Below are 115343 nucleotides of genomic sequence, written 5' to 3' on the forward strand. Positions count from 1 at the left end.
GCTCTCCGCAGTAGCATCCTCCAGTACCGGGTTGCGCACGGCTCGCCGTTTAAGCCATGTTTTCGCAATGAACGTGCCCAGCTACCACAAACCCCTGTTCATTACCGATGCGGCGGTCAACATCGCCCCCAACCTGGACGAAAAAGCCGATATCTGTCGCAATGCCATTGACCTGCTGAAAGTGCTGGGCATTGATCGCCCCAAACTGGCTTTGCTGTCTGCGGTGGAAACCGTCACCGCCAAACTGCCCTCCACCCTGGAAGCTGCTGCGCTGGTGGTCATGTCGCACCGTGGTCAGATTGAAGGCGGTATTCTGGATGGCCCGCTGGCATTTGACAACGCCATCAACGCCGAGGCCGCACGCATCAAAGGTATTGTGTCCGAGGTTGCCGGAGATCCTGATGTGCTGGTGGTGCCGGATCTGGAATCTGGTAACATGGTCGCCAAACAGCTGATATACCTGGCAGGTGCACAGGCTGCAGGCATAGTTTTGGGGGCTCGCGTACCCATTGTACTGACCAGCCGCTCAGACCCCGCGCCCGCCCGTATCTCCAGTTGTGTACTGTGTGTACTGCTGGCAGATGCGCAGCAAAAACAGGCTGCCAGCGCACTTGTCAAAAACTGATTCGGGCGTTTACCGGATCTTTTGCATCAGGAGATTTTGGCGTGGAACAAAGCCATGATAAATTGATTATGACCGTCAACGCCGGGTCTTCCAGCATCAAGATCGGTCTGTTTAAAGGCCACCCGGGCCAGGACGTGCCGGTTCTATTTGCCGGCGCCAAATTCGATGGCATTGGCACCCTGCCACGCATGAAAGTCACCCGGGCTGACGGCTCTTTGGCAACTGAAAAGCAGTTTGACCCCAAGGAAGCGCATGACCAGATCACCGCATTCAAGCTGATCTTCCCGGCGCTGCTGTCTGAACTCCACGGGCAGGAGCCGGCACTGATCGCGCACCGCATCGTGCACGGTGGCGAGCACTATACCGAACCGGTACTGATGAACCAGCACCACCTGCAGGAACTCAAAAAAGTGATTCCGCTGGCTCCCTTGCACGAGCCTTTTAACCTGGCCCCAATTGAGCAGATACTCAAAAGCAACCCGACATTGCCGCAAGTGGCCTGTTTTGATACCGCATTTCATGCCAACCGCAGCGAACTGAGCATGCTGACCGGCCTGCCTTACAGCTACTATGAGCAAGGCATACGCCGCTACGGTTTTCATGGTTTGTCATTTGAATACATCAGCCATCAGTTGCACCACGTTGCGCCTTCCATTGCCAACGGCAAGGTCATCATTGCCCATCTGGGCTCCGGTGTTGGTCTGTGCTCCATTGAAAACGGAAAATGCGTTGAAGTCACCACCAGTTTTACCGCGCTGGACGGCGTCCCGATGGGCAGTCGCACCGGAACGCTCGACCCGGGCGTCATGCTGTACCTGGTTGGGCAGGGCAAAACCTACGACGAGCTGGAAAATATCCTTTACCGCCAGTCCGGCTTGCTCGGTATTTCCGGGGTCAGCAACGATATGCGTACACTGCGCTCCAGTGGCGACAAACGGGCGCAGTTGGCTATTGATTATTTTGCCTACCACATTGCCCAGCAGATCGGCCGCCTGGCGGTTACCGTTGGCGGACTCGATGGCCTGGTATTCACCGCAGGCATTGGTGAAAAAGACGCCAAATTACGCAGCCAGGTGGTCCGTTACCTTGAGCCGATTTTCAAACTGGAACTCGATGAGCAGGCCAATGAGGGCAATGCTTTTCAGATATCTTCCGGCGAAAGCCAGGCACCGGTACTCGTCATCCCGACAGATGAAGAAAGCATGCTCGCCAAACATGCATGGAAAATCTATAACAAGCTGTAAACGCCTGCATTTTTCTGTGTGATTCTGTGTGAGTTTGTTGAAAAGCCCGGCCAGCTACTCTGCCCGGGCTTTTTTATCGGCACGTATCAATCAGCCAGCAGGAAAACCAGAACCCCGGAGATACAAAAACGCCAGGTTGATATACCCGGCGTTTTATTCAAATGGCAGAATAGGCCTTATCAATTTTCAGCGCCAGCCACCGCGTCTGTCTTCTGGTTATTTTGCTGTTCTTGCCTGGCTTGCTTTTTCAAGCGGTCTTCTTCCATCAGCGCATTGTACAAATCCACTGTCGGCACACAGTTACATGCCCTGGACTTGTCCGGCAATACACGCCAAAACAGGTAGGTCACCACAAAAAAGATCAGCAAAGGCCATAAAGACAACAGGTGTTGCATCATACAGGCAACCTTTCAGCAAAAACCGCAGATGGGTGTAATATATTACCTTACATTGCCACTGTTTGCAGCACCACAAAAGTGCCGCTGGTCAGGGTAACAGAAAATGTTCGCGGTAATACTTCAGCTCGTCAATCGACTCCTGCACATCGGCCAGCGCGGTATGTGCCTGGCGTTTTTTAAAATTCTTATACACCTCAGGCTTCCAGCGCCGGGCCAGTTCTTTCAGCGTGCTGACATCCAGGTTGCGGTAGTGCAGGTAATCTTCCAGTTTCGGCGTGTACTTCACCAGAAAACGCCGGTCCTGCCCGATCGTGTTACCGCACAGGGGGGAGGCTTTCTCCGGCACGTATTGCTTCACAAAAGCCAGCGTCTGCTGCTCTGCCTCTTCTTCAGTCACCGTGGATGCCTTCACACGCTCAATCAAACCGCTCTTGCCATGCGTTGACTGGTTCCATGCGTCCATCGCATTGAGCACTTCATCGCTTTGGTGAATCGCAAAAACCGGCCCTTGCACGCAGATAGATAAATCCGCATTGGTTACAATAACAGCCATTTCGATAATGCGGTCATGCTCTGGGTTCAATCCGGTCATTTCCAGGTCCATCCAGACCAGATTCAAGTCGTGTTTTACCAGTTGCACGGCTGGTGTTTCAATTTGTGCATTGCTAATTTCGTCATTCATCCCCATATTGTCCCTGATCCGTACTTTTTCTGGTTATTTCTCTTAAACTGCCACTATGACTCTCAGTATTTTTACCTCTTCGCCGTCATCCACGCTGTTTTTCGGGCTGTTCATTGTCTTAACACTTGCCACCCTGGCCATCAAATGCTGGTTGTCGTGGCGGCAAATCCGCAGTGTCAAACAGCACCGGGCTCATGTGCCGGTCGATTTTACCGGTCACGTCACCCTCTCCAGCCACCAGCGTGCGGCTGATTATACGGTTGCACAACAGCGGTTTGGCATGCTGGAGTCAGCATGGAGCACATTGCTGCTGCTGGGCTGGACCGTATTTGGCGGTTTGAACCTGCTGAACCACATTGTGCAGCCCCTGACAGGAAGCGGGCTATGGTACGGCATTGTGCTGATCCTGGCATTTTTCCTGATCAATGGCATACTCGGCCTGCCCTGGAGCCTGTGGAGCACTTTCCGGCTGGAACACCGGTTTGGCTTCAATAATATGACTGCCGGTTTATGGGTCAGGGATTTGATTCTGTCCACCGTCATCGGGCTGATTCTCGGTGTGCCGATCCTGGCCCTGATCTTATGGCTGATGGGTGCTGCCGGTTCATTGTGGTGGCTGTGGGCCTGGCTGGCATTTGCCGCCTGGCAGTTGCTGCTGATGGTGCTGTTTCCTGTTGTGATTGCGCCGCTGTTTAACAAATTCAAACCGCTGGAAGATGGCACGCTGTTACAGCGTGCCACCAACCTGATGCAACGCTGCGGCTTTCAGGCCAAAGGCTTTTTTGTAATGGATGGCTCCAAACGCAGTGCGCACTCCAACGCGTACTTTACCGGCATGGGCAAATCCAAACGGGTGGTTTTTTATGACACACTGCTGACCAAACTGACCCCGGATCAAATGGAAGCCGTACTGGCGCATGAGCTGGGGCACTTTCATTACAAGCACATTACCAAACGCATCGTGATGATCATGGTGCTGAGCCTGCTGGCTTTTGCCGTTCTGGGCTGGCTGTCACAACAGGTCTGGTTTTATACGGCCCTGGGTGTGCAAATGAACACACAGGCCCCGAACAGCGCACTGGCATTGCTGCTGTTCATGCTGGCCGGTCCTGTGTTCACCTTTTTCATTGCCCCCATTGCCGCACAGTTTTCACGTAAAGACGAATTCCAGGCCGATGCCTACGCCTGCCAGCAGGCCAATGGAGAAGATCTGCGCTCGGCCCTGTTGCGGCTGTATGAAGACAATGCCTCTACCCTCACACCCGACCGGCTGTTTGCCAGGTTCTACTATTCACATCCGCCGGCAGTTGAAAGGCTGGCGCATCTGAACGCACAGACATGAACAACCTGATGCCATCACTACATGAATAAGCAGCTTGCCGCGGGCCTGATTACCAGTGCGTTTGGCCGCCATTATCAACTGGAAATTGAGGACGGCAAACGGCTGCTGGCGCATCCGCGCGGCAAAAAAAGTGAAGCGGTGGTCGGAGACAAGGTTCTGTGGCAGCTCAGCCAGGATGAGGCGGTGATCGAAAAAATCCTGCCCCGGCACAACCTGATGTACCGGCAGGATGAGGTCCGCACCAAAGCATTTGCCGCCAATCTGGACCAGGTCCTGATCATGATTGCAGCAGAACCTGAGTTTTCAGAAAACCAACTGAGCCGCTCACTGATTGCCGCTGAGGCAGAGCACATTGATGTCCTGATTGTGCTGAATAAGGCCGATCTCACCGCACCTTTTGAAAAAGCGCTGCAACGCCTGCAGCCCTATCTCAAAATGGGCTATACCATCATCACCACATCGTTGCAGCATGCACAGCCGACCGAATCCATCATGCCGCACCTGAACGGGAAAACGACACTGGTACTAGGCCCCTCAGGCGCTGGCAAAAGCACACTGATCAATGCATTGATCCCCGATGCACAGGCGCAGACCGGGGAACTCTCCAAAGCGCTGAAATCAGGCAAGCACACCACCACCACCTCACAGTGGTACTGGCTGCCGGATCATCAGGGCGCCGTCATTGATTCTCCGGGGTTTCAGGAATTTGGCCTACACCATATTGACTCGGGGCATCTGGCTTCACTGATGCCGGATTTGCGCGAGCACGTTACAGAATGCCGGTTTTATAATTGCACCCATCTGCATGAGCCGGGTTGCGGCATCATCAAAGCGGTAGAAAATAACAGCATTTCAGAAGCGCGCTATAAAATCTACTGCGATGTGATGCAAGATCTGCTCAGCGCCGCCAGGTATTAAACCGTTTTCTGATTTTCGATACACCCATTTTTATAAATTCATCCAAACTATGCTCAGCACGCTGATTCTCTACAGCATCACATGGTTCGCCGTCTCCGTTATGCCCGGCCCCAGCATGATGCTGATGCTGGCCAATGGCCTGACCAAAAACAAACGGCTGGTGATTATGGGCATGCTGGGTGCAAACCTGTCCAGCATCACCATCATCAGTGCTGTCGCCGTCGGACTGGGGGCACTGTTGCAGGCCTCGGAAGCCCTGTTTTCCCTGATCAAATGGATTGGTGTGGCCTACCTGCTGTGGCTGGCCTGGCAAATGTGGCATGCTGAGCCCAAAGCCATTGAAACAACCGCGCCGCGGGAAACCCCTTTCACCAAAGCTTACACACCACTGCAGGCCTTCAGGCGGTGTTTGCTGGTCGGCATTACCAACCCCAAGGGCATTTTGTTTTTTACGGCTTTTTTACCGCAGTTTATTCACATCAGCCAGCCACAGATTCCGCAATATGCCGCACTGGCGGTCATTACGGTCGTTATCGACAGCGCCTGCATGGTCTGTTACGCTGCTGGTGGCATGCAGGCAGCCAAACTGCTCACAGGCACCAACCTGAAGCGGCTTAACCGCTGCTCAGCAATCATCATGACCTGCATGGCCGGTGGGCTGGCGCTGTACCGTAAATCATGATTCATCATTGACGGCAAATGACTCCAAGTCAGTTGGCGATAAACGAGATGCAATACATTGCCCATGCCACGCAAGTGGCACAACAGCCATCAGCTTGAAAGCTCAGTTAAACCGCAAACGGACAATCAACACATCCGGCCGCGCCGTATTGCGCATTGGTGGCCCCCAGGTGCCAGCCCCGGCCGAAACCAGATAATGTGTCTCTGACCGTGTGGAATAACCATACGGGTTTTCAAACACCCTGGCCACAATCAGGTTGACTGGCCATATCTGCCCGTTATGCGTATGCCCGGAAAGCTGCAATGCTGTGCCAGCTCTTTCAGCTTCATCCAGGTGCTGCGGCTGGTGATCCAGCACAATCAGCGGCAATTGTCTGTGCGCGGACGGTACCGCTTCCAAAACCTCTGCTAAAGGCGCTCTTTCCGCATGGGTGAAACGGGGTTTGGAATAATCATCCCGTCCCACCAGCAACAGCTGGTTCTCAAGTACGGCCCAGTCATCACGCAAGATACGAATACCCACCTGCTCAAGAATTTCCTGGCTTTCACTGGCCTGGCCTGAAATATATTCATGGTTGCCTAAAATACCCCAGACACCCAGCGGTGGCTGCACCTGCGCAATCGCATCACGCATGGCATCCAGGTCCAGCAGAATATGGTCATCCAGCACATCCCCCAGAAAAAATACCGCATCCGGCTGGTGTGGGGCAATCAGACCCATCGCCCGCGACAGCCTGGCTGCGGGCAGGGTACGCCCCAAGTGCAGGTCAGACAAAGCGGCAATGGTCAGCGTTTTGCCTTGCAACTCCGGTTGCTGCGTTGGCACTGTCACATCAAACTCACGGACAACCGGATATGCCGCATTGATCCACCCCGCTGCGCCCAACATGACGGTGAGAACCACAACAGCCATGCAAGCCAAATAGCGTGGCCGCTGCCTGTGTTTTTGAGAAGAATTTTGAAAGTAATTTTGAGAAGAAGCGCGAAACAGGCGCCGTATGATGACCACACCATCAGCCACCAGCACCATCAAAAACACATAAATGAAGACGCCTATCCAGATCGCCCCGATCCGCAATAAAGTCATCGCCCATGGCGACGCACTTGAACTGAGATAGCCAAACGGAAAACATGCGGCAATGAACAGCAGCACCAGACAGGTAATCACCCGCACCCGGCCGCTGCCGCGCAAAGCGCGCCAAAACCACCAAATAATCCAGAAGTTGATACAACAGTAAACAAGTGCGACATAGAAAAAAAACAGCGGCATGGTATCAGATATAAAGTGTAGTTCTGTGAATTGTCTGCCAAGAAATCATGCGTGCTCCCGCCTGAGAGCAAACGGTTTACCACATCACCATATTACATCATGGGCCTAAATACCCGATTATTTATCTGCCCGCAAAAACCAGTACAGATTACGCAGCATAGCCGCTGTCGCCCCCCAGATGAAATAACGCCGGTTGCCTTTCACATAATCCATGGAAAGCCAGCGCCTGGTCACGGGTGTACCATCGGGCCTGGCCAGCACAGTCTCATGCCAGCGATGGTTGGCCGGCGTCATCAGGAAAGACAGCGGCACTGTAAACGCCTCAGCCACTTCATCGGTCTGCAGTGTCAAAGGCGCATTTTCAGGCACCATCCCCACCACAGGCGTCACCTCATAAGCGGTCCCCGTCAGGTACTGCGGCAACGCACCCAGCACATCGACCTGTGCCGGTGCAATGCCAACCTCCTCCCAAGTTTCACGCAATGCGGCAGTCACAGCACTGTCATCCTGCGGATCCAGGCGCCCGCCGGGAAAACTGATCTGCCCGGCATGATCTTTCAGATGCATGCTGCGCTGCGTCAGCAAAACAGACAACTCCGGCCTGCCTTCAAAAGTGGATGCGATCGGTATCAGCACGGCTGCTGAGCGCAAAGGCTTTTGCAGATAAAAAGGCTCCAGGTCCTGCACATCATGATGCCAATGTTGCGGTGGATAGAGAAATCGATCACGCAGATAATGCTCGCTCAACTGAGACGCATTTAACGCAGGCAGGTCAGTATCTACCTTGACAACAGGCACTTCCATGGGGTTTCGAATCAGGTATCTTGGAGAATTACTCACTGTTCGGTACTTTTATTTTAAAGTTTCTTCCCGCAGCCGTAGCGTCTGCCCTTTTCCGCCCGTCACAATATATTCACCATCCGACACATAGCGCCAGCGCACCACAAACTGGTCTGACGCAACTTGATAAACCAGCGCACGGTAGGCACTGTCTTGGGCTGGTGAAGCACATGACTGAACGGCAGCCAAATCCGGTGTATGGGGACATTCAACACTCCTCCAGCCTTCAGGCATCAAAGGGCAGCCCGCTTCTGTCTGACAGGCTTGCTGGATCGGTTCCAGCGCATCCAGCAGGTTCTGTCTGACCCGGTATGAGGCATAATTCAGCGACGTATAAGCCAGTACGATGAAAAAAACGATCAGCGCCACAATGGATATCACACTGATACCTTTTTGCTTACGTGAATTCAAACACTTCTTATCCATTGGATGACTCTTTTACAACTGATAGTGAAGAATGATACACAATGTCATTTTCACATACAGTCCCTTGCAAATAAACCTTACGCCATCAGGTATGCCCGCCCCATCAACCCAGACGGTTCTGCCGGATACTCTGCAACATAAACAAAAAGGCGCATCAGCGCCCTTTTGTGATTGCTATACGCTGACAGTGTGTTACGAGTTGATTTTTTTAACCCATGCAACATAGGCATCCACCCAGCTTTGCAGGAACTTCTTCGTCCCCTCATTGATGATGTTGCCCTGTGCATCAATCATTTCTTCTCTGAATTGCAAAAACACTTCAGGCTGGGTCAGTGTAGGCATTGCCAGAAAAGTCAGCACATTGCGCAAATGCTGTTGTGCCAGCGCGCTGCCAATGGCCCCCGGGCTGGTGCCCAGAACACCCGCCGGCTTGCCCTGCCATGCACTCTGCCCATAGGGGCGTGATCCCTGGTCCAGCGCATTTTTTAACACGCCTGGAATAGAGCGGTTGTATTCGGGCGTTACAAAAATAACGCCTTGCGAGGCTGCAATCGCCTGCTTAAATTTCAACACCGGTTCCGGTGTTGCACTGTCGAAATCCTGGTTATATAAGGGCAGGTTGCCAATTTCAACAAACTCGGCCTGAAACTCTTTGGGTAACAACTTGGTCAGTGCAACAGCCACCTGACGGTTCATGGATTCTTTACGCAAACTTCCAACAACTACTGCAATTTTATAAGTACTCATATCCGACTCCCTGTTTAAGAGCAATCATACAAACATCTTCCGGCCAAGGCCTGTAACTTCCATGTCATTATGCCCTGCGCATGGACGCCATGATGAATGTACGTTTAATTAAAAGCCATTCAGACCGCTTCAGATTGTTTTGTTGACCTCTATTATTCAATCTGTTGAATGGTACTTGGTTAACTTACTGCACTGTCTAGTGTATATCAATCCAGGGGGTTCCGCTGTCTGCATCGGCTATGCGAACCTGATCTGGCGCGCACTCAAGCAAAGGGGCAAACAGCTGTGTCACATATTCCGGCTGGTTATTCTGCTGGCTTAAATGGGCCGCGACAACCTGTTGCAAAGCACTGTGCCTGATTTCCCTGAGAATATCAGCGGCCACCTGGTTCGACAGGTGCCCCAGCGCCCCGGATACCCGCCTTTTCAGCCATACCGGATAGCTTGACCGGGCCAACAGCTCGGGCTCGTGGTTGGACTCCAGAAACAGTGCATGGCAATTGTAAATATTGCGGATGACATAATCCGTTGGCTGCCCCAGATCCGTCAGTACGCCCAGACGACTGCGGCTGTCTTCCACCCTCAACTGCAATGGTTCACGCGCATCATGGGGTACGGTAAAAGGCGTCAAACGCAGATGGCCTATTTCAAAAGAGCGCCCATCGTGAGCAAACTGCACGCCTGATGCAGCAGACTCCAGACTCATCGCGGTGCCTTCGCTCATCCACAAAGGAATACCCCAGCGTTGCGTGAACTTGAAGGCACAGCCCAAATGGTCAGAGTGCTCGTGTGTGATGAACACCGCCGACAAATCCGTCGGCTGCAATCCGGCGGCCGCCAGCCGCATCACCAGCTCTTTCTGGGTAAAGCCACAGTCAACCAGAATGCGTGTCACCGCCCCCTGCACAGAAGCGCTTTCAATCACCAGCGCATTACCCGTACTGCCGCTGCCAAGGCTCTTAAACCGCATACAACTTTCCGGCTCTGTGATTAACTGCTAAAAAAATAGGGATGGAAACCATCCCCATTTTTATGGAACAAGAACAACTCAGTTCAGATCTTTTGCCAGTGCATTGGTAATGCGCGTGGCAATCTGCTGGCTGACCGGCTGGCCTTTCTCATCAAAGACCTGAATCACCGTTGCATTGGGCGTATCGCTCGCAGCAGTCAGCTTGATCTGATAGGTCTGGGAGCTGGGCTGATTGCCGCTACCGCCAAACCAGCCACTGAACAGCCCCTTCTCACTGGCACGGGTATCAGCCACCGGATCTACATAACGTACCTGGTACATCCCGGTAGAACGGTCACGATTCACCACGGTAAAGCTCAGGCGGTCCAGCGAAATACCGACCCAGCGCCAGGCATCGTCCATCCCTTCGTCCAGACGCACGGCAGGCTGCCCATTCACTTCAATGATATGTGCACGCGCCGGCATGGATTGAACCTGTGCCACCGCTTGCTGGGACTGTTCTTCGGAAACGCCCAGACGCACCATCAGGCGGCGCAGCATTTCAGCTTCCAGTTCCGGGTCCACCGCTCTGGGCTGCCACATGGTGGTGGTTTTATCGTTGCTGCTATAAACCTCTTCCACACCGCGGTGTGTAATATAAATCTCGGTTCCGGCCGGCGTCACCTCCAGACGGGTTCTGTACATATCACGCTCGCCCGTAGAGTAAAGGCTGTCAAAAATACTGCCCAATGTTCTGCGGACAAAATCCTGAGGAATCTTGGCACGGTTTTCGGCCCAGTCGGTCTCCATAATGCCGAGTTTGGGTTCATCCACCCTTAAAACAAAGCCCAGGTCCTGCCAGAAAGCCTCCACCGTTGACCACAACTGCTCCGGTGTGCGCTCCACCAGCAGCCAGCGCCGGTTGCCGTCGCGTTTCATCGTCACGTCGCCCACACTGTTACCTATGATCGAGGAGTTATTGGCGTTTTGGGCTGCCTGCTGCGCTGTCTGCAGTTCATTTGCCGATATAGCCCCCTGAACCGTATAGTTCTGATTGTTTTCCAGTTTGGTCAGGTCTGGTGGCACTTCCAGCGTAGGCCGCAATGTTGCGCTGTGATAATCAATCTTATCGGTCGTCAGTAAAGAATTGGCCGTTTCACACCCTGTGATTCCCACAGAAGCAACCAGAACCGCCAGTAATGATCCTACACGCAATGAAACCTTCTTCATAAATGAGGCAACTTTTCAAAAAATTAAACAAACCCTACCACCTGCAGACATCCTGCATTATCTGTCAGGCCAGGAAACTCTATGCAATGATACCCTGATTTTACGAAATCAGCCCCAACTGGCGTAAAGCGTTCTCTACCACAGGCTGGTGTGCTGATGTAAGCGGTGTCAATGGCAAACGGATACCCGGTTTGATTTTACCCATCCGGGCCAAAGCCCATTTCACAGGAATCGGATTAGGTTCCACAAACAGATACCGGTTCAGATCCATCAACTTAAAGTGAAGTTCCCGCGCCTTTGCAACCTGCCCGCCAATAGCGGCCATACACATCTCATGCATCAGCTTGGGCGCCACATTGGCGGTTACGCTGACATTGCCGTCCCCGCCCAGCAGCATCAAGGCCACAGCCGTCGGGTCGTCGCCAGAATAAACACTGAAACCAGGCTTGCGGTTTTTCACCAGGTAGGCGGCACGATCAATGTTGCCTGTAGCCTCTTTGATCCCGATAATCCCCTGCACCTCGGCCAGCCGCAACGCTGTTTCCGGCAGCATATCGGCCACCGTCCGGCCTGGCACATTGTACAAAATCACCGGCAAATCACCCGTTTCTTCCGCAACGGCTTTGAAATGCTGGTAAATCCCTTCCTGAGTGGGTTTGTTGTAGTAAGGAACCACCTGCAACTGGCAGTGTGCCCCAACCCCACGGGCATATTTGGCCAGATTGATGGCTTCGGCCGTAGAGTTCGCGCCGCAACCGGCCATGATAGGCACCCGACCAGCCGCATGTTCTACAGCCACCCGGATAATTTCACAATGCTCTTCTACGGTCACCGTCGGAGATTCACCCGTGGTTCCCACCACGCCGATACAGTCGGTTCCCTGCTCAACATGCCAGTCGATCAACTGGCGTAAGGAAGCATAATCGACACTCCCATCTTCGAGCAACGGCGTAACCAAAGCGACAATACTGCCAGTAATAGGTTCCATGTTTCAAACCAATTTCTTCATGAAGGATAATTGCTGATTGTATAGCGATACGCGATATATTTCAGAAAAAACCGCTCAGATGACTGCTTTCTATTCGGTCATTGCCATCAGGCCATATGTCTCGTTTTGGCATGCCTTAGCGCGGCACAGTGTTTAGCGCTTGCAGGATTGATAAAACAGGCCCCCCAATCCTACAATTAACCTTCTTTTGCTTCACCTGTCTTCACCGCTTGTTTTTACCTTTATGCCACAGACCAAACACCCCAAAATGATCCTGTCCATTCAGTCCCATGTCGCCTATGGGCACGCGGGCAATTCGGCTGCCGTATTTCCGCTGCAACGCCTGGGATTTGAAGTGCTGCCGGTTCACACCGTTCAGTTCTCCAACCATACAGGTTATGGTGCGTTCCGGGGCCAGGTTTTTACCGCCGAACACATTCATGACGTGATGTTGGGCATGCAAGAACGCAATATTCTGGGACAGATTGACGCAGTGCTTTCAGGCTACCTGGGGGACGGGTCCATCGGCAATGCCATTCTTGAGGCTGTTGCAACCATACGCGCACAAAACCCGGCGACGCTGTATCTGTGCGACCCGGTCATGGGTGATGTCGGGCGCGGCCTGTTTGTCAAAGAGAATATCCCTGACTTCATGCGCTCAGCGGCAGTACCTGCCGCCAGCATCATCACCCCGAACCAGTTTGAATTTGAACTCATTACCCAGCATCAGCTCACCTCTGTACAGGATGCAATTGCCACCGCCCGCAAGCTGATGGCCCATACACAACTGCAGACGGTCATCATCACCAGCATTGCCACACCGGATATTCCACAGGAGAAACTGGGCACGCTGGCCGTTACCGCCGGGCAGGCCTGGCTGGTTACCACGCCATTGATCCAGTTGCAGCCGCTGCCTAACGGCATGGGCGATGTGTTTTCATCGGTATTTTTAGGGCGCACGCTGCAAGGCATGGCTGTAAACCAAGCACTGGAAGCCGCCACCGCCACACTTTACGCACTGGTTGGCAATACCGAACCCGGCTCACGCGACCTGCCGCTGATCGCACAGCAGGAGCAGATTGTGGCACCGCAAAAAGTATTTAGTGCCACCGAAGTCAACTGCGGTTAACAGCACACTTTCAAGATCAAGCAGGCCGCCGGTAAACCCATGCCTGTGTGGTGTAAGGCATGGCAATACGCTCACGCCCCTGTAACGCCGGGTGCGTGGCAATCAGCGTTTTTAACTGTTCCAGAATGCTGGCCTGTTGCGGCTTGGGCAGTGCCGCAATAAAGCTCACCGACATGGTACGGCGGATAATGACATCCTCCAGCGGCCCTTCATGCTGGTGCGCCCAGCGGTCATAACTGACCAGTTGCAGTGGAGAACGCTCCACTACCGCCTGCCATGTCATTTTATAAAACCGGGGCGCATCACCCTCATAGGGGGTGATGATATCAGTGACTTTCTGCACCCAGTCCACCGACTCATCCCGCACATTCCATATCAGCCCCAGCAGCCCGCCCGGTTTGAGCAAACGCATAAACTCCTGCAATGCCGCCTGAGTCGCAAACCAGTGAAACGACTGGGCGCAAACCACTGCGTCTGCAAACCCGCTCGGTAATGGAATCGACTGCGCCTCAGCCACCACAGCCTGCACAGCAGGGTAAGCCTCAACCAGCTTGACCAGCATCGGCTTTACAGGCTCTACGGCAACAACTGCCGCACCCGTACCACACAGCAGCCTGGTGAATTTTCCTGTTCCAGCCCCCACTTCAACGGCAGTACGGCTTGGTTTCAGCCCTAAGCTTTGCTGCAGCCATGTCTGCGCCTGCTCGGGGTAACTTGGGCGCCCCTGTGAATAGGTCTGCGCAATCTGGGCATAGCTTCGGGCTACGGAATGGATGTTTTGCATTTGTACAGACTCACATTTTGTTTGACAATTGATTCATATTGATTATTATCAGGTGGATGTATTTGCGCATGATATGCCGTCAAAAGCCCCTGTCCCTGTATTCCTACATGCCCTACATGCATTTCCAACAACTGATCACACTCAGGAGCCATCCATGAAATCCGGCAACCCGACTCTGAATGACCACATCTTTGATGACCTCTCTGCCACCAGCAAAAGCATGACCGTGCAAGGCACCATCAACAAGGTGGGACTGTTGCTGCTGCTGGTCATTGTTGCCTCGATATGGTCGTGGAACAAATTCACCATGTCGCTGGATGACCTCAGTTCACTCATGCCCATTTTGTGGGGTTCCTTGATTGGCGGGTTTGTCGTGGGGCTGATTACCTGCTTTGTCAAAAAGGTATCCCCCATTACAGCCCCCATTTACGCAGTGCTTGAAGGGATCGTACTGGGCATTATTTCTGCGATGTTTGAAAAGCAATACCCCGGCATTGCATTTCAGGCCATCATCCTGACATTTGGCGTCATGGCCATCATGCTGGTTGCCTATAAATCCGGGCTTATCAAGGTCACCCCCAAATTCACCATGTTTGTCATCATCGCCACAGGCGCCATTGCCCTGTTATACATTGTCGACCTCATCATGTCGCTGGTGTTTCACATGCCTATCACCTTTTTGCACGATTCCGGCTGGCTGGGCATCGCGGTCAGCCTGTTTGTCATTGGTATTGCCGCGCTGAACCTGGTGCTGGACTTTCACTTTATCGACAAGGGCGTGGAAGAGCAGGCACCCAAATACATGGAATGGTATCTGGCATTTGGCCTGATGGTCACACTGATCTGGCTGTATCTGGAAATTCTCAGGCTGCTGGCCAAGGCCAGAAGCCGCTAAGACCGTTCCTTTCCATTGCCCAGGTACCGGCCTGTTCCTTTATCAGGTTCAGGCTAGGCCTTGATCAGATACCCGACCGAATAGGTGATCACCATGGTGATCAGCCCCACCAGCACATTTCTGACCACCGCCTTTCCCTTATGTGCATGCCCTAGCGCTGCGCTGATCCACCCGGTTAACGCCAGCGCCAGCAATACCACAACAAACGTTGCAGCAACCTTCATATTTTCAGGCATCAGCACAATAGACAATAAAGGCAATAACGCCCCTGCCGAAAAAGAACACATGGACGAAAAAGCGGCCTGCCATGGATTGGCATATTCCCCGGGCTTGATATTAAGCTCCATTTCCGCGTGAACAGCCAGTGCATTTTTCTGCATCAGCTCCTCAGCCACCTGATTTGCAAGCGCTTTTGAAAGCCCTTGCTTTTGATAGATATCACTCAGCTCCTGCACCTCGGCAGGATAGTCATGCTGCAACTCCCATTTTTCCCTTTCAATTTCTGCCTGCTCCATGTCACGCTGGGAACTGACAGAAACATACTCGCCCCCGGCCATGGACAGCGCGCCTGCCACCAGCCCGGCCAGGCCCGAAATCAGCAGTACGGTTGAATCTGCAGTTGCACCTGCCACGCCAATCACCAGGCCTGCTGTAGACACAATGCCATCATTAGCGCCCAATACGCCTGCACGCAATACATTGAGCCGATCCGCTAAATTGACATTGGCCGTATCATGCTGATGCGGTTTTCCCATCTTCTGCTCCTTAGACCCTACCGTTGAAGTCTGCCAATACAACTGCCCACACAAAAACAGCAACACCTTTGCCATTTTGCCTTGATCGCACAGCACTGACAAATGAAAACACCGCTATAAAAGCGGTGTTGATATTGCCTTAGCCATGCGCTCAATCCATCAGCCAGCATGGGCATCACAAATGCCGTGGGCCAACAGTGTTCTGTCAGCGCATCTCAAAACGCTCCGCATGGAAATCCGCCCCACTCAATCCCATAGCCTTCAACCCGCTGCGCAGATCTTTGGCAAACCCGGACGGGCCACAGAACCATACACTGGTTTGCAACAGATCCTGCACCGTCTTTTGAATGATTTGGGCCGTCAGCCGCTGCTGCCGTTCATCCGCCACTCGGTGCAACGTTACTTGAGCCTTCGCACAAAGTTCATCCAGATTGGCTGGAAACTGCCCATCCTGTACACTGCGCGTGCAATACCATAAATCAATCGCCTGCTGGGCTCCTCCGTGAAGCGCCAGATATTCCAGCCGGGCAATAAAGGGGGTAATCCCTATGCCTCCGGCAACCCACACCTGATGGACACGTGATGACTCAAAATTGAACTGCCCATAAGGCCCTTCAATACGCACCAATTGCCCAATCCTCAGAATATGCCCCAACTGCCCGGTAAAGTCTCCCAGGGCTTTGATCGAAAATCTGAGTTCCTGTGTATTGCTTGAAGCAATGGTAAAGGGATGTGCACCTTCAAAGCCCCCGAAGTCTACAAAAGCAAACTGCCCTGGTTTGTATTGCATAGACTTACCCTCCGGTAAACGGACATGCACATCTGTGACACCTGCCGCGGCGTGCTCTATAGAAGAAATCGTTGCCGTGTACCGGCGTGGTTTCCCAATCAATTGCATCAGTGAAATAACGGCTGCGATACAGCCCATAGCGGTTAAAGGCACAACGATATAGGCCGCCGCCGAAGCCCACCACTGTGCCGGCAGCATCAGAATTCCATGGTAAGTAGCCATCAGATAAACGACCGGAAACAACTTATGTATCTGGCGGAAATACCTGTAAGGAAAATACTTCACCAGCGCTATCAGCACCAGTACCAACAGAAGATAAAAGGCCCACTCCCCGGCATCTTCAGCCATTTCATACCACCAGGTGTGATCTCTTCCACGTCCTCCGCCAGAGCGATTACCGCCCCTTGGAATGACAAGCCCAAGGTGGCGCAACCAACTGGCGCTTTTATCCGTCACCCAGTGGCAAATAGCAGCAACGGCAACACTGATACCCGCCCATTTATGAAGTCCATAGGCCTTGTCAAGACCGTTCATGAACCTATCCAGACCTGCCGGCCTTACAGCAACAATCACAGACAGCGTCATCAGCATCCATGCCACAAACCCTGTGAGCAGCCTCATCTGCCTACGCCAGTCCCCAAAATCAGATGCGGCAGAAAGACTTTGCCCGCATGGTGTCAGCCAAAAAACACCGATCGCAACGGCCAACACGCCACCAATAATCCACGGCGTCTTATGCACTCTTGCCATATGCCCCTCTCCTTACCACTTTCTCATATTTACACCCGAATACCGAAACCCTCCGCAACATACAGCGTCGTGTTCAGTCGCGCAGCTTGATTCATACCTTTTCATTCTAAGCCGCACATGGCCCAAAACCATGATCCAAAGCCCGTTTTCAAGGGCTTAATGATTTTTTAAGCTTCATGCTGTAACATGAATCATCATTCAAAAAGCAGAATGAAAACGATTATTCTTTTCAGTCGTTTTCTTAGGCCTCAACAAAACCCATCCACGACAGGCATACTGAATCTGCATACAAAAAGCCCCGTCATTGAGTACGGGGCTTTTCATCGCAGTGAAGGATTGTCAGCGCATCTCAAAACGCTCCGCATGGAAATCCGCCTCGCTCAGTCCCATAGGCTTCAACCCACTGCATAACGCTTTGGCAAACCCGGATGGACCGCAGAACCATACACTGGTTTGTGACAGATCCCGCACTGTCTGCTGAACCATTTCAGGGGTCAGCCGCTGTCCCAGTTCATCCACCACACGATGCAACCGTACACCCGTCTGTTCGCAAAGCGTGCTCAGGTTTTCCGGATACTGCCCTTCCGGTATTGAGCGCACGCAATACCAGAAATCCACCCCCTGAACCTTCTCGCCACGGGCTGCCAGTGCCTCCAGCTTGCCAATAAAAGGAGCAATGCCAATACCGCCAGCCACCCAGACCTGGCGCGGTTTGTCCGACTGGAAATTAAACTGCCCGTAAGGCCCTTCGACCTGAACATGCTGTCCCACCTGCAACAACTGCCCCAACCGGTTGGTAAAGTCACCCAGCGGCTTGATCGTAAAACGCAACTCCTGCTGATCTGCCGAGGCAATCGTGAACGGATGATGCCCTTCACCTTTGTGCCCGAAATCCACAAATGCAAACTGCCCGGCCTGATAGCCCATGCCCCGTCCGCCCACAAGCCGCAGGCAGACCTCGACAATGCCAGACGCTGTTTCACGCACCTGCGCCACGGTTGCCTGCACCCGGCGGGAGCGGCCAACCTGCTGGAACAGCGAAACAATCGCTGCATAACTACCAATGATGGCAAGTGCCAGCACCATATATGCCGCTGGAGTACGCCACCAGTCTTCAGGCAAAATCACCACGGAATGGTATGCCCCTGCCAGATAAATCACAGGAAACACCTTGTGCGCCTTGCTGAATAACTTATAGGGAAAAAATTTCACCAGCGCTATAACCGCCATCAGCACAAAAGCATAAAATGCCCATTCTCCAACCGGTTTGGCAAGTTGTATCCACATCGCAGGTTCGGCCCCGCCTCCTCCTGCACGCCGGTTCAGGGTCAGCAGTCCCCAACTGACCAGCCATTTAGGGCCCTCATGCATCAGCCAGTGCAACACCAGTGTCACAGTCACCGTAATGCCGGCCCATTTATGCACACCATAGGCCTTGTCAATGCCATTCATCAGCCTGTCCAGCCACAAAGGCCGCAATGCAATCACCATGCAGGCAGTCATCAAAACCCATGAAATCGTTCCTGTCAGCAGAATAATCTGCCTGCGCCATTGCATAAAACCGGCACCGTTCATCAGCGCCTGCAATCCGGGAGACAGCAGGTAAATTGCTATCCCCACAACAACAGACCCACCCACCCAGAATAAGGTTTGATTTGATCCTGCTAACTTTTTCATCACCGTGCTCCGTCTATTCTGTTTTCATTCTCTATCTCTATGCACATCAGTGTAAAAGCCAAGCTATGCCATTCAATGAACGTTGTGTAAATTATTGTAAAGCTGATGAACTTTCTGCTGCGTTTCTCTATGCATCCATGCTCGCGGACAATGCCAGATCCCTATAAACCCCCTACACGAATGGCTTTCCCCCTGTATACGACAATGTTTCAGCACACACACTAGAATGAAAAGATGTCAATAATGGCTTATACCTGACAGGCTGTAGCAGCCGCAGGGGAGAAGCTTTTTTAATAAACAGATACCACGACAGGAGAATAATAATGGAACGTACACTCCCAGCTTTACCTTACCCCATTGATGCACTGGCCCCTTCAATTTCCAAAGAAACCATGGAATACCACTATGGCAAGCATCATCAGACCTATGTCAACAACCTCAACAACCTGCAAAAAGGCACTGAGTTTGAAAACCTGTCTTTAGAAGACATCATCAAAAAAGCACCTGCTGGCGGTATTTACAACAATGCCGCGCAGATCTGGAACCACACCTTCTTCTGGAACTGCCTGAAACCCAACGGTGGTGGTGAACCTGCCGGCAAACTGGCTGACGCCATCAAAGCCAAATGGGGCAGCTATGCCAAATTCAAGGAAGACTTTGCAGCCAAGGCAGCCGCCAACTTCGGCTCCGGCTGGACTTATCTGGTCAAAAAAGCCGATGGCACACTGGATATTCAAAACCTGGGCGCAGCAGGCAACCCGCTGACCACTGGCGACACCCCGGTACTCACCATCGACATCTGGGAACACGCCTACTACATTGACTACCGCAACGCACGCGTCAAGTTCATTGAGGCTTTCCTCGACAAACTGGTCAACTGGGATTTTGCTGCCAAAAACTTTGGTGCCTGATCAGCACACCCCATCTGTTAACCCGTAGCGCTAAAGCCTGCCAAACCCGGCAGGCTTTTTCATTGAATAACAGTCAGCGGCATTCTTCAGGCAATTTATCTGCCGCAATATCCGGGCTGTAACAATGCCATGAAATCCGCCCGCTCACTTCGACTGTCGGCACCAGCAGCATCACGTCATTGTTTTTTCTTCTGCACTGGTTTGGCTATAGCACCATTATCCTGCATTGCTTCTGTCATGTTTCACCTTTGATATCAACCATGAACATTTTCATGCTACACCTTCATACAGATGCACTAATCTGTATTCCGGCAATCCAGTGGCAGCCATGCCTGCCTGGTGATATTGGGGCTGTGACAATGCCAGACAATGCGATCCTCGGTAAGCTCCGGCGTTAAGATCACTTGTGCACCATTCTGAACCTTCTCGTTATAAATAACATGGATACTGCCGTCTGGTCTGAGCGAAACCTGGCTGACCGCCGTACCGCGCATTGCCAGCGGATGCGGCAGTCTGAGCAGTTCATGAATGTCCTCTGCATGTCCGCTGGGAAAAGAATGGTGCTCAGCATAATATTCGCTCAATGCCACTTTTGCAGGCGTTACCAATACAAGTCCTTCAGCAACCCGTGTGCGTTTTGCATAATCGTTATAGAAAGGAATTGAGAACGCTGTTACAGCCGCCAGTAGCAGCAATGCATAATCAATCAGCCCCCGCTGCCGGCAGTACGCATATCGCTTCACGTTCACGCTCCTTTACCCAGTTTGAACCTGTTCTTAATGATTGACATTGAAATATATTGTGACGGCATTGCACTGCATATTTTTATGCTGAAAAAATGCAACACCATTACAGCTTCGGATGATAACGTATCTTTCATGGCGATAAAAATAAAAAAGGGCTGTACAAAACAGCCCTTATATAAACATAAAATGCACAACGGTTCTATTGCGCCGCTTTTAATGCCTGCTCAATCCAGCCGTCAAATGTAGCCTGATGCGCCTTGATCCACGCATCGGCATGGCGCTCAATATCTGCGGGGCTGCTCTCCCCATCTCGCATTCTCAGGTTCTGCGCGTTGATATCACCAACGGGGATATGCATCACGGCAAACAGCTTGGCCGCAGCCGGGTTGGCCTGGGCAAACGCTTTGTTGGCAACAATATGCTGCGTGTTGACCGGGAAGCCGTAGTTCTTGCCATTGGGCAATGTCGCATCGGCATCAGGCTCACCGGGTAACGCGGTGAACGGCACCTCCAGCCACACCACGTCTTTACCGGGCACCAGCACATCACTCACCCAGTAAGGCGTCCAGGCAAAATATAAAACCGGCTTGCCCTCACGGTAGCGCGCAATGGTATCGGCAATCATGGCCGGGTAGCTGCCCATGTTATGGTTGACCGTATCACGCAGCTTATAAGCATCCATCTGGTACTCAATCGCCTGCTGGCAGCCCCAGCCCGGCGTGCAGCCGGTCAGATCGGCCTTACCGTCTCCATTGCTGTCAAACAGTTTGGCAATTTCAGGGTCCTGCAACTGCGCAATGCTGGTGATGTGGTATTTGTCTGCCGTGGCTTTATCAATCAGATAGCCCTGCAACGCATTGCCTGAATAAACACCTTCCAGATAGAGTGTGTTGTCTCCATCAACGCCCTTATAAAAATTGGAATGCAGCGGCTTCCAGTAAGTAGCCATAAAGGTGGCATCGCCATTGGCCAGAGCCTGAAAACTGATGTTGTATTCAGCTATTTTCATAGGCTGCACGGTATAGCCCAATTTTTCCAATGCCCGCATCACAATCAGCGCCTGGAATGTTTCTTCTGCTACAGAACTTTTAATCGGCTGCACGGTTACACCTTTGCCCGGCAAACTCTGCGCCTGCGCATAAGCACCTGTGCCAGACACAAGCAATGCCGCACCCAGCAGTGCACCGCACAACATATTGTACGGGCTCGTTTTGGAACAAAACTTAAAAAGGTGGGAGATAAAAGACATGAGGGTCTCCTTTCGTTGGTGGAAAGATGGCTCGGGCAGTCTTTTATGAAAAAAGATGGTGCCTGAACTGCGGCGTATCGCTTTTTATAATGGGGGCAAGCGATTTATTGCCGTCATGACAGTACCAGCAGGTACTTGGGGAACAGATGCAGCAGCCATCCTGGTGCTGCACCTTTATTACGCAATAAACTGCCGGTACTGCAATGTTTTTATAGACATTCGCTATACCGGCATATAGGTCGATCTGTTACTTGGCAGCGTTAGCAGCGTCTAACGCCTGCTTGATCCAGCCGTCAAAGGTGGACTGGTGCGCCTTGATCCAGGCATCTGCATGGCGTTCAATATCTGTCGGCTTGTTTTCACCGTCACGCATACGCAGGTTCTGCGCATTGATATCGCCGACCGGCAGTTGCATCACGGCAAACAGTTTGGCTGCAGCCGGGTTGGCCTGGGCAAACGCTTTATTGGCAACGATATGCTGTGTGTTCACCGGGAAGCCGTAGTTCTTGCCATTGGGCAACACCGTGTTGATGCCTTTCTGATCACCAGGCAGTGAGGTAAATGGCACTTCCAGCCAGACCACATCTTTCCCCGGCACCAGCACCCCGCTCACCCAGTAAGGCGTCCAGGTATAGTACAGAACGGGTTTGCCTTCGCGGTAGCGTGCAATGGTATCGGCCATCATGGCCGGGTAACTGCCCATGTTATGTACGACGGTTTTACGCAGATCATACGCGTCCATATGGTGCTCGATGGTTTCCTGGCAGCCCCAGCCCGGCGTGCAGCCGGTCAGATCGGCTTTGCCGTCACCATTGCTGTCAAACAGCTTGGCAATCTCAGGGTCTTTCAACTGTTCTATATTGGTAATGTGGTATTTGTCTGCCGTGGCCTTATCAATCAGATAGCCCTGCAAAGCGTTGTTGGAATATGTGCCTTCGCGATACAGCGTTTTGTTACCACCTACCGCATTGTAAAAATTGTCGTGCAGCGGTACCCATGCTGCGGCCATGAAAGTCGCATCACCATTGGCCAGTGCCTGATAACCGATGTTGTATTCGGCAATGCTAATGGGTTTGACGTCATAGCCCAGTTTTTCCAGTGCACGCATCACCAGAACAGTCTGGAAAGTTTCCTCGGCAATCGAGCTTTTGGTCGGTATTACCGTAACACCTTTGCCCGGCAAATCCTGCGCCAAAGCAGCGGTGCTGCCTAATGTAATACCCAATGCCGCAACGCTGGTCAAAAGCATTTTGCGTGCCGATTTAAAGAAAGACGCTTTCTTCGCATCAGGCTGATACAGCCTTGTCGTTGTTGTTTCATTCATCTGACGTTCCTTTCGTTTTATCCAGAATTCACAGACCAGGGCTTCTGTTAAATGCCATCGGCACCACCAAGCTCTGAATCCCTGTCATTTTGAAGTTGTTGTTTGAGAGGTAAACAAACGCATCACCAGCCCGACTGGTCCGGTCTGCCACCAGTGCCGTACCTGACGCTGGCGTTGCCCCATCGCCTGGGTCACGCGGTCCAGCACAATCGCCAGAATCACAATGCCCAAGCCACCAATGGAAGCCTTGCCCATATTCATGCTGCTCATGCCCTCATACACCATCTGCCCCAGACCGGCCACAGAAATCATTGACGCCACCACCACCATCGACATGGCCAGCATCAGCGACTGGTTGATACCTGCCATGATGGAAGGCAGTGCCAGCGGAATCTGCACCTTGCGCAGCAACTGCCAGCGCGAAGCACCATAGGCACGCGATGCCTCCACCAGGTCAGAGCGCACGTGACGGATGCCCAGATCTGTCATGCGCACCAAGGGCGGCAATGCAAAAATAATCGTCACAATGGCACCCGGCACATTACCAATACCAACCAGAGAAGCGATCGGAACCAGATAGACAAATGAAGGCGTGGTCTGCATGGCATCCAGAATCGGGCGCACAATGCGCTGCAAGCGGTTGCTGGATGCAATCATGATGCCTAACGGCAAACCGATGATCACACAAAACACCAGCGAGGTCAGTACCAGCGCCAGCGTCAACATGGATTGTTGCCAAACACCCAGCACCACCAGCACCAATAAAGAAACCAGCGCACCAATGGCCAGCCCGCCACCGGCCATCTGCCAGGCAAGCAGAACCAGAATGGCAATCATCAAGAGCACCGGTGTACCCTGAAACACATTGGAAACAAACGTCAGCGTATGATCAATCGGAATTCGCACCGCCTGGAAAAACGGGCGCCACTCATCCGAGAGCCAGCGCACTGCCTGGTTGATTCCAGTTTCCACCGGTGAATATAAAGAGCCATCCCACAACTGGCTTAAATGAAACCCGGAAGATGCCGCATCGGCAGCCGATGCAGGGTCTGCCGAACTCAGCCAGTCCGCCGAACCGGCATTGCTGCTGCCCGTATTCAACCATGCATCCGAGCCCGAAGGATCTGCCACAGGCGCATCGCTGCTCATGCTTCCCCAAGGGTCTGCTGCTGCGGCATCCCCACCTGCTTCACCTGACCCAGCAGGTGTATTGGCTGCATTTTGCGCTGCCTCTGCGCTGCCCGCATCAGAAGCATTGCCACTCATCGCTGCCCATGGATCATTGCTTACAGCCTCTGTACCGGGCACCTGCTCAATAGATTGATTCTCAATATTGTTGTTATCACCCATTAATTATTAACCTTTTCTTTTGAACACAGATCATCAGTTATTTGTTTTATCCAAAAACCTCAGCAGCGTCGTCTTGCTGATCGCACCAACATAGCGCCCGTTGTCATCCACAACCGGCACGGCGTGCGACGCCTGCGCCAAGCTGCCGTACAGATCACTGACCGGCTCTGCCGCATTGACAGGGGTCACGGCATCCGGCAAAAATGCATTGGACAAGCCCAACGATCCGGTATGCCCATCCAGTGCGGCCCGCAATGAATCGGCCGAAACCATGCCCAGATATTTGCGGCTGGGGCTCAGAACAACGCCATAGTCACGGTCTTCATCTTCCAGAATCTGCAGGGCAGGCCTGCACCCCCGGTGGGGCGATTCCGAAATAAGCTCTACCTGGGTTTTACGCGCAATGTCACCTGCCTTAAAGACCGCTGCGGCATCGACCCCCTGAATAAAACGGCGCACATAATTATCAGCAGGGTTACGCAAAATTTCTTCCGGAGTGCCTACCTGCACCACCTGCCCGTCTTTCATGATGGCAATGCGGTCACCTAAGCGCATGGACTCATCCAGATCGTGCGAAATAAATATGATCGTGCGCCGCTTCACCTGCTGCAAACGCAGCAGTTCGGTTTGCATCTCGGTACGGATAATCGGGTCCAGCGCAGAAAAAGCCTCATCCATCAACAAGATGGAAGGGTCTGCCGCCAATGCACGCGCCAACCCGACACGCTGCTGCATACCGCCAGAGAGTTCATCAGGATATTTGTCGCCCCAGCCGGTCAGCCCGACCTGATCCAGTGCCTCAGCCGCAGCCTTTAGCCGCGCCTTTTTGTCCACACCGGAAAGCTCCAGCCCAAATGCAGCATTGTCCAGCACCGTCATATGCGGCATCAGCGCAAATGACTGAAATACCATGCTGATATCTTTACGCCGCAATTCGCGCAGCCGTGCATCGCTAGCTTTGACAATGTTTTCGCCATTGACCAGAATACGGCCAGAAGTCGGTTTAATCAGCCGGTTCAACATACGGACCAGGGTTGACTTACCCGACCCCGACAACCCCATGATGACAAAAATCTCACCTTCATCAATGCTGAAATCGGCATCAAAAACACCAATCGACTGTCCGGTCTGCTCCAGAATTTCTTGTTTAGTTTTGCCCTGTTGAACCAACTCCATGGCTCTTTTAGGCTCTGCGCCAAAAACCTTGAATACATGGTCAAGCACGATTTGTTCAGCCATATGATTGTGCATGCTCCTGTGTTGCTGATTGATAGGAACACCCCCGAAAACACCGAAAACAAATTGCCAACGGCAACGACAGCCCCTCTGCGAAGCCTTTGTTCAGTATTCAATGCAATACCACGTTTATAAAACTGCCCTCAAAGACAGCATGCAAACCCCACCATTGCATCGGGAGTGCCAACGATTCAAAAGTCTGTATCCCCAGGCTCCGAAATGAAGCCCCTAAAGAATGGCAATACAGACAAGGCTAAAACGCGAGGACAAATACTTTGTCAGGGTATAAAAAACGGTGCATGTTGAAACACCACCCCAAAAATCTCAACGCTCAAGCCTTGAAGAAAAAAAGCATCATGCAGATGCCTTGTCTCTTTTTAATATATCTAATAATGATAAGAATGTCAAACGAACCGCATAAAAAAGCATATAGACATGATGGGAAACGGGTTAATTACTATCACCACACCTACCAGCACGGTGTTCAGGCAAACATCAAACAAAAAGGAAATAGACAAGCATAAATTGCATGTTATAATGATCGACTCTTCTGGTGGCTGTAGCTCAGTTGGTAGAGTCCAGGATTGTGATTCCTGTTGTCGTGGGTTCGAGCCCCATCAGCCACCCCAAAGAATTCAAAGGGTTAGCTCATATACAGCTAGCCCTTTTCTGTTTATATTCCCCGTGGGAATATGATCGCTTTCTGAGCCCATCAGAAACCGCATGACAAGCCCTCAAGAAGATCCCGCGTTCGTCAGCAGTTCTTGTACAAATTCCAGCCCTCGTGCCAAACCTGCTAAGCATGTTGCTCAGCCTTTTCGAAGGAAGGCCGTGGCTACCTGGTTTATACAGATCGTTGTGGTATTGCTGGCTACGCACAAATAGACTGATCTTCAGCTTTTCATCATTATTCATGTAATCACATGAAATAAATCAGGTAACAAAGTATTTATGTATAAACAAATATAATTGACTTATCTAAAGCAAATTGTTTGGGCGCTCTATGATCGAAAAAATATTCTTCAAATTTATGGGGCTTGTGATTATCATCCTAGCGCTGTGGAGCATAAAAGAAGGGTACGACAATACACATAAATACTACGCCCCACTGCAAGAACGGGCTGCGTATTTACTGGCACTCAATTGCCAACCCCAGCAATGTGTACAAACGGGGGAAATAGAATATCTTAAGACTGATGTTACTCTGTCCAAACTCCCCCCTCTCCGCCCTCGCATATATCTCTACCGATATACTTTTGAAGTTGATAACAGAAAATACCATTCCGATCTGAAAGTATTTAGTGAAAGGCATGGAACCAGATATATGCCCGCAGCCCGAATCACTTTGGGAAAGACATTCCCGGAAAAAATTCTTTACGATCCCCAAAACCCCAACATCAACCTACCAGAAGGCTATGCAAAAGTATTAGCTCAAATCCCCAATCCCTACAACCATGCGCCACTGCTGCCATATGGTTTTATGTTTTTTGGGCTCTTTTGGACATGGTACTTTGTTTTCGGAGAAGGGCGAAAAATCACAGAGAAATAATCAATCCGTTTTTTCATCCGCCATGCACACATCGGCCTCAGTTATGTGCCCTGTCCGGCATAAAAAGTGAATTACCTCACTATTTATTGCATCAAGCCCGATATAGGGTGAGAATGAATCTGTTTCTATGAGAAGTAACCCCAACCTTCCTTCAGATTGGAGAAAAAACACCTATGGAAACCAATCCCAAAGTCCTTGAACACCTGAACGCCCAAGTGAAATGCGAGTTGACTGCCGTAACGCAGTATTTTGTGCATTACCGCATGTACGATCATTGGGGATTAGATCGTTTAGCCAAAAAAGAGCGCGAAGTATCCATTGATGAAATGCATCACCTGGATAAGCTGATGAAGCGTATTTTCATGCTGGATGGACTGCCCAATCTGCAAGACCAGCACAAATTGCTCATTGGCGAAAACGTCAAAGAAGCTTTAGAGTGTGACCTTCAACTGGAATATGCTGCACAGGCGGCCTGCAAAACAGGCATGGATTATTGCGACAGTGTGCGGGACTATGTATCACGCGATTTGTTAAAAGATCTGCTCATTGATACAGAAGACCATATTGACCATCTGGAAACGCAGCTTGGTGTCATCGAAAAAGTCGGCATTGAAAACTATATCCAAAGCCAGACACCCCATTTAGACGAAAAGTAGCACCGCTGCCCTGCGGCGCCTTTGAAAGAACGATTTACCACCCTGCTTATCAGGTGGCCTGCCATGGCGCTACAGAAGGCATGACACCCCATCCGTCAATCCGGCCATGTACATCCGACCGGGTATACGGTGCCACACAGCATCTTCCACAAGCTCAGCAATCTGTGGAAGACGGCGCTTTTGTTTGAGACCAGGCTTCAGGGCTTATTGCATGCCGCAGGCATTACCGGCACTGGCCAGCTTCTGACCGTAATTATCGATATCACTTTGCGTAATACCGGAAGGTGGCGCTGAATTGCCACTGGTGTCGGCAATGAAAATACGCCAGTCTTTCTCGTTAAAATTCTTCACCAGCGTATCGGCAAAACAATTGCAGACGGTTGCATTGGCAGTCTTGCTGCAATAGCTGACAGCCAGTTGCCTCATCTGGGTCTTATTGGCAGGATCTGGCGCCTGCGCATTGGCCTGAACACCAAACAGGGTTAACGCCATCACAGCAGACAAAGATAAAAATTTGATACGCATTATGAATTGATCCTTCTTTATCACATCCAGCCAGACAGAATTATCTGGCCTCCTTCTTAACGTCAACTGGGGCTTAACATTGCATTTTATGAAAATGCATCATCTCCATTCTCAGTCCGCTACCTTTAAGATAGCCTTGTCGTTATAGACTCTTAGACGCCGCTATTGTTCACTTTTACAGCAAAAAAGTATAAAACGGATGCAAAATACCTGCAGATCATCAACTTATATGCACACTTCTGGGGCACTTTACCAGAGCCCGCCAACGGGATAACTTCTTGCCGACAACATGATGATTCTGTTATATATTTGCACACTTTTTCGAGTGCCCTTATAGATTTATCTCAAATATATGATATTTTTCTAAATAAAGTTATCATTAGGCTTGAAAATCAACACATCAGCATAAATAATACTAAAGGATGAGCAGCGCAACTTAAACTGGCTAAACAAGCCCGTCACCAGATAACGGCTTGGTAAAAACAAGGTTGAAGTTTCAGTTAACTGATCTTACAGATTTTCTGCTGGAGTTCATGTGACTCATCAAAATTGGAAACTGTCCAATCATTTAACAGTCTATGAGGTAAAACATGCAGGCACTATTGCTGATAGATATACAAAATGACTACTTTCCTGGCGGAAAAGTAAATCTGGGGGGCAGTGAAGCCGCAGGCGCCAAAGCGGGTAAGCTGCTCGCCACATTCAGAAAACGGGGCAAGCCTGTTTTCCATGTGCAGCACATCACCACCCGGGAAAGCACCAGTTTTTTCCTGCCAGGAACCGACGGCGTCCACATTCACCACAGTGTGCAACCGCTCCCAGACGAAAAGATCATCGTTAAACACCATGCCAGCGGTTTTCAGGATACTGACCTGCAGCAGGAGCTTGAATCCAAAGGCATTACAGAACTCGTCATTGCCGGCATGATGACACAAATGTGCGTGGATAAAACCGCCCGCGATGCTTTTGCCCTGGGGTTTCAGTGCACACTGGCACACGACGCGTGCGCCACGCGCGGCCAATCCGTCAACGGTAAAGAGCTGTCTGCACAGGAAGTGCAGGAAGCCTATCTGGCCGCACTGGATGGCATATACGCACACGTTCTGGATACCGATACCATTTGCAGCAAAGTATAAATCTTTGTTTACCCGGTGTCTGACAGCCGCCGCCATCATCCATCATGTACATGCTTGGATTGCAGTGGCTTTCTTTATTCTGAAAATACGTTTGTATTTATCAGCGCGCCCAACCGCTCAAAAATCACGGTTTAACCATCTTGCTTTGCACTGGCCTGCGGGGCAGACAGATCAGCCGCCCGCAGCGCCTGGTCAATGGCTGATTTGAGCCGCAGCCGCTCAGCCTGCCCGTTGAGATACCACAATTGCGACGAAATGCGGTGCATGTTCGGAATCACACGTTTTAATACCCCCGGGCGCCATATCTCTCTGGCTCTGGCATATTTCAGTAACGGATGCACAGGTGCATCGCACTCAATACCCAAAATAAACCGGCCTTTTTCCGAATCCTTAATCGCAAAATCCATCGCAAAAGCATCCCGGCCGGCCCCACGCTGATAATGTACATTCAACGATTGCAGATAGGCATCCACCTCGCGAATGAACGGATCGTCCACCACATGGTCATTCTTTTGTATGTCGATTCCCTCTCCAGGCATCATGGTCAGCCGGTTTAACAAGCCCTGCGCACTTTTGAGTTCCCCTGCCGTTAAGAGCCGGGCGTACTCCAGATACGCCTGCAGATAATCTCTGGGCGTTGCCGGAGCCCGCTGCGTGGTCAGCATGTCAGAAATATCTGCAATCGGCATGGATGTCACCATGATGACTTTACGCCGTGCTCTGGTCACAGCCACGTTCAACCGGCGCTCACCGCCATATTGCCCCAGCACACCAAAATTCCGGTAGAAAAATCCATCCTTGTTTTTACCAAACGTGGTTGAAAATATGATGATATCGCGCTCATCCCCCTGTACATTTTCAACGTTTTTCACGAAGATGGACATATCCTCGCCATTCTCCTTACGCTGATTTTCGCAGGCGTAAACATGGCGGAATGCATCATCTTCCTGCGCCCGTTTTTCCAGCAGGTCTTCTATCAGGCTGGCCTGTTTTTTATTGAACGTTGCAATACCCACCGAAGGACGCAATTCTCCTGCAGCCTGCCAGATGGCCGCCAGAATTTCAACCACCCGCTGTGCCTCATCCCTGTTTTGCTGTTCGTGGTACAGGCCGTTCACCTGAATCAACTCCACCGGCTTGACCTCAAGCACTTTTTCCGGCGGGTGGCTCACCGGAACACTGAGCCGGTTGCCATAAAAAGCCGCGTTGGAATATGCAATCAGTTCCCGATAGTCTGAACGGTAATGGATCTGCAGTGTCGTTTGGGGCAGCACGGAACGCGCCAGTTGCAACAGGTCCGGGCAATCCAGTATCTCGCGCCGGTTCCATTCATCCTGGGATACTCCCTGCCCGTCCTGCTCCATACGCACATAAGGAGAGTCTGAAAACGTCATATCTTCATCATCGGCTTCCACCTGGGCAGAGAAAAAGGATGACGGAGGCATCTGCTTTTCATCGCCGCTGATGATCACGCGCTTGCCACGAAATAATGTAGGCAAAGCATATTCAACCGGCATTTGAGACGCTTCATCGTAAACCACGGCGTCAAACAAACCGGCCTTCAGCGGCAGAACACGGCTCGCCACATCCGGGTTCATGAGCCATACCGGGCATAACTTCATCAACCCCAAAGGCTCACCCGTTTCAATAAACTCCCTCAGCCGTTTGGCCCTGGCGCCGCGCAAGCGGGTAATTTCCTCCCACGCCTGCGGCTGCGCAAGCTGCTTGACTGGCGCCTCCTGAAGCATCAGCCGGTTCAACTGGCGCATACGCTGATCCGCCTCGGAAAGCTGTTTGATTTGATGCAAGCGCTCTTCCCGCCCCAGCAGCAGTTCAGGATAATCCTGCTCAATCCGCTCTTTCCATGCAAGACGCGCTTCACAGTGCAATGCCAGTTCAAACGCACGGTTCAGGTTTGCCGCTGGCAATGCCTTGAGCTTTTCCCTCATGGGGCTTAACGCAGCAAACAGCTCCATCGCTCTGGTGCTCAGGTACGGAACCTCTAATCGAAAGTTCTGATATGCCCCCAAATGCACACACGCCATGCCAATTTGAGAAATTTCCGGCGGAAGTTTTTCATGACGCGCAATGGCATCCAGACAATGCTGGAACAACTGCCCGGAAAAATAAGGTTTCAGCGCTTCAAGTGCCTGTATGCGTTTGGTTTGCAAGCCATCGAAATAAATGGCGGTATCGTACGACAGCATCAGCTCCCGCAGATTTTTGGCTGGCTGTGTTTCTGAAATCACACGCCGGATTTCCTCCGGGTTGGGCGATTGGCTGATACGCAAACACCATTGCTGCACCTTATGCAACACGCCATACAACTGTGCAATGTAGTCGCCCAATGCAGGCCCGCTTTCATTGGCCGGAACCGGCTCATTGAGCACCAGACATATCTTTTGCACGGCCTGACGTACCGGGCGCCACTTTTCCTCCAACCGCAGCGCATCGCGCAACGCCCTGACCGCAGCAGCATCTTTCTGCTCTTCTCCAAACCCGGCTAGGACCTTGCGCACAGATGAACGGCATTGTAAAAATTTGTAGCTGAAAAATGCATACCACGGCGTTGGCTCTGCCAGCACACTGGCCTGTAATTCAATGGTATCGAGCAGATCATCGCTCATCTTCACGATATTCAGCGACAGCCGTTCGTGCCAGTCCTGGGCATTGCCTTGGCTGTGCTGAATCTGCAACTGATGCAATTGCTCGACCAATGCATTGCCTTCGCCTGTATGGTCGCTACCGGATAAAGACACAAAAAGCGGTTGCCAGCGCTTCAAATACAGCAAGTCATCTTCATCCAGCTTTAACAAATCCTGACGGTACAATTTGATCCACTGGCTATACGCTTGGGCAGGCGCAACCAGTTTGGCAACCGGGTCGCGGTTACGCGCCAGAGCATCGCAGAAAACACCATCCGCATCTTTTAAAGCGGCAAAACGCTCGGTGAACTGGCCGATAACAACCGGATCATTTGGGAAAATCTGCAACCCGGCCAATGGGCTATTTTCATAATACGCCGGCAGCCAGTGCTTGAGCACAGGCTGCATTTCTGCAATGAGGTTGACCAGTTGCTGGGGATTAAGTTCACTCAAACACACTCTTGCAACAGGTAACTCAACCGGCTTTTCATCTTTTTGAAGCGCGATCAGCTCCACCATCAATTGCCGGTAACTGAGCCCTGTCTGAGGATCCGTCATCTGCAACGCTTCGTTGTAACGGTCCAGTTGCCCTTCCAGGCTTTCGATCTCAGCGGCAACCTGTTGCCGTGTTCTATACGGAAATTTTTTCGCCGGCTTACGTAAACCTTCAATCTGCTCGCGCACCCCGCGGATCACCATATCACGGTCAGCGAAAGTATCATGAATCATGACACAGCGCGTCCCCAGTCCTTCAGCAACAAGCCGTTTATGCACAACCTCCAGTGCCGCTTTTTTCTGGCACACAATCAGCAATGTTTTTCCGCAGCCTATGGCGTCTGCCACCATGTTGACAATGGTCTGGCTTTTCCCGGTCCCTGGCGGGCCTTCAATGGAAAGCCCTTCCCCTGACCTGGCTGCATCAATGGCATCTTCCTGCGAAGGGTCGCTCTGAACGGTCAAAAACCGCTGCTCCTCTGGGCGCCGCGTTGTTGGCCCGATGTGCTCCTGTGCCTGCGCCTCATTCAAACGCAGCAACGTTGCCAGCCCGGTGCCGTGAAGCGGCATATGCTTTAGTTGGCGCAGTTCCTCGCCGATAGCCTGCCCTATGAAATTAACATGGAAAAAAACCGCTGCGCATGCCAGTTTGGCCTGCCCTGGCTGAATATCAAAACTCACCGGAATCGGTTGTATCCCCTCATAAGGCAACACCTGCGCCAGTGTGCTTAAGCGGTTTATCACATCGGTATGTTGCAGCAAAGGTTCTGTCAGAAGCGCTTCCATCGTCTGCACCCAGCGCTGGAACTCGGCTTTGCCCAGAATATTTTCCAATGCCGGATTGATACGCACTTCCTCGCGGTCATGGTCAAATGAAACACGGTATTTGCTGCGCTCTCCCACATCCTGAACCAGCTTGATCGGCCAAAGCAGCAAAGGCGCAATGCGCGGCAGGCGGTAACTGAGCCTGTCCTGAAACAACAGAAACGGAAACCCCATGTACAAGCCATCAATTCCCGTATCGCGCTTGTAGAGATCGGACTGGCGGCTCAGGTTGCTGATACGCGACTTTACAAAAGAATCATCTGGAATGGCGGCCGGATCGATTGCCAGCAGATTCTGCTTTCTGCTCAAAATATGGTCCGCAACCATCCGGCTGGTGATACGTGCCGTTCCCAAATCCGTCAGGTCTACCCTGGGCGTATAACGCCCGATACGCATGCGTACAAGCGGTCCCATCAGGGCTGATACCGTCACCTTTTTCTCAAAAAACTCCAGTATCCTGGTAAGGTAGGCACGTTTCCCGGGCAGAACCCAGTGTGCCTGCGGCACAGACAACAGCACCAGCAACTGCGTCAGCGGCAGGCGTCTTTCCAGCCGGTACTGCCCCATCCACTGGTCCATCTCGGGCTGGCCGGTCACTGCAAGCCCTTCAGTGCGCCCATTGAGTTCATGATAAAGTTTCTGGCGCGGCTGCTGCAGGTAAAGATGCGCCTGTGCTTTGTCAAACGGCTCCAGTTGAACCGTGCGGGCAAGCCCGGCGGCTGCATCAACCACCTCCTGCACGGAGGCGAACTGGTCAACAGATGCCGAAAGCAAAATGATCAAATCATCGTTGCTGGGGTTTTGATGTTCAAGTAACGACAAAACACCGGCATGATTACGCGCATCAGGATAAAGCAAGCGGCGCTCCTGTGCCGCAGCTACCAGTTGGGCATGCGTTGTATACAGCAGATAAACCCTCAGGGCATCCTCCTGCATCTGCACATGCAGGTGATGTGCTTGCTGGCGCACTCTCCTTGCGCGTTCATGCAAGCGCCCCAGCCAGTGCCCGGCTTTGATCTGCTCCAGCATCTCCACAACCGGCCCGCTGATCAGCTCATACCCCTGAACAGGATACCTCAAAAGCCAGGCCGGCGATATGATCTCTCCAGCCAGAACCAGTGGCATTTGCGAATTCAGCAGCAGCAGCGCCAGCATCAGCCTGAAATCACTGTTCAAATGCGGGTGCGTGCAAATCTGTTTTAACAGACTGCACTGCTTTTCCATTCCCTCTATGCCTGCCAGCCATTCAGGGATGGTTTCTTCAAGCATCAATCTGGCCTGCTGCCAGTTATCCTTTTCAGCAGCAGCCAAAGCCCATAACGCCGGCTGATGATAATGCCTGCCTGCCAGTTCTATCGGCTCCTCAGCACTGAACGTATTCTGGCCATCCAATTTTGAAGGAAGCGGAACCTCTTCACCTTGCAGCCATGTCTGAACCTGCGGCCATTGCCAGCGCTCCTGGTGTTTACGCGCCAGCAGCCCGGCCAACAAACGGCGCAATGATGCATCAAGGTTCTCTGGAATTTCAACGCCATTGGTCATGACATGAATGAAGAAAGACGCTTCATCCATCTTGTCAAAGCAGGCACCATGCGTCAGTTGCTCCAACAAAATCATGCCAAGGCTCCACCAGTCTGAAGCAGTGCACACGGCCCCGGCAATGGTCTCCGGCGCAGAATAGCGTGTGATATCCAGCGTGGAAACAATTTCCAGATCATAGTCAGAAAGGCTGGCGGAACCAAAACTGCTGATCACCAGATCCAGCGGACTTTTACTTCTGATCAGCAGCGCCGAGGGCCTTAACCCGCGATGACGCAACCCGGCTTCCGAGAGCGCATCCAGCGCCTCACCCACTTCTCTGACAATGGATTGAACCATGCGTATATCACTGAGCATGGTTCCCAGATCAGACAGCGTTTCGCCGGTAAGTGCCTCCATGACCTGATACGGCTGGTCCTGAAAACGCCCGGTGGCAAAAAGCTTAGGCACATGACGGCGTGAAAGCCGGCGCAATACTTCATAAACATCGGCATCCGGTTCTGCACCGGGTTTCCATAAAGTCAGAACGCCATCACGGTCATCATCGTGCCTGGCCCAATAGCGCGTATGAGAACCTTCCGTTGCACTCAGCAGGCTGATTAAATGCCAGCCGTCAATACAGGTTTCCTGCGGTAAACCAGCGTCAACCGCCTGTGATGGTGGCACATGGTCCTGCGCATTGATGGGGTGCGGGTAGGCGTCATGGCTGCTTGCGGTTGCCTCCGGGCTTGCCAAAGACACGCCGGACGCAACATCGCTGGCAAACACCGGCACAGTTTCCGTGTGAATGCGGGCATCCAGTGCAGATGCGTTGTTTATTGTGTTTTCCTGAGCATCTTCTTGTTGCCCTTGTTGTCGCTCAGGTATATGCAAACTTTGAGGCTGATCCACCTGATCTGCCGTGACGACAGGTACTGGCGGCCTCCACCCGGATTCATGAATTGCCTCTTCTGACAGGTTAAACCAGCACGGCACACCGTTGACCTGGCCCTCGCAGACAATTTCTCTGATAGCACGCTCCGTATGACATTTTGGACAAAACCGCATCATCATTTTTCTTCACCCTGATACACGGTTTATCAAATATATGTATACAAAACCCGCCATCCATACACCATTTCATTTATCGGTCATCAGCAATACATTTGCATCTTTTGAACTGCAACATCTCCCGTCATGAACCAGGCAATATGTCAGCATTGCAGCCATTTATCCTCGCTCCATTCTGCTCTGTTACCTCACAGAATACGATCAAGCGCCAGAAATTATCGCATTATTTGATAGCGCAAATGAAATTCTGTATCCTTGACTTGCAAAGGCCTGGGAGAATCACAGGCTTTAGCCGGAGAAACGGCATTGCCCAAAACAAAAAATCCAACAAAGCCTTCAGTTTTAGACCTTATTGGATCGATATAGATATCTGAATTGGTTGCGGGGGCCGGATTTGAACCAACGACCTTCGGGTTATGAGCCCGACGAGCTACCAGACTGCTCCACCCCGCGTCCGAATTTGGAATTCTAACATAAAACAAGCCTCCTTTGCAAGAAGGCTTGTGCATTATTATTCAATCAATGCTTGATTGCTGCGCCCACCATCGGGCCGGAACGTGTTTCATCCCCTGTTTTGGCAGCAACTGCCGGCGGAACAACGACCGGTTCATCAGACAATGGTTCGGGCATGCGTTCCAGCGCAATTTCAAGCACCCTGTCAATCCAGCGTACCGGAATGATCTCCAGATGGTTTTTGACGTTTTCCGGAATTTCCTGCAAATCTTTCACATTCTCTTCCGGGATCAGCACGGTCTTGATATCGCCACGGTGTGCCGCCAGCAGCTTTTCTTTCAAGCCACCAATGGCCGTCACCTCTCCGCGCAACGTGATTTCACCGGTCATCGCCACATTGGCGCGCACCGGAATACCGGTCAGCGCTGAAACCAGCGCGGTTGTCATCGCCGCCCCGGCACTCGGGCCGTCTTTCGGGGTTGCGCCGTCAGGCACGTGCAGGTGAATATCACGTTTTTCAAACAGCTCATCGGCAATGCCCAGCCGGTGGGCCCTGCTGCGTACCACCGTACGTGCAGCCTCCATCGACTCTTTCATCACATCGCCCAAAGAACCGGTGCGAATGATGTTGCCCTTGCCTGGCATCACGGCAGCTTCAATGGTCAGCAGATCGCCGCCCACTTCCGTCCATGCCAGCCCGACCACCTGTCCGACCTGGTTCTGCTTTTCAGCATGCCCGTAGTCGAACTTGCGCACACCCAGGAAGTCGTTCAGGTTCTCTTCCCTGACTTCGACTTTGTCTTTATAAGTGCCTAACTGCACACCTTTGACAACCTTGCGGCAGATTTTTGAAATCTCACGCTCAAGCGCACGCACACCGGCTTCACGTGTGTAGTACCGGATAATGCCCAGAATCGCCGATTCGGTCACCTCCAGTTCATTCTCTTTCAGCCCGTTGAGCTTCATCTGCTTAGGCAGCAGATAGCGTTGCGCAATGTGGTTTTTCTCATCTTCGGTATAACCCGCCAGACGGATCACTTCCATACGGTCCAGCAATGCCGGCGGAATATTCATCGAATTGGATGTTGCGACAAACATCACATCCGAAAGATCGAAATCAACCTCTGCATAATGATCGGCAAACGTATGGTTCTGTTCCGGGTCCAGCACCTCCAGCAAAGCAGAAGACGGATCGCCCCGGAAGTCCATACCCATTTTGTCGATTTCATCGAGCAGGAATAACGGATTACGTGTTCCGATCTTGGTCAGGTTCTGCAAAATCTTACCTGGCATCGCACCAATATAGGTACGGCGATGCCCGCGGATTTCCGCCTCATCACGCACGCCACCCAAGGCCATGCGCACATATTTACGGCCGGTGGCACGCGCAACCGACTGCCCCAGCGAAGTTTTCCCCACGCCGGGAGGCCCCACCAGACACAGAATCGGCGCCTTGACCTTATCAACGCGTTTCTGCACGGCCAGATACTCCAGGATACGGTCTTTGACTCGCTCCAGGCCGTAGTGGTCTTCATTGAGCACTTTTTCAGCCTCTGCCAGATCCTGCTTGATTTTGGTCTTTTTGCTCCATGGCAACTGCACCAGCGTATCAATGTAGTTGCGCGTCACAGTGGCTTCAGCCGACATCGGGGACATCAGCTTGAGCTTTTTCAGTTCGGACTCCACTTTTTTCAGAGCCAGCTTGGGCATGCGCGCAGCTTTGATCTTCTTTTCCAGATCTTCAATGTCTGCGCCGTCTTCGCCTTCGCCCAGTTCTTTCTGGATCGCCTTGACCTGCTCATTGAGGTAATACTCGCGCTGGCTTTTCTCCATCTGGCGTTTCACGCGCCCGCGGATCTTCTTCTCCACATTCAGGATATCCACTTCGCGTTCCAACTGGCCATACAGGTTTTCCAGCCGCTGCTGAACACTGGCCAGTTCCAGCACTTCCTGCTTTTGCTCCAGTTTGAGCGGCAGGTGTGCGGCAATGGTATCTGCCAGCCGGCCGGCATCGTCAATGCCTGAAACCGAGGCCAGAATTTCGGCCGGAATTTTTTTATTCAGCTTCACATACTGATCAAACTGCGACACCACGGCACGGCGCAATGCCTCAATTTCAGAAGTACTCTCGTTGTTGTTGACCAGCGGCTGTACAGTCGCAATAAACAACTCATCCTCTTCCGTGACCGACTGCACATGCGCACGCTTGCTGCCCTCGACCAGCACCTTGACGGTTCCGTCTGGGAGCTTGAGCATCTGCAGAATGGTGGCAATACAGCCCACATCAAACAGATCATCCGGCTTGGGCTCGTCCTGCCCGGCGGTTTTTTGTGCCACCAGCATGATCTGATGATCATCCCCAGCCATAGCCGCTTCAAGTGCCTTGATAGACTTGGGGCGCCCTACAAACAGCGGAATCACCATGTGCGGAAAAACCACCACATCGCGCAAAGGCAGCAATGGCAGTTTTGCAAATTCAGAAATCTTTTCTTCGGGATGACCGGACATAAATCCACCCTTATTTATACATATCAAATACCAGACTGGCCAACCAGCGGCCAAGTGTCTGATTTACTTAGCTGCGTAACACACCTGTACCCCTTGCGGAAAAACTCCCCCGCCTCAACCAGACAGTTCCCCCAGGGCACAACGTGCTTTCACCGCACAATCAGTTACAGAAATGGGGCTGTCTGAACAGAAATCAACCCCTGCGGCGTTATTGACCCTGCGCTTTACGCACTTTTGGCCGACTCCTGATACACAATCAGGGGTTTCTTCCTGTCAGCCACGGTATTTTCATCGACTACCACCTTGTCTACCCCGTGCAGACTGGGTAAATCATACATGGTATCAATCAACACCTCTTCCAGAATAGAACGCAGGCCACGGGCTCCTGTTTTGCGCTTCATCGCCTTTTTGGCAATGGCTTTCAAGGCTGACGCCGTAAACTCAAGCTGGGCGCCATCCAGTTCAAACAGCCGCTGATATTGCTTGATCAGTGCATTCTTCGGTTCGGTCAGAATCTGGATCAAAGCATCCTCATTCAGCTCGCCCAGTGTGGCAACCACCGGCAAACGCCCCACCAGCTCCGGAATCAGCCCGTATTTCACAATATCTTCCGGCTCCACTTCTGAAAACAGTTCAGTGATGTCGCGGCCAGATTTGCTGCGGACCACAGCGCCAAACCCAATGCCGGAAGCCTCAGTGCGGTTTTCCACCACCTTTTCCAGGCCGGCAAATGCACCGCCGCAGATAAACAGGATGTTGGTGGTATCCACCTGGATAAAATCCTGATTCGGGTGCTTGCGCCCGCCCTGGGGCGGAATGGCTGCCACCGTGCCTTCAATCAGCTTGAGCAATGCCTGCTGCACACCTTCGCCCGAAACATCGCGGGTGATGGAAGGGTTATCGGATTTGCGTGAAATTTTGTCAATTTCATCAATATAAACAATACCCTTTTGTGCTTTTTCCACATCGTAATTGCACGACTGCAGCAGCTTTTGAATGATATTCTCAACGTCCTCACCGACATAACCGGCTTCGGTCAACGTGGTTGCGTCGGCCATCACAAACGGCACATTCAACTGCCGCGCCAGCGTCTGTGCCAGCAGCGTTTTACCTGACCCGGTCGGCCCGATCAGCAAAATATTGCTCTTTGCCAGCTCGACTTCGTCGTCCTCATCAATCTGCCCTTCGCCCTGGTGCCGCAAGCGCTTGTAGTGGTTATAAACCGCCACGCTGAGAATGCGTTTGGCAATCTCCTGCCCAATCACATAAGCGTCCAGATTGGCTTTGATCTGCGCAGGCGTAGGCAACTCCGCCTCACCGTCCTGGGCGTCTTTGGTGTTCAGACTTTCTTTGATCATTTCAGCGCAAAGCTTGACACAATCATTGCAGATGAACACATTGGAGGGGCCAGCCACCAGTTTCTTGACTTCTTTATTGCTCTTTCCGCAGAAAGAACAGTACAACTCCACATCTTTTGAATCGGACGTGTTATCTTTATCAGACATAAATTTCAAAACCTCTAAAAGGAAATGACCTGTTTACCACCCATATCAAAGCACATGATACGCTAAAACGCATAAAGTCCGCTGATCGGTGTTTTTCAGCCAAACCGGCTTTACATTCCAGCCAAAACCATTCCCACAGCAAAAGAAAAGGCCCGTTGAATTTCAGGCCTTTTAGGGTCAAAACCCCGACACAGCAGCAAACGCGCTAGATATGTTTAGCCGCGTTTATCAATGACCTTATCAATCAGGCCATACTCCTGCGCCTCATTCGCGGTCAGGAAATAATCCCTGTCGGTATCATGCGCAATCTTTTCCAATGGCTGCCCGGTACGATCAGCCAGAATCTGGTTGAGCTGTTCACGTGTTTTCAGAATTTCGCGGGCATGAATTTCAATCTCCGAGGCCTGCCCCTGGGCTCCGCCCAAAGGCTGATGGATCATGATTTTGGAATTTGGCAGCGAATAACGCTTGCCTTTTGTCCCCGCAGCCAACAGAAATGCCCCCATGCTGGCAGCCATGCCGATACACAGTGTCGACACATCCGGCTTGATGAACTGCATGGTGTCAAAAATAGACATGCCGGCTGTCACAGAGCCCCCCGGAGAGTTGATATACATCGAAATCTCTTTATCCGGGTTTTCGCTTTCCAAAAACAGCAACTGAGCCACCACCAGATTGGCCGTATGGTCATCCACCGGCCCGACCAGGAAAATAATCCGCTCACGCAGCAACCGGGAGTAAATATCGTAAGCACGCTCTCCCCGGCCAGATTGCTCAATCACCATGGGCACCAGCCCCAGGTTACGTGTTTCAAGTGCGCTCATCACGACTCCCAAAAAATATAAGACAGCCTCTTATATGGGGATTATTGCTGCCCCATCAACTCTTCAAAGGAAATCTTCTTGTCGGTTACCTTGGCTTTTTCCAGCACAAAATCCGTCACATTGGCTTCAATCACGATGCCTTCTACCTCGGCAATGCGCTGTGGTTCAGAATAATACCAGCGAACCACCTCTTCCGGTCTTTCGTAGCTGGCAGCCAGTTCATTCACATGGTTTTGCACCTGTTCTTTGCTGGCCCCCAGGTCATTGGCTTTCACCAGATCGGCCACCACCAGGCCCAGACGGACACGGCGCTCAGCCTGCGGCTTGAATACATCCTGCGGAATCGGGGCCTTGTCGGCATCTTTAATACCGCGGGCACGCAGCTCGGCGCGTGCGCTTTCCACCATACGCTGCAATTCGGATGTCACCATCGATTGCGGCAAGTCCAGTTCTGCCGTTTTAAGCAGCGCATCCATCACAGCCTGCTTGTTGCGGTTCAGCAGGCGGAATTTGACTTCGCGCTCCAGATTGTTGCGGATATCAGCACGCAGTGCATCCACCGTGCCATCAGCCACGCCCAGGGATTTGGCAAATGCGTCATCCACTTCCGGCAGTACCTGGGTTTCCAGCTTTTTCAGTGTGATCAGGAAGTCTGCCTGTTTACCGGCAACCTCTTTACCATGGTAATCCGCCGGGAAATTCAACTGGAACGTTTTCGTTTCGCCCACTTTCATGCCCTGCACGGCATCTTCAAACTCTTTGAGCATCTGGCCTTCGCCCAGCACAAACGCAAACCCCTCGGCTTTGCCGCCTTCAAACGGTTCACCGTCAATTTTGCCCTCAAAATCAACCGTGGCACGATCGCCCTCAGCAGCAGCTTCATCAGCAGCACGCTGATTGAAGGTACGACGCTGGCGGCGCAAAATATCAATGGTGCGGTCAATCGCATCATCATCCACATCGGCACTGACGCGCTCCACTTCCACTGAGGACAAATCCCCCAGCTTCACTTCCGGAAACACTTCAAACACGGCATCAAATGCCAGTTCATCCTCAGACACTCCATCGGTTTTCTGCTTGAACGAAGGCGCACCGGCCACGCTCAGCTGGGCTTCCTGAATCGCCTTGTAAAAAGCCTGTCCGACCTTCTCTTGCAGCACTTCATTTTCAACCGAATAACCATACTGCTGGGCCACGACCGTCATCGGGACTTTGCCTGGGCGAAAGCCTGACATTTTGACTTTCTTTGACAGGCGGCGCAAACGGGCCTCGACCTCTTTTTGCACCTCAGACAGCGGTAAAGCTACCGTCAGTTTACGTTCCAGTTTTTCAAGTGTTTCAACGGTTACGGCCATGGTAAGTATTCTCTCAATTTGAATATCACATCTGCTCTATTCAGACCTGTACTGCGCAGCGCACCCACAACCATGGTTGCAAATGCTACTGCCTTGACAGCTGAAATAAACCAGATATCTGCTTTAATTAAACCTATTAAACTTCAGCACCAGTTCTCTTTGAATCCGTCATATCCTGGCGTCATTCGTTTGACCCCTTGCACAGAGGCAGAAAACGCCTGCATTCCATCTTTCAGCAACTGCTGCTTTTAAATTCTGTGTTTGCCATGAACCGCCTACCCGCTAAAGCCGAGCAGTTCAGACAACCGAACAAACGGGATATTGTAACAGCCTCACCATAAAATATGGCTAATATTCAAAATATTGGCCTTGAATACCGTCAAATATATATCCACCACACTCTTTATTCAAAGCCACGGCTGTTTTGTCGCCAAAACAAAACCCTCACCAACAAGAGCATCTTATTCATGAGGGTTTTGCAGGCTTCTTTTCAATCAACCAAGGCTGCTCAGGAAGTAATCCCTTTGCTTGCCAGCGCTTGCAGTTCGGCTTCAGAAAGCCCGGTCAAAGCACTCAGCACCTCATGGGTATGCTGCCCCAGCGTTGGCGGTGCAGTGCGGTACTCCACCGGAGAAGCAGACAGGCGCAACGGGCTTGCCACCAAAGGCACCTTGCCCACCAGCGGATGCGGCAATTCAATCTTCATGCCACGGTGCTTGACCTGCGGGTGTTCAAACGTTTGCGCAATGTTGTTAATGGCGCCACACGGCACCCCTGCCATTTCCATCGGGCCGATCCAGTCATACACATTCTTTTCCATCAGGAACTCCTGAATGATCGGCACCACCGTCTCACGGTTGCGCACGCGCCCCGCATTGGTTTTAAAGCGCTCATCCTCAGCCAGTTCCGGGTGTCCCAAAATTTCGCAGAACTTGGCAAACTGGCTGTCGTTACCCACGGCCAGCACCAGTTGCCCGTCTTTGGCATTGAACACCTGATACGGCACAATGTTGGCATGCGCATTGCCCTGGCGTTTGGGAACCTTCCCGGAAACCAGGTAATTCATATTCATGTTGGCCATGGTGGCTACCTGCACATCCAGCAGCGACATATCAATATACTGCCCCTCGCCGGTGTTGTTGCGATGCGCCAACGCTGCCAGAATCGCAATCGTCGAATACACGCCGGTCATGATATCGGCAAACGCCACCCCCACTTTCTGCGGGCCGCCGCCCGGCAGGTCATCGCGCTCGCCGGTAATGCTCATCAGCCCCCCCATGCCCTGAACCACAAAGTCATATCCGGCCAGGCTGGATAACGGGCCATCCTGACCAAAGCCGGTGATAGAGCAGTAAATCAGCCCGGGGTTGAGTTTTTTCAGGTCTTCATACCCCAGCCCGTAACGCTTCATATCGCCCACTTTGTAGTTTTCGATAAAAATATCGCTCTTTTTGGCCAGTTCACGGATCAGTTCCTGCCCCTCTGGCTTAGACAGATTGATGGTGACCGATTTTTTGTTACGGTTTGCCGCCAGATAGTAGGCAGAATCTTTAGGGAATTCATTGCCCTCTTCATCTTTCAGGTACGGTGGGCCCCAGCCGCGGGTATCATCCCCGCTGCCGGGCCGCTCCACCTTAATGACCTCAGCGCCCAAGTCCGCCAGAATCTGTCCACACCACGGACCTGCCAGTACACGTGATAAATCAAGCACACGAATATTGGATAATGCACCTGCCATTACAACTCCTCCAGTTATATTACTTATTAAAAAACATTAAACGCGCTCAATCACAACGGCCAGCCCCTGACCGACTCCGATACACAGGCTCAGCACAGCATAACGCCCGCCTCTGCGCTCCAGTTCACGGCAGGCCGTCAATGCCAGACGTGCGCCAGAAGCCCCCAGCGGATGCCCCACTGCAATCGCCCCACCGTTCGGATTGACACGCGGATCATCAAACGCCACATTCATCAGCTTCAGACAACCCAAAACCTGGGAAGCAAATGCTTCGTTGATTTCAATGACGTCCATGTCCTTGAGCGTCAGCCCGGCACGTTCCAGCGCCTTCGGAATCGCATAGGCAGGCCCCACGCCCATGATGCGCGGCTCCACCCCGACTGCGGCACCGGACAAAATGCGCGCCATCGGTTTGGCACCGGCCTTTTCACCGATTTCACGGCTGCCCACAAACATCGCTGCAGCACCGTCGTTCACACCGGAAGCATTCCCGGCTGTGACCACACCGCCTTCAAACAGCGCTCTCAACTTGCCCAATGATTCAACCGTTGTATCGGCACGCGGGTGCTCGTCCACATTGACCAGTTTCGGTGGCGTTTTCTTGCCGGTAGGCACCTCAATGGGCATGATCTCACCGTCAAAAAAGCCGCTGGCCTGCGCTGCAGCAAATTTGGATTGAGAGCCTGCTGCAAAAATATCGCTTTCTTCGCGCGTCAGTCCCAGATCCTTGGCAACGTTGTCTGCCGTTTCCGGCATTGTGTCATTGCCATACATTTTGGTGATTTTCGGATTGGGGAAACGTGCGCCAATCGCTGAGTCAAACACCTTGAATTCACGGCCGTAGGCTTTTTCGCTCTTGGCTACCACGAATGGCGCCCGGCTCATATTTTCCACACCACCGGCAATGTAAAGTTCTCCCTCCCCACATGTTACGGCACGTGCAGCATCCAAAACAGCAGCCAGACCACTGGAGCACAGGCGGTTCACCGTCTGCCCCGGCGTGGTCGCAGGCAGGCCCGACAGCAACACCGCATGGCGTGCAATGTTGCGACTGTCTTCACCTGCCTGGCAGGCGCATCCCAGCAGCACATCTTCAACCTGCTCCGCAGTAAAAGGGCCGTCTGCCAGTATTTTCTGCATGACAGCGGCAACCAGGTCATCCGGGCGCACAGGCGCCAAAGCACCGGCCTGACGACCAAAAGCAGTTCTCAGCCCAGAATAGATATATGCATTTAACATTCGGTTTTCCTTCTTACTCAAAAATATGTATTCGAATCAGCTATCAGGTGTCAGCAATGACATGCCCAGCATGGCGCGGCGTTTCAGCCATGGGCTTGGGCGATAGCGGGGGTCACGGTAAAAATCAAACAGGTTGTCCAAAATCTTCAACACCGTTGCAGCCCCCAGCGCATCCCCCATGGCCAAAGGCCCTTTCGGATACCCGAGTCCTAAAGTCACGGCTTTATCAATGTCTTCCGGGGTGGCAATGCTTTGCTGTGCAATATCGCAACCGATATTGACAATGGTCGCCACCACACGCTGGCAGACAAATCCGGCGCTGTCGTGAATCACAGAAACCGGCACCTCCTCGGTGTGAAACATGGCATGCGCGGCATCACGCACCGCGGGTGATGTTTTGGGGTTGGTCATCAATGTGCGCTGCTTGTTGAGGAACAAGGGGTCCAGCCCGACAGTGCGCTCCGGATCCAGTCCCTGCGCCAATGCCACGGTGGTAACGTCCTGCCCCACAGGCAAAACCAGACAGATGGATTTGTCGCCAGGGCGTTCAGCCTGATCACGCTTGATCCCCAGGGTGCCCAGCAGTTCGGCAACCGCCGGGAACGCTTTGGCATCATTTGCACTGAGCCACACCGACATGTCGTTACGAGCCGGCACTGCGGGTGCCGGAATTTCCTGTTTTTGCCCTTCCGTATAAACATAAAACCCGCGTTTGGTCTTACGTCCCAGCAAGCCTGCAGCCTGGCGCAGACGCGCCAGTGGTGACGGCCGGAAACGTGGCTCCTGGTAAAACTGGTTATAAATAGACTCCATCACCGGCTGCGACACATCCAGCCCGGTCAAGTCCAGCAGTTCAAACGGCCCCATGCGAAACCCTGCCGACTGGCGCAAAATGCGGTCCACTTCCGGGTATGGAGCAATGCTTTCCCCCAGAATACGCAGCGATTCCGTCAAATACCCCCGGCCGGCATGGTTCACAATAAATCCGGGCGTATCGCTGGCGCGCACCGGCGTATGCCCCATGGCTTTGGCCATTTGAATCAGCTTGTCCGCCACCCAGCCATCGGTCAAAGGCCCGGAGATGATTTCAACAATTTTCATCAACGGCACCGGGCTGAAAAAGTGAAACCCAGCCACCCGGTTTGAATGTTTACATGCTGCGGCAATCGCCGTCACCGAAAGCGATGACGTGTTGGTTGCCAGAATGCATTTTTCGCTGACAATCGCTTCCAGTTGCGTAAACAATTCGCGCTTGACATCCAGGTTTTCAACAATGGCTTCCACCACCACGGTACAGGGCGCCAGATCATTGAGCGTAGCGGCCACCTGCAATCTGGCCGACGCTGCAGCAAGGTCTGCCTCGGTCATTTTCCCTTTGGCAGCCAGTTTGCCCAGCATCGCCACAATCGCTTCGCGCGCTTCCTCCCCACCGCCAGGACGGTTGTCATAAAGCTTAACCTCAATGCCCCCTTGCGCTGCAATCTGGGCAATACCCCGGCCCATCAGGCCAGCACCAACAACACCTAGTACATCGGGAGTTTTTGAAGAGTCATTCATATTTCAGCGTCCTGTATAAGAGGGTTTACGTTTTTCAAAAAAAGCACGCATGCCTTCCTTCTGATCCTCGCTGGCAAACAGCAGATGGAAAGCTTTTCTCTCCAGCATCAGCGCCGTATCCAGCGATGCATCCTGCCCGGCCAGCAACACTTCCTTGATTTGTGTGACAGCCAGCGGCGGCATCTTGGCAATGGTTTTGGCAAGCTCATAAGCCCTTGCATAAACCTTGTCGTCTTCCACAACTTCACTCACCAACCCCATCGTCAGCGCTTCCTGACTCGTGACAGGCTGGCCTGTAAGCAACATTTTCATGGCCTGGAATTTCCCCACGGTGCGCACCAGCCGTTGGGTTCCACCGGCTCCGGGCATGATCCCGACTCTGATTTCGGGCTGACCAAATAAGGCACTCTGCCCTGCCACAATGATGTCTGCGTGCATGGCCAGTTCACACCCACCACCCAGCGCATAACCATTGACTGCTGCAATCACCGGTTTCGGACAGTCGGCGATGACTTTCCACAACAGATGCACCTGCCGCAAATGCATGTCTATTGCGGTACTTTCCGCAATATCACGCAGGTCAGCTCCGGCAGCAAATGCCTGCTCGTTTCCGGTAATGATGATGCAGCGTGTTTCGCTATCCCGGCCCAGCGCGGCAAAATGCTCGGCCAGTTGCTGGCGAACGGATTGGTTGAGCGCATTTCGGACTTCAGGACGGTTGATACGAAGCGTAGCGATGCCTGCTTCAGGCCCTTCTAAGATGACTTCTTTCATAATGTCTCCGTTCCGCATTGTGGAACACTGTTTTAATAATAGAACGTTTCAAAGGCTTTTCACTTTAATAAAACATAGCACTTTTGTAAAGAAAAAGACCTGTTTTACTGAGTAAAACAGGAGAACAATTCTGCAGCCCCCATTCTGGCGCAACTCTTATATACTTAAGAAAATTCCGCACAGCGAAACACAATTTCATTTTTGTTGACTGAAAGGTAAAAACCATGACAGAATTATTGAATAAACAAAAAAGTTCAGAAAAAAATATCCGAAATCAAGGAGACAAGCTCGTGACAACTGGTTACGAAGACAACGATATTGCTCATTTCAATAATGAGAATGGCCCCAAAGAACGGCAGTTTGTGACTGCGCTGGCTCGCGGGCTGGAGCTTTTGCGTTGTTTCGGGCCTGGAGAGCGTTACCTTGGCGTGGCAGAACTGGCGCGCCGCTCCGGCATTCCAAAACCCTCTGTATCCCGGCTGGCCGGCACTTTGGTCACGCTGGGTTATCTGGATTTTTCCCCGACCCTGTCCAAATACAGTCTGGGCATTGGCGTACTGTCCTTGGGTTATGCCCTGCTGTCCAATATCGGCATCCGCCAGATCGTCAAACCCATGTTGCAGGATCTGGCCGAATATTCGCAGGCGTCCGTATCCATCGGGGTACGCGACCGGTTGAGCATGGTCTATGTTGAAACCGTGCGCAGCAATGCCCCGATCGGCACCCGCCGCGGCGTAGGTTCTCGTCTTCCCATTGTCAATACCGCATTAGGCAAAGCTTACCTGGCCGGCCTGCCCGAATCTGAGCGCAATTTCCTCATGGGCCAGTTGCGCATGCGTGACGAACAGAACTGGCCGCACCTTGAAAAAGGCATTCAGCAAGCCCTGCGCGATTATCAGGAACGCGGTTTTTGCATATCGATCAGCGAATGGGAAAAAGATATCAGTGCTGTCGGCGTACCTTTTCAGGACCATGACGGCAATTTCATGGCTTTCAGTTGCGGCGGTGCCGCATTTCTCCTGACCAAAGACCGGCTTGAAAACGACATCGGGCCGCGTCTGGTTAATATCGTCAACAGCATCGGCGGCAATCGACGCCAAAATCGAACTTAGGAAAAAAAATGATTCGTGATCAAGAAACACTCAACGTTTTACTCGACTCTTTGTCTCGTTTCGTCAAAGAACGGTTGATCCCCGCAGAAGAAATCGTCGCTGAAACAGACGAAATCCCGCAGGATATTGTTGCCGAAATGAAAGAACTCGGGCTGTTTGGCCTGAGCACGCCGGAAGAGTACGGCGGCCTTGGCCTGACCATGGAAGAAGAAGTGCTGATCGCGTTTGAAATTGCAAAAACATCGCCCTGCTTCCGCTCACTGATCGGCACCAACAACGGCATTGGCTCACAAGGCATCATCGTTGATGGCACCGAAGAGCAAAAACAGAAATACCTGCCCAAACTGGCCTCTGGCGAACTGATCGCCTCTTTTGCACTGACCGAGCCCGACGCTGGCTCTGATGCGGCATCACTGCGCACCTCAGCCAAGCGCGAAGGCGACTTTTACATTCTCAACGGCACCAAACGCTTTATCACCAATGCGCCCGAAGCCGGCATGTTCACCGTGCTCGCACGCACCAACCCGGAAATCAAAGGTGCGAAAGGCATTACCGCTTTCATCGTTGAGAGAGACACCCCGGGGCTCACGGTTGGCAAGCGCGACAAAAAAATGGGACAAAAAGGCGCCCATACCGCTGACGTGATCTTTGAAAACTGCAAGGTACCGGCGGCCAACATCATCGGCGGCCAAGAAGGTGTGGGTTTTAAAACCGCCATGAAAGTGCTGGACAAAGGCCGCCTGCACATCGCAGCCATCTGTACCGGTGCTGCCGAGCGCATGTTGGATGACGCATTGCGTTACGCCATCGAGCGTAAACAGTTCGGCCAGCCCATTGCTGAATTTGAACTGGTGCAAGCCATGCTGGCAGACAGCAAGGCCGAAATCTATGCGGCCCGCTGCATGATTCTGGATGCCGCCCGCAAACGGGACAACAAAGAAAAAGTTTCCACCGAAGCCTCCTGCTGCAAGATGTTCGCCTCTGAAATGTGCGGCCGTGTGGCAGATCGCGCAGTACAGATTTTAGGTGGTGCAGGTTACATCTCAGAATATGCAACAGAACGTTTTTACCGGGATGTACGCCTGTTCCGTATCTATGAAGGAACTACCCAGATTCAGCAGATCGTCATTGCTCGCAACATGATCAAAGACGCACAGGCTTAAAACTATTTGATTTTTGTTAAGGAACAAATAAAGGGGTGGCGGACCAACCCTCTGCCCTTTTTTTGCATTGTGTTTTGTTATAAGTAGGAGACGCAAACTAAATGAATACAACAAGTGCTACAACACAACAACCGGGCAGTAAAACATGGATAGCCGTGTTTATATTCGGCTTCCTGGTGCTGATGATGGACGGAGCAGATCTGATGTTCCTGTCATACAGCCTGAAATCACTGATCGAAGACTTTGGGCTTTCCAATTCTGAAGCGGGTTCATTGCAAACCATTACGCTATTCGGCATGGCCATTGGCGGCATTTACGGCGGCTGGGCATCTGACCGTTTTGGCCGGGTTAAAACCGTTACCTGGTGCGTGGTGATTTTTTCCGTAGGTACCGCTGCATTAGGTGCCACACATAATTACTGGCAATTCGCGATTTTCCGCTTTCTTGCTGCATTGGGTCTGGGCGCTGCCTATGTAACCTGTAACACGCTGATGGCAGAATACGTGCCTACCAAATACCGTACCACGGTGCTGGGTGGGCTGCAGGCTGGCTGGTCTGTCGGCTATCTGCTGGCAACCATTTTGGCCGGAGCAATCATTCCTGTCCACGGCTGGCGCTGGTTGTTCTATATTGCACTGATCCCGGTTGTACTGGCATTTCTGATGCACTGGATTGTGCCGGAACCCGAGTCATGGATCCGCGCCAACGCCAAGCGCCTGAAAGACAAGGCTGACAATCTTGCCGGTAAGGTTGTGGAAAAAGCTGAAAGTGCTTACAAAATCATTTTCAGTGACCCGACCACACGCAAAATGTTCCTGCTGTGGTGTATTACCGCAGGTTTTCTGCAGTTTGGTTACTATGGTATCGGCAGTTGGATGCCCACCTACCTGGAACAGGAAACCGGTCTGGCATTTAAGAAAATGACCGACTACATGGTTGGTTACTACACCGCCATGATTCTGGGCAAAATCATTGCCGGCTGGGTGGCTGACAAAATTGGACGCCGTGCTGTCTACGCGTTCGGTGCCATGGGCGCAGCGGTGTGTATCCCGCTGATTGTCTGGTACGGTAATCATGACAACATCATTTACCTGATGATTGCGTTTGGCTTTGTCTATGGTATTCCTTACGGTGTCAACGCCACCTACATGACCGAAAGCTTTGAAACCAAGATCCGTGGTACTGCTGTGGGTGGTGCCTACAATGTGGGCCGCGTCATGGCGATGGCCGCACCGATGGTGATTGGCGGTCTGGCTGATGCCGGCCATATCGGTATGGGCTTCCTGGTAATGGGCGGTGCCTACTTCCTGTGCGGCCTGGTACCTGCGCTGTTCATCAAAGACAAGCAGTTCGATCCGCAGAAATAACCAACCTAAAAAATCCCAAAATCGATCCTTTTCCCCCGGTATCCCCGGGGGATTTTTTATGCCTGCGCATTTTCCCTGCCTTCAAGAAATCTCCCAAAGAAAACAACCACTGTATGCACGCTGACCTTTATCAACTCTGTTTGGCATAAGCCTTTTACAATCAAGTTGTCCCGTGGCCACTCATTTACATTCTGAAGGAGTCAGATCATGCCATTGTCTTCAACCGACAAGCGCCTGCTTGCCCGTGCAGTCGAACTGTCTGCCACAGCACTTGCGCTGGGAAACCGTCCATTCGGCTCTGTGTTAGGAAATGCACAGGGAAATATTCTGGCCGAGGGACAAAATGATGAATGCACCAGCGCAGACCCGACAGGACATGCCGAAATGAATGTCATCCGGCGCATTGCAGGGCTGAAACCGGCGCAACTGAAAAATGCCACTATTTATGCCAGTGGTGAACCGTGCGCCATGTGTGCTGCGGCTATTTTCTGGAGCGGTATCCGCCGGGTGGTTTTCGCCGCTTCCGGTCAGTATTTTGCCGATCTCGAAGGGCCCAGCGCAACCCTGCTGCCACTCCCCTGTGCGGAACTCATGCGCCATGGGTCGCACACGGTTGAAGTCATCGGCCCCGTGGCAGACACGGGGGCAGAAACTATTTTGCAACAAGCTTTCCCTAACCAGAAATGACAGGGCACCCTCTTGGGGTAACAAAAAACAGCTAAACAACAATACCTCATGATGAACTGTGAAGTGTCATGAGGTACCGCTGTGCAAGTCATGCGTTTTGCACTGCAAAAACACATATCTTAAAAACATGTTTTGACCCACCGGGTGGCACAAAACCTGTTAATTTTGTGCCTATGATTTCTCACATTGCGAGAATGGGTTGCGGCCTATGTCAGCATTGCCTGGTCCACCTCCTGCGGGTTATTCAATGCATGGTGAAGTTTCTCGTTATCGAGCTGGCCACAGTATTTAGACACCACAATGGTTGCCAGACTGTTGCCAACCAGATTGGTCAATGCGCGCGCCTCCGACATGAACCGGTCAATCCCCAATACCAGCGCAACACCGGCTACAGGGATGGTGCCGACCGCCGACAATGTGGCGGCCAGCACAATGAACCCGCCGCCAGTCACCGCCGCAGCGCCTTTGGACGAAAGCAGCAGAATCACCAGCAGCCCGATCTCCTCTTTCAGCGACAGTTCAATACCCAGCGCCTGCGCGATAAAAATCGCTGTCATCGTCAAATAAATCGACGTCCCGTCCAGGTTGAATGAATAACCCGTAGGTATGACCAGGCCCACAGTCGACTTGGAACAGCCGGCCAGCTCCATCTTTTTCAGTAAGCGTGGCAATACAGATTCTGAAGACGAAGTGCCCAGCACAATGAGCAGTTCGTCACGAATCAGCCGTATCAGTCTGAAAATACTGAAGCCACAGGCACGCGCAATGGCGCCCAGTACAAAAATAACAAACAGCAGGCAGGTCGCATAAAAACACAGCATCAACTGCCCAAGCTGCCACAAGGTGCCGATGCCGTAACGGCCAATGGTGAACGCCATTGCACCGAATGCGCCAATGGGTGCCACCTTCATGATGATGTTGACCACATTGAACATTGCATGCGCAATCTGGTCAATCACTTCCAGCAGTGGTTTTCCATATTTCCCTAGACGATGCAGCGCAAAACCAAACAGCACCGAGAAAAACAGCACCTGCAAAATATCCCCTTCAGCAAAAGCGCCTACGACCGTCTTGGGAATGATATTCATAATGAACTCAACCGTTGACTGCGCTTTGTTCTCATACTGCGCAATGCTGGCGGCATCCAGTTCGGATACTTTGACGTTCATGCCTGAGCCTGGCTCGACAAAATTCACAATCACCAGGCCAATGATCAATGCAAATGTGGTCACCACTTCAAAATACAGCAAGGCAATGCCACCGGTTTTGCCAACAGACTTCATGCTCTCCATACTGGCAATACCGCTAACCACCGTACAGAAAATGATCGGTGCGATCACCATTTTGATAAGCCGGATGAAGCCATCTCCCAAAGGCTTCATATGCTCTGCCAGACCTGGAATATGGTGCTTGACACCGTTGATGACCTCGTCGGTCCCAGGATAAAAATGCCCTAATGTAATACCGACAGCAATCGCCACCAGCACCTGAAAATACAGGTTCTTATATATAGGAGGTTTTTTCATTATGCCTCAGTCTCCAAAAAAATAAATTCAGGAATAACACCCGAACTGCGAGATTCTAGTGAACCGGAGACTGTAAAAAATTTAAAGCGTAATGGATTGATCAGGCATGGTGCTATGCAAAAAAAATGGCTGAAAACGCCTCAATTTTAGGCACATTGCTGAATAGTTTAAAGGTGTGGTGCGAGGGAGGGGACTCGAACCCCTACGGGGGTTAACCCGTCAGGACCTAAACCTGGTGCGTCTACCAATTTCGCCACCCTCGCTTATGGTTTGCATGAATTCCATGCAGACTGCCGTTTGACAGGATCAATGGTGAGCGGGAGAAATCATCACAAATGTTGATTGAAAACTGTTCTGCTTCTCTTTTGATGCCTACGGCTGAACTTTTTTACCAGTTCTTTCTGATCTGCCACAGATACTGGTCTGTTACCAGCCACCAGCCTTTTGGCAATATCAGGCCTTGCATTATACCGACTTTCTACACGCCGTCCTACCCATTGCCCGGGCAATCAGCAAAACAGCCGCTTGTCTTTGTTCTTTGTTGCATCTGCGCCATTTCCGCCCCATTGCCACTATTGAATTATGTTTGCCCTCTATCCCAATGGCATCAATCGTCTATGATTACCCTGACAGCAAGGAATTACCATGAGCAATATTTCTGACATGCGCAAAAGCTACGAACGGGGAGAACTGACCGAAACCAACGTCAGCGAGCAGCCTGTCCGCATTTTTGAACAATGGTTCAATGAGGCCGTTGCCGCCAAAGTTCCCGAGCCCAATGCCATGACACTGGCCACCGTAGGAGCCAATGGCCGCCCGTCTACCCGCATTGTGCTCATCAAATCCTTTGATGCACAAGGTATTGTCTGGTACACCAATTACAACAGCCGTAAAGGGCATGAGCTGGCTGAGCACCCTTATGCCGCATTACAGTTTCACTGGGTTGAGCTTGAACGCGTTGTGCGCATTGAAGGCCGGGTTGAAAAAGTATCGGCCGAAGAAAGTGATGCCTATTTTGCCAAACGCCCGCTGGACTCGCGCATTGGTGCCTGGGCATCCCCCCAGAGCGAAGTCATTCCCGGGCGTGGTGTTCTGATTGAAAACGCAGCGAAATACGCGGCCAAATTCCTGCTACAGCCACCACGCCCCCCGCACTGGGGAGGCTACCGGCTGGTTCCGGATATGTGGGAATTCTGGCAGGGGCGTAAAAGCCGGCTGCATGATCGCCTGCGCTACCGCCTGACAGAAGAAAACCGCTGGCTCATGGAAAGGCTTGCACCGTAATCCGGTGCAAACCCAACACCATGAAAACCTTTAGCAAACCTTCAGCGCTTGATTTCCTCTAGCGCCTGCAACAAAATCGCGTTGATGCGTTGCTTCTTTTCATCAGTGGCATGGCGCACGCCTCTGAGCGCCACACGCAGCTCATGAATCGTTTCACGCAATTCATTGCTCCCTACATCACGGGTATCATCTGCAAACGACTCCCGCATTCGCTGCATCCGCTGCCCAAACTCTGACAAACGGGTCATCAGCATTTGCACATGCTCACGGTTTTCATTTAAAAAAGCTTTGCCCTGATCGGTCAGCGCATAGAATTTTTTATTGCCTTCCATGCTCATCGAAACCAGATCGCTTTCTTCAAGATAAGTCAGTACCGGATACACCATCCCCGGGCTGGGTGCGTAAAACCCATGGGTATAGGTATCGAGGTATTTAATGATTTCATAGCCATGGCGGGGCTTTTCCTCAATCAGCGCTAAAACAACCAGTTGCAGATCATCTGCCCCCATACGGCGCCGCTTCTCCATGGGGAAATTGAAGTCATCATCCGACATTCCCTGACCACCATGGCCGCCGCCTCTTCGCCCACGGCCAAACCCTGGGGGCATCAGGTGAAAATCCAGCCCGTCTTTATCTCCGCGTGCCATCTGCCCAAAATGGCAGCCGCCCCTGCCATGTGAATGAGAACTGCGCTCCTGGCATACACCCCTTTCAAAAGAGCCCCTGCCGCCGCCACACGGGAAACCATGTGCCTGCTGTCCACGACGCCCTTCATATATTCTGCGTTGCATGACCTAAATTCCTTTATCAATATATTTTGTGATTGAATATGAGACTGCTGATTTTCAATTTGATAAATCATTTATCTCAAAACATATCTTATGATATATCTTAAGATAATTTATGTCAACCACTAAAAATACATATCCAAAAATAAAGATCATGCATTAAGAAAAGCCTGATTAGTCAAAATACCGTCAACCCTGTTCGGTAACAAACCGCAACACAATCACTTGGGGAAATCGGAGCCAACGCCTTTGACAAACAGTTATGCGCCACTGGCAAACATGGCGTGAACCAGGCTCAGAGCACATGAATAAATCTTTTTATGAAAATGTCTTTTTATAGCTGTCTGCAAACGCTCGCAGGCGGTTGCGCCATGTGACCAACGCCTGCATACGCATACACGCTTCCGCCGTATGCCATACCTTATGCCCACCTGGCTGCCAGCCACATGACCACAGGTTGCGTGACCAGCGCGGCCAGCGTTGTCAAAGCCAAAGATGCCGTCACCAGGCTTTGTGCTTCGCCATAGCGGTGCGAGAACAAATACACATTTGACCCAATGGGAAGCGCAGCCACCACAGTAATCACCACCAGCGGTACACCGCGTATGCCGACAAGGTAACCCGCAGCAAACACCAGCACAGGCATCAGCAGGTTTTTCACCAGCGTAATCTCCAGCGCACCTTTAAGTTCACCCTTCATCCGCGTATGCGCCAGCGTTGCGCCAACCAGCACCAGACTGACCGGCCCGTTGGCCTGCCCCAGCAGTTCCAGGGTTCTGTCCACCACCCCGGGCAACTGCCAGCCGGTCATGCCCCAGACCACACCGGCAATGATCGGCAATGTGACCGGGTGCATGACAGAACGCCATGCCGCTTTTCCCACCATTTTCAGCATGCGGCTATAACCGGCCTTCATGGCTTGGCCGCTCTCAGCAGCCTGCTGCATTTCATCTCTGGCCTTGCGCCATTCAAAAAACAAGGTGGCAGCACTGAGCAGCGTTAAAGCGTGCACAGAAATCAGCGTGATCAGCGTCACCAGCCCCTCAGGGCCATAAGCCATGGTCACCAGCGGAATACCGATCATCACGCTGTTGGAAAAAATACATGCCAGCCCAATGACAATGGCGCGCTTGTGCCCCCCTAAGAAAAGGGAAACACCAATGAACAAAGCAAACGCAACCGCCAGATAAACCCAGGTTGCTTTAAAGTCCAGCCCGTCAAACCCGACATGGGACATGGTGCGAAACAGCAGCGCCGGCGCCAGCATCAGAAAAACCAGATTGGCCAGCCCCGGCAGGTGTTCCTGCTGTATCCAGCGCAGCTTGCCAGCCCCCCAGCCACAAACAATCAACAAAATAACCGGGAACAATGCTGCTGTGGAATTCATTCTTTTTTCTGATCGTTCAGTTTTTCAGCCAATGGACAAATTTCTGCCGGAATTTAGCGACTTTAGGTCCTACCACCATCTGGCAGTACCCTTGTTGCGGGTGGTTTTCAAAATAATGCTGATGATAATCTTCCGCCCGGTAATAGTCTCTCAAAGGTTCCACAACGGTCACAATCGGGTCATCAAAAACACCATTCTCTGCCAGTTCCTCAATCACTGCCACGGCAGTCTGATGCTGCTGGTCACTGCAGGTCAATATGGCCGACCGGTACTGTTCGCCCACATCGGCCCCCTGCCGGTTCAGCGTGGTCGGGTCATGAATCACAAAAAATATCTCCAGCAGGTCGCGGTAAGTGATCACCGCCGGATCAAACGTGATTTTGACCACCTCTGCAAACCCTGTATTCCCTGAACATACCTGCTCATACGTCGGGTTTTGCGTATGCCCGTTGGCATAGCCGTTTTCAACCGCCGCAACACCTTTGACACGCTCGTAAACTGCCTCCAGACACCAGAAACAGCCACCGGCCAGCACAGCCGACTCCGTCACAGAGCCATCATTCGTTTGCATAAAGCGCCCTTTAACATTTCCAAGGTTAAAAGACAATTATCTCTGAAACACCTGCCAGCATAAGCTGGCATGGCTATCCGGCAATACCCGTTTTAACCATAGCGAATGAGCCCATGAATAAGCCCCTTAGTGTCCCTTATTTTTAAGCAAAAACACAAGTATCGGCATTCGCCACTCAACATTCAGCCTCCAAAAACCGGAAGACTTTTCTTCCTGTTATGTTTCACCTATGTTTAACACCACCCTTTAGATACAGTGGAAAGGGACAACCTACATGAAAAATACAGCAACAACCCGGGTAGAGCATGATTTATTAGGCGATATGGAGGTTCCAGCAGATGCTTACTATGGCGTCCAAACGCTGCGGGCCGCTCAGAATTTCAGGCTCACAGGCATCATCTTGTCGCACTACCCCAGCCTGATCAAAGGGCTGGCCATTGTCAAATTGGCCGCAGCAGAAGCCAACTATGAGCTCGGCGATCTGCCTGAAGACAAATACAAAGCCATTGCAAAAGCCTGCCAACGCCTGATGAACAATGAATTCAACGACCAGTTCATTGTTGATATGATTCAGGGCGGTGCCGGCACTTCGACCAACATGAATGCCAATGAGGTCATCGCCAACATTGCACTGGAAGAAATGGGCAAGCAAAAAGGCGAATACCAGTTCCTGCACCCCAACAACGATGTCAACATGGCGCAGTCCACCAACGACGCCTACCCCACAGCGGTTCGCGTCGGGTTATTGCTGATCAATGAAATGCTCATTGAAAGCCTGTCAAACCTGTGCAAGGCGTTTCGCCGCAAAGGCGCCGAGTTTGCCGACATCATCAAGATGGGGCGCACACAACTGCAGGATGCTGTGCCTATGACACTGGGACAGGAATTCAATGCATTTGCCACCACACTTGAAGACGACCTGGAAAGGCTGAAAACCTATCCGCTCGACTGGCTCACCGAAATCAACATGGGTGGCACTGCAATTGGCACTGGGATTAACACAGACCCCAAATACCAGCACCTGGTCACCGAAAAACTCTGCAAAATCAGCGGCCTGAAATTCAGGTCGGCGCCTGACCTGATTGAAGCCAGCTGGGACATGGGCGGATTCATCATGTTCTCGGGGCAACTCAAACGCCTGGTCGTGAAAATTTCCAAAATCTGTAACGATCTGCGCCTGCTCTCCAGCGGCCCCCGCACAGGCATTGGTGAAATCAATCTGCCTGCACGCCAGCCGGGCAGCTCGATCATGCCCGGTAAGGTCAACCCGGTGATCCCAGAAGCCGTCAACCAGGTATCTTTTGCCGTGATGGGCAATGACCTGGCCATTACCATTGCCGCTGAAGCCGGGCAATTGCAGTTGAACGTGATGGAGCCTTTGATTGCTTACAAAATGTTTGACAGCATCCGCATGATCAAGCGCGCCATGGACATGCTGCGTGAAGAGTGTATTGACGGCATCACCGCCAATGCAGAACTGTGCCAGCGCCTGGTCGAAAACTCCATCGGGCTGGTCACCGCACTCAACCCCTACATCGGCTATGAAAACTGCACCCGCATTGCCAAAGAAGCACTGCAATCAGGCAAAGGTGTGCTGGAACTGGTGCGCGAAGAAAAACTGCTCAGCGAAGAAGAGCTGGCCGATATCCTCAAACCCAAAAACATGATTGCACCCAGAGAGGTCAAGCATAAAAAAGCTTAATTGAGCACTTAACGCTCACATTCGGGGCCTGGCATGATGCATCATCCAGGCCCTTTTTATCTTTCAGGCGAGCAAGTCTGGTAGATTAAAAAATGCTTTGGCACATGCCGTTGTTTGTGCTGCAAGCACCTGCGGCGTCACACCCCGGCAGGCAGCCGTCACGCTGAGCACTTCCGGTAAGAAAGCAGGCTCATTACGCCGGTCTGCCGGTTTGTTCTTCAATGTACGCGGCAGCAGATAAGGCCCATCGGTCTCCAGCATCAAACGGTCTGCCGGAATATCTTTTACCAGCGCTTGCAAATGCAGACCACGGCGCTCGTCACAAATCCAGCCGGTAATGCCGATGTGCAAATCCAGGTCCAGATAGCTGAACAGATCTTTTTTCTCTCCGGTAAAACAGTGCACTACCGCCGCAGGCAACTGGTCGCGAAATTCCCGCAGTATGGCAATGAACCTTTCGCAAGCATCGCGTTCATGCATAAACACCGGGTGCTGCAACTCGACTGCCAATGCAAGCTGTTGCTCAAAAACCTTTTCCTGTACCGGCCGTGGACTGAAATCACGGTTAAAGTCCAGCCCGCATTCACCCACGGCCTTCACTGTGGGGGATTGCAGCAACTGCTTGATGACTGTGGCTGTTTCATAACCCCAGTCTTTGGCATGATGCGGATGTACCCCCGCTGTACTGAATAAATGCCGCCCCTGCGAATCGTATTGCTGGCACAGTTCAAGTGCCCTGTGGCTCTCACGTTCACTGGTACCCGTTACAACCATTTGCTGCACCCGTGCCGCATACGCCCGTTGCAATACCTCGCTCACATCATGCCTGAAACGCTCACTGGTCAGGTTAATGCCGATATCAATTAAATAATCATTCATTGGATCGTCAGTCTGATCATTCACACAAAATAACGCCGATTTTAACAGTCTCCTTTCTCTACCTGCCAACCGGGCTCCTGACGATACAGGCACAGCAGCACCTACACCTCAAAACACAAAACACTGATCCCCGCTTTCATTTACATCACCCCAAGTACAAAACCTGCATATGCCTGTATCATGTCACTGACCATCAATCTGTCCCCTTCTTTTTAACGAGCTCGTCTATGGAATTAGGTTCTCTCAAGCCCGTTATCACCACCGTCATCATGCCACTGATGTTTTGGCTCAGCATGGCATTGATGGCTCTGTTTATCTTTTGCATCAAAAAAGAAAAGCATCAGGGGTTTCAGCGCGAAAACACCACAAAAAACAAACGAGGTAGAAAATACCTTGCCGCCGCTGCCATGTCCCTGCTGATCCTGTGGCTGCTCAGTTGCCATGGTACTGCGGTGTTGCTGTCACGCTGGTTGCTACCGGCAACCACGGCCCTGCAACCGGGCGATATTCAGCAACTGCGCCACAACCTGCTGGCAGGCAAACCAGCCGCCATCATTGTGCTGGGCGCTGGCGTGCAATCCCAGGCAGCAGAGTATGACGGGCAACCGGCACTTTCCCCTTACGCACTGGAGCGCCTGGTCTACGGCATTCATCTGGCACGGCAAACCGGCCTGCCCCTGGGTTACAGCGGCGGGCAAGGCTGGGCCCAGTCAGCACCAGACAGCCCGGAAGCCAAAGCCGCATTACGCACCGCACAAGAATTAGGCGTGCCTTTGCGCTGGATAGATGCTACATCACGCGATACACGGGAAAACGCCGTCAACACCGCCGCCATGCTGCATGCCGAAAACATAACGCATGTCGTACTGGTCACACAGGCCTGGCATATGCCGCGCGCCGTCAGCGCTTTTCAAAAAACCGGCCTGGCCGTTACGCCTGCGCCGGTCGGTTTTATTCGACCCTATGCCAACTTCTGGCTGGAGTGGCTGCCATCCGCTTCGGGGCTTTCAACCACCAGCACCGTACTGCGCGAATGGATTGGACTGCAAGTTCAACGGTTCCAACATCCATCGACTGCTACAGAATAAACCCTGATACAACCTGTATGTGCTTTATTGGATACTTAAGAATCTCCCGAATGCCTTGTTTTCATGCGGTGCACAATGAAATGAATATGTACACAGATTTTGTGCCTACCGCACCCCTGCCAGCACTCTTATCTGCATTTAGGTTCATAATCTCAACGTACAACTCGAATGCTGATGTTTAGCAATTACATATAAAACCATAAACATAAGGAGATCTTCGCGATGAACATCCTCTCCAAACTCGTCGACAAATATATACCAGTCCAACATCCATTTGCCGATACGCTGCAATCATTCAAAACCGCCTCAGGAAAAGAAGGCAAGTTCTATTCACTGCCCGCGCTGAGCCAGCACTTTCCCCAGATTAACAAACTGCCCGTTTCCATACGCATTGTTTTAGAGAGCGTGCTGCGCAACTGCGACGGTAAAAAAGTCACCAAAGAACATATTGAGCAACTGGCCAACTGGCAGCCCAATGCGCCGCGTGTGGATGAAATTCCGTTTGTACTGGCGCGCGTAGTGCTGCAGGACTTCACTGGCGTACCCCTGCTGGCTGACCTGGGCGCCATGCGCACCACGGCCAAAAACATGGGCAAGAACCCGAAAGTGGTGGAGCCGCTGGTGCCTGTCAACCTGGTCGTTGACCATTCGATCATGGTCGACTACTTCGGCTCCAAAAATGCGCTTGACCTGAACATGAAACTTGAATTCCACCGCAACAAGGAACGCTATCAGTTCATGAAGTGGGGCATGCAGGCCTTTGATACTTTTGGCGTGGTGCCTCCCGGCTTTGGTATTGTGCACCAGGTCAACCTGGAATATCTGGCACGCGGTGTGCACAAAAACAAAGACAACGTGTACTACCCCGATACGCTGGTTGGCACCGACAGCCACACCACCATGATCAACGGCATTGGCGTGGTGGGCTGGGGCGTGGGTGGTATCGAAGCCGAAGCCGCCATGCTTGGGCAACCATATTATTTCCTCACCCCCGATGTTGTCGGCTTTGAATTCAAGGGCCAGTTGCGCGAAGGCGTTACCGCCACCGACCTGGTGCTCACCGTCACAGAACGTCTGCGCCAGGAAAAAGTGGTCGGCAAGTTTGTTGAGTTTTTTGGTGAAGGCACCGGTCATCTATCCGTGACAGACCGCGCCACCATTGGCAACATGGCGCCTGAATATGGTGCCACCATGGGCTTTTTCCCGGTCGATCACAAAACCCTGGATTACTTCAGAGGTACCGGGCGAACCGACGAAGAAATCGAAGCGTTTGAAGCCTATTTCAAAGCCCAGGGACTTTTTGGTGTGCCGCGCGATGGCGATATCAATTACACCCAGGTGGTTACGCTGGATCTTTCCACCGTTGCCCCCAGCCTGGCAGGCCCGAAACGTCCGCAGGACCGCATCGAAATCGGCCACGTCAAAAGCAAATTCATTGAGCTGTTCAGCGCCCCCATCAAAGACAACGGCTTCAACCAGCCGGCACAAAAGCTTGAAGAACTGTACAGCCTGGACAGCAGCAATGTGGTCACCGAAGCCACACCTGCGAACGATGTCATTAAAAACGGTGACATCCTGATTGCAGCCATTACCTCGTGTACCAACACCTCCAACCCCAGCGTCATGCTGGCGGCCGGGCTGCTGGCAAAAAAAGCAGTGGCGGCCGGACTGAAGGTGAAAAAGAACATCAAAACCTCACTTGCCCCCGGATCGCGCGTGGTCACGGAATACCTGACGCAGACCGGCTTACTGCCCTATCTGGAACAGCTCGGGTTTGATGTGGCTGCCTACGGCTGTACCACCTGTATCGGCAATGCCGGTGACCTGAAACCCGAAATCAACAAAGCCATCATCCAGAATGATCTGGTATGTGCCGCGGTGCTTTCAGGCAACCGTAATTTTGAAGCCCGTATCCATCCCAATATCAAAGCCAACTTTCTGGCCAGCCCGCCACTGGTGGTTGCGTATGCCATTGCCGGCAACATGACGGTTGACCTGATGACCGAGCCGGTAGGCCAGGGCCATGGCGGTAAAGATGTGTATCTGGGCGACATCTGGCCCAGCAGCGACGAAATTGAAGCACTGCTCAAGTTTGCCATGAATGGTCCGGAGTTCCGCGAGAACTATGAAAAGGTCAACACCGACCCCGGCAAACTGTGGTCCCAGATCAAATCGATCTCAGGCAACGTGTACTCATGGCCAGAGAGCACCTACATTGCTGAACCACCGTTCTTCAAGGACTTCACTTTGGAGCCCCAGCACCCGCCTGCAGGGGCAGAACTGGGGGTCAAAGGCGCACGCATCATGGCGCTGTTCGGCGACTCCATCACTACCGACCATATCTCCCCGGCCGGCTCAATCAAAGAAAGCTCTCCGGCCGGGCTCTATCTGCTCTCGCATGGTGTTCAGAAAGCCGACTTCAACTCTTACGGCTCACGCCGGGGCAACCATGAGGTCATGATGCGTGGTACCTTTGCCAACGTGCGCATTAAAAACCTGATGCTCCCGCCCAAAGAAGACGGCAGCCGTGAAGAAGGTGGCTACACGCTGATGCAACTGGATGGTGTTAACAAAGGACAGAAAACCACCATCTACGACGCTGCCATGCAATACATTGAAGCCCAGGTGCCGACCGTGATTTTTGGCGGTGAAGAATACGGCACCGGCTCCAGCCGCGACTGGGCGGCCAAAGGCACGCTGCTGCTGGGCATCAAGGCCGTGATTGCGCGCAGTTTTGAGCGTATCCACCGCTCCAATCTGGTTGGCATGGGTGTGCTGCCCTTGCAGTTCAAAGGCAGCGACTCATGGGAAAAACTCAAACTGCAAGGCAATGAAACCATTGACATCATTCTGGGCATGGAACTCAAACCCCAGGCCGATGCCAAACTGGTGGTAACCCGGGCCAATGGTGAGCAGGAGGTTGTCATGCTGACACTGCGTATTGATACGCCGATTGAAGTGGAATACTATCAGCACGGAGGCATCCTGCCATTTGTCCTGAGGCAGTTGCTTGCTTCCTGACACCACAACGGTGCGTCAGGGAAATCCCTGTAGCACCGTTTTGATGCGCTCGCGGATTTAATCCCGCGATTCAGGACCAAACGGGCTGCTTTTCTGGGCATGTTCTGGCACAGAAAATGCATTTGTTTTTACGACATTGGCACATGGTATAAATTGGCTCAAACCGCTGTCCCACCGTCATCATGGGAATGCGTTATAGACAGATGGCTGGAATTAATTTACGCTATGATGTCCAACACTTACAACTACACCTTATAGATAGGAGAGCAATTCATGAAGTTTCTGAAAACTACTCTGGCTTTGGCAATCGGTTCCACCATGGCACTGGCTGTTCAGGCTCAAAGTTCGGGCACCTTGGACAGAATTCGTTCCAGCGGCACCATGACCATCGCCTACCGCGATGCATCCATCCCATTCTCATACCTGGATGACAAAGCCCAACCAACCGGCTTTGCCTGGGAGCTCTCCCAAAAGATTGCCGCAGCCGTTCAAAAAGAACTGGGGCTGGCAAACCTGACCATCAAACCACAGGCTGTCACCTCTGCCAACCGTATTCCTCTGATGGTCAATGGCACCATTGACATCGAATGCGGCTCCACCACCAACAACACCACCCGTGGCAAAGACGTCAGCTTCTCTGTCAACTACTTCTACACCGGTACCCGCTTCCTGGTGAAAACCAGTTCCGGCATCCAGTCGCTGGAAGACCTGCGTGGCAAGACTCTGGTTTCCACACTGGGCACCACCAACCTGCAATTGCTGCGCACGCTCAATACAGAAGACAAGCTGGGCATCAACATCACCACCGCCAAAGACCACGATGCATCTTTCCTGAACGTGCAGCAAGGTCTGGCTGATGCATTCGGCATGGACGACATCCTGCTGTACGGCCTGCGCGCAGCAGCGGCCAAACCTACGGACTTTGCCGTGGTCGGCAAACCCATCCAGGTTGAACCGTATGCCTGTATGGTGCGTAAAGATGACCCAGCGTTTAAAGCCGTGGTGGACAAAGCCATTATCGGTTTGATGGAAAGCGGCGAGTTCACCAAGATGTACGAACAGTGGTTCACCAAACCGATTCCTCCCAAAGGTATCAACCTGGAACTGCCTATGTCTGAAGAACTCAAGGCCAACCTGACCGCACATTCTGACAAACCCGCGAACTAATCAGCACGGGCAAGTCCGTTTGCAGCGGATAGGAAAATCCCAAGTGGCAGGAACCCCTGCCACTTTTTTTATAGGGACTTTCCATGACATTACCATGACTGTAACACTCTCTTTTACGACGCCTTTGCATCAGGCATACAATACAAATCAGACAGCGTCTTTTCTCTGCATAAACAATTACCGCGAATACCCAGAAAAGACACGAACACTTCATCTACATTTTTAATTTGCGCTGGTCCATCGTGAATACATTGCGTCATTTTGATACACCGCCCTCCATGAATGGCCTGGTAGGCGTTCTGGGTGGTATGGGGCCTTTGGCCACACTCGACTTTTTTCAGAAAATGATTGCGGCCACACCGGCACAGTGCGACCAGGAGCATGTGCCTGTCATTATCAGTTCCATCCCGCAAATCCCCGATCGCACACAAGCCTATCTGGGGCAAGGCCCATCGCCACTGCCAGCACTGGTAGAGTGCGGACAACGGCTGATTACTGCTGGCGCCGAGTTGATCGTCATTCCCTGCAATACCGCGCACCTGTGGTTTGCAGATATTGAAGCTGCACTGCAAATACCCATGCTGCATATTGCAGATGCCGCGCTGGAACAGGTCAAGGCCCCTGCCAAGCAGACGCCTGCCGTAGGCCTTCTGGCAACACAGGCCACCATCGAATCCGGGCTGTATACCAACCGGGCTCAAGAAACCGGCCACCCCGTGCAATGGCTGTTGCCCACCACACAGGAAATGGAAACACTCGTCATGCCGGGAATCCGCGCAGTCAAAGCCGGCAACCTCATACTGGGGCAAGACTTGCTGGCCGCAGCCGGCCGTGCGCTGGAATTGCGCGGCGCAACAGCCCTGATCATGGGATGCACCGAAATCCCGCTGGTGCTGCCAAATAGTGGCCTGGAAATTGCATTGATTGATGCAACCGATGCTTTAGCCCGTGGCGCAGTGGCCTGGTCAACTGCCCGGCGTGGCAGGTAAGCTGAAACAAAATCATTTTTTACCGGAGTATTGCACAATGACATACGGTCGTGTTTGTATTGTGGGCGCAGGTATTGTGGGCAGCGCCAGTGCGTTTGCACTGGCCAGAGGCGGCTGGGATGTCACCCTGGTTGACAGCGCGGAAGGCCCGGGCCTGGGCACCAGTTTTGCCAATGGCGCACAACTAAGCTACAGCTATGTGGAGCCACTGGCCACCCCTGATGCGCTGGCATCCCTGCCCAAATGGCTGCTGGATGCTTCCAGCCCGCTCAAATGGCACCCCCGAATGGAGTTTGCCCATGCCTGCTGGCTGGCCCAGTTTACCGCCTGCTGCCGGCCCTCCATGGTGAAAAAAACGACCGAAGCGCTGCTGGCCCTCTCCTTCCTGTCACGCGACACACTGCACCAATGGCTGCCGGAACTACCGGACCAGGAACAACTGTCTTTTACCCAAACCGGCAAACTGGTTATTTACCGTAATGAAAAATCGCGCGAGCATGTGCAAAACCAGTTGAACTGGCAGGCCAGAATGGGCTGTAAACAGAAAATCGTTTCTGCACAGGAATGCATCGAACTCGAACCCGCACTGGCAGCCACAGGGGGCGGCACAATTGCGTTTGGCGTCTGGACCGCCGAGGAAGAAGCCATTGACGCCCACACCCTCAGCCGTGCCCTGGCACAGGCCAGCGGCGCACAATGCCTGTACAACTGCGCCATTCAACGCATTGAAACGGCGCATGGCCAGGTCACCGCACTCATTACACGCGACAAGCAGCGCATTGAAGCCGACCATTTTGTCATCGCCACCGGCCCTGACAGCAACAAACTGCTGCGGCCGTTACACATTGCCCTGCCGATTGAGCCGATCCGCGGTTTCAGCATCACACTGCCCATCATCAAACCAGAAGCCGCACCCGTCGTCAATATCACTGATACCAGCCGCAAAACCGTGCATGCACGTTTGGGCAATATGCTGCGCTCGGCCGGGTTTGCCGAACTCTGCGGCTGGAATACACAATTGAATGCGGCGCGCATCGAGGCACTGTGCCAGTATGTACAGGCCACTTTTCCAGGTGCCTGTGACCTGAGCCAGCCCCATGCATGGGCAGGCCTGCGCCCAACCACGCCCAGCGGCCGCCCGATTGTCAGCGGCACCCCGTTACGTAACCTGTGGTTGAACACCGGGCATGGTTCTTTGGGGCTGACTCTGGCAGCAGGCAGTGCCAACGTGCTGGAAAAACTCATGACGGGCCAGACCCCGACCATTCCATCAACGCCTTACCGTTATAAATGAAATAAGCCCCCATCAGAAGGCTGAGAGAGCTCAGTTGTGCTTATTGCTTACCAGGGCGTGTAACACGCCCTGATTGGCTCCATATCAGCCGGCATAACGTTCATTCTTCCCATCCGAACCAGCCCCATGCTGCGGCCGGTTGATCTCCACAGTAATATGCACCAGTTCATCATGCACCGACAACATCCGCCGCACATCCTGCGGAGTGATATCACTTGCCGTGACAATTCCCACAATGCAGGCATACTTGTCCTTGCCCACACGCCAGACATGCAGATCACCAATCTGCAACTGCAAGTCTTTGGCATCCTTTTCTATCACCTCCCTGATCTCATCGACCACAGGGGCATCCATCTCCGCATCCAACAAAACCCGGCCACTCGCCCGTATCAGCCCGATCGCCCAGAACGTGATCAGCATGGCCCCCACAATACCCATCACCGGGTCCAGCCAGTCAGCACCCCAGAATTTGCCGCACACCAGTGCCACAATGGCCAGTACAGAAGTTGCCGCATCGGCAATCACATGCATATAGGCTGAACGCAGATTCAAGTCCTGCCCGCCATGGTCATGTTGGTATTCATGATGATGATCATGCGCAGCGCCATGATGATGATGGTGGTGATGCCCATGCTCTCCGCCTTTAAGCAGCCAGGCACAAACCACATTCACCAGCAGGCCCAGAATTCCCACCGCAATGGCTTCGTTGTAATGAATCGGCAACGGCTCAACAATGCGCTGCACCGATTGCACCAGCATTGCCAGAGCCACCAGTACCAGAAGAATGGCACTGGTGTATCCCCCCAGAATCTCAATCTTCCAGGTGCCGAACGCAAACCGGCTGTCCGCTGCATACTTGCGGGCAAAAATATATGCGAGCAATGCCAGCCCCAGCGCCAGCACGTGTGAACTCATGTGCCAGCCATCGGCCAATAGTGCCATCGAGCCAAACGCATAACCGGCAGTGATCTCAATGACCATCATGACAGCCGTCAATATCACTGCACGTTTGGTATTGCGCTGTGCCAGCGGGTTCCCGTCATCGAACACGTGTGTATGAAATTGCAGATTTTTTTGTGGTAAAGAGTCGGTTGATGCGCTCATCATGGTTTTGAACTATACGCTATGTATAATATACTATACCCCAGTATATATTTATCTGGCAAATGAAAAAATCAACATTACACAACTACTTGGGTTTACCTGTCCACACAAGCCATCAATATTCGCTATGATCAATACACATCAACAGCCAACAGGAAAGAGCTGACATGGCACACACCATCCGTGACAAACAGAAACTGCTGACCCGTGTACGGCGCATCAGCGGCCAAGCGCAGGCGCTGGAAAAAGCGCTGAATGAGCAAGTGGATTGTTCACAGATATTGCAGCAAATTGCAGCGATTCGCGGTGCCGTCAACGGGCTGATGACCGAAGTACTGGATGGGCATATCCGCGAACATGTCGCGCGCGATGGCGTACCGCAGGTACAGCGTGCAAAAGACCTGGAACAGATTTCACGTCTTCTGCGCTCCTACCTGAAATGAGCACACCACAGCCCGAGCCGTCCTTTAAAGACCATTTTTCCGTAGCGTCAGACAAATATGCTGCGCACCGGCCGACCTACCCTGCGGCCCTTGCAGAATATCTGGCAGGCATCAGCCCAAACACCCGGCTGGCGCTCGATTGCGGTTGCGGCACCGGCCAGCTTTCCACGCTGCTGGGCAACCGTTTTCAACAGGTCATTGCCACCGACGCCAGCCCACAGCAGATTGCCAATGCACAGCCGCATGCACGTGTGAGCTACCGGGTTGCTACAGCAGAACACAGTGGTCTGCCGGACGCCTGTGCCGACCTGATCACCGTTGCCCAGGCCGCACACTGGTTAAACCTGGAATTGTTTTATGCGGAGGCCCGCAGAGTAGCACGACCACATGCTGTAATTGCACTGATCACCTATGGTGTGCTGCATGTGGAAGGCCCTGTCGACGCGATTGTGCAGCAGTTTTACCATGATGTCATCGGCCCGTACTGGCCAGCCGAGCGACGCCATGTGGAAGAAGGCTACCGTAACCTGCCCTTTCCTTTTGCCAAAATCGCCGCGCCGGTATTTGCCATGACCGCACAGTGGCGCCTGGACGATTTGCTGGGCTATATTGATACATGGTCAGCCGTGCAGGCAGCCCGAAAAGCCGTTGGCATAGAAACCGTGCACACTTTTCAGCACGAAATCACCCTGAAATGGGGGGCCAGCGAGCAACGCCGTACCATCACATGGCCACTGTCGATGCGTGTGGGACACATATCACACCACCACACGCCCCCATAAAACCCAGCCCCCCCCTTACCTACTTCAGCATGACCATGCATCGCCTGTCATGAAAGCTTTTGTGCCCACTCGTTTTCATCGAACCCAAGCAACAGCGCTTTTTTACCTTTAACCACCAATGGCCGCTTGATCACACTGGGTGAAGCCAGCATCAGCGCTTTGGCACTTGACGCATCTGTCACTGCTGCCTGCTCTTCAGGACTGAGCTTGCGCCATGTGGTTCCCCTGCGGTTCACCAGTGCCTCCCAGCTCAGTTGCTTGATCCAGTCATCCAGCAAATCTGCCGGAACGCCCTGTTTTTTATAGTCATGAAACTCGTAGGCAATCTGATGCTCATCCAGCCAGACACGCGCTTTTTTAACCGTGCTGCAATTGGTAATACCGTAAACTTTCAGCATATCCTGTTTCCTTTAGCTCAAATTTTTCTATCTCATGGCCCAGCCACAGATCTTCAGGAAACAGTATACTGACAACCGATTTCCCCCACATACCTCACCATGTCCTTATTAGAACGTCGTCACTTTTTAAATATTGCTCTAGGCGCATTCTCTGCCGGATGCACCGGTTTTCTGGGCGCCTGTGCCAGACCCAATCCTCCTTTAGCCACCGTCTTATCAGGTTCGACGGTGCTGGCCCTGGGAGACTCCCTGACTTTTGGCACCGGTGCCAGCCCTGAAACCAGCTACCCCGCCGTATTGGCGCAAATTACCGGCTGGAATGTGATCAACGCGGGAATCCCCGGTGAAGTCTCTGCCCGGACATTAAGGCGCCTGCCCAGACTGCTGGAAAAATACAACCCGCACCTGGTGCTGACCTGCATCGGCACCAATGACTTTTTCACCCAGTTGCCCGAAGACAGCATCTACGCCAATATCTTCAACATCTGCGATCGAATCAAAACAGCATCGACACAGCAAATGCTGATTGCCGTGCCCGATTTCATCCGCAACCCGAAAATGATTCCCCCGCTTGAAGATGCTCCCATGTACCAGCGCATTGCCCAGGCGCTGGATATTCCATTGCAGCAAGGCGCACTGGCGCAGGTACTCATGCAACCCGGCCTGCGTTCTGATGCGATTCATGCCAATGCCAAGGGCTATGCGCTGTTTGCCCAGTTGATCGCCCAGTCCTTGCACACAGCCGGGCTGTGGAACGGCCTGTCCGGCAACCGTACCTGATATACTTAAAACTGTTTTAATTTAGCCTCCACCCAGCTTATGCAACGCCGCCATTTTCTGCAATTTTCACTTGGTAGCCTGATATTAGGCACGCTAGCCGCCTGCGGTAATGATGAACCGCAGCTCATAGCGATTCCTGCCGGAGCCACGGTACTGGCCCTGGGCGACTCCATCACATACGGTTACGGTGCCAACCCCCAGACCAGCTACCCGGCTGTATTGGCGCAGATCACCGGCTGGAACGTCATCAACGCCGGGGTGTCCGGTGACACCACAGAAGGTGCATTAAAACGCCTGCCGGGTTTGCTGCAACAATACGCCCCGAAACTGGTACTGACCAGCATTGGCGGCAATGACTTTTTGCGCCGTGTGCCGGAAGCTACCACCCGCAGCAACCTGATCGCCATCTGCCGGCAGATCAAGGACAGCGGTGCACAAAACATGCTCATTGCCGTACCCAAACCCTCACTGGTGGGGGCCAGTGTCGGCTCGTTAAGCGACCATCCGATGTACGCTGAAGTGGCAAAAGAAATGAACATCCCACTGCAAAAAGGCGGCTGGGCTGATGTTTTATCGGACGCCAGCCTGCGCTCTGACCAGATTCATGCCAATGCACGGGGCTATGCGCGTTTTGCAGAGTTGCTTGCGGCATCTTTACGCGAAACCGGCCTGCTCAAACGCTGATTTAACCCCATTGCCCTGCCCAGCCCCTTTGGGATCAGGGCTCCTGATGACGGACTATTGACGCACCAGCCGCTGCATCGGTGGCAATGCTTGCGGGGCGCTGCAACGCAGCGGGTTCACATCCATGCCATGGCGGCGGGTAAACCGTGCATATACAAACAGACGCTGCGGCTGACACGCCCTGAGTACATCCATGTATATGCGTTCAATACAGGTTTCAGCCTCCATGCGCTCCATCCGGTAACTGACCAGGTAACGCAACAGCCCCGCATGTTCAATTGGCGCACCGGTATAAGCCACGCGCACACTGGCCCACAGGGCTGCTCCGGTTGCCGGGTCTGACACCCGCAGCAGGTTACTGGTCAGCACTTCCGTATGCGGCTGCTGTTCACTGTCTTTTTTCAGCAGACTTGCATCTGCGCCCTCATACTGGTCCAGTTCAACAAACAGGCGGTCAAGCGAAGTGCCGTCAAACTCCGTGCACAATTCTTCTTGCTCAAAAGCATCATGCTCAATCAAATCTACACTGACGCTGCAATCAGTCACCCGGCTCAAATCGTCTGCCAGCAATTTTTTCAGCGCATCGCTCGAATCCAAACGCTGCATCGCCAACCCGTTGAAATATGCCTGCAGTACCGCCGGGTTGAATGAATACACAGACTGGCACGGAACCACCCAGCGCAGCAATGCAATCTGCGGTTTACCCCAGCGGTTCAGCCACGATATTTCATAGCCATTCCAGACATCGGCCCCGGTAAAAGGTACCGTCTGCCCCTGCTTCAAACCAATGGCTTCGCGCTGCCTGAGCTGGCGCATTGCCTTTAACAACTGTTCATCCATACCCGTATTCACCATCAATGGCAGCCATCAGCCTGCGATTTATGCAGCCTGCCGGCGGCGAAACACCATGCGCCCAGAATCTGAAACCGCGCTGTCATAGGCATACCCGTCCAGGTCAAACTTCTGCAGTGCCTGTGGTGTTTTCGCCCGTTTTTCAATGGCATAACGCATCATCAGGCCACGCGCACGCTTGGCATAAAAACTCACAATCTTATAAGTCCCGTTTTTAAATTCTTCAAATACACACTGCACCACGCGTGCTTTCAGCGCCTGCGTATCAACGGCCTTGAAATACTCTTCAGAAGCCAGGTTGATCACTACAGGCGTTTTTTCCTGCACCAGCCGCTCATTCAGGGCTGATGTAACTTTATCCTGCCAATACGCATACAAATCCTTGCCACGCGGATTCACCAGCTTCACGCCCATCTCCAACCGGTAAGGCTGCATCCAGTCCAGGGGCCTGAGCACACCATACAGTCCCGAGAGAATCAGCAGGTGTTCCTGCGCCCACTGCAACTGGTCTTCACTTAAACCCGCCGCATTCAAACCATCATACACATCGCCATTAAAAGCCAAAGCCGCCTGTTTACTGTTTTTGGCTGTAAATTGGGAGCTCCAGGCCTGATAGCGCGCCACATTCAATGCCGCCAGCTTGTCAGAAATACCCATCAGCGAAGCCACCTGTGCCGGGGTTTTCTCACGCATGATGCCAATCAATTCGGCAGCCTCCTTTTTAAACCGGGGCTGCGTATGCAGTGCTGTTACCGCTGGCGTATCATAATCCAGTGATTTGGCGGGGGACAGTAAAAACAACATGGCAGGCTCACTCCTGATCAAAATAACCAATCCATCAAAATTACAGCTATGAAAGTTTACCTTCAATGGTTGCGGCATGAATCTGTCGTGCCCCAAACCCCGGACTTTTGTAGCAATACACGGCACATGAACAACAACACCATTGAAATGACGGCCTGCTTTTTGCCTGATAATACACCCCATGAAAAAGCGATCTGCCCCTCTTTCGTGCCCCTGTGCAAGCGGCCACACCTATGAGCAATGCTGCCAGCGCTGGCACGATGGCACTCAACTCCTGCAGGCGCCGGACGCCGTATCGCTGATGCGCTCACGCTACAGCGCTTTTGTATTTGACCTGCGCCCTTATTTACTGGCAACATGGCACCCGCGAACACGGCCACAGACAATTGACCCACCCGATCCTGAATTGAAATGGATCGGCCTTCAGATCTGCAGCCATCAGCAGCAGGATGACACGCACGCCACTGTGGAGTTCATTGCCAAATACCGTATACGGGGCAAGGCACACCGGCTGCATGAACTCAGCCGTTTTGAACGCATCAGCGGGCAATGGTATTATGTAGACGGCGAATTTCAGGAATAACCGCCAACACCCTGAAACGCCTGAAACTGCCTTGGCCACATGAAGCCTGATGTCTGTTTCATTGGTCGTCTTCAGCAGTACCAGAGTTTCACGGAATCATCTGCCTATATACACACTCATTCGAGAAATACACGGAGTTTCAAACCACCTGGACTACGCTTGGAAAAGTCTGGAAAACTAAGCCCTATTCAGGGGGCAAAAAGATCTGACTGCGGTGCCTGCGCCATTTCCAGCAACCGCCTGACCGGTGCCGGCAGCCCAAGCGCCGGCCACTCCTGCAAGCTGAACCAGTTCCCCTGCAATTCCTGCAACACGGTGGGCAGATTCAGCGCCTGACGCCGGCTTAACTTGACCATTGCCGGTTGCAGCATCCAGTCCATATGGGTAAGCACATGTTTAAACGCCGGTAACTCGGTCACCTGCTCAGCGTTCATTGCATAGACCACATCGGTACGCTGTTGCACACTTTCAAATACCGGCATGCTGTAAAGCCCACCCCATATTCCTTTAGCGGGCCGGGGTGCCAGCCAGACCCCCAGCGGAGAAACCAGCCACAGCAGATAACCGGAATGCACGCTACGCTTGACCTTGCGCGTTTTCACCGGATATGCCAGTTCCGTGCCAGACTGATGCGCCCGGCAGACCTGGGCCACAGGACACAGGTCACACTGCGCGCGCCTTGGCTGGCATAAGCTGGCGCCCAGATCCATCAGCCCCTGGGTATAGCTTGCCATGGCCGTCATCGACGCATTCTGATATTTGCGCACCAGTGCTGGTTTTGGCGCCAGCATCTGCGCCAGGGTCCACAGTTCACGGTCTGCAGCGGTAGTCGAAATATCTTCGCCATAGCCAAGCGTGCGGGTCAGCACACGTTTGACATTGCCATCCAGAATGGACACACGCTCATCAAAACAAAATGCCGCAATGGCTGCTGCCGTGGAACGGCCAATGCCGGGCAATTCCATCAGCAAAGCCATCTGTGCCGGAAATTCTCCGCCATACTCCTGCACGACCACCTGCGCACACCGGTGCAAATTGCGTGCCCGGCTATAGTAGCCCAAACCGCTCCAAAGACTCAGTACCTCATCCTGGCTGGCAGCAGCCAATGCCTGCACATCGGGAAACAATGCTAAAAACCGTGGGTAGTAATTTAAAACCGTACTCACCTGCGTTTGCTGCAGCATGATCTCGGAAAGCCAGACACGATAAGGATCGCGCGTTTGCTGCCATGGCAGATCATGCCTGCCGTGCACCTGTTGCCACATCACCAGGGACGAAGCAAACCGACTCGTTATTTTGGCGGCAGTGTCCGCAAAACATGCCGAACCTGCTACGGTGTTTTTTTTCGCAGCAGGCATTCAGAAATCAACCATTTGGCAGCGCGGGCCGTTACGTTGCAACCGGTGCATCGCTTTCATCTTCCTGAGATGAATCCACCAAAGGTTTATAGCCCAGAGAGCATTGCTCCAGGCCAGATATCCGCGTATCAAATTCCTCTTGCAGTTGCGATAATTGCTGATATTGCTGCTCCATTTCCTCAATACGCTCATCCAGCGGCTCTTTGGCGGTCTGAACCCGCTGAATACCCTCGTAAAGATGTTGTATCGAGCCTTCAAGGTCCTGTATCTGTACAACCAGAACCCCATACGTATTGTTACTCCACAAATCCAGCATATCGAATGCCTCGTCGAAAACCGAACGCACCCGTGTCAGCAGAGTCCGAAACATCTGCTCTGCATAGTGAGGCCGGCGCAAACGCAACACCTGGTTGATGCCGAAAAAATTCTCATGCCGTTTGTGCAGCATTTCCACATCGCTGAGCAATGCATCAACGCCCGGCGCCTGTGGTACTGAAAGCTTGATGCCGTACTCTTTTTCCAGCAACTGCATGTCATTTTTTAAAATGGTCTCAAACTCAACAATCAGCTTGGACAGCCGCTGTGCTCGCTTATTTAACGCGGCCATGGCCTCTTCAAAAACCTTGGTCATACTCAAACGCATGCCCGAATCACGCGAGGCAATAGACAGCTCGGCCATATCCTCATCAATGGCCTCGTGGTCCATCATGTGCTCAATTTTTTTCAGTTTCTTCTTCTGCCCATGCCGCAGTGCAGAAGCCTGCTTACGCAATGAATCCAGCGCCTCTTTCTGCGCTACGATTTTCAGCGTAACCTGTTTGATGATATCGGTGTTTTTGCCATGCAACCCGTTCAGTTCGTTCAACTGTTTTTTCAGGTTGCTTTGGCGGTTGATCAACCGCTCTTTGACATAGATACGCAGTTCATCAATTCCCGAAGCCAGCACCTGCTGGAGAATCTGCTGGCGCTTTGGCAGCAGATCTCTGACCAGCAACCGCTCCACAAACGGCAGCCTGCTGTCCTGAAGCAGTTGAAAATCATTTTTGATTTTCCCCACCAGGCCCTTCTGGGCAGACACGCCTAAAATCCGGTTCAGCGGCACACCCAGTAATGCCGCGCAGTTTTCCCGCTGCTGTTGCAACTGCTGGCGCGCCTGTACGGGTGTTAACAAACCATCCCACAACACATCAATCTTGTTGAGCAGCACATAACAGGGCCGGTCGGCCACATTCGGCCCGCTCAGATAGTTTTTCCAGATTTGCAGATCTGAACGTGTCACACCGGTATCTGCCGCCAGAATAAAAAATATGGCATGCGCCTGCGGCAGCAAATCCAGCGTCAGTTCAGGCTCCACCCCTACGGTATTCAAGCCGGGGGTGTCCAGAATGGAAATACCCCGCTTGAGCAGGGGGTGCGGATAATTGACAATGGCATGGCGCCATTTGGGAATTTCGACCAGCCCCTGCGCGTTCACGGAAGGGTTCTGCTCTGCATTCTCCTCATCCCAAAGGCCCAGATCAGCGGCTTCTTTCGGCGTGACATAATACCGCTCGCTGACTTTCATCATGGATTCAGCCAGGCGATCCATATCGTCAATATCGAGCGGCTCCTCCACCCAGGCGCTGTCATGTTCATAGCGCCACTCCGCCAGCGGAATATTCTGGCGCCGGGTTTCCAAGGGCAACAGACGAATGCAGGGAGGAAGATTTTTGTCATATCCGATTTCAACCGGACACATCGTGGTACGCCCCACCGAGGCCGGCATGATGCGGCGCCCGCCATTGGCAAAGAAAATGGCATTGATCAGCTCGGACTTCCCACGCGAGAATTCGGCAACAAACGCCACATTCAGCTGGTGGGCCTGCAAACGGGAGCGCATTTCCCCCAGCAGATTGCGGATTTGCTCATCTGTGAGATCATGCCGGTGCAGCCATTCCTCCAGCAGGTCCAGTTGAACCAAGTTCTCCTGTTGCCACTGATCCAGATGACTGAGTCCACTCGCAAGAATATCGCTCACACCTCTAACCCTTCGTCCTACTCTTTATTCGTTATTTTATCTTTTTGGGCCATTTCCCTCAGCTTACCGGCCAGAAACCGGCCCAAGGGCTGCCGCCTCATCGTTCATGATAGCAATATCGCCAGTTTTCCCCAACTTTATTTTTGACAATTCCGGCAAAAATAGGTCGAACGCTGCCCCTGCCGAAGCATATTGATCGGGCGCCCGCATTGTAAACAGGGTTCACCGGCACGGCCATATACCTGTGCCTGCAACTGAAACCAGCCATATTCGCCATGGGAATTGCGAAAATCCCGCAGTGTCGTCCCGCCCTGCCTGATGGCTTCACTGAGCACCTGCTGAATCGTGCCTGCGAGTTTTTGGGCTTTGGGTTTGCTCACCTTACACGCCGGTTTTCTGGGGTCGATCCCGGCCCGAAACAAAGCCTCACTGGCATAAATGTTTCCAACGCCAACCACCACATCGCCTGCCAGCAAAACCTGTTTGATCGATGCCTGGCGCCGCTTGAGCGCGGCAGCGAACGCCTGCACATCAAAATCCGGATCGAGCGGTTCAGCCCCCAATCCACCCAAAAGCTTGAGCGCAGCCCCGCTGTCCTGCGAGGCAGACCACACCACAGCGCCAAAACGGCGCGGATCATGCAACCGCAAAACCCCATGCGTCGTATGCAAATCAAAGTGGTCATGCGCTGCAGGTGCCGGCAATTGCTCGGCAAACACCAAGTGCCCTGACATCCCCAGGTGTATCAGCAAAACACCGTCATCCAGGTCCAAAATCAGGTATTTACCGCGCCGCCGTACCTGATATATGGTTTGCTGCAACAGTTGCTCGGGCGCACAGCCCAGCGGCCAGCGCAATGGTTTGCCCATGCGGACAGATACAATCTGTGCATGGCTGATTCGCGCCATGAAACTCTGGCGCGTTACTTCAACTTCGGGTAATTCAGGCATATGACAAGCAGGTTGACCCTTTTGTAGTCTTCTCAAAATCAGCCATTATTGTACTGACACCCCCACGGACAGCGCAGAGCCTATAGAATGCATATTTAGCGCTTTTTACTTTTATTTCAAGCGGATCAAGATGCAAAAATACAGTTTGAGATCTTTTACAGCAAGTGTACTGACCGCACTGCTGGTTGCTTTCCCCTTAACGGCATGTGTTGCGCAAAACCCACGCGCACAGCACAGCGCACCTCCGGAAACCGCCGGCGGCAACAGCACCCTTCCCGGCTCTTCTTCGCTGGATGCCCGGCTTCTTTACCAGCTCATGACTGCCGAGCTGAATTACATCGACGGCAACCTGAACGACGCCTATATCCTGATTTTGAAATCTGCCCAGCAATCCGGCGACCCGCAACTTTATGAGCGTGCCGTCAACATTGCCTTGCAGGCCAAAGTAACCGGTTCAGCGCTGACAGCCGCACAGGAATGGAAAAAAGCCGATCCCACATCCAGAGATGCGAACCGCTACATTCTGGATATTCTGATCAGCATGCAGCGCTATGGCCAGATCACAGATGCAGCGCAGTCCATGATCCGCCTGACCTCGGATGAAGAACGCCCCCGGTTCATTGCGGCACTGGGCCAGTACCTGGCGCCACACGCCAAAGAGATAGAACCCCGGTACCAGTCCATTCTGTCCCCCTGGCTCAGCGGAACCAATTCCGAAGAAGCCATGGCCGCCTGGGTTTCCCTGAGCATCATGAAGCTCTCGGTGTCCAAGCTCGATGAAGCATATGCCGCCATTGAACAGGCCCATACTTTGGCGCCAGAGGCGCCCGAACCGATTCTGGCTGCCGTCAGCCTGATTGACAGTTCGGTACCCCAGGCAGAAGAACTGGTGCAGGCTTATCTGAAAAACGAATCGGCCGACCAGCAGGTAAGGCTGGCCTATATCCAGACCCTGCTGCACCAGCAGCGCATCAATCAGGGCATACAGCAACTGGAAATTGCTGTAAAAAACCCTGATACGCCTGCCATTGCCTGGTTTATTCTGGGTTCCCTCCAGATTGAAACCAAACATACCCAGGAAGGTATGAAAAACCTGCAGGTTTATCTCGAAAAAACAGCCAGCGACGCGTCTGCGGAAGCTCAAAACAACCGTGAAAGAAGCTATCTGGAACTGGCTCAGGCCGAAGCCGACCTGGGGCGCCTGCCGGCAGCCCAAAAATGGATAGACCAGATCAATGACCCTGAAATCAAAATCCCGGCACTGAAAGCCTATATCGGACTGCTGGCACAAGACGGTCAATACAACGAAGCGTTCAAAGCTGCGGCTGGACTTCCGACCCGCACACCCCAGGAAAGCGTGCAGAAAACGCTGTTGCAGGCACAGATACTGATGCAGGCCAAACGCTGGCGCCAGGCCTATGACCTGCTGGACAAAGCCAGCGTGACACCCGATGCCGACCTGCTTTACCTGCAGGCCATGGCTGCAGAACGTATCGGCCATTTCCCACGAATGGAATCCTTGCTGCACCAGGTCATTGCCCTCAACCCCAGCTATGCCCATGCCTACAATGCGCTGGGCTACACCCTGGCTGACCGCAATGAGCGTTTGCCGGAAGCCAGAGAACTGGTTGAAAAAGCACTCGAACTCGACCCCGGCAACGCCATGATGATGGACAGCCTGGGATGGGTCGAATTCCGCGAAGGACAGGTTGAAAAAGCGCTGGAAACCCTGCAACAGGCATTCAATGAATACCCAGACTCCGAAGTTGCCGCCCACTTAGGTGAAGTGCAATGGGTACTGGGCATGCGCGATGAGGCTATGACCACATGGAAACTCGCGTGGCTTGATACACCGGACAGCGATGTATTGCAGCAGACATTCAAACGTTTGCGCATCACGCAACGCATGCTCAACGACTTTACCCTGCCGCCAGATGCAGTGTTGCCACGCAGCCTTCCAGACAGCGATGCGGCAGCACACCAGTCGGCCATCTACATCGAATCCCTGATCGCCAAAGGTGAGTGGCAAAAACTCTATGACCTGCTCTCGCCCATGACGCAGAAAGCAGAAATTCCTGCGCTGATGCAACTGCAAGCCGTGGCGGCCGATCAGCTCGACAACATGGCAGAAGCCGAAAAGCTGTTGCGCCGTGTCATGATACTGGACCCGGAAAACGCCATGGCCTACAACGATCTGGGTTATATGTTAACCAACCGTGGCATACGCCTGCAGGAAGCCAAGGAACTCATCGAGAAAGCTTATGCATTGCAACCCGACAGTGCTCCTATTCTGGACAGCATGGGCTGGATTGAATTCAAGCTGGGAAATCTGAGCAAAGCACTGGAATGGCTGCAAAATGCATATGACCTCGACCCTTCTATCGCAGAAATTGGCGTGCACCTGGGTGAAGTGCTCTGGCACAGCGGGCGACAGGCAGAAGCCATGCTGATCTGGCGTGACGTTCAGCAACAGTATCCTGATGATCCCGACCTGAAAGAAACGCTGGAGAGACTGAAAGTCACCCTGCCATGAGCCGGTTTCCCTCCGCTTTGTCACATGGCTGGAAGCGCCTGCATATATGGCTGCTGTTATGTCTGGTTACTTTGACATTGACAGCATGCCCACTGTATGGCTTGCGTGATCTGGGTGCCCCACTGTATTTTGCCGGTCGGCTGGCTTTGTCGCAGGAGGCTGACCCACGGATTCCGGGCAGCAAGGCAGACTCATGGTCGGCGCATTTCGAATTGGCCGGCTCCCCGGCTCAGGGCACCCTGCGGCTTTCCACCCCCGTGGGCAGCACAATCGCGCAGGTTGACTGGGAACCCGGCAAAGCCGTCCTGACCACCAGTGAAGAAACGCAGAATTACGAAAGCCTGGATGCGCTCACACTAGCCTACTTTGAACAAACCATCCCCATTGCGGCCCTGTTTGACTGGCTGCAAGGCAAACCCACTGAGCAGGTCGTTCCCGGCTGGGAAGTCAACCTCACGCGTGCTGCCGGTGGCGTCATCAGTGCAGAACGCCAACAACCCGCCCCCCGTGTGCGTTTAAGGGCCATTGTGGATGAGCATGATGACAATACCACCCCGACGCATTCTCTGTAAACCGTTTCACCTTTTTCCAAAATAAACCACCTGCATCATTCATAAAAACCAATCATTGCCATGCAGCCACACGCCCTTCACGATGTTCTGGCCCCGGCCAAATTGAACCTGTTTCTGCATATCACAGGCCGGCGTCATGATGGCTATCATCTGCTGCAGTCTGCATTTGTCGCCATTGACTGGTTTGATACGCTGCATTTTGAGCGCCGCAACGATGCCGTCATTACCCGTCATGACCTGGGCGCCGCACTGCCGGAAGACGATCTGATCATCCGTGCCGCCCGGTTACTGCAACAAAACAGCCGCACCGCGTATGGCGCAGATATCTCCATCCAAAAAAACATCCCTGCGCAAGCCGGCCTGGGCGGTGGCAGTTCAGATGCTGCAACCACCCTGCTGGCATTAAACCACCTGTGGCAAACACGGCTCACCGCCCTACAGTTACATGCCCTGGCGCAACAACTGGGTGCAGATGTTCCCTTCTTTCTGCATCGTGGCCCGGCGTGGGTTGAGGGCGTTGGCGAGCAGATTTCTGACCTGGCTTTACCCCACACTGCTTTTCACACCCCGATCGCTGTTTTAAAACCGGAATTTGGCGTTTCTACACAACAGCTTTTTTCAAGCCCTGTACTGACAAGAAATACAAAGCCTGTTAGAATGGCGGACTTCGCTTCTTTCGATCTGTGTTCAAAGCGTTTTGAAAACGAAAGTGAAATACAGCAGCATGCATTGCTGAAAACCGGGGCCGAAAACCCCTATGCTGTGTTTGATTTTGGACACAATGATTTGCAGCAAGTTGCTGTGGCTTTTCAGCCGCAGATCGGGCAGGCACTTGAATACCTGTCAGATCTGTCTGGAGGGCCGGCACGCATGACAGGCTCTGGCAGTGCTGTTTTTGCGGCCATGCGAAAGAGTGTTGATCCACTTGAACAGTCAACCAATTCATTGCCTTTTGGCTGGCAGTTTAAGATGTGTAAAATTCTGGATGAACATCCACACCCAGACTGGCTGCCAGATTGAGTGTGGAGTTGAACCGAAAGTGTATGGTTCAAAAGGTTATAGTGTCATCATGTGATACTGTAATAAGTATGTAGGGGCGTCGCCAAGCTGGTTAAGGCACCGGATTTTGATTCCGGCATGCGTAGGTTCGAATCCTTCCGCCCCTGCCATTTTTTGAGAAACAACACAGGCTTCATATTCCAATATGTCAACCGGGATGATATGCACAAACTTGCAATTCATCATTCAAGAGCAATATCAGCTTATTCGCTCTTGTCGGTTCTTATGTGTTGCGGATCAAACCAACCCCCAACTCTTGCGGAATAACGATGCATCCGCCTAATGAATATATTGTCTTCACAGGCAACGCCAATCCCGCTCTTGCAGCGGAAATCACAGCACAACTCAACATCCCCCTGGGCAAAGCCAATGTCAGCAAGTTTTCTGACGGCGAAGTCTATGTTGAAATCAAACAGAACGTACGCTCACGGGACGTGTTTGTGGTTCAGCCAACCTGCCACCCGACCAATGACAACCTGATGGAACTGATCATCATGGTCGATGCGCTCAAACGCGCCTCTGCCGAGCGCATCAACGCCGTGATTCCTTATTACGGTTACGCCCGGCAGGATCGCCGGGTGCGTTCGGCCCGCGTGCCCATTTCGGCCAAAGTGGTTGCCAACATGTTACAGGCAGTCGGCGTAACGCGCGTGCTGACGATGGATCTGCACGCAGACCAGATTCAGGGGTTTTTTGACATCCCGGCGGATAACATCTATGCCACGCCCATTCTTCTGGCAGACATCCGCAGCAAAAATTACAGCGACCTGATGATCGTCTCTCCTGACGTCGGCGGCGTTGTACGTGCGCGTGCATTTGCCAAAGGCCTGGGGTGCGATATGGCCATCATTGACAAGCGCCGCCCTCGCCCCAACGTCAGCGAAGTGATGCACGTCATTGGCGAAATCGAAGGCCGCAACTGCGTCATCATGGATGACATTGTCGATACGGCAGGCACCTTGATCAAAGCCGCCGAAGTACTCAAAGAGCGCGGCGCCAAGAGCGTGCTGGCCTACTGTACCCATCCGATCCTGTCGGGCCCGGCCATTGAACGGCTCTCATCCGGAAACGCCCTGGATGAACTGGTTGTCACCAACACCATTCCGCTGTCTCCGGCAGCGCAGGCCTGCCCCAAAATACGGGTGCTGAGTGTGGCATCCTTGTTTGCAGAAACCATACACCGCATCTCGACGGGTGAGTCGGTTATGAGCCTGTTTCTTGAACAGGAACAACCCGGCCTGAATTTAGGCTAAAATAGATAGTTTCGCTTACAGCAGGCTTTTTTAAAAGCCTGCTGTAGTTTTTAACCGGACCGCTGGTCGCGGCGGTTCAATGATTTTGGAGTTATCCATGAAATTCGTCGCTTTTGAACGCAAAGAGCAGGGAACGAGTGCGAGCCGCCGCCTGCGCCGTGCGGGTAAAGTTCCTGGTATTGTCTATGGCAATGGTGATGCACTGCCGATCGAGCTTGACCACAATGCTTTGTGGCATGCTGCACGTAAAGAAGCTTTCCACTCCTCCATTCTGGACATGGAAGTTGATGGCAAAGTCACCAAAGTACTGCTGCGAGACGTGCAATACCACGCCTACAAGCCATTCATCACACACATTGACTTTCAACGTGTGAACATGAAAAAACCCATTACGCTCAGAGTTCCTGTGCATTACAGCGGTGCAGAAGAAAGCCCTGCAGTCAAAATTGACGGCCAGATGGTTAACTATATCGCCAGCGAACTGGAAATCCAGTGCTTACCCAGCCAGCTGCCTGAGTTTATTGCTGTTGACCTTTCCAAACTGGAAAAAAATGGTGCCATGCACGTCTCTGACCTGACCCTGCCTGAAGGAGTGAACGTGGTCAGCCATGCAGAAGAAGACCTCACGCTGGTCACTGCTTCCAACATTGTTGAAGAAACAGTTTCCGACGAGGCTCCGGCTGCCCCAGCAGCTGACGCAGCAGCGCCTGCTACTCCTGCTGCATCCTGATCAGGATCAACGCAGATATGCGGTAAAGCATCAAATACCATTGACGGTCATTTGATGCCTTGCCTCTAAAAGTCCGCCCTTTAGCGGACTTTTTTATTTCTCACAGATAATAGCACCATGATCAAGCTGTTTGTTGGTTTAGGAAACCCAGGAACCGAATACGAAGGAACCCGACACAATGCCGGGTTCCTGTGGATTGATGCGCTGGCCAGCCAGTGGAACACCACATTGCGGATGGAAAAAGGCTATTTTGGCCTGGTTGCCCGTACACAGCAAAACGGAGAGACTGTTTGGCTGCTGAAGCCTCAAACCTATATGAACCGCTCCGGGCAGTCTGTTGCCGCTCTGGCCCGTTTTTTCAAAATTGAAGCCCAGGAAATTCTGGTTGCCCATGACGAACTTGACCTGTTGCCAGGACACGCCAAACTGAAGTTTGCCGGCAGCCACGCCGGACATAAAGGGCTCAAAGATATTGAAGCCAGGCTAGGAACACGTGATTACTGGCGGCTGCGCCTTGGGATCGGACATCCGGGGGTGCGAAGTGAGGTGATCAACTGGGTATTACAACGCCCATCGGCAGAAAACCGGAACGCGATACAACACTGTATTGACAAAACCATGAGCGCTGTCTCTGACTTGCTTGCCGGAGAGTTTGAAGCCGCCACCCGCATCATCAATGCAAAACCCGCGGCAGATCAGCCATAAGCGCCTCACCAGGGAGAGGTTTGAGGGGATTCACTTGCCCCTGCAAAAAAATACTGATCAATTCGTCACAGTCACATTCAACTGCAACTCACTGCGGGGAATATCTGTGCTGTGGTTGGAGGGCAGCTCAACAATACGGATCTGATCTTCCCCCTGCCGCAACGCCATGAAAACATAGCGCTCTACGGCTGCCCCCTGTTCAGACAGTTGCAACACCTGCCTGGTCGGCGCTTCAAAAACGCCCTGACCATGCTCAAAAACGTCCCACATATAATTAGAACCGCTGCGCGGCACTTCAACCACCAATTCCTGTCCCCGATGCATTCTGATATGACGGCCACTGTCCGCCTGGGTAACGCGCACCTCCGAAGGAGCGCTGCTGGCACAGGCCGTTAACATCAAAGCAGTCATGACAGACAATGCTCCAGCCGTGATTGAATGATTTTTCATCTCCATCCTCTTGCATGCTCTATGCATACATTTGCTACTGCCGCGCAATCAACCGCAATCAAACCGCCGCTTTTTGTTTCGTCAGTTGAAGCAGGTTGAATTTTTCCAGCAACTCATCCTGAGTTTCCCGGTAATCCGGATTCAACGGAATGCATTCAACCGGACATATCTGTGCGCACTGCGGCTCATCAAAGTGCCCGACACATTCTGTGCACTTCAAGGGATCGATCACATAATACTCCGGCCCCATTGAAATCGCCTCATTCGGGCACTCCGGCTCACAAACGTCACAATTGATACATTCGCTGGTAATCATCAAGGCCATAATGCAACCTTCCTACACGGCATATTCCTATCAGCAGGTGTCAGCCTAACTGTTTTTGCTGACGCCGCTTCTGCAGATACTGCTCCACAACAGGAGAAACAAACTGCGATACATCCCCGCCCAACAGCGCAATTTCGCGCACAAATGTGGCAGAAACAAAGTGATACTGCTCGCCAGGTGTCAGAAAAACCGTTTCCACCTGTGGCATCAAATGGCGGTTCATGCCTGCCATCTGAAACTCATATTCAAAATCACTGGCCGCACGCAAACCACGCACAACCACTGTGGCGCCGTTGGCTTCGACAAAGTGTTGCAGCAGTCCTGAGAAACTCTGCACTTCCACCGTAGGGTAAGCCGCCAGTGCATCTTTCGCTAGATACAGCCGCTCCTGCACATCAAACAGCGTTTTTTTGTGATGCGCAGCAGCCACTGCCACAATCACTTTCGACCAGATCTTGCTGGCACGGCGAATCAAATCTTCATGCCCGCGGGTCAGCGGATCAAAAGTCCCCGGATAAACTGCGATCACTTCATTCATCATGGTTTTTATCAATTTAATGACAGAACAACAAAAAAACGCTACGATGCCCCGCCGGGTATAAAAAGATGGTAATACACTGCTCCTGCACGCGCCTGACGATAGCAGGATAACCCTTTCGGGGGCTCAATTAGCCGGTCTGCCTCCAGATAGATGGCACCATCGGGTGACACCACACGTTGCGCTTGCACCAAGGCATTTTCAAACAGATCGGCAGCAAATGGCGGATCTAAAAAAACCAGGTCAACTTTGCCAGCTTCACAACGCGTTAATGCCGCCATGCCATCCCCGCAAAGCACTTCCACATTTGCAGCCTCCAGCTTTTGCCGTACCAGTTGCAGGTGTTGGGCCAGACGTTTGTCTTTTTCGACCAATGTCACGTGGGCTGCCCCCCGGGAAGCCGCCTCAAACCCCAGTGCACCCGTCCCGGCAAATACATCCAGACAACGCCAGCCGGACAAATCCTGCCCCAGCCAGTTGAACAGCGTTTCACGCACCCGGGACGGTGTTGGCCGCAAACCCGGCATATCCATCACCGGCAATTTTGTACGCTTCCATTGCCCGCCAACAATCCGCACCTCTCCCGGTGCACTGCCCAGGCGGCGTTTTACCGGCACAGCCGGTCGGCTCTGGGGTTTGGAATGATGCGTTTTCACTGTACCCGCCACGCGCCGCGATCCTGCCAGACAACCATTGCCTATTCCTGAGCGCCCAACACCACCGTCACCATCTTGTCAGGATCAATCACACGCTGAAACGCCTGCTTGACCTGGTCTGCCGTCACCGCTTCAATCAAATGCGGCCACTGGTCCAGATAATCAAGCGGCAGATCATTGCGGGCAATGTTAGCCACCTGCCTGAGCAGTTTGGCATTGCTGTCAAACATCAACGGAAAACCGCCCACCAGATTCGCCTTGGCCGCCTGCAATTCCGCTTCGGTTGGCCCTTCATTCATAAATGTCGTCAACACCTGTTGCACCACTGTGAGTGCTTCCTGAGCCTGATCAGGACGGGTTTTCAGCGAGATGGTAAACGCGCCCACATTGGCGCCCGGTGCAAAATAGCTCCCCACGCCATACGTCAGCCCGCGTTCCTCCCTCACCTGCTGCATCAGACGGGAAGAAAAACCATTGCCGCCCAGCACATGGTTACCTACCACCAGCACCAGAAAATCCGGATCGCTGCGCTTGATGCCAGGCGCACCCACCAGAATCTGGGCCTGAGCGGCGTTGAACTTCATATTTTCATGCACCGCTTGTGTTAACGCAGGCACCTCTGCCACCTCAGGCAGTGCCGGACAAGCGCCTGATTGCGGCAGTTGCGACAACAGTTTTTGCGCAATGTCATTGGCCTCTTCACGGCTCACATTGCCTACCATTGAAATCCGTGCGCGGCACGGCAGTACATAACGTGCGTGAAAGTTTTTCAAATCCGCAACCGTAATGGCATTCAGCGTCTGCTCCGTATACTGATCTGCATACGGGTGTCCGCTATACACCGCAGCATAATAAGCGCGCGAGGCCACAGGCCCGGGTTGTGTCAGGCTTTCTTTCAGCGCTGCAACCGCTCTGGCCTGCTCACGCTTCAATACATCGGCCGGAAAACTGGGGTACGCAATCACGCGCGCAGCCAGTGCAACCGCTTCGGGCAAAACGTCCGGATACGTCAATGTGCGCAGCGAATAAGCAAACTCGTCCCGGCTGGCAGAAGCCGCAAAAATTCCACCCAGATCGAGCCACGCATCCGTCACACCGTTTTCATCCAGTGCAGGCTCCTGGCCGGCGTTTGTCCCTGCTGTCACACCCTTGTCAGCCAGTATGGCAGCAAAGTCTGCCAGTCCGATTTTGTCCGCAAGGTCACGCCTGGAGCCTGCGTCAAACGCGATATTCACATCCAGCATCGGCAAGGAGCGGCTTTGCACCAGGTAAACCTTGGCGCCATTGTCCAGAGTCCACTGCTCAATCTGTGGCCCGGCATGTGCCGTGTTGCCAATTGCCAGAATCGCAACGCTTGCGACCACGCCCAGTACACTGCGAAACATCCGTGCTGACATTTGCTGCATCATTTCTGCCAGAAAATTCAAATTTTTCAATCTCATGCTATATGACCATTCATGCGCTGTTTGGCTATTGTCTGAAAATCAATGCAGTGCAGCAGGCGCATCTTCGTCCTGTGCAGCAGCTCCTGCCGGCAACGGCTGTGCCCTCAAAATGCCCACCGTCAGTTGATCATCACCAAAATAACGTGCAGCAACCGCCTGCACCTGCTCAGGCGTTACCTCACGCAACCGCTCCAGCAGCAAGTCCGTGGCCAGTGGCGGGGCATACAAAATCCAGTTGCTGCCCAGATCCTGTGCCTGCGACATCAGGGAATCATTCTGGTAAACCTGCGAAGCGACCCATTGTGTTTTAATGCGCTGCAGTTCTTTGGCGTCCACTCCTTCACGGGCAATACGGGCAATTTCAGCGCGCAATGCCTGCTCCAGCTCTTCGGGCGTATGGCCTTGTGCCGGCACACCGGACACCACAAACAACACAGGCCCTCTGGCAACCAGCTCATAACCAGCGCTGGCACTGTCTGCAATGCGCTTGCCGCCTTCTCCCTGCACCAGTTGGCGTTGTAAACGGGAGGAGGATGTGCCGTCCAGCACCGCAGCCAGCAGCGTCAAAGCGTAGGCATCCTGTGACTGGGCATCGTCCTTATCCCAGCTTGCAATACCTGGCACCTTAAAGGCCAAGGCCACATACGACTGAGCCGCCGGCGCTTTATGTTCAATGCGCCGAATCCCCTGCTGCTGAGGTTCGGTACGCGGTTTTCCAGGCGCCAACGCCGTGGCAGGGGTGGCAATCTTGCCGTATGTCTGCGTCGCCATCTGGAGCGCATCTTCTGGCTGCACATCACCCACAATGATCACCGCGGCATTATCAGGCCGATACCAGCGCTGATAAAACTCACGTGCATCATTGACCGTCATGGCGTCCAGATCGCTCATCCAGCCAATAACAGGGCGGTGGTACGGATCAGCCATGAATGTCGTTGCCCGCAGTTGCTCCCACAGTTGAGCCCGGGGACGCTCGTCGGTACGCATTCGGCGCTCTTCCTTGACCACCTCCAGTTCCTTGAGAAAGTCAGCTTCATTGAGCGTCAGATTTCTCATGCGGTCAGCCTCCATGCGCATCACCTCAGGCAGCGCCTGGTTAGGAATCTGCTGATAGTAAGCTGTCATGTCATAGCTGGTAAAAGCATTGTCATCTCCGCCCAGTTCAGCAACCCGGCGAGAAAAACCACCACCGGGAATCGCCGAAGTGCCTCTGAACATCATATGCTCCAGCATATGCGCAACACCAGAAGTCCCGTCCACTTCATCACGCGAACCCACCCGGTACCAGACCATATGTGTTACGGTGGGTGCCCGGTGATCCGGCTTGACCCACAGCGTCATGCCGTTGTCCAGGCGATACTCATATACTTGAGGTTCTGTTGCCGCACTGCTCTGCTGAGCAGGAGCAGGTACAACAGATGCCTCAGATGCCGGCTGTGCCCATGCCGGTGTGACCACCATACACAGCACCCATGTCAAGATATACGTGAAACGAACCATAATATGCGATGTTTTCATAGAATGAGCACATTCTAAAAGATAATAACTCTGGCAGTGCGTGGCGCCCAACAAGGCATTGCCACGTACCTCTGTTTATTGACCTGAATTATGACACTTACAACCTATGTTTAGTTTTTTTAGAAAAAAGAAAAAAGACCAGCCTCAAACGCCAGATACTGCACCAACGTTTCAGGAAACACCGGACATATCTTCCGAATCGGATCCATGGCTTCAAACCGACACTGAAACAAGTGACGAAACAGCCCTGCCCGCAGCAGAAACAGCGCCTGAAACCATTCAGGAAGATCATACAGAAGCAGAAACGCCTGTTTCAACACCTGCCGAGTCTGAAACTCATGCTGAAATTGATGCTGAAAAAGAAGCTCTTCAAGCCCCATTAGAAGCCGAAAAACAGGAAGAAGTTCCTGCCGAGCGGCGCGGCTGGTTCAGCCGTTTGACCTCCGGCCTGAAAAAAACCGGGCAAAGCATTACCCAAGTCTTTACCGGAACCCAAATTGACGAAACCCTTTATGAAGAACTGGAAACCGCCCTGCTGATGGCTGACGCCGGCACTGCGGCAACCCAGTATCTGCTGGATGATTTGCGCGAACGCATCAAAAACACCAAAACCACCGAACCGGCAGCCGTCAGGACCCTGCTGGAAGACGCCCTTACCGAGCTGCTCACGCCGTTGGAATCCGCTTTGCGCATCGGCGAGCAGCAACCCACCGTCATCATGGTTTCGGGTGTCAATGGCGCCGGAAAAACCACCACCATTGGCAAACTGACCCGGCATCTGGCGGTTTCAGGCTGCAAAGTCCTATTAGCTGCAGGCGACACATTCCGCGCCGCCGCACGCGAACAGTTGGCTGTTTGGGCCGACCGCAATACCGTGGAAGTCATTGCCCAACAAGGCGGCGATCCGGCATCGGTCAGCTACGATGCCGTGACCGCCGGGCGAGCCCGCGGTGTCGACGTGGTGCTGGTTGACACGGCCGGCCGTCTGGCAACCCAGTTGAACCTGATGGACGAACTTAAAAAAGTACGCCGCGTCATCGGCAAGGCCATGGAAGGCGCTCCGCATGAGGTGCTGCTGGTTGTGGACGGCAACACTGGCCAGAACGCACTGGCACAGGTCAAGGCATTCGATGCCGCCATTGACCTGACCGGGCTGGTGGTCACCAAACTGGATGGCACCGCCAAAGGCGGCGTGATTGCAGCCATTGCGCTGTGGTCTGCCGAACGCCAAAAAGCCGGCGGCAACGCTGTGCCCGTGTATTTCATTGGTGTTGGTGAACAGGTTGAAGACCTTCAAACCTTCAACGCCCGTGAATTTGCCCACGCACTGCTGCACGACTGATCGCGCACACCTGAACAGACACGATGCCTGCCCCCATTGAGATTGAAACCGCCCGCCTGCTGTTACGCCAATGGAAGCAGGCTGATTTTCAGCCATTTGCCAGACTCAATGCCGACCCTAAAGTCATGGAATTTTTTCTGGCGCCGCTGGCCCGTGAAGAAAGTGATGCTGTTGCCCAACGCTACCAGCAGCAGATTGCCGAAAACGGCTGGGGATTTTGGGCAGTTGAACTGAAAAGCTCACAGCAGTTTATCGGCTTTGTTGGCCTGAACCAGCCTGCATACCGGCTGCCATTTGGCCCTTGTACAGAAATAGGCTGGCGGCTTGACAAAGCCCACTGGGGGCATGGCTATGCCACAGAAGCAGCACGGGCAGCTTTACACACAGGGTTTACCACCCTCCATCTGGCAGAAATTGTTGCTTTCACCACTTTGCAAAACCTGCGCTCACAGGCAGTCATGCAGCGGCTGGGTATGCACTTGGCTCCCCATTATTTTGAGCACCCGCTGGTGCCTGGTGATCACCCATTGAAAAAACACTGCTTATATACACTTTCATTCGCCCAGTGGCAAAGCCTTACAGCATGACAGAACAATGCCTTTCTCAACCACTGAGCCCTATCGTGATTAACGAAGAAAACGCCCCTTTGGGAATGCGTTATTTTGCGCTCCCGTCAACGGCATCAGGATTCCCCGCAGAAGATATCAATGACATGATCGGTAACATGACCCATGCTTACATGGATATCTATCCAACTGCCAGACCAGGCCTCATCCCCTTTTATATGGCCTGGGGAACTATTTCCCTTCACTTGTTGTGCTATTTTGTTTTTTTCGATGTCTTCACACCATTGACTGAAAATGATCTGCTGTACGCCCGCATCATCGCGTGGGTGATGTTACCTTTAGTATTGCTGGCGACCATTCGCCTGGTCATGCTCACGCCACTTCCGGCTGTCCGCTTTCATCGCCAGCGTCAAGAAGCCTGTATTTATAAAGGCAAAGGTTCATGGTGCTTTGTCCCTTGGACGCACATACTTGGTGTCGGTACAGTGCATGTTCAAAATCAGGGTCCGACCTCGGCTGTTTATGTGCCTCCAAAAGCGTATAACTGCTTCGGTTTCAGACTCTATGTGACAGACATACTGACAGATACCCCGGTAACACCTTATCTTTTTAATACATTTGGTAATTCAGAAGCTGATATTTTGAAGCAATGGGAATGTATCCGCACTTTTATGACTACCGAGTTCCAAACGATCACCCCACGCCGGGGAAAGCATTACTGGCAATTAAGTGGCTTTAAGGACCTGTACCTTGACATAAAGAACAAACACTACATCTCTGCCTTTCTGGGGCTGTTCTTTACACTTTTAATGGGAGAACCGGTATATGCGTTTTTGCTCAACCTGCGCAACAAACATCAGCGTCAATTTGAAGATGCAGAAATCAAACGCTGGTCTGAGCCCCTGTGATAGCGAAACCAAATTGAGAATTCTTTAAAAAAGACAGACCTATCTATCACTAGACACTAAAAGAAAAAATCAATTGCGACCACCGAAAAGCTGAGCAGCGCTGCAATCAGCGTCCATTTGACTAGCACGATAGCCAGTGCGCGGTAACGTGGCTGTTTGGTGCGTGCATACATGACAAACAGCACGGCAGCAGCACCCAGCAGCAATATGATAAAAACCGGTAGAAAAATCACCAGGCGATCACCAGGCAGTTACCGCCTGCGGGTGAACATAGGCGCGCGGAGCGTCTTTTGTATGCTCAAACGTCACAATTTCGCAGGCATCCTGCTCGGTCAGCAAGGCGCGCAGCAGTTTGTTGTTGAGTCCATGTCCGGAACGGTATGCATGGTAAGACGCCAGCAGCGGGTAACCTACGACATACAGGTCACCAATGGCGTCCAGCATCTTGTGTTTGACAAACTCATCGTCATAACGCAGGCCATCGGCATTGAGCACACGGAAATCATCCATCACAATGGCGTTATCCATACCGCCACCCAGCGCCAGCCCATTGGAGCGCATGTACTCCACATCTTTGGTAAAACCAAATGTACGGGCACGCGCAATATCGCGCACATAAGAACCCTCGGCAAAGTCAAAATCAACCTGCTGTCCTGTCGCATCAACTGCCGGGTGTTTGAATTCAATCTTGAACGCCAGCTTAAAGCCGTGATAAGGCTCCAGCCTGGCCCATTTTTCATCTGTCCCTTCGCCTTCCCGCACTTCAACAGCCTTTTTCACACGCAAAAACCGGCGCGGTGCGTTCTGCTGTTCAATACCTGCGCTTTGCAGCAAAAATACGAAGGAAGCGGCAGAACCATCCAGAATCGGGACCTCTTCTGCGGTGATATCAATATACAGGTTATCAATCCCCAGTCCTGCACACGCCGACATCAGGTGTTCGATGGTGTGAATACGCGGACTGCCAGGCTCGCCATCGGCAGAGATGGTCGATGCCAGACGGGTATCCGAAATGGCATACGCATTGACCGGAATATCAACCGGGTGCGGCAAATCCACCCGACGGAAAACAATTCCGGTATCAGGTTGGGCCGGTCTGAGTGTCAACTCGACACGCTGGCCGCTGTGCAAACCAACACCAACGGCTCGGGTGATGGTTTTTAACGTACATTGCTTGATCATGATGTTTTATTTATGCGATCACTTCACTGTCTAAAAGTGATTTACATCCTCTATTATGCCTGTAATTGTCGTTTTTTTTCTGCACGGCAATCATCTCCATACAAAAAAACAGGCAACCCATTACATACATACAGCAACTCCAAAATCACCTCTTCAACTGAACACAGGTGGAAGGCTGTGCAGTAGCAAAGCGTGCAGCCAACCAGGTTGGCTGATTGCCCTTCACTGCGCAGCACTCCCGCGCCTGTGCAATCAGTCGGCCTGCTTGCGCAGGAATGCTGGGATCTCAATGTCATCCATTCCGCCAGATGACAAAGCATCTACCCTGGCCGACGCGGAAGGGTTGCGACCACTGCGCCATACACTTGGCGTACCCAGCTTAGAGTAATCCCGTCCAGCGGCAGTTCCCGGCTCTTTCACCCCGATATTGACCTGCGATGGGCTTTGAACCATGCTGGCCAAAGGGATATTGTCCGTACCGGTACGCAGACCTGACATGACACGCAGTTCAGGCTGTTTCTGCGCTCTGGGTTGACGGCTCAGGCCCGTGGCAATCACCGTAACGCGGATATTTTCACCCAAAGAATCGTCGCGTGCTGTACCAAAAATCACGTGTGCTTCATCAGATGCATAGGCACGGATGGTATTCATCGCCACGCGGCTTTCATTGAGCTTAAGCTGTCCGTCTGCGGCGGCAATCAGCACCAGCACACCACGTGCACCCTGCAGGTCAACCCCTTCCAGCAGCGGGCATGCAATCGCCTGCTCTGCTGCAATGCGGGCACGGTCCGGGCCAGAAGCGGTCGATGTTCCCATCAGCGCCTTACCAGGCTCACTCATCACTGTGCGTACGTCTTCAAAGTCACAGTTCACTTCGCCCCAGCCATGGATCACTTCGGCAATGCCGCCAACCGCGTTTTTAAGCACGTCATTGGCCGCCGCAAAAGCCTCTTTCTGGGAAATGTCATCTCCCAAAACCTCAAGCAGCTTGTCGTTGAGCACAACAATGAGAGAATCCACATTGTTTTCAAGCTGCTCCAGCCCTTCTTCCGCATTTTTCGAGCGTTTACCACCCTCAAAATCAAACGGCTTGGTCACCACGCCTACGGTCAGAATACCCATTTCCTTGGCTACACGGGCAATCACCGGTGCTGCACCGGTACCGGTACCACCACCCATGCCGGCAGTGATAAACAGCATATGTGCACCACGAATGGTTTCACGAATACGGTCAACGGCCTCTTCGGCAGATTCCGTCCCCACTTCAGGCTTGCTCCCAGCTCCCAAACCACTGCTGCCCAACTGGATCAGTTGATGAGCAGCCGAACGGTTGAGCGCTTGTGCATCGGTATTGGCACTGATAAATTCAACACCCTGAACGCCGCAGGCAATCATATGCTCAACTGCATTGCCTCCGCCACCACCCACACCGATCACTTTAATTTGGGTGCCCTGATTGAACTCTTCAATCATCTCGATTGGCATAATCCCTTCTCCTTTAATAAAAACTCAAAATTACGATTGCTTAACTTTGTTGAACAACAGCATATCCATCAGATACACCACCATCCCTCGCTTCGCTTTTTTTTTATCTATATAGTTAAAAACTTTTGACAAACCAGTCTTTCATCTTCCCGAAAAAATTCTTCATCGACCCCGCCTTGACCGCCACCTTATGCCCTCGCATTCTGGCCAGCCCGGCTTCGTTGATCAGCCCCATGACTGTGGCTGCCTGTGGCCTTGACACCATATCGGCCATGGCGCGCGAATACATCGGCACACCACGACGCACCGGCTTCAAGAAAATATCTTCTGCCAGCTCAATCATGCCTGGCATCTCTGCTGCGCCACCGGTAAGCACAATGCCCGAGGACAGCAACTCTTCATACCCCGACTCGCGAATAGCCTGCTGCACCAGCGCATAAATCTCTTCCACACGCGGCTCAATCACGCCAGCCAGCGCCTGCCGCCCCAGCATACGGGGCTGCCTGTCACCCAGGCCGGGCACTTCAATCTGGTCGTTCGGGTCGGCCAGCAACTGCTTGGCATATCCCGATTCCACCTTGATCTGCTCGGCATCGCGTGTGGGCGTATGCAACGCCATCGCAATGTCGCTTGTGATCAGGTCACCAGCAATCGGAATCACCGCCGTATGGCGAATGGCACCGCTGGTAAAAATCGCCACATCGGTTGTGCCTGCGCCAATATCCACCACCGCAACGCCCAGTTCTTTTTCATCATCGGTCAGCACCGAAGTGGCAGACGCCAGCGGGTTGAGCACCAGTTGTTCCACTTCCAGACCGCAGCGGCGCACACACTTGATGATGTTTTCTGCCGCGCTTTGTGCGCCGGTCACAATATGCACTTTCACTTCCAGCCGGATACCGCTCATGCCGATGGGCTCACGCACATCCTGCCCGTCAATCACAAACTCCTGCGGCTCCACCAGCAGCAAACGCTGGTCATTGGGAATATTGACTGCCTTGGCCGTTTCAATCACACGCGCCACATCGGTGGGGGTGACCTCTTTATCCTTGATCGCCACCATGCCGCTGGAATTCACACCGCGCACATGGCTGCCGGTGATGCCGGTATACACACGCGATATCTTGCAGTCAGCCATCAACTCGGCTTCTTTCAATGCCAGTTGAATGCTTTGCACCGTGGCGTCAATATTGACCACAACCCCGCGCTTGATGCCTTCACTGCGGGCAATACCCAGCCCGGCCAGCTTGGGCTCGCCGCTTGGCAAAATCTCAGCAACCACTGCCATGACCTTGCTGGTTCCGATATCAAGTCCTACGACAAGATCTTTGTATTCCTTGGCCATTTGCCTTGCATCCTTATACCAGTTGTTTCCTATATCTCATCATCGACGGCCCGATGCTGTATTTGCCGTTCCGGCAGTTACAGTCTCAACACCTGCCACCTGTATGGCATAACCATCCAGATGCCGCAAATCAGCCATCAGCAGTTGCCTGTCGCCATAAGGCTTGAGTGCCACTGACACGGTTTGCGCAAAATCCCGTACCCTTTTCACAATCTCATCCTGTGTACCGCGCCCCATCACAATTTCAGCGCCGTTACTGAGCTGCATGCTCCATGTTCCCTGTTCCGACCAGCGCAGCTCACTGATGCGCTGATCAAACATCATTGCCAGCGGTGTCAGCTCCTGATACAGCTGCCACATGGTTTGCCCGGCACCCTCCCGGTCAGGCCCGTTGAGCAGTGGCAGTTTTTCATCTTCCACATCGGCCGCATTGGCTTCAAACACATCTCCATACACATCCAGCAAGTGCGACGTCTGCCTGTCATGCCCCCACAGCGCTATAGCCTGATATTCCTGCAAAGTCACTGACAAGCCATAAGGCCACATCCGCTGCACCGTTGCTTTTCTCACCCAGGGCGCAGCCTCAAACGCCTGCCGCACCTCTTCCAGATCCACCGTAAAAAAATTACCGCGAATACGTGAAGCAACTGCCATGCGTAGCGTGGACGAATTGTTATGCTCCAGCTCTTCGCCATGCACCCGAATCACGCGCAGGTCAAAACGCGGCTGCTTGATCAGCCACATCACTCCACAGGCAATTACCGCAATCACCGTCACGCCCAGCAGCAACCGGGATACCAGGTTCATCAACCTGATATCCAGCGGTATGGTCCATGGCTGAGCGTGTCGCATTGCGCCTTACCTCCTTACACTCACATCCAGCGTGGCATCAGCCAGCAGTTGCACACACAAATCCGCATATGACAGACCTGTGGCCCGTGCCGCCATCGGCACCAGCGAATGGCTGGTCATCCCTGGCGATGTATTCACTTCCAGCAGATATGGCTTTCGTGTATGGCGGTCAATCATCGCATCCACCCGCCCCCAGCCGCGACACTCCAGCACCTGGTATGCCTGCACGGCCAGTTGTTGCAAAACTTCTGTTTCCCCTTGCGGCAGGCTCGCCGGGCATTCGTACTTGGTATCATCCTTGAAGTATTTATGCTCATAGTCATAATTACCTTCCGGCGCCACAATGCGAATTACAGGCAATGCCTGCGCTGCCTTGCCGCTGCCGATCACAGCACAGGTCACTTCATCGCCTTCAATAAACTGCTCACACAGCACATGACCGTCAAAACGGCTGGCATCGTCAATTGCCGCTTTCAGCATGTCGGCTGCAAGCACTTTGGTCACGCCAATGGATGAACCTTCGTGCGCCGGCTTGACAATCAAAGGCAGTTTCAGTTTGCTCACAATGCCAGCCAACACCGCTTTATTCACCTCGCTGGCACGCACAATTTCATAAGCCGGGGTTGGCAAACCATCGGCCAGCCAGATGCGCTTGGTCATCACCTTATCCATGCTGATAGCTGAAGCCATCACGCCTGAACCGGTATAAGGAATTCCCAACACCTCCAGCGCGCCCTGAATCACGCCATCTTCGCCATAGGCACCATGCAGGGCAATGAAACAACGGCTGACGCCAAGCTGTTTCAGCGACCAGATATCCTGCTCTTTAGGGTCAAAGCGGTGTGCATCCACTCCTTTGGACAACAGCGCGTCCAGCACGCCCTGACCAGACATCAAGGATACTTCGCGCTCGCCTGACCAGCCGCCCATCAGAACCGCTACTTTGCCAAAAGCTTTTACATCATGGGTCATGCTTTTACCCCTTCCTGATTACCGGCATCCGGTTTCCATCTTTTTTGCGCCAGTTCCATGACACTTCCTGGAACATTGCCAATCGACCCGGCGCCCATGGTCAACACCACATCATCGGCCTGAACCGAATCCAGAATCGCTTCAGACATTGCGCTGACACCATCCACAAAAACCGGCTCTACTTTCCCGGCCACCCGCACAGCACGCGCCAAAGCGCGCCCATCTGCCGCCACAATAGGCTCTTCGCCAGCGGCATACACTTCTGCCAGCATCACCACGTCAGACGTACTGAGCACTTTGACAAAATCTTCAAAACAATCGCGTGTGCGTGTGTAACGGTGCGGCTGAAACGCCAGTACCAGGCGCCGCCCCGGAAATGCCCCGCGCGCCGCAGCAATGGTTGCCGCCATTTCCACCGGATGGTGGCCATAATCATCAATCAACGTAAAGACGCCACCCGTGGGCAATGCCACATCACCATAGCGCTGAAAACGGCGCCCCACACCACCAAACTTGTCCAGCGCCGAAGCAATGGCTTCATCCGGTATTTCCAGTTCCGTGCCGATGGCAATGGCTGCCAGCGCATTGTTCACGTTATGCAGCCCCGGCAGATTCAACGTAATCGGCAGGTCAGGCAGTTGCACACCATTGCGGCGAATCGCCGTGAACTTCATCCGTCCGCCCGGCAATGCTTCAATATCCACCGCCCTGACCTGCGCTGCTTCATCCTGCCCATAACTCACTACGGGCCGGGAAATCAACGGCAGCACAGAACGTACACCCGGGTCATCAATGCAGACAATCGCAGCACCATAAAACGGCATGCGGTGCAGAAAGTCCACAAACGCCTGCCGCAGCTTGACCACATCATGCCCATAGGTGTCCATGTGGTCGGCATCAATGTTAGTGACCACCGACATGACCGGATTCAGGTTCAGGAAAGAAGCATCCGATTCATCGGCTTCCACCACAATATATTCACCGCCACCCAAACGCGCATTCAGGCCAACACTGTTCAGCTTGCCGCCAATCACAAAAGTCGGGTCCATGCCTGCTGACGCCAGCACGCTTGCTACCAGGCTGGTGGTGGTGGTTTTGCCGTGTGTGCCGGCAATCGCAATCCCTTTACGCAGGCGCATTAGTTCCGCCAGCATCACCGCCCGCGGCACCACCGGAATACGCTTATTGCGCGCTGCAATCACTTCCGGGTTGTCGCCATGAACTGCTGTTGAGGTCACTACCGCATCGGCATTTTCAATATGCTCGGCCGCATGCCCGATCCACACCTTGGCGCCCATGCTGCGCAGTTGATGCACTGCCGCATTCTCAGCCAGATCGGAACCGGTCACGGTATAGCCCAGGTTTTGCAGCACTTCCGCAATGCCGCTCATGCCTGCACCACCAATACCGACAAAATGAATATGCTCAATGGCATGTCTCATAATTTCACTAGCTCCTCACATGCATCCGCCACTTTCTGCGCTGCATTCAGTTTGGCCTGAGCATGGGCTTTCTGTGCCCGCTCCATCAACTCGTCCCGGCTCAAGGACATCAGCCATTGCGACAGCCCGGCAGCGGTCAATTCACTTTGCTGCACAATCCAGGCCGCTCCCGCTTTCACCAGAAACTGCGCGTTGGCTGTCTGATGGTCGTCCACCGCATGCGGAAACGGTACAAACAAAGCGGCCGCGCCTACTGCTGCAATTTCAGTCACGGTACTGGCCCCCGAGCGCGCAATGATCACATCCGCATCGGCATAAGCCTGTGCCGTGTCTTCAATGAACGGTGTCAAATCAGCCTGTACCCCTGCGGCCGCATAACTGGCACGCAATTCATCAATCTGCTTGGCACCGCTTTGATGCACGGTCTGCGGACGCTGCGCCTCAGGAATCAAGGCCAGCGCCTGCGGCACCATGTCATTAAGTGCTCTGGCCCCCAGGCTGCCGCCAACCACCAACAGTTTCAAAACACCGGTGCGGCCCTGAAACTGCTTTTCAGGCGCTTGCTGCCGGGTAAACTCTGCTCGTAGCGGGTTGCCCACGTATTCGCCTTTTGGAAATACATCCGGAAAAGCGGTGAATACCCGTTTGGCAAATTTTGCCAACACCTTGTTTGCCAGCCCGGGAACAGAGTTCTGCTCGTGCAGAAACAAAGGCTTGCCACGCAAGACGCCCATCATGCCGCCAGGAAACGTGATGTAGCCACCCAGCCCAATCAATACATCAGGCTGCACACGGCCCACAATGCGAAACGCACCGCAAAACGCTTTCAGCAAACGCCAGGGCAGCATCAGCTTGGTTACCAGCCCTTTGCCCCTGAGCCCGCCAAACACCAGCGCTTCAAAAGCAAAACCCTTGGGCACCACCAGCTTTTCTTCCATGCTGCCCGGAACGCCCAGCCAATGCACCTGCCAGCCACGCTCGCGCAACGCTTCAGCCACCGCCAGCCCGGGAAAAATATGTCCCCCGGTACCGCCAGCCATAACCAGCGCCGTTTTTGCGGGTGTCTGGTTCCGTTGGCTCATTTGCTTTCTCCCCGCATCATCGCGCGGTTTTCCATGTCAATGCGCAACACCATGCCAATGGCAATCAGATTCATCAAAATGGCTGACCCGCCATAACTGATCAGCGGCAAAGTCAGCCCTTTGGTCGGCAACGCGCCCAGATTTACGCCAATATTGATAAACGCCTGAAACCCCATCCAGAGCGCCACACCCTGCGCCACCAGACCGGCAAACACCCTATCCAGCGCAATGGCCTGTCGGCCAATGTAAATCATGCGCCGCGTCAGCCAGAAGAAGGCAATGATCATCGCCACCACGCCAATGAAGCCCAGCTCTTCCCCAATCACCGCAACCAGAAAATCCGTATGCGGCTCAGGCAACCAGTTCAGTTTTTCCATGCTCGAGCCCAGCCCGACGCCAAACAGCATGCCACGCCCCAGCGCCATCAATGCATGTGTTAACTGATAGCTCTTACCGAATACATTCTGTGCGCTCCACGGGTCCAGATAGGCAAAAATACGTTCCCGCCGCCAGTCAGACAGCGCAATCATCAGCACAAACGCCAGCACCAGCACCGCCGCCATTAAAAAGAACATGCGTCCGTTAACACCGCCTAAAAATAAAATACCCATGGAAATGATGGCAATCACCAGAAAAGCGCCCATATCCGGTTCGGCCAAAATCAGGCCGCCCATCAGCGCAATTGCCACCACCATGGGCGTGACGGCCCTGAAGAAGCGCTCCTTCACTTCCATCTTGCGTACCATGTAGTTGCTGGCATACAGCACCACAGCAAACTTGGCCAGCTCTGACGGCTGGAAATTCATCACCCCCAGAGAAACCCAGCGTTTGGCACCATTGATATCGCGCCCGATGAACAGCACCAGAATCAGCCCCACGATTGAGAGCATGAAGATCCACGGTGCCGCTTTTTCCCACAGCTTCACCGGAATCAGCAGCATAAAGCCCAAAGCAACGGCACCTACACCAATGGAAATTGCGTGCTTAATGAGAAAATAGAACGAAGACCGGCTTTCAAAGCGAGGACCGTCTGACAGCGCCACCGTGGCGGAATACACCATTACCGTGCCAAATACCAGCAGCCCGATAATGACCCACAGCAGCGTCTGATCAAACCTGTGCACCCTGGACTGGGTTGTGCTCTGCGGCAACCAGGCACTGGCGCCACCACGCACAGGAATCACCACCTTATCTTCGCCGGTACCGCCCAGCCAGCCCTGCAACCGGCTCCACAGTCCGCCAGAGGTTGCGGTTCTTGACACTGTCGCCATTACTGCCAGCCCCCCATCACCTGCCCCTGGTCTTCGGCCAGCTCATGCACGGCATTGACAAATGCCTTGGCACGCTCGGCGTAATTTTTGAACATATCCAGACTGGCACACGCAGGCGACATCAGCACCACATCACCAGACACTGCTTCCTTGGCGCACAGGCGCACCGCTTCATCCATCGAACCGGCATGCAGCATCGGCACACCGGTATCTGCCAGTGCGGCTTCAATAACAGGCGCATCACGCCCGATCAGCACGGCTGTGCGCACATGCTGCTGCACCAATGGAACCAAAGGCGAAAAATCCTGCCCCTTGCCGTCTCCACCCAGAATCACCACAATGCGGTGGTCCACACCCAGGCCGGCCAGAGCCGCCACGGTGGCCCCCACGTTGGTGCCCTTGCTGTCATCAAAATACTCAACGCCATTGACAATCGCCACCGACTCAACACGGTGCGACTCGCCACGGTATTCACGCAGGCCAAACAGCATCGGCGCCATTTCACACCCGATGCTGCTTGCCAGCGCCAGTGCCGCCAGCGCATTGGATGCGTTATGCCGCCCTCTGATGCGCAACGCATCCACCGGCATTAAACGCTGCCATGCGACAGCCTGAGCATCCATGCGTGTTTCATCCGCCGCTGCCGCCTGAACCAGCCATGGAAAGCCGCCATCGTCTGCAATGCCGAAATCTCCTGCCACCACCGGAACATCCAGGCCAAATGTCACCATGCGTGGCGCCATATCTTTAGGCTGGCTCTTGGAGCGGCCACGGCGCTTGGTCTGGCTGTCGGCTTCTGCCACCTGGGCCTGCGGTTTAAAATCCATAACCATCGCATCATCACGGTTCAACACACGCGTGGTATGGGCACCAAAGATATGCCCCTTGGCAGCCGCATAAGCCTGCATTGAGCCATGCCAGTCCAGATGATCCTGCGTCAGGTTCAAAATTGTTGCTGCAGCCGGATCAAAATTCTTAACACCATCCAGTTGAAAGCTGGAAAGCTCCAGCACCCAGACTTCAGGCAATGCATCGGCATCCAACTGCTGCGCCAGCATATCCAGCATGGCAGGGCCGATATTGCCCGCAGCCATCACCGATTTACCGGCACGCTCAACCAGCAAAGCCGTCAAAGCGGTTACCGTTGTTTTGCCATTGGTGCCTGTCACGGCAATCACCTTGGGCACATAACCTACCGGCTGCGGTGGCACCGGAACAAACACCGGCTCATCTTCCGTATCGTCCGAAGTCTCTTCAAATTCACCGTCCGGCAGCTCTACCACAATACCGCTGTGATCACCATCTGCCAGGTTCTCATCAAAAGCCGGGGTCATGCCTTCTGCCAAAACATCGGCTGTTGTCGTTTCCGTGCCGGCTGCCAGCACATCAGGCTCTGAAGCCAACTGCAACATTTCTTCTGCTTGCTGCCGCAACTGTTCCTGATGAATCTGGGCCAACGCTTCTGTAAACAGCTCCAGCTCACCCATCACTTCAATATCCTGCTCATGCGCAGCCTGCAACAGCGCCTTCACATCCGCCTGCCCGGGAAACAGCCCCGGACTGCGCAAAACACGTGTTATCCTCTGGCCCTCTTTGGCAGCCAGCAAACGGGCGGCATCCAGCGGGCCGCTGATAAACTCGACATCCGGAACCAATGCACGCAAATCCTGCAAACCGGGTGGCGTTTCTCGTGTATCTGCCACACGAATCACTGCCCCACAGCGCACTGCCCAGCGCGCCATGGAAAGCCCGGAAATACCCAGACCCAAAATCAGCAATTGTTGTCCTTGCAGATACTGCACTCTTTACCTCAGCTTCAACGTTGACAAACCAATCAGACACAACAGGATCGTAATGATCCAAAACCGGATCACGACCTGCGTTTCCTTCCAGCCGGATTTTTCAAAGTGGTGATGCAACGGCGCCATTTTCAACAACCTGCGCCCTTCGCCATACACCCGTTTGGTCATCTTGAAATACACCACCTGCGCCATCACCGAAAGTGCTTCAGCCACAAAAATGCCGCCCATGATCGCCAGAACAATCTCTTGACGCACGATAACGGCAATAGTTCCCAGCGCTCCACCTAAAGCCAGTGCGCCCACATCACCCATGAACACCTGCGCCGGATACGCATTGAACCACAGGAACCCCAGGCCAGCCCCGGACAAGGCACCACAAAACACCAGCAGTTCCGTTGCACCCGGAATGTGAGGAAACAACAGGTAATTGGCATATGCCGAACTGCCCACCACATAGGCAAACACACCTAAAGCCGCACCCACCATCGCCACCGGCATGATCGCCAGCCCATCCAGGCCGTCAGTCAGGTTGACGGCATTGCCGGTTCCGACAATCACCAGATATGTCAGGATAATGAAACCGGCCACGCCCAGCGGATAGCGCACGGTTTTGAAAAACGGCACGGTCAGGTCGGCATGATCCGGCAGATCCAGCGTAAAACCGGATTTCACCCAATTAATAAACAGTTCAAACACATGTTCATTGGAGCCGCCAGATACCGCAAATGCCAGATAAAAGGCCGCCATAATACCGATGATGGACATCCACAGGTATTTGTCACGCGAACGCATGCCTTCAGGGTCTTTATGCACCACCTTGCGCCAGTCATCCATCCAGCCAATCGCACCAAACCCCAGCATCACCGCCAGCACCACCCAGATAAACCGGTTGGACAGATCGGCCCACAGCAAAACAGACAGCGTGATGGAAATCAGAATCAGCACCCCGCCCATGGTAGGGGTGCCGCTTTTGACCAAATGCTCCTGAATGCCATAGCTGCGAATCGGTTGCCCAATCTTCAAAGACGTCAGATAACGGATCACCCATGGCCCGAAAAACCAGCCGATGAACATGCCGGTCATGGCAGCCATGACCGCCCTGAACGTCAGGTACTGGAACAGGCGCAAAAATCCCAATGCCGGGAACATATCCTGCAGCCAGGAGGCCAGACTAAGCAGCATGGGCACCTCCTTGAGTAACTGCAGAAGACTTGTCGCGTAACTGCTGTACGACACGCTCCATGCGCATAACCCGTGAACCTTTCACCAAAATACTGGCATAACGCCCAACTTCATCGGATAAAGCGGCAGCCAGTTGTACGGCATCATCAAAATGCCGGGCGTCATCACCAAAAACCTTGACCGACTCTGCCACCAGCGGCCCGGCGCCCCAAAGTGCCGCCACACCGCGCTCGCGTGCATACGCACCCACCTCGCGATGGAACTCGGCCCCCTGTGTGCCCACTTCGCCCATTTCACCCAGCACCAGCAAGGCCGGCTGCGGCAAAGCCGCCAGCACGTCAATGGCGGCACGCACAGAATCCGGGTTGGCGTTATACGCATCGTTAATCAGAGTGACCTTGCGTCCTGCAAACTGCACCACCTCAACCTGTGAGCGACCACTAACGGGCACAAATGCATCCAGCCCGGCACCAATCGTCTGCAACGGCACCCCGGCACTCTGTGTGCAGGCGGTGGCTGCCAGTGCATTTTTCACATTATGCAAACCGGCACAATACAGCCTGCACTGAACGCTGTCTTGCTGCACATGCAGATTCGATTGCAGCACCAGTTGCCAGGCATCCTGATCCCACCCGGCCTGCGCAGTCACATTCGCCTGATGCGCAGCATCCAGTGCAAAGGTTGCCACAGAGCGCCCATGCGCCATGTCCTTCCACAGCGGGGTATATGCATCATCTGCCGGAAAAACGGCGGTACCGCCTTGCGGCAGTGCATCAATCACCCGCCCATTCTCATGCGCCACCGCTTCCACCGTTTTCATGAACTCCTGATGCTCGCGCTGGGCATTGTTCACCAGAGCGATGGTCGGTTTAACGATGGTGGCCAGATAATCAATCTCGCCAGGATGGTTCATACCCAGTTCAAACACAGCCACTTCATGATGGGCACGCAAACGCAGCACCATCAACGGCACGCCAATGGCATTGTTTAAATTGCCCTGCGTTGACAGTGCCGCATCACTCTTCCACAGGCGCAAAATGCTGGCAATCATCTGTGTGGTGGTGGTTTTGCCATTGCTGCCCGTTACCGCAATCACAGGCAATGACCAGCAGGCGCGCCAGCCACTGGCAAGTGCTCCCAATGCTTTCAGGCTATCGGCAACTTCCAGCCCGGCAACACCGGCTTCAGCAATGCCTCTTTGTGCCAGCACGGCAACGGCACCCTGCTCTTTGGCCTGTGCCAAAAAGTCATGCGCATCAAAATTTTCACCCTTTAATGCCACAAACAGGTCACCTGCCTGCAATGTACGGGTATCGGTATGCACGCGCGAGAACACCATATCGCCGTCGCCATGCAAACGTGCGCTCACGCCTTGCGACTGCAACAACGCCTGCGCCTGCCTGAGCGTCATCATGCCGTTGGCAGGCAATGCTTTTTGATCTGGCTGGCGTAAAGTGTTCAGCACCTGGGAGGCCATTTCGGCATCAGAAAAAGGGTAGCGCACGCCTTTCACTTCCTGATAGCTCTCATGCCCTTTTCCGGCAAGTACAACCACATCCTGCGCACTGGCATGTTGCAGCGCCCATGCAATGGCCTGGCGCCTGTCAACCTCAACATGCACATGCTCACCTGATGCAATCCCTGCCACAACCTGCTGGATGATGTCAAACGCATCTTCATGGCGCGGGTTATCACTCGTTACCACCATGTCATCAGCATATTGCTGCACCACATGCCCCATCAGGGGTCGCTTGGTTGCATCGCGGTTACCACCACAGCCAAACACACACCACAAGCGCCCGCCACGCGCCTGCGCCAGCGGATGCAATGCCTGCAACACATTCGCCAGCGCATCCGGCGTGTGTGCATAATCCACAACCACCTTGGGCACATCCTCGTGTAGGGCAAATACATTCTGCATACGCCCCGGCACTGGCGTCAGTGCGCTAAATGCTTGGGCAATCTGATGCAGGCTGTAACCCATGGCGCGTAAAGCACCGGCAATTCCCAATAAATTGGATACGTTATAGTCACCCATCAGATGGGTTTGAACCTGCACCTGCTCAGCGCCTTCGGTCAGGACAAAATGAATGCCCGAATCGGTATGCGCCAGGTTCCTGGCCTGTAAGCGTGCCTGCGGGTGCCCCAGGCGCGAATAGGTATACAGATTATCTGGGTTCCAGGTGCCGGCAAGTTCCGCCGCCAGTTCTGCACCATGCGCGTCATCCACATTGATCACGGCAGACTGCAGCCCAGGCATATCAAACAAACTGCGCTTGGCCTGCCAATACGCCTGCATGCTGTGGTGATAGTCCAGATGGTCCTGCGTCACATTGGTCAGTAACGCCACCTTGACACGGATGTTGTCAAAACGGTGTTCTGCCAGCCCGATGGAAGATGCCTCCATGGCGCAGGCCTTCACGCCCTGCCCGACCAATGAACGCAACACCTGATGAATACGGATCGGGTCCGGCGTCGTCAGGGCCGAAGGCTCCAGATGATCCAGCGTGCCAACGCCCAGCGTTCCAATCATGCCGCAGGCATGATCAAGCACGGTCAACGCCTGTGCCATCCACCACGCTGTTGATGTTTTGCCATTGGTTCCAGTAATCGCCAGCACATCCAACTGTTCGCTGGGAAAACCATAGTAATGCGCCGCAATGGCAGCCATGGCTGTTTTCAGCCCGGGGTACAAAGCCACGCGTGAATCCTGATGCCAGGGCCACTGGTGCGCCTCATGCTCTTCCACCAAACACGCTGCCGCCCCCTGGCTCAAAACCTGTTCCACAAAACGACGGCCATCCACGGCTGCCCCCGGCCACGCGATGAAGCCATCGCCAGGCATAACCTGACGACTGTCCACGCTCAAATGGCCGTTTTGCACCTGTTGATGCAGCCACTCGGCAGCCAGCAAAGGTGTGCGCACGATATTCATGGCTGCCTCCTTGCCGCCTGCTGCCCCTGGCCTGTGCCTGCTAACTGTAACGGCTGGTCAGGCAACACCCCCAGCAAACGCAAAGACTGCTGCACCACCTGGGCAAATACCGGCCCGGAAACAGCACCGCCGTAATAAACACCGTCGCTGGGCTCATCAATCATCACGGCCACAACGATGCGAGGCTGGTTGATCGGCGCAATGCCCACAAACCAGGAACGGTACTTGCCTGTACCGTAACCGCCAGCGCCTGATTTGATGGCCGTTCCGCTCTTGCCGCCAACGGCATACCCTTGTGTTTGCGCCTTGGTCCCCGCACCGCCAGGCAAAGTGACCATGTGCAGCATTTCACGTATTTCTGCGGCCGTCTCGGGTGTGAATACACGCACGCCCTGCACCGGATGGTCATTGCGCAACAAAGACAATGGAATGATATCGCCATCACGGGCAAATGCCGTATACGCATGTGCCAGTTGCAGCAAAGATACCGACAGGCCATAACCATAAGCCTGCGTTGCCTGCTCAATCGGGCGCCAGCTCTTGTAGGGCCGCAAACGACCCAATGCCGCACCCGGAAAACCGATCTGCGGCTTTTGCCCGAAGCCCAATTCCGTGAATGTTTCCCACATTTCACGTGGCGTCATCTGCATCGCAATGCTCACCACGCCGATATTGCTGGACTTTTGAATGACCTGCTGCACAGTCAACTGAGGATAATTGGCCACGTCACGGATCACCTTGCCACCCACCACCACACTGCCCGGCGAGGTTTTGATCACTGTCGTCGGCTTGACAATGCCCAAATCCAGCGCACGGCCCACCACAATCGGCTTCATGGTGGAACCCGGCTCAAACGTATCGGTGACAGCACGGTTGCGCAGGGAGGAGCCCTGCAGATTTTCACGTGTATTGGGATCGTAGCTGGGGTAATTTACCAGCGCCAGAATTTCACCGGTCCGCACATCAATGATCACAATGCTGCCGCTTTGAGCCCGGTGCAATTTAACGGCATCACTCAACAATTGATAGGCATAATATTGAATGCGCGCATCAATGGAGAGCTGGATATCCTTGCCATTGACCGGATTGACCCGTTCTTCTGCAGAGCCAACCGGCCTGCCCATGCGGTCCTGAATAAAGCGCTCCGATCCGGCCTTGCCCACCAGCAGGTCATTGAACGCGAGTTCCATTCCTTCCTGGCCCAGGTCTTCCACATTGGTAAAACCAACCACGTGCGCGGTTGCTTCCTTGCCCGGATAACTGCGCTGGTACTCATTACGTGCATAAATACCTTTAATCCCTAACGCCATCACCTGCTCAGCCAGCTCGTGCCCGGCCAAGCGCTTGAGCCATACAAACTCGCGCTTGCGCTCTCCTGAGCCCGGATCCAGCCTCACACGCAGTGCATCCTCACTCATCCCCAGCAGGGCGGCCAATTGCTTCATTTGTGCGTCTGTGATATGGAGCTCGGCAGGAGACGCCCACAAACTGGGGGTTTCAATGCTGAACCCCAGCGGAATGCCGTTGCGGTCCTGAATCACGCCGCGGCTGGCTGGCAGCGGCAAGGTACGCACATAACGCATATCCGCCTGGTTCTGGTAAAACTCATACTGATAAAGCTGAATCCAGGCTGCACGCGCTGTCAATACCGTAAAGCCCAGCGCCAGGCACACAATGATAAAGCGTGAACGCCATACCGGCGTGCGTGATGCCAGCAACGGGCTCTTGGTATAGTACACACCATGGCTACTCATGATGTGCCTCCTCTTCACGGATACGCACATTCAGCGGCAACTGCGGCACATATCCGGCAAGCGCACGCTGGTCCCTGGGAACAAACTCCGTCACACCCAACGTCGCCGGCACCATCTGCAGCACAGCGTGTGCATTTTGCTCAATGCGCCCCGGCGCTACCAGGCTCTGGCGCTCCTGCTGCAGGCGTTTGTAATCCAGATCCAGCTCATTCTGTGCGGTGTTTTCACCCGCAAGCGCTGTATACAGCAAACGCCCCTCGTGTGTGGAATACACCAATGCCAACCCACTTGCCAGAACAGCCAATAACAGAAGCACATTGAGCTTGGTCATGCGCGCCTCCTGCCCTGGCGGGAATGTGAGCCACCCTCAACAACGGCCAAAGCCTCGGTGCGCAGTGCAACCCGCATGATGGCAGAGCGGGCCCGCGGGTTTTGCTGCACTTCCTGCTCGGAAGGTCTGAAACGCCCCAGCGTTTTCAGCAGTGGTTCGGGCGGCTGTGCAAAAGGTGCGCGGCGATCAGGTTCCTGGCGCGAATGTTTCGCCATGAACTGCTTCACGATTCTGTCTTCCAAAGAATGAAAACTGATCACCACAATACGCCCATGAGGTTTAAGCACAGATAATGCCGCGTTTAAAGCTGATTCGAGCTGCGCAAGCTCCTCGTTGACCTGGATGCGCAGCGCCTGAAACGTGCGCGTCGCAGGATCCTGGCCTGGCTCACGGGTTTTGACAGCCGCGGCCACGAGCCTGGATAGCTCTCCTGTAGTGCGCACAGGTTCCCCACTTTCACGCCGAGCAACAATCGCCTTTGCAATCGATACAGCAAACCGTTCTTCGCCATAATGACGTATCACCTCTGCAATGCGCTGCTGGTCAGCGCGCTCAAGAAAATCCGCTGCACTTTGCCCATGTTCGGGATCCATGCGCATGTCCAGCGGCCCATCAAAACGAAAACTGAAACCACGTGCTGGGTCATCAATCTGAGGTGAACTCACCCCCACATCCAGCAACAGGCCATCCACCGACTGCGGTGCCACCCATTGGTCAATCTGTGCAAACTCGGTACGCTGGAACGTCAGCCTCGCATCATCAATCTGTGCCGCAGCCAGCTCGGCCTGCGGGTCGCGATCCAGCGCCAGCAACCTGCCCTGCGGCCCCAGGCGTGACAACAATTCACGCGTATGACCGCCACGGCCAAACGTGCCATCCACATAAAAACCGTCAGGATGCGTCATGACGGCGTCAACCGCCTCCTGAAGCATCACCGTCTGGTGTTCGAGGGATTGTTGTGTCAACATCATCCAACCGTATTAAAAGGAAAAGTCTTTCAAAATATCCGGCATACCTGCCTGCATGGCCTCTGCCTCCTTGGCAGCGTACGTTGCAGCGTCCCACAATTCAAAATGACTTCCCATTCCCAGCAACACCACTTCTTTGGTCAACCCGGCCGCAGCTCTGAGTTCGGGTGAAATCAGCACCCGCGCAGCGCTATCCAGCTCTATATCCAGTGCATTTCCAAGGAAAATACGTTTCCACCAGTGTGCTTGCATCGGTAAAGCCGCTACACGGTCACGAAAGCGCTCCCACTCAGAACGTGGGAAAATCATCAGACAGCCATCCGGATGTTTGGTCACGGTCAGCTTGCCGCCTGCACTTTCGCTCAGCGCGTCACGATACCTGGCCGGTACGTTCAACCTTCCTTTGGCATCAATCGACAGAGATGAAGCACCTTGAAACACTTTTCCCCACAAATTTACACTTTTCCCCACTTTATGTGAAAAAAGCATTCAGGTCAAGCGAGTGGTTGCTATTTTTCTTGTTAAATCAATGACTTAGCCCTATCTTTTTAATGGATTTGGGAATATAAAATTCATTAAAAATAAGCACTTAAAAATAACTGTGAATGCGATGTCTGAAGTAGAAAGCCCCTGATAGCAATCAAGGTAAACCGTGACAAATTTCCGCTTCATGCACAAAAATGCAACAAAACTATTTGTTCTGCTTCTCATACACATGAGAACACAATACAGAATGTGTGTTGAACTACTGAATATATATACAGGTAATTGCATTTTGTATCGACACCTGCTTTTATCCGGGGAAAAAAGTTATCTGTTAGCATGGGAAAATTCACCAACACAATGACATCCACTGCATGACATGTCATGTGCGTCATTTTCGTCATTTGCCCATCTCACACCACATACACCATGGCAGACCAGAGCTTAGCCCACACAAATGAACCCCAGAAAAATACTGATTGGCATGCCTACACAACAGAACAAACGCAGCATGCACTGAACACACAGGTCAATGGGCTGAGCAATGAAGAGGTAACGCAGCGACAGCAACTGTATGGGTTCAACCAGTTGATTGCTCCCAAAAAGCGCAGCGCCTGGATGCGCTTTTTCATGCAGTTTCATAACATCCTGCTCTACATCATGCTGGCCGCTTCTGCCGTAACAGCCATTCTGGGGCACTGGATCGATACCTTTGTACTGCTGGCCGCCGTACTCGTCAACGCCATCATCGGGTTTATACAGGAAGGAAAAGCCGAATCGGCCATGGATGCCATCCGCTCCATGATCTCCGCCCGTGCAACCGTGATCCGGGAAGGCGTGCGCAAAGAAATCAACGCGCTCGAACTGGTGCCAGGCGATCTGGTCATCTTAAATTCCGGCGATAAGATCCCGGCTGATATCCGCCTGACGTCTGCCAGGGACCTGCGTGTCGAAGAAGCCGCCCTAACCGGGGAATCCGTCCCTATTCAAAAAAGCACTAATGCAGTCGCCAGTGATGCCCCCCTGGGAGACCGCACCTGCATGGCATACTCAGGCACCGTGGCCGTATATGGGCAAGCCAGCGGCATCGTTGTCGCCACCGGCACATACACCGAACTGGGCAAAATCAATGAAATGCTCTCCAGCATCGAAAGCATGACAACGCCCCTGCTGCGCCAGATCAATGCTTTTGGCAGGGCACTGGCCATTTTCATCCTGATTTTTGCCGCGGCACTGTTTCTGTTTGGCGTATTCCTGCGCGGCTACTCGGCTTCAGACATGTTCATGATGGTCATTGCCCTGACGGCCTCGGCCATCCCGGAAGGCCTGCCGGCACTGATCACCATCACCCTGGCTCTGGGTGTGCAGCGCATGGCACGCCAGCATGCTATTGTGCGCAACCTGCCGGCGGTCGAAACGCTGGGATCAGTCTCTGTGATCTGCTCCGATAAAACCGGCACCCTCACCCGCAACGAGATGACCGTGCAGCGCATTGTCAGCAGCCTGCATGTGTATGACGTCAGCGGCATCGGCTATGCCCCGCAGGGCACTGTTTACCAAAATGACCAGCCTGTCAGTTGCGCCACAGATACCATCCTCGAGCGCATTGTCCGCATCGGTACTTTATGCAATGATGCACAACTGGTTAACGACACACCGCCGCGCATAGAAGGAGACCCCACCGAAGGCGCTTTGCTGGTGCTTGGTGCCAAAGCAGGCCTGGTACAGCAGGATGCACCTTCTCAGTGGCAGCGGTTAGACAGCATCCCGTTTGAATCAGAACATCGTTACATGGCCACTTATCACCAGGACGAAAACAGCCTGCCATGGATTCTGACGAAAGGCGCACCTGAACGCATTTTTGAAATGTGCAGTTCACAAATGTCCGCACATGGCATCAGCCCGCTGGATATCGACTACTGGCGGCGCATGGTGACCGACACGGCAGCCAAAGGCCTGCGTGTACTGGCACTGGGTTATAAACAGGCTGAACCGCAGGCAGAGCAAATCAGCACAGATGATATCGACAGCGGCGGGTTTATTCTGGCCGGACTGGTTGGCATCATCGACCCGCCACGTGAAGAAGCCATTGCCGCCATACGCGAATGTCACCAGGCCGGCATATCGGTCAAAATGATCACCGGCGACCATGTGGAAACGGCCCGCGCCATTGGTGCACAGCTCAATATCGGCGTGGACAAACCCGCCATGACCGGTGCGGAAATCTCGGTGCTGGATGATCAGGAACTCAGCCGCGTCATCATGGATGTCGACGTTTTTGCACGCGCCGCACCGGAACATAAGCTGCGGCTGGTACAGGCCATGCAGGAGCAGCATCAGATCGTATCCATGACAGGCGACGGTGTGAACGACGCCCCGGCGCTCAAGCGCGCCGATGTCGGCGTGGCTATGGGGCAAAAGGGAACAGAAGCCGCCAAAGAAGCCGCTGACATGGTGCTGACCGACGACAATTTTGCCACCATAGCCAAAGCGGTACGCGAAGGCCGCACCGTTTATGACAACCTGAAAAAATTCATTTTGTTCATGCTGCCAACCAATGGCGGCGAG

At 53.2% G+C, this 115343-nt stretch carries 99 protein-coding genes and 4 tRNA genes (2 of these 103 running past the window's edge); 39 read left to right on the forward strand and 64 right to left on the reverse strand.

What is annotated here, in order from left to right:
• On the forward strand, window positions 1-625 hold the 3' portion of the coding sequence (locus tag CUZ56_RS07590) for a bifunctional enoyl-CoA hydratase/phosphate acetyltransferase (RefSeq protein WP_126979785.1). It extends 317 nt beyond the left edge of the window; only the last 625 of its 942 coding nucleotides appear in the window; its start codon lies off the left edge, out of view; the stop codon is at window positions 623-625.
• A gap of 41 nt (window positions 626-666) precedes the next feature.
• Window positions 667-1869: an acetate/propionate family kinase gene (locus CUZ56_RS07595; RefSeq protein ID WP_204250862.1), complete on the forward strand. Its 1203-nt coding sequence runs from the start codon at window positions 667-669 to the stop codon at window positions 1867-1869.
• 179 nt (window positions 1870-2048) lie between these two features.
• Here CUZ56_RS07595 and CUZ56_RS07600 read toward each other — a convergent pair whose 3' ends face one another.
• Both CUZ56_RS07600 and orn read right to left on the reverse strand, forming a co-directional pair.
• Entirely contained in the window at window positions 2049-2267 is a 219-nt protein-coding gene (locus CUZ56_RS07600; protein ID WP_126979787.1) for a hypothetical protein, read from the reverse strand.
• 88 nt (window positions 2268-2355) lie between these two features.
• Window positions 2356-2949: an oligoribonuclease gene (gene orn / locus CUZ56_RS07605; protein WP_126979788.1), complete on the reverse strand. Its 594-nt coding sequence runs from the start codon at window positions 2947-2949 to the stop codon at window positions 2356-2358.
• A 55-nt stretch (window positions 2950-3004) separates the two neighbouring features.
• Between orn and CUZ56_RS07610 the strand changes: the two genes are divergently transcribed.
• From CUZ56_RS07610 to CUZ56_RS07620, 3 genes are read left to right on the forward strand one after another with little or no spacing between them, the layout of a single operon-like run.
• The gene (locus CUZ56_RS07610) at window positions 3005-4291 is read left to right on the forward strand and encodes a M48 family metallopeptidase (RefSeq protein WP_126979789.1); all 1287 of its coding nucleotides are present in this window, start codon (window positions 3005-3007) and stop codon (window positions 4289-4291) included.
• 21 nt (window positions 4292-4312) lie between these two features.
• A complete protein-coding gene (rsgA, locus tag CUZ56_RS07615) occupies window positions 4313-5209 on the forward strand; it encodes a ribosome small subunit-dependent GTPase A (RefSeq protein WP_126979790.1) in 897 nt (298 codons plus the stop codon).
• Window positions 5210-5258: 49 nt separating this feature from the next.
• Window positions 5259-5891, forward strand: a complete 633-nt coding sequence (locus tag CUZ56_RS07620) for a LysE family translocator (RefSeq protein WP_126979791.1) — start codon at window positions 5259-5261, stop codon at window positions 5889-5891.
• 102 nt (window positions 5892-5993) lie between these two features.
• On the opposite strand, the gene CUZ56_RS07625 is transcribed toward CUZ56_RS07620, so the two are convergent.
• The 7 genes from CUZ56_RS07625 to dapA all read right to left on the reverse strand — a co-directional run bounded on the left by CUZ56_RS07625 (window position 5994) and on the right by dapA (window position 12340).
• Entirely contained in the window at window positions 5994-7160 is a 1167-nt protein-coding gene (locus tag CUZ56_RS07625; RefSeq protein WP_126979792.1) for a metallophosphoesterase, read from the reverse strand.
• A gap of 117 nt (window positions 7161-7277) precedes the next feature.
• On the reverse strand, window positions 7278-8000 hold the full coding sequence (locus CUZ56_RS07630; protein WP_239442251.1) for a CoA pyrophosphatase: 723 nt from the start codon (window positions 7998-8000) through the stop codon (window positions 7278-7280).
• Between the two features lie 12 nt (window positions 8001-8012).
• On the reverse strand, window positions 8013-8426 hold the full coding sequence (locus CUZ56_RS07635; protein WP_126979793.1) for a hypothetical protein: 414 nt from the start codon (window positions 8424-8426) through the stop codon (window positions 8013-8015).
• Between the two features lie 192 nt (window positions 8427-8618).
• Window positions 8619-9173: an NADPH-dependent FMN reductase gene (locus CUZ56_RS07640; RefSeq protein WP_126979794.1), complete on the reverse strand. Its 555-nt coding sequence runs from the start codon at window positions 9171-9173 to the stop codon at window positions 8619-8621.
• Window positions 9174-9369: 196 nt separating this feature from the next.
• Window positions 9370-10143 carry an MBL fold metallo-hydrolase gene (locus CUZ56_RS07645; protein WP_126979795.1) on the reverse strand — a complete coding sequence of 258 codons (774 nt, stop codon included), beginning with the start codon at window positions 10141-10143 and terminating at the stop codon, window positions 9370-9372.
• A 78-nt stretch (window positions 10144-10221) separates the two neighbouring features.
• The gene (gene bamC, locus CUZ56_RS07650) at window positions 10222-11352 is read right to left on the reverse strand and encodes an outer membrane protein assembly factor BamC (RefSeq protein WP_126979796.1); all 1131 of its coding nucleotides are present in this window, start codon (window positions 11350-11352) and stop codon (window positions 10222-10224) included.
• A gap of 100 nt (window positions 11353-11452) precedes the next feature.
• A complete protein-coding gene (gene dapA, locus CUZ56_RS07655) occupies window positions 11453-12340 on the reverse strand; it encodes a 4-hydroxy-tetrahydrodipicolinate synthase (protein ID WP_126979797.1) in 888 nt (295 codons plus the stop codon).
• 244 nt (window positions 12341-12584) lie between these two features.
• Between dapA and pdxY the strand changes: the two genes are divergently transcribed.
• Entirely contained in the window at window positions 12585-13469 is an 885-nt protein-coding gene (pdxY, locus tag CUZ56_RS07660) for a pyridoxal kinase PdxY (protein ID WP_126979798.1), read from the forward strand.
• A 16-nt stretch (window positions 13470-13485) separates the two neighbouring features.
• Here pdxY and CUZ56_RS07665 read toward each other — a convergent pair whose 3' ends face one another.
• Window positions 13486-14253: a class I SAM-dependent methyltransferase gene (locus CUZ56_RS07665; RefSeq protein ID WP_126979799.1), complete on the reverse strand. Its 768-nt coding sequence runs from the start codon at window positions 14251-14253 to the stop codon at window positions 13486-13488.
• A 154-nt stretch (window positions 14254-14407) separates the two neighbouring features.
• Between CUZ56_RS07665 and CUZ56_RS07670 the strand changes: the two genes are divergently transcribed.
• A complete protein-coding gene (locus CUZ56_RS07670) occupies window positions 14408-15148 on the forward strand; it encodes a Bax inhibitor-1/YccA family protein (protein ID WP_126979800.1) in 741 nt (246 codons plus the stop codon).
• 53 nt (window positions 15149-15201) lie between these two features.
• On the opposite strand, the gene CUZ56_RS07675 is transcribed toward CUZ56_RS07670, so the two are convergent.
• The 3 genes from CUZ56_RS07675 to CUZ56_RS07685 form a co-directional block, all read right to left on the reverse strand.
• Window positions 15202-15903 (reverse strand): VIT1/CCC1 transporter family protein, encoded by a 702-nt coding sequence (locus CUZ56_RS07675; RefSeq protein WP_126979801.1) that lies wholly within the window; start codon window positions 15901-15903, stop codon window positions 15202-15204.
• Window positions 15904-16108: 205 nt separating this feature from the next.
• Window positions 16109-17443, reverse strand: coding sequence for a ferredoxin reductase family protein (locus CUZ56_RS07680; protein ID WP_126979802.1), 1335 nt, complete (start codon window positions 17441-17443; stop codon window positions 16109-16111).
• Between the two features lie 339 nt (window positions 17444-17782).
• Window positions 17783-19120: a ferredoxin reductase family protein gene (locus tag CUZ56_RS07685; protein ID WP_126979803.1), complete on the reverse strand. Its 1338-nt coding sequence runs from the start codon at window positions 19118-19120 to the stop codon at window positions 17783-17785.
• Between the two features lie 323 nt (window positions 19121-19443).
• On the opposite strand from CUZ56_RS07685, the gene CUZ56_RS07690 reads away from it, so the two are divergent.
• The gene (locus tag CUZ56_RS07690; protein ID WP_126979804.1) at window positions 19444-20031 is read left to right on the forward strand and encodes a superoxide dismutase; all 588 of its coding nucleotides are present in this window, start codon (window positions 19444-19446) and stop codon (window positions 20029-20031) included.
• A gap of 296 nt (window positions 20032-20327) precedes the next feature.
• Here CUZ56_RS07690 and CUZ56_RS07695 read toward each other — a convergent pair whose 3' ends face one another.
• From CUZ56_RS07695 to proV, 5 genes are all read right to left on the reverse strand, one after another.
• Window positions 20328-20774 (reverse strand): pilin, encoded by a 447-nt coding sequence (locus tag CUZ56_RS07695; RefSeq protein ID WP_162615285.1) that lies wholly within the window; start codon window positions 20772-20774, stop codon window positions 20328-20330.
• Between the two features lie 202 nt (window positions 20775-20976).
• Window positions 20977-22026: a glycine betaine/L-proline ABC transporter substrate-binding protein ProX gene (gene proX, locus CUZ56_RS07700; protein ID WP_126979806.1), complete on the reverse strand. Its 1050-nt coding sequence runs from the start codon at window positions 22024-22026 to the stop codon at window positions 20977-20979.
• A 247-nt stretch (window positions 22027-22273) separates the two neighbouring features.
• Window positions 22274-23275 (reverse strand): glycine betaine/L-proline ABC transporter substrate-binding protein ProX, encoded by a 1002-nt coding sequence (gene proX / locus CUZ56_RS07705; RefSeq protein WP_126979921.1) that lies wholly within the window; start codon window positions 23273-23275, stop codon window positions 22274-22276.
• Window positions 23276-23434: 159 nt separating this feature from the next.
• Entirely contained in the window at window positions 23435-24700 is a 1266-nt protein-coding gene (locus CUZ56_RS07710; protein ID WP_239442254.1) for an ABC transporter permease, read from the reverse strand.
• 33 nt (window positions 24701-24733) lie between these two features.
• A complete protein-coding gene (proV, locus tag CUZ56_RS07715) occupies window positions 24734-25939 on the reverse strand; it encodes a glycine betaine/L-proline ABC transporter ATP-binding protein ProV (RefSeq protein ID WP_126979807.1) in 1206 nt (401 codons plus the stop codon).
• 550 nt (window positions 25940-26489) lie between these two features.
• Between proV and CUZ56_RS07720 the strand changes: the two genes are divergently transcribed.
• The 3 genes from CUZ56_RS07720 to bfr all read left to right on the forward strand — a co-directional run bounded on the left by CUZ56_RS07720 (window position 26490) and on the right by bfr (window position 28141).
• A tRNA-His gene (locus CUZ56_RS07720) sits at window positions 26490-26565 on the forward strand.
• A gap of 374 nt (window positions 26566-26939) precedes the next feature.
• Window positions 26940-27485, forward strand: coding sequence for a hypothetical protein (locus CUZ56_RS07725; RefSeq protein ID WP_126979808.1), 546 nt, complete (start codon window positions 26940-26942; stop codon window positions 27483-27485).
• 173 nt (window positions 27486-27658) lie between these two features.
• Window positions 27659-28141, forward strand: a complete 483-nt coding sequence (gene bfr / locus CUZ56_RS07730; RefSeq protein WP_126979809.1) for a bacterioferritin — start codon at window positions 27659-27661, stop codon at window positions 28139-28141.
• Between the two features lie 204 nt (window positions 28142-28345).
• On the opposite strand, the gene CUZ56_RS07735 is transcribed toward bfr, so the two are convergent.
• A complete protein-coding gene (locus CUZ56_RS07735) occupies window positions 28346-28666 on the reverse strand; it encodes a hypothetical protein (RefSeq protein WP_126979810.1) in 321 nt (106 codons plus the stop codon).
• Between the two features lie 590 nt (window positions 28667-29256).
• Here CUZ56_RS07735 and CUZ56_RS07740 point away from each other — a divergent pair.
• Window positions 29257-29802: a cysteine hydrolase family protein gene (locus CUZ56_RS07740; RefSeq protein ID WP_126979811.1), complete on the forward strand. Its 546-nt coding sequence runs from the start codon at window positions 29257-29259 to the stop codon at window positions 29800-29802.
• Window positions 29803-29933: 131 nt separating this feature from the next.
• Here the strand turns inward: CUZ56_RS07740 and CUZ56_RS07745 are convergent, their stop codons facing one another.
• The 10 genes from CUZ56_RS07745 to CUZ56_RS07790 all read right to left on the reverse strand — a co-directional run bounded on the left by CUZ56_RS07745 (window position 29934) and on the right by CUZ56_RS07790 (window position 48309).
• Window positions 29934-36359: an AAA domain-containing protein gene (locus CUZ56_RS07745; RefSeq protein WP_126979812.1), complete on the reverse strand. Its 6426-nt coding sequence runs from the start codon at window positions 36357-36359 to the stop codon at window positions 29934-29936.
• A gap of 373 nt (window positions 36360-36732) precedes the next feature.
• Window positions 36733-36809 (reverse strand) — tRNA-Met (locus CUZ56_RS07750).
• Window positions 36810-36875: 66 nt separating this feature from the next.
• Window positions 36876-39317 carry an endopeptidase La gene (lon, locus tag CUZ56_RS07755; RefSeq protein WP_126979813.1) on the reverse strand — a complete coding sequence of 814 codons (2442 nt, stop codon included), beginning with the start codon at window positions 39315-39317 and terminating at the stop codon, window positions 36876-36878.
• Between the two features lie 224 nt (window positions 39318-39541).
• A complete protein-coding gene (gene clpX, locus CUZ56_RS07760; protein ID WP_126979814.1) occupies window positions 39542-40822 on the reverse strand; it encodes an ATP-dependent Clp protease ATP-binding subunit ClpX in 1281 nt (426 codons plus the stop codon).
• 215 nt (window positions 40823-41037) lie between these two features.
• The gene (gene clpP / locus CUZ56_RS07765) at window positions 41038-41646 is read right to left on the reverse strand and encodes an ATP-dependent Clp endopeptidase proteolytic subunit ClpP (protein ID WP_126979815.1); all 609 of its coding nucleotides are present in this window, start codon (window positions 41644-41646) and stop codon (window positions 41038-41040) included.
• A 41-nt stretch (window positions 41647-41687) separates the two neighbouring features.
• On the reverse strand, window positions 41688-43001 hold the full coding sequence (gene tig, locus CUZ56_RS07770) for a trigger factor (RefSeq protein ID WP_126979816.1): 1314 nt from the start codon (window positions 42999-43001) through the stop codon (window positions 41688-41690).
• 508 nt (window positions 43002-43509) lie between these two features.
• Entirely contained in the window at window positions 43510-44739 is a 1230-nt protein-coding gene (locus CUZ56_RS07775; RefSeq protein ID WP_126979817.1) for a CaiB/BaiF CoA transferase family protein, read from the reverse strand.
• A 36-nt stretch (window positions 44740-44775) separates the two neighbouring features.
• Window positions 44776-45978, reverse strand: coding sequence for a 3-oxoadipyl-CoA thiolase (locus CUZ56_RS07780; RefSeq protein ID WP_126979818.1), 1203 nt, complete (start codon window positions 45976-45978; stop codon window positions 44776-44778).
• 36 nt (window positions 45979-46014) lie between these two features.
• Window positions 46015-47535, reverse strand: coding sequence for a 3-hydroxyacyl-CoA dehydrogenase (locus tag CUZ56_RS07785; protein ID WP_126979819.1), 1521 nt, complete (start codon window positions 47533-47535; stop codon window positions 46015-46017).
• A gap of 3 nt (window positions 47536-47538) precedes the next feature.
• On the reverse strand, window positions 47539-48309 hold the full coding sequence (locus CUZ56_RS07790) for an enoyl-CoA hydratase (protein ID WP_126979820.1): 771 nt from the start codon (window positions 48307-48309) through the stop codon (window positions 47539-47541).
• A gap of 290 nt (window positions 48310-48599) precedes the next feature.
• Between CUZ56_RS07790 and CUZ56_RS07795 the strand changes: the two genes are divergently transcribed.
• The 4 genes from CUZ56_RS07795 to CUZ56_RS07810 all read left to right on the forward strand — a co-directional run bounded on the left by CUZ56_RS07795 (window position 48600) and on the right by CUZ56_RS07810 (window position 52638).
• Window positions 48600-49421, forward strand: a complete 822-nt coding sequence (locus CUZ56_RS07795; protein WP_239442256.1) for an IclR family transcriptional regulator — start codon at window positions 48600-48602, stop codon at window positions 49419-49421.
• An 8-nt stretch (window positions 49422-49429) separates the two neighbouring features.
• A complete protein-coding gene (locus CUZ56_RS07800; protein WP_126979822.1) occupies window positions 49430-50584 on the forward strand; it encodes an acyl-CoA dehydrogenase family protein in 1155 nt (384 codons plus the stop codon).
• 101 nt (window positions 50585-50685) lie between these two features.
• Complete coding sequence (locus CUZ56_RS07805) at window positions 50686-51951, forward strand: MFS transporter (protein ID WP_126979823.1); 1266 nt, start codon at window positions 50686-50688, stop codon at window positions 51949-51951.
• 207 nt (window positions 51952-52158) lie between these two features.
• Window positions 52159-52638 (forward strand): nucleoside deaminase, encoded by a 480-nt coding sequence (locus CUZ56_RS07810; RefSeq protein WP_126979824.1) that lies wholly within the window; start codon window positions 52159-52161, stop codon window positions 52636-52638.
• A gap of 206 nt (window positions 52639-52844) precedes the next feature.
• On the opposite strand, the gene CUZ56_RS07815 is transcribed toward CUZ56_RS07810, so the two are convergent.
• The gene (locus tag CUZ56_RS07815; RefSeq protein ID WP_126979825.1) at window positions 52845-54164 is read right to left on the reverse strand and encodes a dicarboxylate/amino acid:cation symporter; all 1320 of its coding nucleotides are present in this window, start codon (window positions 54162-54164) and stop codon (window positions 52845-52847) included.
• Window positions 54165-54340: 176 nt separating this feature from the next.
• Window positions 54341-54427, reverse strand: a tRNA-Leu gene (locus CUZ56_RS07820).
• Between the two features lie 382 nt (window positions 54428-54809).
• Here CUZ56_RS07820 and pdxH point away from each other — a divergent pair.
• Complete coding sequence (gene pdxH, locus CUZ56_RS07825; RefSeq protein ID WP_126979826.1) at window positions 54810-55448, forward strand: pyridoxamine 5'-phosphate oxidase; 639 nt, start codon at window positions 54810-54812, stop codon at window positions 55446-55448.
• Window positions 55449-55489: 41 nt separating this feature from the next.
• On the opposite strand, the gene CUZ56_RS07830 is transcribed toward pdxH, so the two are convergent.
• The 3 genes from CUZ56_RS07830 to msrA form a co-directional block, all read right to left on the reverse strand.
• On the reverse strand, window positions 55490-56239 hold the full coding sequence (locus CUZ56_RS07830; RefSeq protein ID WP_126979827.1) for a PadR family transcriptional regulator: 750 nt from the start codon (window positions 56237-56239) through the stop codon (window positions 55490-55492).
• A gap of 418 nt (window positions 56240-56657) precedes the next feature.
• A complete protein-coding gene (locus CUZ56_RS07835) occupies window positions 56658-57623 on the reverse strand; it encodes an AEC family transporter (RefSeq protein WP_126979828.1) in 966 nt (321 codons plus the stop codon).
• Between the two features lie 16 nt (window positions 57624-57639).
• Window positions 57640-58194, reverse strand: coding sequence for a peptide-methionine (S)-S-oxide reductase MsrA (gene msrA, locus CUZ56_RS07840; protein ID WP_126979829.1), 555 nt, complete (start codon window positions 58192-58194; stop codon window positions 57640-57642).
• Window positions 58195-58468: 274 nt separating this feature from the next.
• On the opposite strand from msrA, the gene aspA reads away from it, so the two are divergent.
• Complete coding sequence (aspA, locus tag CUZ56_RS07845; protein ID WP_126979830.1) at window positions 58469-59896, forward strand: aspartate ammonia-lyase; 1428 nt, start codon at window positions 58469-58471, stop codon at window positions 59894-59896.
• A gap of 63 nt (window positions 59897-59959) precedes the next feature.
• On the opposite strand, the gene CUZ56_RS07850 is transcribed toward aspA, so the two are convergent.
• Window positions 59960-60775, reverse strand: coding sequence for a TatD family hydrolase (locus CUZ56_RS07850; protein WP_126979831.1), 816 nt, complete (start codon window positions 60773-60775; stop codon window positions 59960-59962).
• Between the two features lie 227 nt (window positions 60776-61002).
• On the opposite strand from CUZ56_RS07850, the gene CUZ56_RS07855 reads away from it, so the two are divergent.
• The 5 genes from CUZ56_RS07855 to CUZ56_RS07875 all read left to right on the forward strand — a co-directional run bounded on the left by CUZ56_RS07855 (window position 61003) and on the right by CUZ56_RS07875 (window position 68334).
• Window positions 61003-61863 (forward strand): YdcF family protein, encoded by an 861-nt coding sequence (locus CUZ56_RS07855; protein ID WP_126979832.1) that lies wholly within the window; start codon window positions 61003-61005, stop codon window positions 61861-61863.
• Between the two features lie 222 nt (window positions 61864-62085).
• Window positions 62086-64884, forward strand: a complete 2799-nt coding sequence (gene acnA, locus CUZ56_RS07860) for an aconitate hydratase AcnA (protein ID WP_126979833.1) — start codon at window positions 62086-62088, stop codon at window positions 64882-64884.
• A gap of 273 nt (window positions 64885-65157) precedes the next feature.
• Window positions 65158-66051 carry an amino acid ABC transporter substrate-binding protein gene (locus tag CUZ56_RS07865; RefSeq protein ID WP_126979834.1) on the forward strand — a complete coding sequence of 298 codons (894 nt, stop codon included), beginning with the start codon at window positions 65158-65160 and terminating at the stop codon, window positions 66049-66051.
• Window positions 66052-66293: 242 nt separating this feature from the next.
• Window positions 66294-67040: a cysteate racemase gene (gene cuyB, locus CUZ56_RS07870; RefSeq protein ID WP_126979835.1), complete on the forward strand. Its 747-nt coding sequence runs from the start codon at window positions 66294-66296 to the stop codon at window positions 67038-67040.
• 37 nt (window positions 67041-67077) lie between these two features.
• On the forward strand, window positions 67078-68334 hold the full coding sequence (locus tag CUZ56_RS07875) for a D-amino acid dehydrogenase (protein WP_126979836.1): 1257 nt from the start codon (window positions 67078-67080) through the stop codon (window positions 68332-68334).
• 84 nt (window positions 68335-68418) lie between these two features.
• On the opposite strand, the gene dmeF is transcribed toward CUZ56_RS07875, so the two are convergent.
• Window positions 68419-69438 (reverse strand): CDF family Co(II)/Ni(II) efflux transporter DmeF, encoded by a 1020-nt coding sequence (gene dmeF / locus CUZ56_RS07880; RefSeq protein WP_126979923.1) that lies wholly within the window; start codon window positions 69436-69438, stop codon window positions 68419-68421.
• Window positions 69439-69605: 167 nt separating this feature from the next.
• Between dmeF and CUZ56_RS07885 the strand changes: the two genes are divergently transcribed.
• Together CUZ56_RS07885 and CUZ56_RS07890 are read left to right on the forward strand one after the other, a co-directional pair.
• On the forward strand, window positions 69606-69881 hold the full coding sequence (locus CUZ56_RS07885) for a metal/formaldehyde-sensitive transcriptional repressor (protein ID WP_126979837.1): 276 nt from the start codon (window positions 69606-69608) through the stop codon (window positions 69879-69881).
• On the forward strand, window positions 69878-70663 hold the full coding sequence (locus CUZ56_RS07890; protein WP_126979838.1) for a class I SAM-dependent methyltransferase: 786 nt from the start codon (window positions 69878-69880) through the stop codon (window positions 70661-70663). The genes CUZ56_RS07885 and CUZ56_RS07890 overlap by 4 nt, the downstream gene beginning before the upstream one ends.
• A gap of 47 nt (window positions 70664-70710) precedes the next feature.
• Here the strand turns inward: CUZ56_RS07890 and CUZ56_RS07895 are convergent, their stop codons facing one another.
• Window positions 70711-71061 (reverse strand): ArsC family reductase, encoded by a 351-nt coding sequence (locus CUZ56_RS07895; protein WP_126979839.1) that lies wholly within the window; start codon window positions 71059-71061, stop codon window positions 70711-70713.
• 99 nt (window positions 71062-71160) lie between these two features.
• Between CUZ56_RS07895 and CUZ56_RS07900 the strand changes: the two genes are divergently transcribed.
• Window positions 71161-71841: a GDSL-type esterase/lipase family protein gene (locus CUZ56_RS07900; RefSeq protein WP_126979840.1), complete on the forward strand. Its 681-nt coding sequence runs from the start codon at window positions 71161-71163 to the stop codon at window positions 71839-71841.
• Window positions 71842-71880: 39 nt separating this feature from the next.
• On the forward strand, window positions 71881-72525 hold the full coding sequence (locus tag CUZ56_RS07905) for a GDSL-type esterase/lipase family protein (RefSeq protein ID WP_126979841.1): 645 nt from the start codon (window positions 71881-71883) through the stop codon (window positions 72523-72525).
• 54 nt (window positions 72526-72579) lie between these two features.
• On the opposite strand, the gene CUZ56_RS07910 is transcribed toward CUZ56_RS07905, so the two are convergent.
• Window positions 72580-73365 carry an NADPH-dependent 7-cyano-7-deazaguanine reductase QueF gene (locus CUZ56_RS07910; protein ID WP_162615286.1) on the reverse strand — a complete coding sequence of 262 codons (786 nt, stop codon included), beginning with the start codon at window positions 73363-73365 and terminating at the stop codon, window positions 72580-72582.
• Window positions 73366-73404: 39 nt separating this feature from the next.
• Window positions 73405-74181 (reverse strand): peroxide stress protein YaaA, encoded by a 777-nt coding sequence (gene yaaA / locus CUZ56_RS07915; protein ID WP_126979843.1) that lies wholly within the window; start codon window positions 74179-74181, stop codon window positions 73405-73407.
• A 181-nt stretch (window positions 74182-74362) separates the two neighbouring features.
• On the opposite strand from yaaA, the gene CUZ56_RS07920 reads away from it, so the two are divergent.
• On the forward strand, window positions 74363-74764 hold the full coding sequence (locus CUZ56_RS07920; RefSeq protein ID WP_126979844.1) for a YchJ family protein: 402 nt from the start codon (window positions 74363-74365) through the stop codon (window positions 74762-74764).
• Between the two features lie 188 nt (window positions 74765-74952).
• On the opposite strand, the gene mutY is transcribed toward CUZ56_RS07920, so the two are convergent.
• From mutY to mutM, 3 genes are all read right to left on the reverse strand, one after another.
• Window positions 74953-76122 (reverse strand): A/G-specific adenine glycosylase, encoded by a 1170-nt coding sequence (gene mutY / locus CUZ56_RS07925; RefSeq protein ID WP_126979845.1) that lies wholly within the window; start codon window positions 76120-76122, stop codon window positions 74953-74955.
• Between the two features lie 31 nt (window positions 76123-76153).
• Window positions 76154-78139: a dynamin family protein gene (locus tag CUZ56_RS07930; protein ID WP_126979846.1), complete on the reverse strand. Its 1986-nt coding sequence runs from the start codon at window positions 78137-78139 to the stop codon at window positions 76154-76156.
• Window positions 78140-78276: 137 nt separating this feature from the next.
• Window positions 78277-79089, reverse strand: a complete 813-nt coding sequence (gene mutM / locus CUZ56_RS07935) for a bifunctional DNA-formamidopyrimidine glycosylase/DNA-(apurinic or apyrimidinic site) lyase (RefSeq protein ID WP_126979847.1) — start codon at window positions 79087-79089, stop codon at window positions 78277-78279.
• 145 nt (window positions 79090-79234) lie between these two features.
• Between mutM and CUZ56_RS07940 the strand changes: the two genes are divergently transcribed.
• From CUZ56_RS07940 to pth, 7 genes are all read left to right on the forward strand, one after another.
• Complete coding sequence (locus tag CUZ56_RS07940; protein ID WP_162615287.1) at window positions 79235-81622, forward strand: tetratricopeptide repeat protein; 2388 nt, start codon at window positions 79235-79237, stop codon at window positions 81620-81622.
• Complete coding sequence (locus tag CUZ56_RS07945) at window positions 81619-82194, forward strand: lipoprotein insertase outer membrane protein LolB (protein ID WP_126979849.1); 576 nt, start codon at window positions 81619-81621, stop codon at window positions 82192-82194. The genes CUZ56_RS07940 and CUZ56_RS07945 overlap by 4 nt, the downstream gene beginning before the upstream one ends.
• 60 nt (window positions 82195-82254) lie before the next feature.
• The gene (gene ispE / locus CUZ56_RS07950; protein WP_126979850.1) at window positions 82255-83214 is read left to right on the forward strand and encodes a 4-(cytidine 5'-diphospho)-2-C-methyl-D-erythritol kinase; all 960 of its coding nucleotides are present in this window, start codon (window positions 82255-82257) and stop codon (window positions 83212-83214) included.
• A 72-nt stretch (window positions 83215-83286) separates the two neighbouring features.
• Window positions 83287-83363 (forward strand) — tRNA-Gln (locus CUZ56_RS07955).
• A 159-nt stretch (window positions 83364-83522) separates the two neighbouring features.
• The gene (locus tag CUZ56_RS07960; RefSeq protein WP_126979851.1) at window positions 83523-84506 is read left to right on the forward strand and encodes a ribose-phosphate pyrophosphokinase; all 984 of its coding nucleotides are present in this window, start codon (window positions 83523-83525) and stop codon (window positions 84504-84506) included.
• A gap of 97 nt (window positions 84507-84603) precedes the next feature.
• Window positions 84604-85236 carry a 50S ribosomal protein L25/general stress protein Ctc gene (locus CUZ56_RS07965; RefSeq protein WP_126979852.1) on the forward strand — a complete coding sequence of 211 codons (633 nt, stop codon included), beginning with the start codon at window positions 84604-84606 and terminating at the stop codon, window positions 85234-85236.
• A gap of 117 nt (window positions 85237-85353) precedes the next feature.
• Complete coding sequence (pth, locus tag CUZ56_RS07970) at window positions 85354-85941, forward strand: aminoacyl-tRNA hydrolase (RefSeq protein WP_126979853.1); 588 nt, start codon at window positions 85354-85356, stop codon at window positions 85939-85941.
• Between the two features lie 57 nt (window positions 85942-85998).
• Here the strand turns inward: pth and CUZ56_RS07975 are convergent, their stop codons facing one another.
• Genes CUZ56_RS07975 through CUZ56_RS08000 form a run of 6 tightly spaced genes read right to left on the reverse strand, consistent with a single transcriptional unit; the run spans window position 85999 to window position 90816 of the window.
• Window positions 85999-86391 carry a hypothetical protein gene (locus CUZ56_RS07975; RefSeq protein WP_126979854.1) on the reverse strand — a complete coding sequence of 131 codons (393 nt, stop codon included), beginning with the start codon at window positions 86389-86391 and terminating at the stop codon, window positions 85999-86001.
• Window positions 86392-86449: 58 nt separating this feature from the next.
• Entirely contained in the window at window positions 86450-86716 is a 267-nt protein-coding gene (locus CUZ56_RS07980; RefSeq protein ID WP_126979855.1) for a YfhL family 4Fe-4S dicluster ferredoxin, read from the reverse strand.
• Window positions 86717-86756: 40 nt separating this feature from the next.
• A complete protein-coding gene (gene coaD / locus CUZ56_RS07985; RefSeq protein ID WP_126979856.1) occupies window positions 86757-87257 on the reverse strand; it encodes a pantetheine-phosphate adenylyltransferase in 501 nt (166 codons plus the stop codon).
• Between the two features lie 38 nt (window positions 87258-87295).
• Window positions 87296-87910, reverse strand: coding sequence for a 16S rRNA (guanine(966)-N(2))-methyltransferase RsmD (rsmD, locus tag CUZ56_RS07990; RefSeq protein WP_126979924.1), 615 nt, complete (start codon window positions 87908-87910; stop codon window positions 87296-87298).
• A 41-nt stretch (window positions 87911-87951) separates the two neighbouring features.
• Window positions 87952-89352: a M16 family metallopeptidase gene (locus CUZ56_RS07995; RefSeq protein ID WP_239442259.1), complete on the reverse strand. Its 1401-nt coding sequence runs from the start codon at window positions 89350-89352 to the stop codon at window positions 87952-87954.
• A 42-nt stretch (window positions 89353-89394) separates the two neighbouring features.
• Window positions 89395-90816 (reverse strand): M16 family metallopeptidase, encoded by a 1422-nt coding sequence (locus CUZ56_RS08000; protein ID WP_126979926.1) that lies wholly within the window; start codon window positions 90814-90816, stop codon window positions 89395-89397.
• A gap of 163 nt (window positions 90817-90979) precedes the next feature.
• Here CUZ56_RS08000 and ftsY point away from each other — a divergent pair, with 163 nt between their 5' ends.
• The 3 genes from ftsY to CUZ56_RS08015 are packed head-to-tail and all read left to right on the forward strand — an operon-like array spanning window position 90980 to window position 93689.
• The gene (gene ftsY, locus CUZ56_RS08005; protein WP_126979857.1) at window positions 90980-92215 is read left to right on the forward strand and encodes a signal recognition particle-docking protein FtsY; all 1236 of its coding nucleotides are present in this window, start codon (window positions 90980-90982) and stop codon (window positions 92213-92215) included.
• Between the two features lie 23 nt (window positions 92216-92238).
• Complete coding sequence (locus CUZ56_RS08010) at window positions 92239-92802, forward strand: GNAT family N-acetyltransferase (RefSeq protein WP_126979858.1); 564 nt, start codon at window positions 92239-92241, stop codon at window positions 92800-92802.
• Window positions 92799-93689, forward strand: a complete 891-nt coding sequence (locus tag CUZ56_RS08015) for a hypothetical protein (protein WP_126979859.1) — start codon at window positions 92799-92801, stop codon at window positions 93687-93689. Before CUZ56_RS08010 ends, CUZ56_RS08015 begins: the two co-directional genes overlap by 4 nt.
• A gap of 56 nt (window positions 93690-93745) precedes the next feature.
• On the opposite strand, the gene CUZ56_RS08020 is transcribed toward CUZ56_RS08015, so the two are convergent.
• The 16 genes from CUZ56_RS08020 to mraZ form a co-directional block, all read right to left on the reverse strand.
• Window positions 93746-93922 carry a hypothetical protein gene (locus CUZ56_RS08020; protein WP_239442262.1) on the reverse strand — a complete coding sequence of 59 codons (177 nt, stop codon included), beginning with the start codon at window positions 93920-93922 and terminating at the stop codon, window positions 93746-93748.
• A 7-nt stretch (window positions 93923-93929) separates the two neighbouring features.
• Window positions 93930-94871, reverse strand: coding sequence for a UDP-3-O-acyl-N-acetylglucosamine deacetylase (gene lpxC / locus CUZ56_RS08025; protein WP_126979861.1), 942 nt, complete (start codon window positions 94869-94871; stop codon window positions 93930-93932).
• 252 nt (window positions 94872-95123) lie between these two features.
• Entirely contained in the window at window positions 95124-96356 is a 1233-nt protein-coding gene (ftsZ, locus tag CUZ56_RS08030) for a cell division protein FtsZ (RefSeq protein ID WP_126979862.1), read from the reverse strand.
• 115 nt (window positions 96357-96471) lie between these two features.
• A complete protein-coding gene (gene ftsA / locus CUZ56_RS08035) occupies window positions 96472-97701 on the reverse strand; it encodes a cell division protein FtsA (RefSeq protein ID WP_126979863.1) in 1230 nt (409 codons plus the stop codon).
• Window positions 97702-97740: 39 nt separating this feature from the next.
• A complete protein-coding gene (locus tag CUZ56_RS08040) occupies window positions 97741-98553 on the reverse strand; it encodes a cell division protein FtsQ/DivIB (RefSeq protein WP_126979864.1) in 813 nt (270 codons plus the stop codon).
• A 6-nt stretch (window positions 98554-98559) separates the two neighbouring features.
• Window positions 98560-99525: a D-alanine--D-alanine ligase gene (locus tag CUZ56_RS08045; protein ID WP_126979865.1), complete on the reverse strand. Its 966-nt coding sequence runs from the start codon at window positions 99523-99525 to the stop codon at window positions 98560-98562.
• A complete protein-coding gene (gene murC, locus CUZ56_RS08050; RefSeq protein WP_126979866.1) occupies window positions 99522-100967 on the reverse strand; it encodes a UDP-N-acetylmuramate--L-alanine ligase in 1446 nt (481 codons plus the stop codon). Before murC ends, CUZ56_RS08045 begins: the two co-directional genes overlap by 4 nt.
• On the reverse strand, window positions 100964-102049 hold the full coding sequence (murG, locus tag CUZ56_RS08055; RefSeq protein ID WP_126979867.1) for an undecaprenyldiphospho-muramoylpentapeptide beta-N-acetylglucosaminyltransferase: 1086 nt from the start codon (window positions 102047-102049) through the stop codon (window positions 100964-100966). The genes murC and murG overlap by 4 nt, the downstream gene beginning before the upstream one ends.
• The gene (gene ftsW / locus CUZ56_RS08060; RefSeq protein ID WP_126979868.1) at window positions 102046-103320 is read right to left on the reverse strand and encodes a putative lipid II flippase FtsW; all 1275 of its coding nucleotides are present in this window, start codon (window positions 103318-103320) and stop codon (window positions 102046-102048) included. The genes murG and ftsW overlap by 4 nt, the downstream gene beginning before the upstream one ends.
• Entirely contained in the window at window positions 103320-105122 is a 1803-nt protein-coding gene (gene murD / locus CUZ56_RS08065) for a UDP-N-acetylmuramoyl-L-alanine--D-glutamate ligase (protein WP_239442275.1), read from the reverse strand. The genes ftsW and murD overlap by 1 nt, the downstream gene beginning before the upstream one ends.
• Before the next feature lie 3 nt (window positions 105123-105125).
• Window positions 105126-106304: a phospho-N-acetylmuramoyl-pentapeptide-transferase gene (mraY, locus tag CUZ56_RS08070; protein WP_126979869.1), complete on the reverse strand. Its 1179-nt coding sequence runs from the start codon at window positions 106302-106304 to the stop codon at window positions 105126-105128.
• Window positions 106294-109239 carry a bifunctional UDP-N-acetylmuramoyl-L-alanyl-D-glutamate--2,6-diaminopimelate ligase MurE/UDP-N-acetylmuramoyl-tripeptide--D-alanyl-D-alanine ligase MurF gene (gene murF, locus CUZ56_RS08075; protein WP_126979870.1) on the reverse strand — a complete coding sequence of 982 codons (2946 nt, stop codon included), beginning with the start codon at window positions 109237-109239 and terminating at the stop codon, window positions 106294-106296. Before murF ends, mraY begins: the two co-directional genes overlap by 11 nt.
• On the reverse strand, window positions 109236-110993 hold the full coding sequence (locus CUZ56_RS08080; protein ID WP_126979871.1) for a peptidoglycan D,D-transpeptidase FtsI family protein: 1758 nt from the start codon (window positions 110991-110993) through the stop codon (window positions 109236-109238). The genes murF and CUZ56_RS08080 overlap by 4 nt, the downstream gene beginning before the upstream one ends.
• Window positions 110986-111324 (reverse strand): cell division protein FtsL, encoded by a 339-nt coding sequence (ftsL, locus tag CUZ56_RS08085; protein WP_126979872.1) that lies wholly within the window; start codon window positions 111322-111324, stop codon window positions 110986-110988. Before ftsL ends, CUZ56_RS08080 begins: the two co-directional genes overlap by 8 nt.
• Entirely contained in the window at window positions 111321-112292 is a 972-nt protein-coding gene (gene rsmH, locus CUZ56_RS08090; protein WP_126979928.1) for a 16S rRNA (cytosine(1402)-N(4))-methyltransferase RsmH, read from the reverse strand. The genes ftsL and rsmH overlap by 4 nt, the downstream gene beginning before the upstream one ends.
• Window positions 112293-112304: 12 nt before the next feature.
• A complete protein-coding gene (mraZ, locus tag CUZ56_RS08095) occupies window positions 112305-112733 on the reverse strand; it encodes a division/cell wall cluster transcriptional repressor MraZ (RefSeq protein ID WP_126979873.1) in 429 nt (142 codons plus the stop codon).
• Between the two features lie 426 nt (window positions 112734-113159).
• On the opposite strand from mraZ, the gene CUZ56_RS08100 reads away from it, so the two are divergent.
• Window positions 113160-115343, forward strand: the 5' portion of a protein-coding gene (locus tag CUZ56_RS08100; protein WP_239442277.1) for a cation-transporting P-type ATPase. 594 nt of this gene lie beyond the right edge of the window; only the first 2184 of its 2778 coding nucleotides appear in the window; the start codon lies at window positions 113160-113162; its stop codon lies off the right edge, out of view.

Source organism: Saezia sanguinis, assembly GCF_003991585.1.
In the GTDB taxonomy this organism is placed as follows: Bacteria; Pseudomonadota; Gammaproteobacteria; order Burkholderiales; family Burkholderiaceae_C; genus Saezia; species Saezia sanguinis.

What these genes read in the sequence shown, in the direction of transcription:
- murF (WP_126979870.1), bottom strand. Translation starts at nt 109,239, where the DNA reads ATGAATATCGTGCGCACACCTTTGCTGGCTGCCGAGTGGCTGCATCAA.
- CUZ56_RS07640 (WP_126979794.1), bottom strand. Translation starts at nt 9,173, where the DNA reads ATGAGTACTTATAAAATTGCAGTAGTTGTTGGAAGTTTGCGTAAAGAA.
- CUZ56_RS07625 (WP_126979792.1), bottom strand. Translation starts at nt 7,160, where the DNA reads ATGCCGCTGTTTTTTTTCTATGTCGCACTTGTTTACTGTTGTATCAAC.
- CUZ56_RS07810 (WP_126979824.1), top strand. Translation starts at nt 52,159, where the DNA reads ATGCCATTGTCTTCAACCGACAAGCGCCTGCTTGCCCGTGCAGTCGAA.
- pdxH (WP_126979826.1), top strand. Translation starts at nt 54,810, where the DNA reads ATGAGCAATATTTCTGACATGCGCAAAAGCTACGAACGGGGAGAACTG.
- CUZ56_RS07710 (WP_239442254.1), bottom strand. Translation starts at nt 24,700, where the DNA reads ATGGGTGATAACAACAATATTGAGAATCAATCTATTGAGCAGGTGCCC.
- CUZ56_RS07830 (WP_126979827.1), bottom strand. Translation starts at nt 56,239, where the DNA reads ATGCAACGCAGAATATATGAAGGGCGTCGTGGACAGCAGGCACATGGT.
- clpX (WP_126979814.1), bottom strand. Translation starts at nt 40,822, where the DNA reads ATGTCTGATAAAGATAACACGTCCGATTCAAAAGATGTGGAGTTGTAC.
- pth (WP_126979853.1), top strand. Translation starts at nt 85,354, where the DNA reads ATGATCAAGCTGTTTGTTGGTTTAGGAAACCCAGGAACCGAATACGAA.
- CUZ56_RS07995 (WP_239442259.1), bottom strand. Translation starts at nt 89,352, where the DNA reads ATGAGATTGAAAAATTTGAATTTTCTGGCAGAAATGATGCAGCAAATG.
- CUZ56_RS07645 (WP_126979795.1), bottom strand. Translation starts at nt 10,143, where the DNA reads ATGCGGTTTAAGAGCCTTGGCAGCGGCAGTACGGGTAATGCGCTGGTG.
- CUZ56_RS08080 (WP_126979871.1), bottom strand. Translation starts at nt 110,993, where the DNA reads ATGAGTAGCCATGGTGTGTACTATACCAAGAGCCCGTTGCTGGCATCA.
- CUZ56_RS07670 (WP_126979800.1), top strand. Translation starts at nt 14,408, where the DNA reads ATGAAATCCGGCAACCCGACTCTGAATGACCACATCTTTGATGACCTC.
- ftsY (WP_126979857.1), top strand. Translation starts at nt 90,980, where the DNA reads ATGTTTAGTTTTTTTAGAAAAAAGAAAAAAGACCAGCCTCAAACGCCA.
- CUZ56_RS07745 (WP_126979812.1), bottom strand. Translation starts at nt 36,359, where the DNA reads ATGATGATGCGGTTTTGTCCAAAATGTCATACGGAGCGTGCTATCAGA.
- orn (WP_126979788.1), bottom strand. Translation starts at nt 2,949, where the DNA reads ATGAATGACGAAATTAGCAATGCACAAATTGAAACACCAGCCGTGCAA.
- CUZ56_RS07685 (WP_126979803.1), bottom strand. Translation starts at nt 19,120, where the DNA reads ATGAAAAAGTTAGCAGGATCAAATCAAACCTTATTCTGGGTGGGTGGG.
- CUZ56_RS07815 (WP_126979825.1), bottom strand. Translation starts at nt 54,164, where the DNA reads ATGAAAAAACCTCCTATATATAAGAACCTGTATTTTCAGGTGCTGGTG.
- CUZ56_RS07895 (WP_126979839.1), bottom strand. Translation starts at nt 71,061, where the DNA reads ATGCTGAAAGTTTACGGTATTACCAATTGCAGCACGGTTAAAAAAGCG.
- dmeF (WP_126979923.1), bottom strand. Translation starts at nt 69,438, where the DNA reads ATGAGCGCATCAACCGACTCTTTACCACAAAAAAATCTGCAATTTCAT.
- lpxC (WP_126979861.1), bottom strand. Translation starts at nt 94,871, where the DNA reads ATGATCAAGCAATGTACGTTAAAAACCATCACCCGAGCCGTTGGTGTT.
- CUZ56_RS08000 (WP_126979926.1), bottom strand. Translation starts at nt 90,816, where the DNA reads ATGGTGGTCACACCGGCATGGGCACAGCCGGCATCTGAGGCATCTGTT.
- mutM (WP_126979847.1), bottom strand. Translation starts at nt 79,089, where the DNA reads ATGCCTGAATTACCCGAAGTTGAAGTAACGCGCCAGAGTTTCATGGCG.
- CUZ56_RS07740 (WP_126979811.1), top strand. Translation starts at nt 29,257, where the DNA reads ATGCAGGCACTATTGCTGATAGATATACAAAATGACTACTTTCCTGGC.
- msrA (WP_126979829.1), bottom strand. Translation starts at nt 58,194, where the DNA reads ATGCAAACGAATGATGGCTCTGTGACGGAGTCGGCTGTGCTGGCCGGT.
- CUZ56_RS07850 (WP_126979831.1), bottom strand. Translation starts at nt 60,775, where the DNA reads ATGAATGATTATTTAATTGATATCGGCATTAACCTGACCAGTGAGCGT.
- proX (WP_126979806.1), bottom strand. Translation starts at nt 22,026, where the DNA reads ATGTCTTTTATCTCCCACCTTTTTAAGTTTTGTTCCAAAACGAGCCCG.
- mutY (WP_126979845.1), bottom strand. Translation starts at nt 76,122, where the DNA reads ATGCCTGCTGCGAAAAAAAACACCGTAGCAGGTTCGGCATGTTTTGCG.
- CUZ56_RS08045 (WP_126979865.1), bottom strand. Translation starts at nt 99,525, where the DNA reads ATGACCCATGATGTAAAAGCTTTTGGCAAAGTAGCGGTTCTGATGGGC.
- CUZ56_RS07835 (WP_126979828.1), bottom strand. Translation starts at nt 57,623, where the DNA reads ATGAATTCCACAGCAGCATTGTTCCCGGTTATTTTGTTGATTGTTTGT.
- CUZ56_RS07680 (WP_126979802.1), bottom strand. Translation starts at nt 17,443, where the DNA reads ATGGCAAGAGTGCATAAGACGCCGTGGATTATTGGTGGCGTGTTGGCC.
- bamC (WP_126979796.1), bottom strand. Translation starts at nt 11,352, where the DNA reads ATGAAGAAGGTTTCATTGCGTGTAGGATCATTACTGGCGGTTCTGGTT.
- CUZ56_RS07675 (WP_126979801.1), bottom strand. Translation starts at nt 15,903, where the DNA reads ATGGGAAAACCGCATCAGCATGATACGGCCAATGTCAATTTAGCGGAT.
- CUZ56_RS08010 (WP_126979858.1), top strand. Translation starts at nt 92,239, where the DNA reads ATGCCTGCCCCCATTGAGATTGAAACCGCCCGCCTGCTGTTACGCCAA.
- proX (WP_126979921.1), bottom strand. Translation starts at nt 23,275, where the DNA reads ATGCTTTTGACCAGCGTTGCGGCATTGGGTATTACATTAGGCAGCACC.
- pdxY (WP_126979798.1), top strand. Translation starts at nt 12,585, where the DNA reads ATGCCACAGACCAAACACCCCAAAATGATCCTGTCCATTCAGTCCCAT.
- CUZ56_RS07805 (WP_126979823.1), top strand. Translation starts at nt 50,686, where the DNA reads ATGAATACAACAAGTGCTACAACACAACAACCGGGCAGTAAAACATGG.
- ftsL (WP_126979872.1), bottom strand. Translation starts at nt 111,324, where the DNA reads ATGACCAAGCTCAATGTGCTTCTGTTATTGGCTGTTCTGGCAAGTGGG.
- CUZ56_RS07885 (WP_126979837.1), top strand. Translation starts at nt 69,606, where the DNA reads ATGGCACACACCATCCGTGACAAACAGAAACTGCTGACCCGTGTACGG.
- proV (WP_126979807.1), bottom strand. Translation starts at nt 25,939, where the DNA reads ATGGCTGAACAAATCGTGCTTGACCATGTATTCAAGGTTTTTGGCGCA.
- CUZ56_RS07620 (WP_126979791.1), top strand. Translation starts at nt 5,259, where the DNA reads ATGCTCAGCACGCTGATTCTCTACAGCATCACATGGTTCGCCGTCTCC.
- aspA (WP_126979830.1), top strand. Translation starts at nt 58,469, where the DNA reads ATGAAAAATACAGCAACAACCCGGGTAGAGCATGATTTATTAGGCGAT.
- CUZ56_RS07775 (WP_126979817.1), bottom strand. Translation starts at nt 44,739, where the DNA reads ATGGCAGGTGCATTATCCAATATTCGTGTGCTTGATTTATCACGTGTA.
- coaD (WP_126979856.1), bottom strand. Translation starts at nt 87,257, where the DNA reads ATGATGAATGAAGTGATCGCAGTTTATCCGGGGACTTTTGATCCGCTG.
- ispE (WP_126979850.1), top strand. Translation starts at nt 82,255, where the DNA reads ATGCAGCCACACGCCCTTCACGATGTTCTGGCCCCGGCCAAATTGAAC.
- CUZ56_RS07725 (WP_126979808.1), top strand. Translation starts at nt 26,940, where the DNA reads ATGATCGAAAAAATATTCTTCAAATTTATGGGGCTTGTGATTATCATC.
- CUZ56_RS07780 (WP_126979818.1), bottom strand. Translation starts at nt 45,978, where the DNA reads ATGTTAAATGCATATATCTATTCTGGGCTGAGAACTGCTTTTGGTCGT.
- CUZ56_RS07920 (WP_126979844.1), top strand. Translation starts at nt 74,363, where the DNA reads ATGAAAAAGCGATCTGCCCCTCTTTCGTGCCCCTGTGCAAGCGGCCAC.
- CUZ56_RS07905 (WP_126979841.1), top strand. Translation starts at nt 71,881, where the DNA reads ATGCAACGCCGCCATTTTCTGCAATTTTCACTTGGTAGCCTGATATTA.
- CUZ56_RS07635 (WP_126979793.1), bottom strand. Translation starts at nt 8,426, where the DNA reads ATGGATAAGAAGTGTTTGAATTCACGTAAGCAAAAAGGTATCAGTGTG.
- CUZ56_RS07900 (WP_126979840.1), top strand. Translation starts at nt 71,161, where the DNA reads ATGTCCTTATTAGAACGTCGTCACTTTTTAAATATTGCTCTAGGCGCA.
- CUZ56_RS07865 (WP_126979834.1), top strand. Translation starts at nt 65,158, where the DNA reads ATGAAGTTTCTGAAAACTACTCTGGCTTTGGCAATCGGTTCCACCATG.
- dapA (WP_126979797.1), bottom strand. Translation starts at nt 12,340, where the DNA reads ATGGAACCTATTACTGGCAGTATTGTCGCTTTGGTTACGCCGTTGCTC.
- bfr (WP_126979809.1), top strand. Translation starts at nt 27,659, where the DNA reads ATGGAAACCAATCCCAAAGTCCTTGAACACCTGAACGCCCAAGTGAAA.
- tig (WP_126979816.1), bottom strand. Translation starts at nt 43,001, where the DNA reads ATGGCCGTAACCGTTGAAACACTTGAAAAACTGGAACGTAAACTGACG.
- CUZ56_RS07980 (WP_126979855.1), bottom strand. Translation starts at nt 86,716, where the DNA reads ATGGCCTTGATGATTACCAGCGAATGTATCAATTGTGACGTTTGTGAG.
- rsmH (WP_126979928.1), bottom strand. Translation starts at nt 112,292, where the DNA reads ATGTTGACACAACAATCCCTCGAACACCAGACGGTGATGCTTCAGGAG.
- clpP (WP_126979815.1), bottom strand. Translation starts at nt 41,646, where the DNA reads ATGAGCGCACTTGAAACACGTAACCTGGGGCTGGTGCCCATGGTGATT.
- CUZ56_RS08015 (WP_126979859.1), top strand. Translation starts at nt 92,799, where the DNA reads ATGACAGAACAATGCCTTTCTCAACCACTGAGCCCTATCGTGATTAAC.
- lon (WP_126979813.1), bottom strand. Translation starts at nt 39,317, where the DNA reads ATGTCCGGTCATCCCGAAGAAAAGATTTCTGAATTTGCAAAACTGCCA.
- CUZ56_RS07790 (WP_126979820.1), bottom strand. Translation starts at nt 48,309, where the DNA reads ATGAAAGAAGTCATCTTAGAAGGGCCTGAAGCAGGCATCGCTACGCTT.
- CUZ56_RS07910 (WP_162615286.1), bottom strand. Translation starts at nt 73,365, where the DNA reads ATGGATGAACAGTTGTTAAAGGCAATGCGCCAGCTCAGGCAGCGCGAA.
- ftsZ (WP_126979862.1), bottom strand. Translation starts at nt 96,356, where the DNA reads ATGCCAATCGAGATGATTGAAGAGTTCAATCAGGGCACCCAAATTAAA.
- ftsA (WP_126979863.1), bottom strand. Translation starts at nt 97,701, where the DNA reads ATGGCCAAGGAATACAAAGATCTTGTCGTAGGACTTGATATCGGAACC.
- CUZ56_RS07975 (WP_126979854.1), bottom strand. Translation starts at nt 86,391, where the DNA reads ATGAAAAATCATTCAATCACGGCTGGAGCATTGTCTGTCATGACTGCT.
- mraY (WP_126979869.1), bottom strand. Translation starts at nt 106,304, where the DNA reads ATGCTGCTTAGTCTGGCCTCCTGGCTGCAGGATATGTTCCCGGCATTG.
- CUZ56_RS07610 (WP_126979789.1), top strand. Translation starts at nt 3,005, where the DNA reads ATGACTCTCAGTATTTTTACCTCTTCGCCGTCATCCACGCTGTTTTTC.
- CUZ56_RS07785 (WP_126979819.1), bottom strand. Translation starts at nt 47,535, where the DNA reads ATGAATGACTCTTCAAAAACTCCCGATGTACTAGGTGTTGTTGGTGCT.
- CUZ56_RS07945 (WP_126979849.1), top strand. Translation starts at nt 81,619, where the DNA reads ATGAGCCGGTTTCCCTCCGCTTTGTCACATGGCTGGAAGCGCCTGCAT.
- CUZ56_RS07965 (WP_126979852.1), top strand. Translation starts at nt 84,604, where the DNA reads ATGAAATTCGTCGCTTTTGAACGCAAAGAGCAGGGAACGAGTGCGAGC.
- CUZ56_RS08040 (WP_126979864.1), bottom strand. Translation starts at nt 98,553, where the DNA reads ATGCGACACGCTCAGCCATGGACCATACCGCTGGATATCAGGTTGATG.
- CUZ56_RS07855 (WP_126979832.1), top strand. Translation starts at nt 61,003, where the DNA reads ATGGAATTAGGTTCTCTCAAGCCCGTTATCACCACCGTCATCATGCCA.
- CUZ56_RS07875 (WP_126979836.1), top strand. Translation starts at nt 67,078, where the DNA reads ATGACATACGGTCGTGTTTGTATTGTGGGCGCAGGTATTGTGGGCAGC.
- CUZ56_RS07800 (WP_126979822.1), top strand. Translation starts at nt 49,430, where the DNA reads ATGATTCGTGATCAAGAAACACTCAACGTTTTACTCGACTCTTTGTCT.
- rsgA (WP_126979790.1), top strand. Translation starts at nt 4,313, where the DNA reads ATGAATAAGCAGCTTGCCGCGGGCCTGATTACCAGTGCGTTTGGCCGC.
- CUZ56_RS07890 (WP_126979838.1), top strand. Translation starts at nt 69,878, where the DNA reads ATGAGCACACCACAGCCCGAGCCGTCCTTTAAAGACCATTTTTCCGTA.
- CUZ56_RS07735 (WP_126979810.1), bottom strand. Translation starts at nt 28,666, where the DNA reads ATGCGTATCAAATTTTTATCTTTGTCTGCTGTGATGGCGTTAACCCTG.
- acnA (WP_126979833.1), top strand. Translation starts at nt 62,086, where the DNA reads ATGAACATCCTCTCCAAACTCGTCGACAAATATATACCAGTCCAACAT.
- CUZ56_RS07690 (WP_126979804.1), top strand. Translation starts at nt 19,444, where the DNA reads ATGGAACGTACACTCCCAGCTTTACCTTACCCCATTGATGCACTGGCC.
- CUZ56_RS07665 (WP_126979799.1), bottom strand. Translation starts at nt 14,253, where the DNA reads ATGCAAAACATCCATTCCGTAGCCCGAAGCTATGCCCAGATTGCGCAG.
- CUZ56_RS07960 (WP_126979851.1), top strand. Translation starts at nt 83,523, where the DNA reads ATGCATCCGCCTAATGAATATATTGTCTTCACAGGCAACGCCAATCCC.
- murC (WP_126979866.1), bottom strand. Translation starts at nt 100,967, where the DNA reads ATGAGACATGCCATTGAGCATATTCATTTTGTCGGTATTGGTGGTGCA.
- CUZ56_RS07600 (WP_126979787.1), bottom strand. Translation starts at nt 2,267, where the DNA reads ATGATGCAACACCTGTTGTCTTTATGGCCTTTGCTGATCTTTTTTGTG.
- yaaA (WP_126979843.1), bottom strand. Translation starts at nt 74,181, where the DNA reads ATGTTGTTTTTACTGTCCCCCGCCAAATCACTGGATTATGATACGCCA.
- murG (WP_126979867.1), bottom strand. Translation starts at nt 102,049, where the DNA reads ATGAGCCAACGGAACCAGACACCCGCAAAAACGGCGCTGGTTATGGCT.
- ftsW (WP_126979868.1), bottom strand. Translation starts at nt 103,320, where the DNA reads ATGGCGACAGTGTCAAGAACCGCAACCTCTGGCGGACTGTGGAGCCGG.